The sequence below is a fragment of the Massilia sp. BGA-UO-ETr-WB1 genome (genome assembly GCF_059567845.1).
The window spans coordinates 798717-913317 of sequence record NZ_JCAQOT010000027.1 but is presented as its reverse complement, the minus strand read 5'-3'; the positions used below and the strand labels follow the sequence as shown (position 1 = coordinate 913317).

General features: G+C 63.7%; 95 protein-coding genes, 4 tRNA genes and 3 pseudogenes (2 of these 102 only partly in view). 54 read left to right on the top strand and 48 right to left on the bottom strand.

Annotated elements, in window-relative coordinates; translation table 11 throughout:
- Nucleotides 1-169, bottom strand: partial view of a hypothetical protein gene (locus AC56DV_RS30845; RefSeq protein WP_496318012.1) — the beginning only. It extends 311 nt beyond the left edge of the window; the window shows 169 of its 480 coding nt (coding positions 1-169); its start codon is at nucleotides 167-169; the stop codon falls past the left edge of the window.
- Between the two features lie 194 nt (nucleotides 170-363).
- Nucleotides 364-753, bottom strand: coding sequence for a hypothetical protein (locus AC56DV_RS30840; protein WP_496318011.1), 390 nt, complete (start codon nucleotides 751-753; stop codon nucleotides 364-366).
- A gap of 657 nt (nucleotides 754-1410) precedes the next feature.
- Here AC56DV_RS30840 and AC56DV_RS30835 point away from each other — a divergent pair.
- The 4 genes from AC56DV_RS30835 to AC56DV_RS30820 are packed head-to-tail and all read left to right on the top strand — an operon-like array spanning nucleotide 1411 to nucleotide 3964.
- The gene (locus tag AC56DV_RS30835) at nucleotides 1411-1647 is read left to right on the top strand and encodes a multiubiquitin domain-containing protein (protein WP_496318010.1); all 237 of its coding nucleotides are present in this window, start codon (nucleotides 1411-1413) and stop codon (nucleotides 1645-1647) included.
- The gene (locus AC56DV_RS30830) at nucleotides 1648-2064 is read left to right on the top strand and encodes an E2/UBC family protein (RefSeq protein ID WP_496318009.1); all 417 of its coding nucleotides are present in this window, start codon (nucleotides 1648-1650) and stop codon (nucleotides 2062-2064) included.
- On the top strand, nucleotides 2061-3515 hold the full coding sequence (locus AC56DV_RS30825) for a HesA/MoeB/ThiF family protein (RefSeq protein ID WP_496318008.1): 1455 nt from the start codon (nucleotides 2061-2063) through the stop codon (nucleotides 3513-3515). The genes AC56DV_RS30830 and AC56DV_RS30825 overlap by 4 nt, the downstream gene beginning before the upstream one ends.
- A complete protein-coding gene (locus tag AC56DV_RS30820) occupies nucleotides 3422-3964 on the top strand; it encodes a ubiquitination-like system serine protease family protein (RefSeq protein ID WP_496318007.1) in 543 nt (180 codons plus the stop codon). The genes AC56DV_RS30825 and AC56DV_RS30820 overlap by 94 nt, the downstream gene beginning before the upstream one ends.
- A 114-nt stretch (nucleotides 3965-4078) precedes the next feature.
- Here the strand turns inward: AC56DV_RS30820 and AC56DV_RS30815 are convergent, their stop codons facing one another.
- Together AC56DV_RS30815 and AC56DV_RS30810 are read right to left on the bottom strand one after the other, a co-directional pair.
- Complete coding sequence (locus AC56DV_RS30815; protein ID WP_496318006.1) at nucleotides 4079-5029, bottom strand: site-specific integrase; 951 nt, start codon at nucleotides 5027-5029, stop codon at nucleotides 4079-4081.
- On the bottom strand, nucleotides 5029-5985 hold the full coding sequence (locus AC56DV_RS30810) for a DUF4238 domain-containing protein (RefSeq protein ID WP_496318005.1): 957 nt from the start codon (nucleotides 5983-5985) through the stop codon (nucleotides 5029-5031). The genes AC56DV_RS30815 and AC56DV_RS30810 overlap by 1 nt, the downstream gene beginning before the upstream one ends.
- Nucleotides 5986-6187: 202 nt before the next feature.
- On the opposite strand from AC56DV_RS30810, the gene AC56DV_RS30805 reads away from it, so the two are divergent.
- The 9 genes from AC56DV_RS30805 to AC56DV_RS30765 all read left to right on the top strand — a co-directional run bounded on the left by AC56DV_RS30805 (nucleotide 6188) and on the right by AC56DV_RS30765 (nucleotide 15273).
- Nucleotides 6188-7252, top strand: coding sequence for a DNA-binding protein (locus tag AC56DV_RS30805; RefSeq protein WP_496318004.1), 1065 nt, complete (start codon nucleotides 6188-6190; stop codon nucleotides 7250-7252).
- A gap of 312 nt (nucleotides 7253-7564) precedes the next feature.
- Nucleotides 7565-8038, top strand: coding sequence for a hypothetical protein (locus AC56DV_RS30800; RefSeq protein WP_496318003.1), 474 nt, complete (start codon nucleotides 7565-7567; stop codon nucleotides 8036-8038).
- Nucleotides 8035-8634, top strand: a complete 600-nt coding sequence (locus AC56DV_RS30795) for a Cap15 family cyclic dinucleotide receptor domain-containing protein (protein WP_496318002.1) — start codon at nucleotides 8035-8037, stop codon at nucleotides 8632-8634. Before AC56DV_RS30800 ends, AC56DV_RS30795 begins: the two co-directional genes overlap by 4 nt.
- Before the next feature lie 514 nt (nucleotides 8635-9148).
- On the top strand, nucleotides 9149-10387 hold the full coding sequence (locus AC56DV_RS30790) for a nucleotidyltransferase domain-containing protein (protein ID WP_496318001.1): 1239 nt from the start codon (nucleotides 9149-9151) through the stop codon (nucleotides 10385-10387).
- On the top strand, nucleotides 10388-10885 hold the full coding sequence (locus AC56DV_RS30785; RefSeq protein ID WP_496318000.1) for a type II CBASS E2 protein: 498 nt from the start codon (nucleotides 10388-10390) through the stop codon (nucleotides 10883-10885).
- Nucleotides 10886-10926: 41 nt separating this feature from the next.
- Nucleotides 10927-11922: a hypothetical protein gene (locus tag AC56DV_RS30780; protein WP_496317999.1), complete on the top strand. Its 996-nt coding sequence runs from the start codon at nucleotides 10927-10929 to the stop codon at nucleotides 11920-11922.
- 6 nt (nucleotides 11923-11928) lie between these two features.
- The gene (locus tag AC56DV_RS30775) at nucleotides 11929-12861 is read left to right on the top strand and encodes an S-4TM family putative pore-forming effector (protein WP_496317998.1); all 933 of its coding nucleotides are present in this window, start codon (nucleotides 11929-11931) and stop codon (nucleotides 12859-12861) included.
- 150 nt (nucleotides 12862-13011) lie between these two features.
- On the top strand, nucleotides 13012-13509 hold the full coding sequence (locus AC56DV_RS30770; protein WP_496317997.1) for a hypothetical protein: 498 nt from the start codon (nucleotides 13012-13014) through the stop codon (nucleotides 13507-13509).
- A 15-nt stretch (nucleotides 13510-13524) separates the two neighbouring features.
- Nucleotides 13525-15273 (top strand): hypothetical protein, encoded by a 1749-nt coding sequence (locus tag AC56DV_RS30765; protein WP_496317996.1) that lies wholly within the window; start codon nucleotides 13525-13527, stop codon nucleotides 15271-15273.
- Between the two features lie 247 nt (nucleotides 15274-15520).
- Here the strand turns inward: AC56DV_RS30765 and AC56DV_RS30760 are convergent, their stop codons facing one another.
- The gene (locus AC56DV_RS30760; protein ID WP_496317995.1) at nucleotides 15521-17725 is read right to left on the bottom strand and encodes an OsmC domain/YcaO domain-containing protein; all 2205 of its coding nucleotides are present in this window, start codon (nucleotides 17723-17725) and stop codon (nucleotides 15521-15523) included.
- Nucleotides 17726-17960: 235 nt separating this feature from the next.
- Between AC56DV_RS30760 and AC56DV_RS30755 the strand changes: the two genes are divergently transcribed.
- The gene (locus tag AC56DV_RS30755) at nucleotides 17961-18785 is read left to right on the top strand and encodes a PEP-CTERM sorting domain-containing protein (RefSeq protein WP_496317994.1); all 825 of its coding nucleotides are present in this window, start codon (nucleotides 17961-17963) and stop codon (nucleotides 18783-18785) included.
- Nucleotides 18786-18787: 2 nt separating this feature from the next.
- Here AC56DV_RS30755 and AC56DV_RS30750 read toward each other — a convergent pair whose 3' ends face one another.
- Nucleotides 18788-19939, bottom strand: a complete 1152-nt coding sequence (locus tag AC56DV_RS30750; protein WP_496317993.1) for a tyrosine-type recombinase/integrase — start codon at nucleotides 19937-19939, stop codon at nucleotides 18788-18790.
- 129 nt (nucleotides 19940-20068) lie between these two features.
- On the opposite strand from AC56DV_RS30750, the gene AC56DV_RS30745 reads away from it, so the two are divergent.
- The gene (locus AC56DV_RS30745) at nucleotides 20069-20578 is read left to right on the top strand and encodes a DUF7868 domain-containing protein (RefSeq protein ID WP_496317992.1); all 510 of its coding nucleotides are present in this window, start codon (nucleotides 20069-20071) and stop codon (nucleotides 20576-20578) included.
- Here AC56DV_RS30745 and AC56DV_RS30740 read toward each other — a convergent pair.
- The 12 genes from AC56DV_RS30740 to AC56DV_RS30685 all read right to left on the bottom strand — a co-directional run bounded on the left by AC56DV_RS30740 (nucleotide 20575) and on the right by AC56DV_RS30685 (nucleotide 35834).
- Nucleotides 20575-20991, bottom strand: coding sequence for an organic hydroperoxide resistance protein (locus AC56DV_RS30740; RefSeq protein WP_496317991.1), 417 nt, complete (start codon nucleotides 20989-20991; stop codon nucleotides 20575-20577). The two genes, AC56DV_RS30745 and AC56DV_RS30740, sit on opposite strands and share 4 nt — an antisense overlap.
- Nucleotides 20992-21051: 60 nt before the next feature.
- Nucleotides 21052-21468 carry a MarR family winged helix-turn-helix transcriptional regulator gene (locus AC56DV_RS30735; protein ID WP_496317990.1) on the bottom strand — a complete coding sequence of 139 codons (417 nt, stop codon included), beginning with the start codon at nucleotides 21466-21468 and terminating at the stop codon, nucleotides 21052-21054.
- A gap of 105 nt (nucleotides 21469-21573) precedes the next feature.
- Nucleotides 21574-22479: a LysR family transcriptional regulator gene (locus AC56DV_RS30730; protein ID WP_496317989.1), complete on the bottom strand. Its 906-nt coding sequence runs from the start codon at nucleotides 22477-22479 to the stop codon at nucleotides 21574-21576.
- Between the two features lies 1 nt (nucleotide 22480).
- A complete protein-coding gene (locus tag AC56DV_RS30725) occupies nucleotides 22481-23908 on the bottom strand; it encodes an FdhF/YdeP family oxidoreductase (RefSeq protein ID WP_496317988.1) in 1428 nt (475 codons plus the stop codon).
- Between the two features lie 84 nt (nucleotides 23909-23992).
- Complete coding sequence (locus AC56DV_RS30720) at nucleotides 23993-24061, bottom strand: hypothetical protein (RefSeq protein ID WP_496318508.1); 69 nt, start codon at nucleotides 24059-24061, stop codon at nucleotides 23993-23995.
- Nucleotides 24061-25095 (bottom strand): DUF3466 family protein, encoded by a 1035-nt coding sequence (locus AC56DV_RS30715; protein ID WP_496317987.1) that lies wholly within the window; start codon nucleotides 25093-25095, stop codon nucleotides 24061-24063. The genes AC56DV_RS30720 and AC56DV_RS30715 overlap by 1 nt, the downstream gene beginning before the upstream one ends.
- Before the next feature lie 174 nt (nucleotides 25096-25269).
- The gene (gene hmpA / locus AC56DV_RS30710; protein WP_496317986.1) at nucleotides 25270-26451 is read right to left on the bottom strand and encodes an NO-inducible flavohemoprotein; all 1182 of its coding nucleotides are present in this window, start codon (nucleotides 26449-26451) and stop codon (nucleotides 25270-25272) included.
- Between the two features lie 43 nt (nucleotides 26452-26494).
- The gene (locus tag AC56DV_RS30705) at nucleotides 26495-26926 is read right to left on the bottom strand and encodes a hemerythrin domain-containing protein (protein ID WP_496317985.1); all 432 of its coding nucleotides are present in this window, start codon (nucleotides 26924-26926) and stop codon (nucleotides 26495-26497) included.
- Nucleotides 26927-27061: 135 nt separating this feature from the next.
- On the bottom strand, nucleotides 27062-27742 hold the full coding sequence (locus AC56DV_RS30700) for an aquaporin (protein ID WP_496317984.1): 681 nt from the start codon (nucleotides 27740-27742) through the stop codon (nucleotides 27062-27064).
- Nucleotides 27743-27821: 79 nt separating this feature from the next.
- Nucleotides 27822-30128: a PAS domain S-box protein gene (locus tag AC56DV_RS30695; protein WP_496317983.1), complete on the bottom strand. Its 2307-nt coding sequence runs from the start codon at nucleotides 30126-30128 to the stop codon at nucleotides 27822-27824.
- 89 nt (nucleotides 30129-30217) lie between these two features.
- Complete coding sequence (locus AC56DV_RS30690) at nucleotides 30218-34066, bottom strand: NAD(P)-binding protein (RefSeq protein ID WP_496317982.1); 3849 nt, start codon at nucleotides 34064-34066, stop codon at nucleotides 30218-30220.
- A gap of 7 nt (nucleotides 34067-34073) precedes the next feature.
- Nucleotides 34074-35834, bottom strand: coding sequence for a glycoside hydrolase family 2 protein (locus tag AC56DV_RS30685; protein ID WP_496317981.1), 1761 nt, complete (start codon nucleotides 35832-35834; stop codon nucleotides 34074-34076).
- A 239-nt stretch (nucleotides 35835-36073) separates the two neighbouring features.
- Between AC56DV_RS30685 and AC56DV_RS30680 the strand changes: the two genes are divergently transcribed.
- The 7 genes from AC56DV_RS30680 (at nucleotide 36074) to AC56DV_RS30650 (ending at nucleotide 43262) form a co-directional block, all read left to right on the top strand.
- The gene (locus tag AC56DV_RS30680; RefSeq protein ID WP_496317980.1) at nucleotides 36074-36859 is read left to right on the top strand and encodes a YdcF family protein; all 786 of its coding nucleotides are present in this window, start codon (nucleotides 36074-36076) and stop codon (nucleotides 36857-36859) included.
- Between the two features lie 40 nt (nucleotides 36860-36899).
- Nucleotides 36900-38366: a right-handed parallel beta-helix repeat-containing protein gene (locus tag AC56DV_RS30675; protein ID WP_496317979.1), complete on the top strand. Its 1467-nt coding sequence runs from the start codon at nucleotides 36900-36902 to the stop codon at nucleotides 38364-38366.
- 113 nt (nucleotides 38367-38479) lie between these two features.
- Nucleotides 38480-39907, top strand: coding sequence for a circularly permuted type 2 ATP-grasp protein (locus AC56DV_RS30670; protein WP_496317978.1), 1428 nt, complete (start codon nucleotides 38480-38482; stop codon nucleotides 39905-39907).
- Nucleotides 39901-40833, top strand: coding sequence for an alpha-E domain-containing protein (locus AC56DV_RS30665; protein ID WP_496317977.1), 933 nt, complete (start codon nucleotides 39901-39903; stop codon nucleotides 40831-40833). Before AC56DV_RS30670 ends, AC56DV_RS30665 begins: the two co-directional genes overlap by 7 nt.
- 21 nt (nucleotides 40834-40854) lie before the next feature.
- Nucleotides 40855-41658 carry a transglutaminase family protein gene (locus AC56DV_RS30660; RefSeq protein ID WP_496317976.1) on the top strand — a complete coding sequence of 268 codons (804 nt, stop codon included), beginning with the start codon at nucleotides 40855-40857 and terminating at the stop codon, nucleotides 41656-41658.
- Nucleotides 41659-41738: 80 nt separating this feature from the next.
- Nucleotides 41739-42614, top strand: a complete 876-nt coding sequence (locus tag AC56DV_RS30655; RefSeq protein WP_496317975.1) for a proteasome-type protease — start codon at nucleotides 41739-41741, stop codon at nucleotides 42612-42614.
- Between the two features lie 90 nt (nucleotides 42615-42704).
- The gene (locus AC56DV_RS30650; protein ID WP_496317974.1) at nucleotides 42705-43262 is read left to right on the top strand and encodes a hypothetical protein; all 558 of its coding nucleotides are present in this window, start codon (nucleotides 42705-42707) and stop codon (nucleotides 43260-43262) included.
- Between the two features lie 21 nt (nucleotides 43263-43283).
- Here AC56DV_RS30650 and AC56DV_RS30645 read toward each other — a convergent pair whose 3' ends face one another.
- The 5 genes and pseudogenes from AC56DV_RS30645 to AC56DV_RS30625 form a co-directional block, all read right to left on the bottom strand.
- Nucleotides 43284-45587, bottom strand: coding sequence for a heavy metal translocating P-type ATPase (locus AC56DV_RS30645; protein ID WP_496317973.1), 2304 nt, complete (start codon nucleotides 45585-45587; stop codon nucleotides 43284-43286).
- Between the two features lie 74 nt (nucleotides 45588-45661).
- Nucleotides 45662-45838: a hypothetical protein gene (locus tag AC56DV_RS30640; protein ID WP_496317972.1), complete on the bottom strand. Its 177-nt coding sequence runs from the start codon at nucleotides 45836-45838 to the stop codon at nucleotides 45662-45664.
- Nucleotides 45835-46098 (bottom strand): annotated as a pseudogene (locus AC56DV_RS30635) (PepSY domain-containing protein); the annotation flags it as partial. The gene AC56DV_RS30640 and the pseudogene AC56DV_RS30635, both read right to left, overlap by 4 nt.
- Nucleotides 46099-46119: 21 nt before the next feature.
- Nucleotides 46120-48117: an ATP-binding protein gene (locus AC56DV_RS30630; RefSeq protein ID WP_496317971.1), complete on the bottom strand. Its 1998-nt coding sequence runs from the start codon at nucleotides 48115-48117 to the stop codon at nucleotides 46120-46122.
- The gene (locus tag AC56DV_RS30625) at nucleotides 48114-48677 is read right to left on the bottom strand and encodes a TOL_0243 family YfiR-like periplasmic protein (RefSeq protein ID WP_496317970.1); all 564 of its coding nucleotides are present in this window, start codon (nucleotides 48675-48677) and stop codon (nucleotides 48114-48116) included. Before AC56DV_RS30625 ends, AC56DV_RS30630 begins: the two co-directional genes overlap by 4 nt.
- 232 nt (nucleotides 48678-48909) lie before the next feature.
- On the opposite strand from AC56DV_RS30625, the gene AC56DV_RS30620 reads away from it, so the two are divergent.
- From AC56DV_RS30620 to AC56DV_RS30585, 8 genes are all read left to right on the top strand, one after another.
- On the top strand, nucleotides 48910-50997 hold the full coding sequence (locus tag AC56DV_RS30620) for a TonB-dependent receptor plug domain-containing protein (protein ID WP_496317969.1): 2088 nt from the start codon (nucleotides 48910-48912) through the stop codon (nucleotides 50995-50997).
- Nucleotides 50981-52267: an ABC transporter substrate-binding protein gene (locus AC56DV_RS30615; RefSeq protein WP_496317968.1), complete on the top strand. Its 1287-nt coding sequence runs from the start codon at nucleotides 50981-50983 to the stop codon at nucleotides 52265-52267. Before AC56DV_RS30620 ends, AC56DV_RS30615 begins: the two co-directional genes overlap by 17 nt.
- A gap of 350 nt (nucleotides 52268-52617) precedes the next feature.
- Entirely contained in the window at nucleotides 52618-53025 is a 408-nt protein-coding gene (locus AC56DV_RS30610; protein WP_496317967.1) for a hypothetical protein, read from the top strand.
- Between the two features lie 15 nt (nucleotides 53026-53040).
- The gene (locus AC56DV_RS30605) at nucleotides 53041-53958 is read left to right on the top strand and encodes a LysR family transcriptional regulator (RefSeq protein ID WP_496317966.1); all 918 of its coding nucleotides are present in this window, start codon (nucleotides 53041-53043) and stop codon (nucleotides 53956-53958) included.
- Nucleotides 53959-54028: 70 nt separating this feature from the next.
- Complete coding sequence (locus AC56DV_RS30600; RefSeq protein WP_496317965.1) at nucleotides 54029-54724, top strand: YoaK family protein; 696 nt, start codon at nucleotides 54029-54031, stop codon at nucleotides 54722-54724.
- A 135-nt stretch (nucleotides 54725-54859) separates the two neighbouring features.
- Nucleotides 54860-55537 (top strand): LuxR C-terminal-related transcriptional regulator, encoded by a 678-nt coding sequence (locus AC56DV_RS30595; RefSeq protein WP_496317964.1) that lies wholly within the window; start codon nucleotides 54860-54862, stop codon nucleotides 55535-55537.
- A gap of 9 nt (nucleotides 55538-55546) precedes the next feature.
- Nucleotides 55547-56989: a catalase gene (locus AC56DV_RS30590; RefSeq protein WP_496317963.1), complete on the top strand. Its 1443-nt coding sequence runs from the start codon at nucleotides 55547-55549 to the stop codon at nucleotides 56987-56989.
- A gap of 124 nt (nucleotides 56990-57113) precedes the next feature.
- Nucleotides 57114-57995 (top strand): hypothetical protein, encoded by an 882-nt coding sequence (locus AC56DV_RS30585; RefSeq protein ID WP_496317962.1) that lies wholly within the window; start codon nucleotides 57114-57116, stop codon nucleotides 57993-57995.
- Between the two features lie 23 nt (nucleotides 57996-58018).
- Here the strand turns inward: AC56DV_RS30585 and AC56DV_RS30580 are convergent.
- Nucleotides 58019-59197: pseudogene (locus AC56DV_RS30580) on the bottom strand (exopolysaccharide biosynthesis polyprenyl glycosylphosphotransferase); the annotation flags it as partial.
- 114 nt (nucleotides 59198-59311) lie between these two features.
- Between AC56DV_RS30580 and AC56DV_RS30575 the strand changes: the two are divergent.
- Complete coding sequence (locus AC56DV_RS30575) at nucleotides 59312-59479, top strand: hypothetical protein (protein WP_496317961.1); 168 nt, start codon at nucleotides 59312-59314, stop codon at nucleotides 59477-59479.
- Nucleotides 59476-61089 (top strand): L-aspartate oxidase, encoded by a 1614-nt coding sequence (gene nadB / locus AC56DV_RS30570; RefSeq protein WP_496317960.1) that lies wholly within the window; start codon nucleotides 59476-59478, stop codon nucleotides 61087-61089. The genes AC56DV_RS30575 and nadB overlap by 4 nt, the downstream gene beginning before the upstream one ends.
- A gap of 6 nt (nucleotides 61090-61095) precedes the next feature.
- Here nadB and AC56DV_RS30565 read toward each other — a convergent pair whose 3' ends face one another.
- Nucleotides 61096-61878 (bottom strand): substrate-binding periplasmic protein, encoded by a 783-nt coding sequence (locus tag AC56DV_RS30565; RefSeq protein WP_496317959.1) that lies wholly within the window; start codon nucleotides 61876-61878, stop codon nucleotides 61096-61098.
- Between the two features lie 70 nt (nucleotides 61879-61948).
- On the opposite strand from AC56DV_RS30565, the gene AC56DV_RS30560 reads away from it, so the two are divergent.
- Nucleotides 61949-62491 (top strand): GNAT family N-acetyltransferase, encoded by a 543-nt coding sequence (locus AC56DV_RS30560; protein ID WP_496317958.1) that lies wholly within the window; start codon nucleotides 61949-61951, stop codon nucleotides 62489-62491.
- Between the two features lie 8 nt (nucleotides 62492-62499).
- On the opposite strand, the gene AC56DV_RS30555 is transcribed toward AC56DV_RS30560, so the two are convergent.
- From AC56DV_RS30555 to AC56DV_RS30525, 7 genes are all read right to left on the bottom strand, one after another.
- The gene (locus tag AC56DV_RS30555) at nucleotides 62500-64587 is read right to left on the bottom strand and encodes a 3-hydroxyacyl-CoA dehydrogenase NAD-binding domain-containing protein (RefSeq protein WP_496317957.1); all 2088 of its coding nucleotides are present in this window, start codon (nucleotides 64585-64587) and stop codon (nucleotides 62500-62502) included.
- Between the two features lie 131 nt (nucleotides 64588-64718).
- Nucleotides 64719-65414 (bottom strand): ABC transporter ATP-binding protein, encoded by a 696-nt coding sequence (locus tag AC56DV_RS30550; RefSeq protein ID WP_496318507.1) that lies wholly within the window; start codon nucleotides 65412-65414, stop codon nucleotides 64719-64721.
- 11 nt (nucleotides 65415-65425) lie between these two features.
- On the bottom strand, nucleotides 65426-66181 hold the full coding sequence (locus AC56DV_RS30545) for an ABC transporter ATP-binding protein (RefSeq protein WP_496317956.1): 756 nt from the start codon (nucleotides 66179-66181) through the stop codon (nucleotides 65426-65428).
- Nucleotides 66178-67470 (bottom strand): branched-chain amino acid ABC transporter permease, encoded by a 1293-nt coding sequence (locus AC56DV_RS30540; protein WP_496317955.1) that lies wholly within the window; start codon nucleotides 67468-67470, stop codon nucleotides 66178-66180. Before AC56DV_RS30540 ends, AC56DV_RS30545 begins: the two co-directional genes overlap by 4 nt.
- Nucleotides 67467-68411 (bottom strand): branched-chain amino acid ABC transporter permease, encoded by a 945-nt coding sequence (locus tag AC56DV_RS30535; protein WP_496317954.1) that lies wholly within the window; start codon nucleotides 68409-68411, stop codon nucleotides 67467-67469. Before AC56DV_RS30535 ends, AC56DV_RS30540 begins: the two co-directional genes overlap by 4 nt.
- An 89-nt stretch (nucleotides 68412-68500) precedes the next feature.
- The gene (locus tag AC56DV_RS30530; RefSeq protein WP_496317953.1) at nucleotides 68501-69733 is read right to left on the bottom strand and encodes a branched-chain amino acid ABC transporter substrate-binding protein; all 1233 of its coding nucleotides are present in this window, start codon (nucleotides 69731-69733) and stop codon (nucleotides 68501-68503) included.
- A 55-nt stretch (nucleotides 69734-69788) separates the two neighbouring features.
- Nucleotides 69789-71438: a 3-(methylthio)propionyl-CoA ligase gene (locus AC56DV_RS30525; RefSeq protein ID WP_496317952.1), complete on the bottom strand. Its 1650-nt coding sequence runs from the start codon at nucleotides 71436-71438 to the stop codon at nucleotides 69789-69791.
- A gap of 213 nt (nucleotides 71439-71651) precedes the next feature.
- Between AC56DV_RS30525 and AC56DV_RS30520 the strand changes: the two genes are divergently transcribed.
- The 10 genes and pseudogenes from AC56DV_RS30520 (at nucleotide 71652) to AC56DV_RS30475 (ending at nucleotide 78857) form a co-directional block, all read left to right on the top strand.
- The gene (locus tag AC56DV_RS30520; RefSeq protein WP_496318506.1) at nucleotides 71652-73127 is read left to right on the top strand and encodes a protein adenylyltransferase SelO; all 1476 of its coding nucleotides are present in this window, start codon (nucleotides 71652-71654) and stop codon (nucleotides 73125-73127) included.
- Between the two features lie 14 nt (nucleotides 73128-73141).
- Nucleotides 73142-73540 carry a peptide-methionine (R)-S-oxide reductase MsrB gene (gene msrB / locus AC56DV_RS30515; RefSeq protein ID WP_496317951.1) on the top strand — a complete coding sequence of 133 codons (399 nt, stop codon included), beginning with the start codon at nucleotides 73142-73144 and terminating at the stop codon, nucleotides 73538-73540.
- A 60-nt stretch (nucleotides 73541-73600) separates the two neighbouring features.
- Nucleotides 73601-74233 carry a septation protein A gene (locus AC56DV_RS30510; RefSeq protein ID WP_496317950.1) on the top strand — a complete coding sequence of 211 codons (633 nt, stop codon included), beginning with the start codon at nucleotides 73601-73603 and terminating at the stop codon, nucleotides 74231-74233.
- Nucleotides 74230-74502 carry a BolA family protein gene (locus AC56DV_RS30505; protein WP_496317949.1) on the top strand — a complete coding sequence of 91 codons (273 nt, stop codon included), beginning with the start codon at nucleotides 74230-74232 and terminating at the stop codon, nucleotides 74500-74502. The genes AC56DV_RS30510 and AC56DV_RS30505 overlap by 4 nt, the downstream gene beginning before the upstream one ends.
- Nucleotides 74503-74596: 94 nt before the next feature.
- Complete coding sequence (locus AC56DV_RS30500) at nucleotides 74597-75376, top strand: peptidylprolyl isomerase (RefSeq protein WP_496317948.1); 780 nt, start codon at nucleotides 74597-74599, stop codon at nucleotides 75374-75376.
- 90 nt (nucleotides 75377-75466) lie between these two features.
- On the top strand, nucleotides 75467-76243 hold the full coding sequence (locus AC56DV_RS30495) for a foldase protein PrsA (protein ID WP_496317947.1): 777 nt from the start codon (nucleotides 75467-75469) through the stop codon (nucleotides 76241-76243).
- Between the two features lie 141 nt (nucleotides 76244-76384).
- A pseudogene (locus tag AC56DV_RS30490) lies at nucleotides 76385-77059 on the top strand (methyl-accepting chemotaxis protein); the annotation flags it as partial.
- A gap of 84 nt (nucleotides 77060-77143) precedes the next feature.
- Nucleotides 77144-77803, top strand: coding sequence for a DNA alkylation repair protein (locus AC56DV_RS30485; protein ID WP_496317946.1), 660 nt, complete (start codon nucleotides 77144-77146; stop codon nucleotides 77801-77803).
- 79 nt (nucleotides 77804-77882) lie between these two features.
- On the top strand, nucleotides 77883-78662 hold the full coding sequence (locus tag AC56DV_RS30480) for a class II aldolase/adducin family protein (protein ID WP_496317945.1): 780 nt from the start codon (nucleotides 77883-77885) through the stop codon (nucleotides 78660-78662).
- 9 nt (nucleotides 78663-78671) lie between these two features.
- A complete protein-coding gene (locus AC56DV_RS30475; RefSeq protein ID WP_496317944.1) occupies nucleotides 78672-78857 on the top strand; it encodes a 4-oxalocrotonate tautomerase in 186 nt (61 codons plus the stop codon).
- Between the two features lie 136 nt (nucleotides 78858-78993).
- On the opposite strand, the gene purL is transcribed toward AC56DV_RS30475, so the two are convergent.
- A complete protein-coding gene (gene purL, locus AC56DV_RS30470) occupies nucleotides 78994-83040 on the bottom strand; it encodes a phosphoribosylformylglycinamidine synthase (protein ID WP_496317943.1) in 4047 nt (1348 codons plus the stop codon).
- A 251-nt stretch (nucleotides 83041-83291) separates the two neighbouring features.
- Between purL and AC56DV_RS30465 the strand changes: the two genes are divergently transcribed.
- Together AC56DV_RS30465 and AC56DV_RS30460 are read left to right on the top strand one after the other, a co-directional pair.
- Entirely contained in the window at nucleotides 83292-85007 is a 1716-nt protein-coding gene (locus tag AC56DV_RS30465; protein ID WP_496317942.1) for a tetratricopeptide repeat protein, read from the top strand.
- A complete protein-coding gene (locus AC56DV_RS30460) occupies nucleotides 85007-86644 on the top strand; it encodes a tetratricopeptide repeat protein (RefSeq protein ID WP_496317941.1) in 1638 nt (545 codons plus the stop codon). The genes AC56DV_RS30465 and AC56DV_RS30460 overlap by 1 nt, the downstream gene beginning before the upstream one ends.
- Nucleotides 86645-86646: 2 nt before the next feature.
- Here AC56DV_RS30460 and AC56DV_RS30455 read toward each other — a convergent pair whose 3' ends face one another.
- Nucleotides 86647-90261, bottom strand: coding sequence for a hydantoinase B/oxoprolinase family protein (locus AC56DV_RS30455; RefSeq protein ID WP_496317940.1), 3615 nt, complete (start codon nucleotides 90259-90261; stop codon nucleotides 86647-86649).
- 143 nt (nucleotides 90262-90404) lie between these two features.
- Here AC56DV_RS30455 and AC56DV_RS30450 point away from each other — a divergent pair, with 143 nt between their 5' ends.
- A complete protein-coding gene (locus tag AC56DV_RS30450) occupies nucleotides 90405-91910 on the top strand; it encodes an NAD(P)H-hydrate dehydratase (protein ID WP_496317939.1) in 1506 nt (501 codons plus the stop codon).
- Between the two features lie 9 nt (nucleotides 91911-91919).
- Here AC56DV_RS30450 and AC56DV_RS30445 read toward each other — a convergent pair whose 3' ends face one another.
- Nucleotides 91920-92621: an ABC transporter ATP-binding protein gene (locus AC56DV_RS30445; RefSeq protein WP_496318505.1), complete on the bottom strand. Its 702-nt coding sequence runs from the start codon at nucleotides 92619-92621 to the stop codon at nucleotides 91920-91922.
- A 49-nt stretch (nucleotides 92622-92670) separates the two neighbouring features.
- On the opposite strand from AC56DV_RS30445, the gene AC56DV_RS30440 reads away from it, so the two are divergent.
- Nucleotides 92671-93315, top strand: coding sequence for an arylesterase (locus tag AC56DV_RS30440; protein ID WP_496317938.1), 645 nt, complete (start codon nucleotides 92671-92673; stop codon nucleotides 93313-93315).
- Nucleotides 93316-93322: 7 nt separating this feature from the next.
- Nucleotides 93323-94378, top strand: a complete 1056-nt coding sequence (gene mnmH / locus AC56DV_RS30435) for a tRNA 2-selenouridine(34) synthase MnmH (RefSeq protein ID WP_496317937.1) — start codon at nucleotides 93323-93325, stop codon at nucleotides 94376-94378.
- A gap of 160 nt (nucleotides 94379-94538) precedes the next feature.
- Here the strand turns inward: mnmH and AC56DV_RS30430 are convergent, their stop codons facing one another.
- From AC56DV_RS30430 to AC56DV_RS30375, 12 genes are all read right to left on the bottom strand, one after another.
- Nucleotides 94539-96458 carry a SurA N-terminal domain-containing protein gene (locus AC56DV_RS30430; RefSeq protein ID WP_496317936.1) on the bottom strand — a complete coding sequence of 640 codons (1920 nt, stop codon included), beginning with the start codon at nucleotides 96456-96458 and terminating at the stop codon, nucleotides 94539-94541.
- A 149-nt stretch (nucleotides 96459-96607) separates the two neighbouring features.
- Nucleotides 96608-96684 (bottom strand) — tRNA-Asp (locus AC56DV_RS30425).
- Nucleotides 96685-96709: 25 nt separating this feature from the next.
- A tRNA-Asp gene (locus AC56DV_RS30420) sits at nucleotides 96710-96786 on the bottom strand.
- Between the two features lie 43 nt (nucleotides 96787-96829).
- Nucleotides 96830-96905: transfer RNA gene (locus AC56DV_RS30415), tRNA-Val, on the bottom strand.
- 53 nt (nucleotides 96906-96958) lie between these two features.
- Complete coding sequence (locus AC56DV_RS30410; protein ID WP_307188286.1) at nucleotides 96959-97246, bottom strand: HU family DNA-binding protein; 288 nt, start codon at nucleotides 97244-97246, stop codon at nucleotides 96959-96961.
- Between the two features lie 177 nt (nucleotides 97247-97423).
- A complete protein-coding gene (gene lon / locus AC56DV_RS30405; protein ID WP_496317935.1) occupies nucleotides 97424-99835 on the bottom strand; it encodes an endopeptidase La in 2412 nt (803 codons plus the stop codon).
- Nucleotides 99836-100098: 263 nt separating this feature from the next.
- Complete coding sequence (gene clpX, locus AC56DV_RS30400; protein WP_496317934.1) at nucleotides 100099-101367, bottom strand: ATP-dependent Clp protease ATP-binding subunit ClpX; 1269 nt, start codon at nucleotides 101365-101367, stop codon at nucleotides 100099-100101.
- A 170-nt stretch (nucleotides 101368-101537) separates the two neighbouring features.
- Nucleotides 101538-102155, bottom strand: a complete 618-nt coding sequence (gene clpP, locus AC56DV_RS30395; protein ID WP_496318504.1) for an ATP-dependent Clp endopeptidase proteolytic subunit ClpP — start codon at nucleotides 102153-102155, stop codon at nucleotides 101538-101540.
- Nucleotides 102156-102195: 40 nt separating this feature from the next.
- On the bottom strand, nucleotides 102196-103536 hold the full coding sequence (tig, locus tag AC56DV_RS30390; protein ID WP_496317933.1) for a trigger factor: 1341 nt from the start codon (nucleotides 103534-103536) through the stop codon (nucleotides 102196-102198).
- A 33-nt stretch (nucleotides 103537-103569) separates the two neighbouring features.
- Nucleotides 103570-103656: transfer RNA gene (locus AC56DV_RS30385), tRNA-Leu, on the bottom strand.
- A gap of 203 nt (nucleotides 103657-103859) precedes the next feature.
- Nucleotides 103860-106946 (bottom strand): efflux RND transporter permease subunit, encoded by a 3087-nt coding sequence (locus AC56DV_RS30380; RefSeq protein WP_496317932.1) that lies wholly within the window; start codon nucleotides 106944-106946, stop codon nucleotides 103860-103862.
- Complete coding sequence (locus tag AC56DV_RS30375; protein WP_496317931.1) at nucleotides 106943-108115, bottom strand: efflux RND transporter periplasmic adaptor subunit; 1173 nt, start codon at nucleotides 108113-108115, stop codon at nucleotides 106943-106945. Before AC56DV_RS30375 ends, AC56DV_RS30380 begins: the two co-directional genes overlap by 4 nt.
- 163 nt (nucleotides 108116-108278) lie before the next feature.
- Between AC56DV_RS30375 and hpnC the strand changes: the two genes are divergently transcribed.
- The 6 genes from hpnC to AC56DV_RS30345 all read left to right on the top strand — a co-directional run bounded on the left by hpnC (nucleotide 108279) and on the right by AC56DV_RS30345 (nucleotide 113351).
- Nucleotides 108279-109154, top strand: a complete 876-nt coding sequence (hpnC, locus tag AC56DV_RS30370) for a squalene synthase HpnC (RefSeq protein WP_496317930.1) — start codon at nucleotides 108279-108281, stop codon at nucleotides 109152-109154.
- A gap of 34 nt (nucleotides 109155-109188) precedes the next feature.
- A complete protein-coding gene (hpnD, locus tag AC56DV_RS30365) occupies nucleotides 109189-110022 on the top strand; it encodes a presqualene diphosphate synthase HpnD (protein WP_496317929.1) in 834 nt (277 codons plus the stop codon).
- 6 nt (nucleotides 110023-110028) lie between these two features.
- Nucleotides 110029-111414, top strand: a complete 1386-nt coding sequence (gene hpnE / locus AC56DV_RS30360) for a hydroxysqualene dehydroxylase HpnE (protein ID WP_496317928.1) — start codon at nucleotides 110029-110031, stop codon at nucleotides 111412-111414.
- Between the two features lie 155 nt (nucleotides 111415-111569).
- Nucleotides 111570-111695, top strand: a complete 126-nt coding sequence (locus tag AC56DV_RS30355; protein ID WP_496317927.1) for a hypothetical protein — start codon at nucleotides 111570-111572, stop codon at nucleotides 111693-111695.
- 15 nt (nucleotides 111696-111710) lie between these two features.
- Entirely contained in the window at nucleotides 111711-112523 is an 813-nt protein-coding gene (locus tag AC56DV_RS30350) for a DUF1700 domain-containing protein (protein WP_496317926.1), read from the top strand.
- A gap of 18 nt (nucleotides 112524-112541) precedes the next feature.
- A complete protein-coding gene (locus AC56DV_RS30345; protein ID WP_496317925.1) occupies nucleotides 112542-113351 on the top strand; it encodes a head GIN domain-containing protein in 810 nt (269 codons plus the stop codon).
- On the opposite strand, the gene AC56DV_RS30340 is transcribed toward AC56DV_RS30345, so the two are convergent.
- Nucleotides 113345-114601 carry the 3' portion of a TIGR03862 family flavoprotein gene (locus tag AC56DV_RS30340; protein ID WP_496317924.1) on the bottom strand. The gene runs 3 nt beyond the window's last position, so only the last 1257 of its 1260 coding nucleotides appear in the window; its start codon lies beyond the right edge, outside the window — the gene reads right to left on this strand; it ends in the stop codon at nucleotides 113345-113347. The two genes, AC56DV_RS30345 and AC56DV_RS30340, sit on opposite strands and share 7 nt — an antisense overlap.

Genomic DNA, 114601 nt, shown 5'->3' with positions numbered 1-114601 from the left:
TGCCCAGTTGCGGCAACACAGCTGCATGGACGAACGAATTGCACCACTCTGAGCAGTAATCGGATCGCTCCTCGTACAACACGAACTGGTCATCCTCACTGACTATACCAATGGAGATCAGGTCACAGTTGAGAGCATCCGTGTATTCGGTGTCCAGAAATATCAGCATAAAATTCTCCGGTGTGCAGATGGGACTTTCCAAGGCGACTGAGTAGCTAAGCGTATGTAACGGCGTAACTGGCCATCCTTCACTTCCTCAGTCATACATTCCTTTATTATTCAGATCGCGGCTTCACCCAAGCAATTGGCACATTGCGTGTCCTTTGGCGCTTTGACCCCATACTACCTAGTCACTTCAGCCGCTCAGCCGCTCAGCCCGCAAGATCCGCCAATGAAAGAAACACGTTGGCTGTTTGGGAAGCGTGCAGAGAACGCGTCTTCGTCGTGTTCTACCCACGATACCCAGGCGCGGCCTTCTACCGCCTCCTCCGCAGTGGGGAAGCTATAAAAGCTGGTCCCAACCAACACCACGATTTCGCCCCCCGTCGCCTCACGTTGGATCAAACGATCCACCAAATTTCGGGCGTTGCGCCGCGCATCGCCGAGCACTGCAGCGCGCTTAACAGGCCGCCCGGCGACATCCATCGGGTTCTGGCCAGCAACGGAGTAAGACGCCCGCCATTTGTCGGAACCGACTTCCTCCAATTCGATGTGAATCCAGTGCCCGCGATATTCGAATTCCGTATCGTCCAAAACCAAACTCCGTTAACAAAATGCAAGCTTAGCACGTCGCTCACTGCTTGGCAGCTTGCAACTGCGAGATCCCCAGGCTGTGGTAGTTGACGGCATGCATCGTGCCCGATCCCTGAGGCAGTTATGATCTCAATGTGCTCTCCCGTGGATGACGGTCGGTCAACGATGTTGCCGCAGCGCGGCTCCGCAGCACCTCTCTTCAAACCGTCTCAACAGCTTACCCGATACACGTCCAGCTAAGACTTGGAAACACGACGCCGCTTTGGAATCTGACAGAGGCTTGCTACGACAGCTTCCTTGCTCAGTACGCGCCCCGCAGGGAGGCACGGGAACCATGGAAGCTGCTCGAAGACGTTGGTTCTTGGGGCCGAGTTTTGCGAAATGAGCCAACTTAAACCGGCCTGGCAGCCATCGCCCAAGCGCATCTTGATGTAGGTAGACAGCGAATTGCGTGGGCGGTGCCGTAAGAAGCACTGCGATGGTGCTTGGTGGCGCCGCGCTCATTGGTTCAAAAAAACCTTCACAAAATGTCTTTGGTTAAGCCTGCATGATTCTGATACACTAAACATGAACAATAGCATTGTTTCAATAGTTCAATGTCAAATGCTTGGTTGAATCGTTTCATGCGTTTCCAAAAAAATTTATGGAAGGTTTCCTATGAAAAAGTATCACTTCAAGATCGAGAACGACACATTTGAGTGGCCTAACCAGATCATAACCGGGGCCGAGGTCAGAGGCGTTGGGCCTGGCATACCTGACACCATGGATTTGTTTATCAAACATAAAGGCAAGCCAGGTGTGCTGGTTGCTAACGATGATAAGTTTGATTTAGACGAGCCCGGCATTGAGAAATTCTATGCCCAGGATGCTAGTTCTGAAGCGGGTGAGATTTAAATGCCGCTCCTCTTCGATGGCGATTACGCATACCTACAGGAAATCGGTCAAGCCCACGTCGAAGATGAAGCATCACGCTTCCTTATTTTTATGAATTTCCCTTTGCCCCAAGGGATCTATAAGTCTGGTGGCATGGAACTGAGCGCGGTGGATGTTCTTTATGTCATCCCGCCGAACTACAATACGGAAGGGGGCGATATGTTCTGGCTGAATTTAAAGTTGGAACGTATCGACGGCCACCCCATTCCCAATATCAGCGGCCCAAACGAAGACAGTCGAACCAGTAATGGAACGGAGTACCTTCGCTGGTCTAGGCATTGGAATAACAAGCCTTGGCGTCCCAAAGTCGACAATATCGAACAAATTATCGGCCGCCTGACCTGGGCGTTTGCCAACCCGGACGCAAAACGCTCATGAGTGCGCGCATCGTATTCACGACATCTCAAAATGCCGTCCTTAGCGCGTGGCTTGAGAGCCATCCTGAGAATCACGAACGTGCGGCAATCGCCCTTTTTCGAAAGTTAGACAGAAATGTAGCAGGTCTCGCTGCTTCGCCCCGGTTCGTGTGTGTCGACGTTATCGAACTTAAAGACGAATGGATTCTTGACAGTTCTCAAACCCATGTCCGTATCAATATGCGACTGCTCCCCGAGCTCTATTTGCGCTGCGAGCTGGAAGAATTGGAGCTTGGCTTTATCCACAGTCACCCGCCGGGAGCGCATGACTTTTCCGGTGTTGACGATAGGAACGAACAGAATATTTTGCGCGGGTATAGCGGGTGCAACGGAACAGATGTAACACTGGTTGCATTGATGCTCTGCGAAGGACGCTGGCATGCGCGCACGCGTTCAGGCGCAGCTCCCACGATCTCAACCGAATCACGGCATGTCGCGGTTCTGTCAGACGGCATTGAGCTTCATCTGCAGTCACGAAATGGTGATGAAACAGAGTTACTTGCCCGCCAGGAGTCTGCCTTCGGCAAACCGTTCAATCGCAAGTTGCAATCGCTCCGCGCTATTGTAATCGGGGCCGGCGGAACAGGATCGGCTCTGGCTACGATGCTAGTCCGCTGCGGCATAGGAGAGCTGATCATTGTCGATGGCGACGAACTGGAACTGAGCAATCTGAATCGTGTGCGGGGGTATCGCGCAGAGGAGGTCGGCCAGAACAAGGCTGAAACATTGGCACGGTATATCGATGGACTAGGTTTATCGTGCATCGTTACTCACATCCCGGAATTCGTCGACAAGTCGTCCGCTGCAGTCGACGCCATTGCTACAGCTGACGTCCTCTTCGGTTGTACTGATGACGTGAGCGGCCGTGATATTCTTACGCAGGCCATGTACTATTACTGCTTGCCGTATGTTGATGTTGGTCTGACTGGTCGGATAGATAATGACAAGGACGGTGAACCCTATTTGCGCGACCATCGCGGGCGAATTAGCGTGATTACTCCCGAAGTTGGGGCGTGCCTGCGCTGCCAGCGCGTTGTCACCGACGATAAACTAGCATATGAACGTGCCATAAGGGACCGACCTGACCTGAAAAAGCTCGACAAAGACACTCTGATGAAAGAGTATTACCTAAAAGGAGGAGGGGAGTCGGCGCCTGGGGTCGGTCCCTTTACAAGCATGGTTGCAGACTTTGCTGTTTCAACGCTGATGAATCTTGTCCGCAGTTACCGGAAACTATCAAGCGATTTTGTCTCCGATAATGTATGGATCGACTTTGTTCATCTTAGTTTCTCCAGCATCGATAATCCGCGTAAGCAAGGATGTTTTTGCTGTGGGAAATTTGGCTTGCTCAACGCTTCAGAAAACGGTTATCGCCTGGGTATGGCATCTCTTGGGAAGCTCATAAAATCATGAGTCTATTGTCAAGAATAGCAGCGTTGTTCAGGGGCAAAGAGTCGCCACAACCAGCGGCCGGCCGCCGCCCTTCTACTACGAGCAAGTCAAGCCGCAGCTTGCCGCCCGTTCACTTCCAAGCTATATCCCTAATCCCAAAAGTACTTCCTAGTGAAAACGTAGAGGCTAATCACTTATATGTTGTAGCCCACAACAGTGAGCTTTACTGGGCGCTTTTCCGATGCCCGGATGGCTGTGGTGAAGTTATATCCTTACCTCTTCGGGCGCCACACACGCCGCGCTGGTCCGTTCATTCCACTACTGCAGGGCGACCTACTCTTAAGCCATCGGTCTGGCGGAATCAAGGATGTAAGTCGCACTTCATTGTTGACGATGGTCGCGTCTTTTGGTGCAACGACACTGGCAAAGCGCCCTCGGTAGCGAAACCAGAGTTGTATCGGCGCAGGTAAGAGATTGCAAAGGCTGAGCTGGTTAGATCGGCCTAAAGTTTGCCCTCCTGCCCCAATGACTGGTGCCCGCTCCGCGTTGATTGGTTTGATACCTCCCCCCATTCAGTCATCACGTTAAGGACTATCGGAACCGTGGTCCTTTGTCCGCATCTTTGCAAATGGGTCTGTCGATTCGAGGTAGCGCATGGCGGACTGAACATCGCGCCACCCGACGTATTCCATCAATGTCTTCAAGTCCCAGCCATTGGACGTGGCCCAGTTGGCGAAGCCGCGCCGCAGCGAATGGCCGCTGTACTCCTCCGCGAACGGGACACCAGCGGAATCGAACAAGGAGCGCAACAGCGGCACCAGGCTGTTGATATGCAGTCCAGCCTCGCCGATGTGCCCCCAGCGGTCGATGCCTCGGAAAACAGGACCGTCCGACAGTCGAGCTAGCCCGATCCAGGCCAAGTACGCATCCACCGGGCACAAGCTGGCAAGCGCCGGCGCCCGGAAAGTGGCGCCTCTAGCTTGGCGATCGCCCTTCGTCAAGGGCAGAAAACAGCGCATACCCTCGCCGGCGATGGCGTCGATGTGTTCGACGCGCAGTTTAGTCAACTCGTCGCCACGGAAGCCCCGCCAGAAACCCAATAGCAGCAAGGCCTTGTTGCGCTGGTAGCGAAGTTGCCGGGCGAGGCCGGATACGGTAACGGCGTCCGCGATGGCAGTGTCCAGGCACGCGACAACCCGGCGGATCTGTTCCAGTTGAAGGGGGCGGGCTCGCTCTTCCTGTGCGGGATGCAGCGTCCGTATACCCTTGAACACCTTGCGAACGATCGGAGCCTTAGTTGGATCCGGGAACCCTTGATCGATGTGCCACTGCGCCAGTGCCGCGAGGCGCAGGCGCAAAGTGTTGATCGCCAAGGAGTCGGCATAATGAACCAGGTAGCGGGTCACGCCGTCGGGAGTCGCCGGCAGTAAGCCACCCCACTCGATCTCGAAATGCCGTAATGCACCCTGGTAGCTGCGCCGGGTGTTTTTACGGTCCGCTGCGTCAACGTAGCGCTCGAAATCATGGCTCGTCATCAGCGCTTTACCGGAAGGTGGCGCAGTAGATCGGCGCCACGTCTAATTTGGCCATCAGACGCCAAATAGACGAACTTGTCGTCGCGGGAATATATCTGCCTGTCGCTATGAGCCACGACAATGCCATTGACGAGCGCGACCTGATCTTTAGTGATGTCTCGCACTCCCGCCGGGCCTTCGAAGGTGCCGACGATCGCCAAATCATGCGAGACGGTAAACACGACTTCGGTGCCTTTCATGCCAAAGCCGGGTGAATTGAAGAAGCCGCGGTCGCGCTGCTCGCTCCAGATCAGCGAGACTGGATGGTCAGACGTGACGAACCCACCGCTATCAGGGCCAGCGCGCATCATGAACCATTCGCGACCGCCAAGGAGTGGCAGGATGGTATCGAGCAGTGCGAGCTCATTTTCCACATGGCCCGTGGTCGACATCTGGATGGAATATTTTTCGCCGTCTATAAGGTCCTTCATGCCAAAGTAATCGACGTGCGTCTCGGGCGCAACATCGCAGCCATTCTCCGTGCGGCCGAAGCTGGCCTCGTAACGTTCCGGAGTCGCGACGGTGAGGTGCATCATTTGTTTAATGACCCGCTCATGGAAGTCGCGCACGTTTTCTCGCATCCGCGGGTGGCGAGCGGACAGCAGGGCCACCAGGTTCAGGACGAGGTTCAGGTCCGCAGCATCGCTCCACTGGCGCTGTTCCCACATCCGCTGGAGCGCGCGCGCCACTTTCCCTTCGAATTCAGCGTAACGTTCCTCGATGTAGTTAGGGGAGACGCCGTCGGCCGAGATGCGGTTGAAATCGCGCGCCGATGCGACGTTACGTGGATTGGCGACGAACGATTGGCGCGAGTGCTTATCGACAACGTGCAACTGGGCCTTCTTGCTGGGGCTCCGGGCAAAACCCTTCAAGTAACACTGTGGCACCCAATGGTGATTACGTGCTTCTCCGGTCATGGCATTTTCAGAAAAAATAGTTCGTTGGACAAAAACCGCCGAACGTAGCGGTCAGCGGCCATTTTACCGTCGTTTCCGATGTCACACGGGATAACCTCACATTATCACGCCTTATAAATGAGCTAGAATTTCATGCGAATGAGAGTCAAAGTGTTATGTAATTACGTATTACATGCTCATTATGAAATTTCGTGGAGGTTTTATGGCCAGAACTGGACTTTACAAATCGGACGTAAGGAAGGCCCGCGACAGCCTGCTGGTCCAATCCATCTACCCGTCCGTGGACGCCGTGCGTGTCGCACTGGGCAACACCGGGTCGAAGACCACCATTCACAAGTACCTCAAAGAGCTGGATGAGGAGGAGGGGAGCGTGGCACGCAAAAGCTCGGTCAGCGACGCGGTGCTGGATCTGGCCGAGCGTCTGGCGGCCCGTCTGCAGGATGAGGCCGACGCCCGGGTGGAGAGCATCGTCGCGGACTATGCCGACAAGGAAAACGGTCGAGTGTCTGTTGAGAACCAACTGAAGCAAGAGCTGGCTGATGCGAAGGCCCGGACAAAGCAGTTAGAGACGGAGATCCATGCGGAGATTGAGGCTCATGCTGTAACTCGCCAAGCCCAGCAAGCTGAAGCGATCACGCGCCATACAGCTGAACAGCAGATTTCGGGCTTGAAAGAACGCCTTGCGGAAAACGAGGCCCACCGGGCGTCCCTGGAAGATAAGCACAACCACGCCCGACAGGCGCTGGAGCACTACCGCCAGGCGGCGAAGGAACAACGGGAGCAGGAGCAACGCCGGCATGAACACCAGGTCCAGCAGTTACAAGCCGAACTCCGACAGGCGCAGCAGACGGCCGCCGTTAAGCAGGAGGAAGTGACCAAGTTGAACCAGGAAGGCGGCAAACTGGTCGCGGATCTTTCGCATGCCAGGTTGGCCGTTTACGAGGCTCAACGACTGGCACGCGATCAGGAGGCGAAGCTGGAGCAAATTCCGACCCTAGAGCGGAAGCTGCACGGCGCCCAGGAGAAGTCCGCCGACAAGGATGGCCGAATCGAGCAGTTGAACCATCAACTGCAGGCGGCCAACGCAAACGGCGAACAATTGGCAGCCAAAGTGCACGAGCTTGAAATCGCATTGGCCGGCGCACGTGCTACGGCCGATGGACAACTGGGACTGGCGGCGGAGCTGCGACGGTTGCTGGACAGTCACGGCCAAGGCGATCAAGTGAAGAAGCGGCGCGACGGAACTGCTTCGGACAACAAAGCCTGACTGCGTCTAGAATGACAAAGGGCCATTGCAGGATGGTTCGCTATGTCAGGGAGCAGGAGATTGGCAGATTTACTTCACAACCTTCGGACATTGTCACTTTTACTTCAGCTAATCGGGTACTTTTACTCCACCGGACGTGCAGGTGCAGGTGCAAATCGGTGAGTAGTTGCGCGCGTAATTCAATAAGATTGCGGCCGCCACTCCCTACCCGAGGTAGGGTAATGGTTTTTCGGAATTCGCCGCCAAAAACGCACGTGTTAAAATAGTTGAATGCATCTTTAATTAAGTCATATACGATTAGGAGAGTCCGAAATGAGTAGGCCATACACTGAAGGGAAGGCCCCTTCAACAGTGATTAATCAGTTGAAAACCCTGCTTCAAGCAATCCAGAATCGCGCCAGGAGTGATTTTTCAGGCGTTGGAATTATCGTGTGCGACAACCCATCCACTCTGCCAGTGATACCGATTCGCTTAAATCGCGCATTGCCAAGTGGCGACTCTGCAATTGAACAATTGATCGAAATTTCGTCTTTTGAAAGTGAGTTTCACGATGGCTTTCACGTCATCTCATCCGATTTCAGATTAAAGCTCGTGGCTCAGTACTTTTCACCTCCCATTTTAAATAACTTATCGATCGACAGAAGCAGGAGATTCGGAGGCCGCTACCTAGCCGCCTTATTCGGATCGGCAATTCCTGGGGTTCAAGCAACTGGAATTGCAAGCAAGGGCTTTGGCATCGCCGCTTTCCACAATGGTATTGAAGTTTTTTTTAAATCTGCCACATGATAACTTTGCTTCCTTTGAGCCGCGTGATTGCCTTGGTGGCGATCCTTTACGCGGCATTGATTTCAATAATATTGACTGCGATCGCTCAGCAATCTATCCCTAATGATATATTAGGTAGCATTAGAATCGCACTTGCAGGTTCGACAGTTCTGAGTTTGCTTTTACTGTTTGTCTTTCATGTGGGTTGGAAGTGGCTCTGGAAGAGAGTTCCATTACTTAATAAGGTTGTCTTTCCTAACTTGGAAGGCAAGTGGAAAATGACGATTCACTATGTGGCGGGAGAAAAAAGTGATTCGGTCGTTGCGACCGCGACTATCAAGCAGGATTTCGTAAAGCTCAGCATGGAAGTCGATTCGCCGGGCTCAGAGTCCAAGACACTAATTGCCCAACCAAAGAAGCACGCAGAGTCCGGTACGCCGTTGCTATACTATGTATATCAGGTCGATCCAAAACACTTAGGTCCCGTACCAAATCAATCCTACAACGGCTCAGCAATCTTACGCTATTCAAGTGAAGGAACGGAAAAGTTAGAAGGCAACTATTTTACTAGCAGGAATACATTCGGACGCTTTACGCTAACGCGACTTCATGAGTAAAACCTCTGCAACAAGTTCCGTCCCTGGTCTATTCGGAGAGCCAGCGTAGAAGAGGCAGCTTATTCTTGATGAGGTCCATTTGCTATCCTGGCCCGTTATCGCCTCTTCGGCGATATTCCAGCATTGCTAGGGCCCCAAGACGGCCTCGGTGCGTGTGCACGTCTTTCACGAGGATGCGCTCATTAGGTCAAGGATGGTCAGGCCGATTCGGCAAGGTAGTGCTGCACAGGCAGATCAGCCCGCATGGCACGTCCCAGGATACTCGACACGTGCTTGTCAAAGTTTCACTTGACGAATGTAAATTACTAGCTATAGTACTTCATGGGGGCTGTGACACTACTTCTAGTGGTCGCTCTGACTTTTTCGCCCTCTTGGAAGCCATGTTCTGTGCGTGAGGGAATTTTTGATGTAGAAATTTTGCAGACGGACTATTGAAAAGAGGATAATGGCACTTAGTTGTAAGCAAGTCTCATGGCGCGTCCAGTGCGCCTTAAATTTCTTGAAAGAACGCTGAATGAGCGCTGTTCCGAGCCACTTTCGCCAGCCATATACGGTTCGCGCACAATCCTCCTTTCTTCGTTTGGTCGAAGACATTGGGCGCGCGCTAGAGCCCACCGTTACGCAGCTTGCCACGCTCGAACGCTCATACAACAGCACTGGCGAGTTTCTCACCAACTGCGATGAATTCAAAGGACACCTTGAACAAATTGTACCCCATGGTTCGCGCGCAATTGGGACAATGACCCGCCCGCTGAGGGGAGGCGAAGGCTTCGATATCGATCTGATGGCACGGTTAAACCGATCTGCTTGGACGGTGTATTCCGGTGACAATGGGGCCACATTGTTGTTGAATCGGCTGCAGACAGCCGTAGGCCGATACGCTTCGCAGCACGGTCTAAAACTAGTTAAGTGGGAGCGCTGCGTCACTTTGGAATACGCCGATGGCATGTGCGCTGATATTGCCCCCGTCATCGACATGCCGCGTTCAACAGCTTTGTATGGTGATTCGCATGGTTGGATTCCTGATCGCCAGCTCCGCGAATTCCAGCCGACGAATCCATTGGGTTTAACGCGGCAGTTCAATACTATCGCTGCCATCAAGCCTGTTTTCCTGGCGACCGAAGCCTTGGACTCTGTGGAAGCCATGCGAAAGGCCGAGCTCGTGCCGTTGCCAGATGTAGATGTATTCGGAAGGCTGATTTGTCGACTTATCCAAATGGTGAAGCTACACCGAAACATTGCATTTAGCCAAAATGGTATGAGTGAACTCTCGCCGAGCTCTCTTTTTATCACGTCACTGATTGCTGGTGCGTACGAGAAAAAAGCACTTGTCCCGCACCGCGACCAGCTTGAACTTTTCCTTGATGTGATTCGTACTATGCCCACTCTGATCACGGTTAGGGACCTGGATTACGGAAGGCGTGAATGGGAACTTATGAACCCGACGGCACCCGGCGAAAACTTGGCTGGTTCGATGAACAAGCAAGGGAAGCAGGAGGCATTTACGCAATGGCATACAAGGCTTGTTCAGGATGTTGAAACGCTCTTGCGAACGATCGAATCCCGCCCAGGATTAGACCAGGTTACGAACTTGGTGTCGTCGACATTTGGGGAGAAAGCATCGACCGCAGTCCGCGACAGCGAAAGGGCACGACAATCACTGATGAGGCAAGCCGGCAGAGCAGCCAGTGTGACCTCCGCTGGATTGATCATCCCGATGACCGCGCGCAGCCACACATTCTTTGGTGAATAGATGAGCTTGAAAGAAAAGGGGCCACCGAACTTGGCCGAGCGCCTATTGGACCTAAAGACACTTGGCCTTCCGAACACGTCTCACGAATTTGACCGAGGCAAAGAGCTAATATTTCGCGTTGAACTTTCGCCTTCGGATGTGTCTCGTGTGTATTCATGCGAGCTTCATGTGCCATCTGGCAAAGAACGTCCGTCCATGATCGTTGTGGCACCTGACCTGCGGCCCCTGGCGGAGGGGAAAATAATTCCACATACCTATCCCTACAATGGAAACGGCGTACACCTGTGTCTTTGGACCCCAAAGTTGAAGGAATGGGATTGGCACATGAAGCTGTCTGAAACGTATATTCCTTGGACGCTTCGCTGGCTGTGGTATTTCGAAGATTGGCTTCACAGCGATGACTGGGCCGGCGGTGGAACACATCCTGAATCCAGTCGACGGCGTTTTGGGAGAGGAACACGCACACGTTCCGCACGGCAGTACGAGCTTACCAGCTAAGTTCGTCAATTCGATCTGCGGCTAACAGGAAAATTTAGAGCATGGCATTGACCGTAAACGATGCATTCACCGAGTTCCTGACGAATATTGTCAATCTGGACCCTGCAGAATCCGATTTGGCTAAGATCAGCCGAACTTGGCTTATAAATAGGGTTAGTGAATTCCCAGGCAAGGATGCACAGTTTCCACGACTGTACACCGAACAGAACATTCATTTTGGCTCTTTCGAACGGAAGACCAAGAAACGGCCCTTAGATGATATCGACATCATGATCTGCATTGCCGCCGAAGGCGCCGAGTGGAACGATGTGAACGGTACCATCTACATGGAGACGATCAACGCCGGATCGCCTTTGTACGCATTGCGCCATGCCGGCAGTAATTATATCAACTCACGCCGAGTTATCAATAAGTTCGTTGATGCCCTGGCGGTTATTCCCCAATACAGGAAAGCTGAACTAGGTCGTCGCGGTGAGGCCGCGATCCTCGCCTTGAACTCCTACGATTGGACGTTCGATATCGTACCTTGCTTCTTTACTGCTCCAGATTATTTAGGGCGTCAATTCTACATCATTCCCGACGGAAATGGAAACTGGAAAAGAACCGATCCCCGCGTTGATCGATTGAGAGTCCAAGAAATAGCTGTGAGAAGAGGGGGGGCAATATTAGATATTATTCGCCTCGTGAAGTACTGGAACCATCGGCCAACAATGCCCTCCGCAGGCTCATACCTTCTAGAAAACCTGGTTCTGTCTTTTTACGACGGTCGAAACTGCACGGTTTGGCCAGATCTGAACTTTACGTATGCAATCGATCACTTGCGGAATCGAATTTTTGGCTCTGTGGAAGACCCCAAGGGAATGCAAGGCGACCTAAACGAACTAGGAATTTTTGACCGCATAGCAATCTCCAATCGTTGTGATAGTGATTTAAAAAAATGCGTTGAGGCAAGGGAGTATGAAAATTTAGGGCAGATGAAGTCCGCAATCAATAAATGGGCCGAGGTCTTCGGTCCACAGTTTCCAATCTATGGATAAGCGGTAATGAATCAGATATCAGCAAAACAAAACGAGGAATTAGCTCTAAAGCGCTTGGCTGCGCAAAATGCCTTGTATGCTCGTGCTAAAACTTTGTTCTCAATTCAACTTATCTTGAACGTCCCTTTGGTTATATCGCTTGCGGTCGTTGCACTGGCTTTGGATAAGGAGTGGTGGGGGCTTCCAAAAATGGACATCGCTTGGATTATTGGCGCCGCAGGCGTTCTCTTCCTGTTACTCGATGCCTTGGTCTGGAATATTTTAATTAATGGTTATCGGGAGCAAGCCGCGAAGATTCAGCAAGCGTTTGATACCGATGTGCTGGAGTTGCCCCCCGACGAGATCACATATGGCAAGGCGCCGGATAAAGAGGCCGTGGAAGAGTGGTCCGCTTTGTTGTCAGCTGCAAATCTGCGTGAGTTGGAAAACTGGTATAGACCAGAAGTGGCAGTACTGCCAGTTGATGCGGCACGACTAATCTGCCAGCGTGCCAATTGTTGGTGGGATATGGACCTAAGACGCCGATATAACTGGTACGTCGGTGTTTCTGTGGCGCTGTTCATGCTTGCGATGGTTGGAATTTCAGTTGGCCTCGATTGCTCGATAAAGACCGTGTTTGGACTTATTGTTGCGCCGATCCTTCCATTCCTTACCATGGCAATTAAGTTAATTCAAGACAACAACGACGCTATTATGCGCCTCCAGACGATGAAGGATGCGATTGAATCAATGTGGGATCGCGTTATCGCTAAGACTATTAGCGACCCAGAACTGAGACACTTTTCTTGGCGTGTTCAGGCCGGTATCTTTATGAATCGAAAGAGCAATCCACTCATTTTCGATTGGGTTCATGGGCGTCTTCGATCAAAGCACGAGATCACAACGAGGCGGACTACCACTGAATATGTCGCTGATTACGTTGCATCTAGGCAGCCATAGGCATGCGTTTCTGGACGGGCTGTCACAAGCGGGTAACCTACTAGGGTGAACTACGGATGTAGGTTTTTGGCAAGCAACAAAGACCACTGATCACTACAGGCCCAAGCTATCATAATTTATTCCGAAGCACCAAACACTAAGGAGAGAGAAGTGAAGTTGGACCGATCTTTGCAACGAGAAGTACTGGAATTTTTATCTGATCATTACGCCGGAATTCCACAGGATGTATATCCGCAGCATGAAATGACGGATGAGGAAGACGACAAATACACAGCTAATTTGCTCTACCTCGATGCCCATGGGTTGATTGAATCAGGTTTGCAGCAAGGGCTAGACGGCCATTGGAGTAGCAGCGGGTCAAGAATAACGGCGAAAGGCTTGGACTTTCTGGCCGACGATGGCGGGCTTACCGCTATCTTGGGAACTGTCACAGTCAAACTCCATGACGAAACAATTCGCGATCTCATAGCTGCGCGAATCAGTGAGTCTGGGCTTCCAGATGCCGAAAAGGCAGGCTTGCTTCAGCGACTGAAAGAGCTACGGGGCGAATCGATCAAGCATCTCACCATGAAGCTCTTAGACGCCGGACTAGACAATGCCCCGAAAGCCTTGCCGCTAATTCAAAAGTTTCTTGAAGGACTACAGTAACACTTCGTCACGCTCATGCTGATTTTAATTGACCCCGAGTTTATCGACACCACCGGGCATGCTCGCCTTTTGAGCTTTCTCCGTCATCCTTACACAGAAGAAAGTTGCAATCTGGTAGATTGCGAAATTCCGGAGATATCAGATGCCTATAGGGCAATGGTGTGTTCAAAGGATGCTTGGCCTCTGGCTGTCGATCCCCTGCTTAAAGAGCAAGCCACATCAATTTTCAAACCAGTGGCAGCCGTCGACGGCCGTTTATTGCCGCTCATGCCACCGCAGCTCTCCGAGACTCAGGTGGTACTGCTGCAAGAGGATTTGCGCGATTTAATCGAGAGCGCGGCGCAGAGCATTCCTGCTGCACAAGGTCGCCGAGCCGATCGCAACGCCGCGTTTCTCGCTTTGCGTGGCGCGGCTCTACACGAGGCAGCATTCCTTGTGCTGGCAGGTCTATTCGAAGTTCGGACGACAAAGCAGTTGCTTGAATTTCAGCTCACTGAGATGGGCAAATCATGCATGCACAGTCGAGCGATGGGGTTCACACTTGAAGCCCAGTCTAACTTGGCCCTTCGTTGGTCTCTATTAACGCTAATCGAATCGTTAAGGTCCAAGCTATCAGTTGGAGGAGGGCGTGTATCGAGCCTAGTAGAATCCCCCATGCTCGATCTACTCGTCGCACGGTTACTTGATTCGCAGTTTTCAATCAGCACTCTGATGCAAGGTGACCACGAGGTCGCGGCCCTGAGTCGAGATGCTAATGGGTTATGCCGTTGGTTTGCAATGCTTGAAATAGTGCGATTGGCGGACGAGGGTGCTTATTACCCGACCATTGACGAAGCCCAACGTCTTGGTCTTGACATATCATTGTTAAGACGCATTTTGACTAGCCAGAGGACCGCGCTAGAGTCCGACCGAGGAATTCACCAGATTGCCGACGGTGGCCTAACGCTAGGAGATTCTTCGCTCGAACATGCAATAACATGCTGTAAGCACGTAGTCCTCAATGATATCGCGTGCCGTGAGCTCGGCCCGAAGTTTGAGGAATTCGTTCGCCGCTATATTTGTGAAAATGCCTCATCGGACTATTTAGTCCGTAAGGGGATCTCCTTAAGCGGCAAGGACAAAGGCATCAAGTATGAGTGCGACTTGATCTTGTATGAGCCGAAACGTAGGAAAGTGTTTTTCTTGCAAGTCAAATGGAAGCGTGATGCGCGAACAGCCAATTTGGAGGCAGAGCTTCGAAATTGGCGAAACAAGAACTGGCCGATGACTAAGGGAGTATCTCAACTTGTCGCCATACGAACTAGGTTGAGTGAGCCGCGAATCCTTGACCAGATACGAACGTCGCTAGGTGACATCCGACTATCCGACCAGGATATACTTGACAACTCGCATTTTATTGTGGTTCACACCCTCCCGTTCTTTAGTGGCTATGTTCGCGACGGCGTCGCGATTTATGAGTGGAATCTTTTCCGAAATGTACTCCGCCGAGGCGCTACGTTTCAGCAGACCATGCCAGCTGGAAATGTGCTTGAGCTATCCGAACCAGCCGAGGTGACCAAAGACGCGATTCTACCGATAGAGAATCCTTATGCGGTACTGGCCTCATATGGGACTACACTTGGAATAGGCCAGGAGCAGTACGACGCAGCAGTCAAAGCCCGGCAGGCAGGCCGTTACGGTTTCGATGTCGCACTGAGAACGGCACCGCTGTGGCGGCGCATTTTTGGACGCGGACACCGACGAATTGTACGGCCATATATCTAGTATGCTGTTTCCGATTGATGGGTCCAGGCATGAACTACAATTTCGCTTAGAAGCTGGTTACACCTTTAGTTAAACCGACGCTTTAGGCGCTGTATTGCCCGCGATAGGGTCTTCCTACGGAATTGCATTTTACATAATATAGATTATGCGAAGTTGAGCACGCGGGACCGGGTAAAGATGCCACGGCCCCGGAACTGCATTTTTGCCGGGGCCGGGCCACAGTTCCCATCCAACCCCGCGCCTGCTGTTACCTGGACTTGGCCGCGACCTTAGCCCGCGCCGCGTGCAGTTTCTTGTAGCTGTCGATCAGCCGCTCGTGCCTGTCCAGGCCTTCCAGCTTCATGCTCGTTGGCGTCAAGCCGTAGAAACGCACGCTGCCGTCCACCGATCCGATCACCGCGTCCATCCGCTCATTGCCAAACATGCGGCGGAAATTGACGACGTATTCGTCCAGCTCCATGTCGTCGTCCAGCTCCACCTCCAGCACGGCGTTCAACGCCTGATAGAACAATCCGCGCTCGAGCGTGTTGTCGTTGTACTGCAGGAAGGCTTCGACCAGTTCCTTCGCTTCCTCAAACTGTTTCAATGCGAGCTGGATCAGCAGCCTCAACTCCAGCGTGGTCAGCTGGCCCCAGGGCGTGTTTTCGTCGAACTCGATGCCGATCAAGGTGGCGATGTCGCCGTAATCGTCCAGCTCGCTGTTCTCCAGGCGGTCCAGCAGCGCCTCCAGGCTGGCGTCGTCCAGGCGGTGCAGATTCAGAATGTCCGAGCGGAACGAAAGCGCCTTGTTGGTGTTGTCCCAGATCAGGTCTTCCACCGGATAGATCTCCGAATAACCCGGCACCAGTATCCGGCAGGCTGCCGCGCCCAGGTTGTCATACGCCGCAATGTAGACCTCTTTGCCCATGCCTTCGAGTATGCCGAGCAAGGTCGCGGCCTCGTCGGCGTTCGAGTTTTCGCCCTGGCCGGAGAAGTCCCATTCAACGAAATCGTAGTCCGCTTTGGCGCTGAAAAAGCGCCACGATACGATGCCGCTGGAATCGATGAAGTGTTCGACGAAGTTATACGGCTCGGTGACGGCATTGCTTGCAAAAGTCGGCCGAGGCAGATCGTTCAGGCCTTCAAAACTGCGCCCCTGCAGCAATTCCGTCAGGCTGCGTTCCAGTGCCACTTCCAGGCTTGGGTGTGCGCCGAACGACGCAAACACGCCGCCGGTGCGCGGGTTCATCAAGGTGACGCACATTACCGGGTACATGCCGCCCAGCGACGCGTCCTTCACCAGCACGGGGAAGCCCTGCTCCTCCAAACCGTTGATGCCGGCAAGGATGCCGGGATACTTGGCCAGCACTTCCTGCGGCACGTCCGGCAAGGCGATTTCGCCTTCCAGGATCTCGCGTTTTACAGCCCGTTCGAAAATTTCCGAAAGACATTGCACTTGCGCTTCGGCCAGCGTGTTGCCGGCGCTCATGCCATTGCTGACAAACAGGTTTTCGACCAGGTTGGACGGGAAATACACCGTTTCGCCGTCCGACTGGCGAACAAACGGCAGCGAACAGATGCCGCGTTCCACGTTGCCGGAGTTGGTGTCGTACAGGTGCGAGCCACGCAATTCGCGGTCCGGGTTGTAGATTTCCAGGCAATACTCATCCAGGATTTCTTCCGGCAGCGCGTCTTTGCGGCCGGGCTTGAACCAGCGTTCGTCGGGGACATGGACGAACGGGGCGTTGGCAATGTCTTCGCCCCAATACGTCCCGGCGTAGAAATGGTTGAAATTCAGCCGTTCGATGAACTCGCCCAGCGCCGAGGCCAGCGCGCTTTCCTTGGTCGCGCCCTTGCCATTGGTAAAGCACATCGGCGAATGCGCATCGCGGATATGCAGCGACCAGACGTTGGGCACGATATTGCGCCACGAAGCGATTTCAATCTTCATGCCCAGGCCGGCCAACACGCCGGACATATTGGCGATGGTTTGCTCCAGCGGCAGGTCCTTGCCCAGGATGAAGGTGCTGGTTTCAGTATCCGGCTTCAGCGTCAGCAAGGCCTGGGCGTCGGCATCAAGATTCTCTACTTCCTCGATCACAAACTCGGGACCGGCTTGCACCACTTTTTTCACCGTGCAGCGGTCAATGGAGCGCAGGATGCCCTGGCGGTCTTTGGCGGAGATATCCGCCGGCAGTTCCACCTGGATCTTGAAAATCTGCTGGTAGCGGTTTTCGGGATCAACAATATTGTTTTGCGACAGGCGGATATTTTCGGTTGGAATATTGCGGGTATTGCAATACAACTTCACAAAATAGGCTGCGCACAGGGCCGACGAGGCCAGGAAGTAGTCGAACGGACCAGGCGCAGAGCCGTCGCCCTTGTAGCGGATGGGCTGGTCGGCGATTACCGTGAAGTCATCGAACTTGGCTTCAAGACGAAGCTTATCGAGAAAGTTAACCTTAATTTCCATGAGGAATTCCAAAAATAGCACTCAAATTGATCTGGCCGCCATTATCCGTTGTTTCGGTCTAACGGCAAAGGATACGTCCTGCCGAATATTGACAATGTGAAATTTAATGTGTCGGAAATCTTTACAGCAAAACAACGCCATCATGCCGCAGTTGTTTAAAAACAAAGACTTATAAAAATGGCATGATCTTTGCTGGAAGGGTTGCACCCTCAACTTTTCAGAATGAACCTACCGAATGAAGATTCTTCCTAAACTGATCGCCAGCGTCGTCCTCGCTGCCACCAGCCTGGCTGCCAACGCCGCCGTCACCACCGTTTCGCAGAACGCCCTGAAAGCTTCGGCCGGCTACTACACCGACGTGATCGGCGGCGGCATCGGCGACATCGTCGTCACCACCGGCGGCGGCAATGCCAACAACGCAGGCCAGGCCGACGGCCGCAATGACGACGGCTATGCCGGCGCCATCAACCTGGGCTTCAACATCAACCTGTTCGGCAATTCCTACAGCTCGCTGTACATCAACAATAACGGCAACGTTACGTTCGGCGGCGGCCTGTCGGCCTACAACCCTATGGGCCCGACGGAAACCAGTCTCCCCATCATTGCGCCGTTCTTCGGCGACGTGGACACGCGCCACGTGGACAGCGGCGTGGTGCACGTGCGCACCGACCTGGCCAACCAGATCATCATCACTTGGGACAACGTCGGCTACTTCCAGGAACACGGCGACTTGCTCAACAGCTTCCAGCTGATCCTGCGCGGCACGGACTACCTGGTGCCGGTGGGCGAAGGTTCGATCGGTTTCTACTATGGCCGCATGGGCTGGGAAATCGCGGATACGCATAACAACCAGGCGGTGGTAGGCTTTGGCGACGGCCAGAGCAACGGCGTGATCCTGGAAGGTTCGGGCGCGGCCGGCATCGCCGGCGCGCTGTCGAACCGCCACGTGTGGTTCAACGAGCGCCTGGAGCCAACCACTGTTCCGGAGCCGGGCTCGATCGCCTTGATGGCCCTGGGCCTGGGCGCGCTGGTCTTCGCGCGCCGCCGCAGCTTCAAGTAATCCTAAGCATTCCCTTGGCCGTTCACCGACGCCATGATTTCGTCATGGCGCTGGTTGTCGGTCTTGTGCAGATAGGCGGCCGTGGTGGCGATGCTGGCATGGCCCGCCGTATCCTGCAGCGTTTTCAACTGCACGCCGTTGTTGGCGTGGTTGGTCAGCATGCTGTGGCGCAGCCAATGCGCGGACGCCTGGCGCAGCGTGGCCGCCATGTCGGCGTCGCCCTGGGCCGCCGCCTCGCCGGCAGCCGCTGCGAACACGGCTTTCAGCGCGTTCGATGCCGCTTCGTCCGTCAAGCGCGCCGGCTCCCGGCTGCGGCTGGACAGCACCAGTGGCGTCCTGTCGGCGCGGCCCGTTTGCGGCAGCAGGCCGTACGCTTGCCGGTAGGCGCGGTAAGCCTCCAGCAGTTCCGGCGGCACCGGCACGCGGCGCGGCTTGTTGCCTTTTCCTAGCAGATCCAGCCACCAGCGGCCGCCGCCTTCGGTGTACACGTCGCCCATGCTGGCGCTGACGATTTCGTTCAGGCGCGCGCCGGTGTGCGCATAGGCCAGCAGCAGGAACAGGTCGCGCGCGCGGCGCCGCAATTCGGCTGGCAGATCGGCGGCACGGCCGGCCACAGCGGCCAGGGCCAGGTTGATGGCGTCCTGGTTCAGGTAGCGCGTAATGCGGCTGGCGCCACGGGTTTTCACGTGCTTGACCAGGGCGCCAGGATCGCGCCGCAGGTAGCCTGTTTGTTCGGCAAATGCCATCAGCCCCTTGACGGCGATCATGGCCTGGCGCCGGCTCGGGTCCGACAACGGACCAGTGAATGGCCTGTAGCGCGGGTCCGTGCGCGGCCACTTGGTGGTCGATACCCAGTCCGGCGGTGGTTCGCGCAGAAATTCCTTGTAGGCGTTCAAGTCGGCCACTTGCAGCTGGCGCAGCGACTTGCCGGCTTCCTCGCGGCACCAGGTGAGGAAACGGAACAGTTCCTTTTGCGTGTTGGCGCGCGATTTGGCGCTCAGTTCGCCATGGCCGATGAATTCGCGCGCGATTTCGCTGTCTGTGCGGGCATCAGTCAGCGCGTCTTCAGGCATTTCCCGGTAGGGATTCAAATCCGTCCGGCGGGCCTGCCCGGTCAGTGGTTCCAGGTCGATCAAAGTAAATTTACTGGTCATAAACACAGTATAACATACAGTGGTTTATACAGTATTGGTACTCGACAATATAAACAGTAATCTCGAGTTGAGTGTTGGCTGCAATTTTGTGTCTATACTGAATCGATAGCGACCTTACCGGAGACTTCGATGAATCCAGCCGCTGCGCCCCGCCTGTTCGCCGCCACCTCCGAGCCGCAAGTGCTGGGTTCCGCAGCGCATCTGATCACCTTGCGCTTCCTGCCCTCCGCGCACCACCCTGCGCCCAGCCGTTTGCCTGCGCTGCGCCTGGTGGGGGCCTCCCCCGCCGACGGTGCCTACCATACGGTGTTCCTCAATTTCGAGGACATGGTGGACCAGGGCTTGCCGCCGGTGTTCGAGGTCTACCTGGGTGTGCCTCCCTGCACTGCGCCATCCGACGACAGTTATGCCGGCGCCCTGCCTTACTCCACCTTGCACGCGGCGCTGGACATCACCGACGTCTTCACCCGCCTGCGCAGCAAGCCGGAATGGGACCAGAAGCATTTGCAGATCCTGCTCAAGCCGCGCAATGCCATGCGCGCCAGTGCCGCCCTGTCGATCGGCAGGGTCAGCCTGTACACGGAACACGGCCCGGAGCATAGCCGCCAGGCGCCTGCCTCCAGTCCCCTGCCCGCTTAAGCCAGGGTGGTGGTCACGCCGATGCTGGCGCCCAGCGCTTTCGAGTATGGGCAGGTGGCGTGGGCGCGATCGACAATGCGCTGCGCCGTTTCCTGCTCCACTCCCGGCATGCTGACGTGCATGCGGGCTTGCAGATGGAAGCCGTCCTCGCCTTTGCCCAGGTCCACCTCGGTGTCGACCGCCAAGTCCGCAGGCAAGGCGACCTTGAACTCGGCTGCGGCTTTGCCGATGGCGCCCAGATAGCAGGCCGACCAGCCGGCCGCCAGCAGTTGCTCGGGGTTGGTGCCCTCGCCCTTGGACCAGGGGGCGCTCAGCTTCACGTCCAGTTTGCCGTCGGAACTGCGCGAGGCGCCGTCGCGGCCGCCGGTGGTGTGGGTCTTGCCGGTGTACAGAACTTCCTGGATCTTACTCATGCTAACAACTCCTTGGTTTAATGGTGTAGATACACCATTTGTTGTAAAAAAAACGAAAACCTATTCGGGCGGTAAGCTGGCTGCCAGGCCGACCAGGGCTGCAACGCCCTCCTCGCCCAGCATCCGCGCGGTCTTGGCCTGCGCCTCGCGCCACGCCGGTCCCGCCGCGTTCAACAGCGCGCGCCCGGCCGCAGAAATCATGATGGGACGGCTGCGGCCCTTGTCCGGCATCACTTCCTCGGCCCAGCCTTCGTTCAGCACCACCTGCAAATTGCGGGTGGACGTGGAACGCTCCTGATGGCTGGCCCGCGCCAGCGCCGCCCGGCTCGCGCCTTTCATGCGCACGATGCGCACCAGCAGCGAGAACTGCGACGAAGTCAGGCCGTGGGGACGCAACGCATTGTCGTAAATGCTGGTGATCACGCGCGAAATGGTGCGCGTGCGCGTCAGCAGGCAGTGCTCCGCCACGTCATCCATCAGGCTGGGCTCTGCTTCTGCGGCAGCGGCACAATGAACGGTTTTCTTCATGATGAGCGGAGTATGGTGCATATGCACCATGATGTCAACTGCCTTTGGCCACGCCTAGTTTGGCGAGGCATCTTCCATCAGCTCGCCGATCCAGTCGATGAAGGCGCGCACCGTGGGCGACAAGTGCCGGTTCTGCGGATACATCACGGAGACCGGCACGCGCGGCGATTTGTACTCCGCCAGCAGCTGCACCAGCGCGCCGGACTGCACATGCGGCCGCACCAGGTAGGCTGCGGTGCAGATCAGGCCCAGCCCCTGCAAGCCCGCCTGCACATAAGTGCTGGTGTCGTTCGACGACAGCCGGCTCTTCATCGGCACGCTGACGGTGGTATTGCCGTCGTTGAAAATCCAGTCCATCGCCCTGCCCGTGCGGCCCAGCAGATAGCCCACCGACACGTGGTGCTGCAAATCCTCCAGCGTTTGCGGCGCGCCGTACTGCTCGATGTAGGAAGGCGCAGCAGCCACCATCCAGCCGAAACTCGCGATCTGGCGCGCCACCAGCGACGTGGAGTCCTCCGGCTGGCCGGCCCGGATCACGCAGTCTATGCCCTCCTGCACCAGGTCCACCGGGCGGTCGCTTACCGTTACGGCCATCTGCACGTCCGGATAGCGGTCCAGGAACTGGCGCACCGAGGGGATAACGAAATTGCGCGCGAAGGACGGCGTCATGTCCACCCGCAGCTTGCCGCGCGGCTGGCCGGAGTTGCCGGGGAAGCTGGCCTCCACTTCATCCAGCTCGTCCAGCAGGCGGCGGCAATGGCCGTAGTAGATGGTGCCGTCCGGCGTGAGGCTCAGGCGGCGCGTGGTCCGCTGCAGCAGGCGCACGCCGATGTGCGCCTCCAGTTCCTTCACCGCGCGCGTGACGGTGGAAGGCGGCAGCGACATGCCCTCGGCCGCCTTGTTGAAGCTGTTCACCTCCACTACGCGCACAAACATCCGCATGGCGTCGAGGCGGTCCATATCAGGCTTTCTCGATCAGGATGGGCACTTCCTTGAACGCCGGCGTGTTCGATCCGCGCGCCGTCAGGTCCGGCGAGGACAGCGGCGTCAGTTCGGGGAAATAGCCGAACACGTCGTCGCCCAGGATGGGGTATTCCACCAGGCGGTAGCCTTCCAGCACGCGCTCGATGCCGTCCAGCGACGCGGCGCGCAGGTTGGCGGTGTCGCCGTCCTTGAAGCCGAGCCGCGCCAGCGTGGCCGGGCCCACGAACAGCACCTTGCGCGTGTGGTGCACGCCGCGGTAGCGGTCCACTTCGCCTTTCGGGTCGAAGTAGACGGTGGTGTTGTACTGGCGGTGCGCGCGCACCGTGGCCAGGCACACCACGCGCTCGCCGTGCACGGCGCGGGCGCGTTTCATGATCGTGTCCTGCGGCAGCGCGTGCGGTGCGAAGTTGGCCTTGCCGCTATCGGTTTTCCACACGCGCAGCGCGGCCGTATTCGGCAGGTGGAAGCCGCGCTTGCGGCGGATGTTGGCGTTGTAGCGCTCAAAGCCGGCCACCGCGCCCTGCGCCACGCGTTCGATCAGGTCGCGCGTGGCGTCGTAGTCGCGGCCCATGACGGTCCAGTCAATGTTGGAATCCGGCAGCGCGTGGCGCGCCAGTTCCGTCACGATGAACGGCTCCGAGCGCAGCTTGTCGCTGGCGGGCCGGTTGCGGCCGGTGGACGCGTGCACCATGCTGGCGGTGTCCTCCACGCTGACGAACTGCTGGCCGCCTGCCTGCTGGTCATGCTCGGTGCGGCCCAGGCACGGCAGCAGCAAGCCTGTTTCGCCGGGATACAAATGCGTGCGATTGAGCTTGGTGGCGATGTGCACGGTGAGCTTGCAGCGCGACAGCGCGTCCAGCACGCGCGGGCTGTCCGGGCCGGCCACGGCGAAATTGCCGCCCAGGCCGGTGAAGGCATGCACCGAGCCGTCCAGCAGGCCGTTGATGGTGGCCACCGCGTCCAGCCCCGGTTCGGATGGCGGCGCAAAGCCGAACACGCGCTCCAGGCCTTGCAGCCATTCGGCCCTGGGACGGTTGGTGATGCCCACCGTGCGGTCGCCCTGCACGTTGGAGTGGCCGCGCACCGGCTCCAGTTGCCACTCCTCGCTGCGGCGCAATTCCGTGACGGTGTGCTTGGCGAAATGCTCCGGCGTGGCGCGCTTGGGCGTGGCTTCGTGCGAAATCGCCCAGGCGCCCTGCTCGCAGAAATCCACCGCCTTGTCGGTGGGCGAATCCGGGTAGGCGCAGCCGGGGCAGTCGATGCCCTGCGGCTGGTTCACGCGCGGCAGCGTTTGCAGCGCGGGAAAGGCTCCATTGCCGCTCAGCGCGCTGGCCGTGCCGCGCAGCGAACCGAAACCGCCCGCAGGCTTGTCATAGGCTTGAATAGGAATGAATTTGTCGGACAAAACAGAAAACTCCAGTGACACAGCAAGCCGCGCACTTTACCACAGGGCCGTGCATGCACAAATGCTATCACGGCCCGTTCCGAGTTACTCCGCCCTGCCCCTGTTGTTACGGCGGCGCGCCGCGTAGCCCACCAGGCCCAGGCCGGCCAGCATCATGCCGTAGGTTTCCGGTCGGGCACGGGCGTGAGCAGCACGCCGCTGCATTCGCCGAACGAGTCGCAGGCCGAACCGACGATCTGGCCATGGTCATTGATGTCCCTGACGTCTTGAATCGTCAAGCCGGAGGCCGGGTCGATCAGCGTGTTCAGGTTGTGCATCGCACCGCCGCTGTACAGCCAGCCGCCGCCGCCCGATTGCCCCACCACCGCTTGTCCGTGCTCGTTGACGGCGCGCGCGTAGCTGCGCGAGCCCAGCCAGCCCAGGTCGGTCATGACGCCGTTTTGGTAGAGGAACGCGTTCTGCCGGCCTTCCGCATTCACCGAACTGCCGACGATCTGGCCCGCATTGTTGATGGCATAGGCGGCGCTGTAGCCGCCGCCCAGCGTGCCCAGGTCTGTCATCTGGCCGTTCACATAGATGAACGCGTGCTCGCTCCCGTCGGCGGTCCCGCTCTTGCCGACGATGGCGCCGGCGTCGTTCACCGATTCCGCAATGCTGTCTCTGCCGCCCAGCGTCCCCAGGTCGGTGAGGATGCCGTCCTTGTAATGGGTGGCGTGGCGCGGCGCATCGGTGTCCCAGGTATCGGCTTCCAGGCCGGAGTCGCCCACGATGGCGCCATTGTTGTTCAGGCCGCGCGCGCGCGTGGTCGCGTGCGGCTTCAGGCTGCCCAGCCAGGTCATCTCGCCGTTCTGGTAGCGGTAGGCGTGGCCCCAGGTGTGATCGAGTCCGCCGCGCGCCATGGTCGCAGTGCCGTGCTGGTTGATTGCGGTGAAGTACTCGCCTTGCACCCCGGTCGCCGGCAGCAGGGTGAAATTGCCGTTGGACCAAAGGAAGGCGCGCGAGCCCATGTCCGCGTAGGAGAAGTAGCCGCCTGCGATGGTGCCGGAATTGTTAATTGAGATGGCCGTGCCGCCGTCTCCCGGCAGTGCCAGGCGGGTAACGGAGTACTGGATGTCGGCTTGGGCCAGTGCCGGGAAGGCTGCGGCCAATGCGAGAAGAAGTGGTTGTATCTTCTTGATTATTTGCATTTTATTGTCCTTGAACGTCGTTGATTGGATGCGCGCGCGAGCGCAATCCTACCGGTACGCATGGCGCACACAATTGACGTTGGGACTATATTTTTATTTTGTCATGATTGTGACATTGTGTGAGCCGCGCGCCAGCAGGCCCAGCTATACTGGTGGCGCGGCTCCTTGCGGGAGTTAATGCAGCGCTTCGGCCGGACCGAAGAACTCGTAGTAGGTTTGCGCTTCCGGCACGCCCAGCTCGCGCAGGTGCTTCTTCATCGCCTTCATGAACGGCGTCGGGCCGAGGAAGTAGGCTTCCACGTCGCGCGTTGCGGGCAGCCACTCGGCCAGGTGGCCCTTGCCGATGTAGCCGGTGGCGTCCGCCTTGGCGCCGTCGCCGTGGTCCTGCTCATACACGTAGTAGCGCGTGAGTTGCGGGTGCTGCTCGGCCAACTGGTCGATATGGCCGCGGAAGGCGTGCACGCCGGCGTGGCGCGCGGCGTGGATGAAGTGCACCGGACGGCGCGTGCGCAGCGCAGCGCCCAGCATGGCCAGCGTCGGGGTGATGCCCACGCCGCCGCTGATCAGCACCAGCGGCTTGTCGCTCTCGGCCAGGGTGAACGCGCCGGCCGGCGGGAACAGAGTGATGCTGTCGCCCACATTCAGATTGTCGTGCAGGTGGTTCGACACTTTGCCTGCCGGCTCGCGCTTGACGCTGATGCGATAAGTGGCGCCGTTGCTCTCGGCCGACAGCGAGTACTGGCGGCGCATTTCCTGGCCGTCCACGGTCACCAGCACGGTGATGTACTGGCCCGGCAGGAATGCCACCACTTTGCCCTCGTCCGCAGGAGCGAACACGAAGGACGTGATCTCGTCGCTTTCCACACTCTTCGAGGCCACCTTGAAGGTGCGCGCGCCGCGCCAGCCGCCGTCGGCCTGCTCGTTGGCCTGGTAGATCTGCTCTTCCGCGCCGGCCAGGATGTCGGCCAGTTGGCCATAGGCCGAGGCCCAGGCTTCGATCACCGCGTCCGTCGCCACCTCGGCGCCCAGCACATCGCGGATCGCGCCCAGCAGCGCGGCGCCCACTTTCGGATAGTGCTCCGGCAGGATCTGCAGCGCGGCGTGCTTGTTGATGATGGTTTTTACCAGCGGGCCCAGTTCCTCCAGGCGCTCGATGTTCGAGGCGTACATCAGGATGGAATTGGCCAGGGCGCGCTGCTGTGTGCCGCCGTGCTGGTGGGCCTGGTTAAAGAAGGGCTTCACTTCCGGGAAATCGTTGAACAGCTTCAGGTAAAAATGGCGCGTCAGGGTTTCGCCGCCCTCTTTCAGGATAGGCACGGTGGCGGTGATGATGGCGCGGTGTTCCGGGGTCAGCATGATTGTTCAGCCTTTGCTAGTAGTGGATCGGGTGTTTGGGTAATCAGGCGGCCAGGCGTTCGGCTTCGAGCGCTTCCACGGCCGGGTAGAATTCGTGGTCTTCCTTCTTCATGCGCTCGTACACCTTGCGCAGCACGGTGTTGGCATCGGCGCGGAACTTCTCCGGCGCGGCCAGCAGGTGGGCGGCGGAGTTCCAGGTGGTGGCGAAAGCCAGGTAAGCAGCCACGATGCCGTTCATTTCAAGCTGGTACAGATTGCTCATGCGCGCCAGGGCGGCGTCGCCGCTGCCGCGCAGCGTGGGGTACAGCACTTTGTCTTCCACCGCCAGGTGCAGCTTGATGTTGCCGCTCATGGCGATGATGCGCGCGGCGATGCGCTCCGCATTGGCTTCGATACCGCTGTGCACCAGCTGGCGCAGTGCGGCGATGTCGGCCAGGATGTCTTCGTGCTGATGCTTGAATTTGTCGATGTTCATGGCTTCCACTCCCTCTCTACAATCAGTTTCGCTATCAATGTGGCTCAACTATAGCGGCTTTTTCTTAAACATGCAAATACTATGCATGTTTAAATTTGTGGAGGGGCCTGGCGTGGACCCGGCTTGGGCCTGATACTAGGCGGTCTTGCTGGAGGCTGCGCCGTGCAGCCGGATGAACAAGGCGGTGGCCGCAGCGGCGCCGGCCAGCTGGACCAGGATGTAGGCAGGCGCGTCGGCCAGGCGGATGCCGCCGCTGCCGAACACGCGCGCCAGCGTCATGGCGGGATTCATGAAAGCGGCCGAGGGGCTGAACCAGCAGGCCGCCATCACGTAGGCGGCCACCGTGCACGGCGCCAGCAAAGGCGGCAAGGCCGGGCGGCTGCGGGCGCAGCCGAGGAACACGGCCAGCAGGCCGAAGGTGGATACGAATTCGCCCAGCCACTGCACTGCGCCGCCGCGCGCCTGCGTTGCCGGCACCAGCCAGGACATGTCGAACATGGCGTGCGCGCAGGCGGCGCCAAGGAAGGCGCCGGCGATCTGGGCGGCGATGTAGGGCAGCGCTTCCTCCCGTGCCAGGCTGCCGCGCCAGGCCTGGGACAAGGTCAGCACCGGGTTGAACAGGCCGCCCGAGACCGGGCCGAACACCAGTATCAGCGCCGCCAGGCCGACGCTGGAAGCGGCGGACGCGAGCATCTGCGCCAAGGCCGCGTCCCCGCCCGCCAGGCGCCCCGCCGCAAAGCCGGCTCCGCACGAAACAGCCAGCAGCAAAGCCGTCCCCACACACTCCGCCGCCAGGCGCTTCCCGATATCCTTCACCGCACTTCCCCATCAAGCCGAACGACCCTCCACTCTAGGGAGCGCCGCCGGCGCGGGGATCAGCGCAGGGTTATACCAGTTATACCGCCTGCGCCTTGCCGTTGGTGCGGACCACGGCCAAGGCGGCGTCGAGGGCATCGTGCAGGGCTGCGACGTCGATCGGTTTGGTGAGGTAGCGGAAGAAGCCGGCGTCGAGCGCGGCGTCGATGTCGTTGCGCATGGCGTTGGCGGAGATGGCCAGCACGGGAATGGCCGCAGTTGCCGGATCTTCCCGCAACCGGCGCTGGATTTCGCGGCCGCTCAGGCCGGGCAGGTTCATGTCCAGCAGTACGATGTCCGGCCGGTGTTTGCGCGCCAGTGCCAGCCCTTCCAGGCCGTCTATGGCCGTCATCAGCTCAACGTCGGTGCGGAAGCCCAGCACTTCCTGCACCAGCCGCAGATTGGTCGGGTTGTCTTCGACGTACAGCAGCAGCGGCTGGCTGCTGCGCGCGGCGGCGGGCGCGTCTTCCGGAATCGCCGCTGCGGCGGCGATGGCGGCGCGCGCGCTCTCCGGGGCGGCGGTCAGCGGCAGCTCTATCCAGAACACGCTGCCGGTGCCCGGCGTGCTGGACGCGCCGATGGCGCCGCCCATCAGTTCCACCAGCCGCTTGGTCACCACCAAGCCGATGCCGCTGCCCTCTTCGCTGCCGCCTTCCTGGCCCAGCCGGTTGAAGGGTTGGAACAGCGCGTCGACCTGGTCCGGCTTGAGCCCCGGGCCGGTGTCCTGCACCGATACCCGCACCTTGTCCGCGCCGACGGCGGCGCAATCGACCACCACCGCGCCCATTTCGCGGTTGTACTTGATGGCGTTGGACAGCAGGTTGAGCACGATCTGCTTGAAGCGCGTGCGGTCGGCCTGCACGTGCAGACCGGCCACCGGCGGCATGATGATGCGGATGCCGCGCTTGTTGGCCTCCACTTCCACCATGCGGCAGGCTTCGTGCAGCAGCTCGGACAGGCCCACCGGTTCCATCGAGAAGGTAACCGTCCCCGATTCGATCTTGGCCAGGTCGAGGATCTCGTTGATCAGCGTGAGCAGGTGCTCGCCGGCCTTCAAAATGTGCCCCATGAAGGTTTTGCGCTGCTGTACGGTGATGGGCAGGGAGTCGTTATTGAGCAGCTGGGTGAAGCCGAGGATGGCGTTGAGCGGCGTGCGCAGCTCGTGCGACATGCTGGCCAGGAACAGGTCCTTGGCCTTGCCGGCCCGCTCCAGCTCCAGCTTCTGCTCGTGCAGCGTGCGTTCGATGCGCTTGCGCTCGCTGATGTCGCGGATCGCGCTCGACACCAGCACCTCGCCTTCCGTCTCCAGCGGACTCAGGCTGATTTCGACCGGGAATTCGGTGCCGTCGCGCCGCAGGCCGTACAGTTCCAGCCCGGCGCCCATCGAGCGCGGACGGGGCGAGTCGAAAAAGCTGGTGCGCAGGTGCGGGTGGCCGTTGGCGAAGCGCTGCGGTATCAGCACTTCCATGCGCTTGCCCAGCAGCTCGCGCCGGTCGTAGCCGAACAGTTGCTCGGTTTGCGAGTTGACCAGCACGATGTCGCCCTGCCGGTTGACAATGACGATGGCGTCCGGCGCCGATTCGAGCAGCCCGCGGAACTTCTGCTCCGCCTTGCGCCGTTCGCTGATGTCGCGGATCGCGCTCATCACCAGCGTGCCCTCCTCGGTGCTGATGGGGCTCAGGCTGATCTCGACCGGGAATTCCACCTGGTCCTTGCGCAGGCCGTACAGCTCCAGCCCGGCGCCCATGGTGCGCGGGCGCGGCTGGAAAAAGTAGTTCGAGCGGTGCGCCACGTGGCCGCCCCGGTAGCGCGCGGGCAGCAGCACTTCCACCGGCAGGCCGCGCAGCTCGCCGGGCTGGTAGCCGAACAGGCGCTCGGCCTGGCTATTGGCCAGCACGATCAGGCCGGTGGAATTGGCCATGATGATGCCGTCCGGCGTGGACTCCAGCACGTCGCGGAACTTCGCCTCCACGTGCTTGGCGTCGCGCAGCGCCTTCTGGCGCGTGATGTCCTTCTTGGTGCACAGGATGTATTCGACGCGATCGACGTCGTCGAAGATGATCTTGCTGGCCACGTCCACGAACAGCGGCGAGCCGTCCTTGCGGCGGCGCAGGCACTCGTAGTCGTACACGCCGCCGCTGCGGCCCAGCTCCTGCAGCAGGCTCTCCCAGTCCTGGCCAGGCAGGCCGATCAGCTCGTGCAGATGGCGGCCCACCGCTTCCTGCGCCGGATAGCCGAACAGCTGTTCGGCGCCCGGCGTCCAATGGACCACCTGGCCCTTGCGGTTGGCCACCACCACGCCGCCTGGCGCCTGTTCCAATACTAGCCGGTCGAAATCCGTCGTCATCCCGTCGCCTCGCGCAGCACCCGATGTGTTGTGCGAGTATAGAACCGGTCAGGGCCGGATACAAGCATGAAGCGGCGCCGCCCCGGCGCTCAGCCCTCGCCGCCGAGGCTACCCGCTTGCAAGCCGCTGCCCGATGCCTGCAGGTCCCCAGCCGCCTGCCCGGCGGCGCGCTTGCCTGCCATGAAGGCGTGGTCCGAGTTGTAGTATTCCCACTCGCTGTAGCGCCCGGCCAGCAGGATGCCCTGCCCCTCCAGCCAGCTGCGCACGGTGGCCACGTTGGCCGCGCGGGCGTGGTCGTACACCACGTAGGCGTAGGGCATGTCCACCAGGCTGGCGGCCAGCACCTGGTCGTCCGGGCGCATGAAGCCAACCTTCACGCAGTCCGCGATGCAGCGCGCCACCAGCGCGTCGCCGTCCACCGGCAGCGGCTTGGTGGGCGAATATGTGATTTCGCAGGTGAAGCCGAAGCCGCCCGGCGCGTTGCATTCCGGGCTGGCGTTGCCCTGCACGAAAATGCGGTGGAAGATGGTGTCCTCCGGGTAGTAGATCCAGTGCTTGTCGGTGACGCCGGTACGCGCAATGCCCAGGTTCACGCAGCGCACCGACACGTGGCGCAGCCCGCGCGCCGCGGCCCGCACCGCCTCCGGCGCTTCCGGGCCGATCAGCCGGATCAGCTCCGGCAGCGGCATGGTGCTGATCAGGCGCCGGTACTGGAAGCGGCGGCCATCGGCCAGCGCCACGGTGCGTTCGCCGGGCAGCAGCTGCACCACGTCCGCGTTCAGCTCCAGTTTGCCCCGGATATGCGGCAGGAAGCCGTCCATCAGCGCCTGGAAGCCGCCCCGGCGCGGATAGCCGAAGCGCGCGTTCGGCCCCATGGGCCGCGCCACCGGCTTCAGGGCGCCGTCGATGATCTCGCCCAGGTCCGGCAGCGGCACCCGCCCGCCCAGCCAGGAGGTTTCCATCTCGCTCAGCGGCACGGTCCACAGCTTGCGGTTGTACGGGATGGCGAAGTGGCGCGCAATGCCGGCGCCCCACACCTGGAGGATGAAGTCCTCGAAGCTGCGGGTGGGCTGCGGGCGCGCCGGGCCGTCCGGCTGGTTGCCGTTGAGGGCGTCCGCGGTGCCGTCGGCGCAGCAGTCCTCCACCTTGGCGGCCTGGCAGGCCGGAGCCCGCGCATCGGCAGCGGCGCCGGCGGCCTCGTTGGCGGCCTGGCCGTAGCGCGCCTCGATGGCGCCGACGATGCACTCCTTGATCACGTCCGGCGGCAGGCCGTGCAGCGCGCCCTGGAAAGGATAGCGCGTGTACACCTGCTTGCTGTAGATCCAGGCCTCGCGCATCTGCCAGTGCTGGTTGTCGCCCAGCAGCGTGTCGTACAGCTTGAGCACGTAGGGGTCGTTGGAGAACATGATGTGGCCGGCGTGGTCGAAGGTGAAGCCGTTTTGCCGGATCGAGCGGCACCAGCCGCCCACCGTGGCGTTGCGCTCCAGCAGCAAGGCGTCCGCATCCAGGTGGTAGGCGGCCGACAGCCCGGTGGGGCCGGCGCCGACGATGACGGTGCCGAAACGCTGCGCCGGCTTTTGCGTCCGCAGCGGATTGACCTTGGCCGGCTCGCCCTGGCCGCTCGCGGCCGCCGGCGCCGCCGTGCCCGGCGCCCCGGCGCGCCCGCCCTGGCCGTCCGGCGGCGCCGCACCGATCAGCGCGCGCATGGCGTCGGCGGTGGCGTCCCACGAGGTGCTTGCGACGATGGCACGCATGCCGGCGGCCATGGCGGCGCGCTGCTGCGGCGTCTGCGCCAGCGCCGCTTCGCAATGGGCGATGAACCCGGCGTGGCTGCGGCCGATGGCCACCGTGCCGCCGTAGGGCTGCGCCACGTCGGCGATGGCGGTGCTGACGATGGGCAGCTCGGCCGCCATGTATTCCAGCACCTTGGTCGGGCTGATGTAGCGCGTGGCCTCGTTCAGCGCGAACGGCAGCAGGCACACGTCCCATCCGGCCAGGAAGTGCGGCAGCGCCTCGTAGGGCTGCTGCCCCAGGTAGTGCACGTTCTGGCGCTGCGGCAGCGTTTCCGGCGCGATCTTGACGATGGGGCCCACCAGCACGATCTGCCATTCGGGATGGACGTCGGCCAGCGCGGCGATCAGGTCCGGGTCCAGCCGCTCGTCGAGCACGCCGTAGAAGCCGAGCCGGGGCCGCCCGATGTCCTGGTGCAGCGGGTGGCCGTTGCTGCGGTCCAGCGCCTGCTCGAAATGCACCACGTCCACGCTGCTGGGGAAGCAGTGCACGCGCGGATGGCGGCTGCGCTTGGCTTCGTACAGGCTGGGGCCGCCGGTAAACACCACGTCGGCCAGGTTCAGCAGCGCCGTTTCGCGCTGCAGCAGCTGGCGCGGCGGGTTCCTGAACGCCGACAGTTCGTCCATGCAGTCGTACACCACGCGCGAAGGACCCAGCTTGGCCAGCAGCGGCAGCGCCATCGGCGTGTAGAACCACACGATGGGCTGCTCGCCGTCCGGCGCCAGTTTCTCCAGCAGCGGCTGCAGCAGCGGGATCTGGTCGTCGTGGAAGCCGGCCGCCTGCGACGGCGTGCGCGGCTGGCACACGGTGACGTTGGGCGCGGGCCGGTAAGTCGTCAGCCTGGCGGGACCGTCATCGTGCAGCGGCTCCTCGACGAACAGCACCTTGTAGTACTGCGCGAGCCGCGTCAGCAATTGCTGGGGCCGTTGGTAGACGAAGTCCCAGCGCAAGTGACTAAAGACGATGATGGTTTCCATGCTGTTCTCCTTGGTTGGTGTTGTACAGAGTGTGCCGGTCAGGCGCATGGCCTGCCGCAGCGCAGCCGCGTAGCCGGGCACCAGCACACGCGCCAGCGGGTCGGCGCCGTCCCGGTCCAGGTCCCACAGTCCGCTGTGGTGCCAGTGCGCCGCGTCTTCCCAGTCCGGCCGGTCGATGGCCGGATACAGGCAGATGCCGTGGAAGTCCACGCCATGCTGCACCGCCAGCGCCGCCTCGCTGGCCATCTCGCGCACCCAGGCGCCGCGCCCGCTGCCCACATGGCTGGTTTCGGCCAGCAGCAAGGGGCAGCCGTAGCGCTGCTGGTATTCCATCAGGATGCGGTGCAGCGGCAGGCGGCGCGGCTCGCCCAGGTGCCACCACAGGCGCAGGTTGGTGCCGCTTTCCCACTGGTTGCTGTGGTAGTAGTTGCCGCCGATGATGTCCACGTAGCGCGGCGCCCCGCCCAGTTCCGGCTGCGCGCGGCCGCACAGCATGTCCAGCGCCTCGAACTGCGAAGCGCGCCAGCCGGCCGCCTGCACGGCCCAGTCGGGCCGGTTGGCGGGGGCGATCACGTGGATCATCGGGTCGCACTGCAGGATGCGGGCGCCGGGCGTGACGCCGCGGATGGCATCGCAGCCGGCAATGCTGGCGCGCACCAGCTGGCGCTTGCCCTCGCCGCCCGGGTCCGGGTGGTGCATGTTCTTGATGCGGAACATGTGGATCGACAGGCCCCAGCTGGTGAACGAGATTTCGTTAATCGGCGAATACACCGGCTGCGGCCCGCAGTACGGCGCCAGGAATTCGGCGGCGGCGCGGCAAAAGCTGGCGAAGCGCGGCACGAAATCCGGCCCGAACAGGTCCAGGCCGTCCGGGATGCCATAGTGGCAGATGGTCCAGCTCACCTGCAGGCCCAGTTCCTGCGCGGCGCGGCAGCGGCTCTCCAGGGACGAAAAGTCGTAGCGCCCGTCGCGCTCGCACAGCCGCCAGCCGACGGATTCGCGCACCGTGCGGAAGCCCAGCTGCAAGGCTTGCTCGTAATCGCTGCGGGCCCGCGCCAGGTGGCCGGTGACGGCGTTCATGTCCAGCGCATGGCCGGCGTGGTTGATGTGGTCGGCTCCTTCGTAGCCGGCTTGCCAGAAACTGGCGAACGGAGCGCCGTTGATCGTCATTGCCGCCTCAGTGCTGGACGTTGCGCGTGGCCGCATCGATCTGTTCGATGGGAATCTTGGGGCTGCGGTCCGCGTTCAGCAGGCCGTTGGCTTCCTGGAAGGTGTCGGCGAACTGGGTGTAGCAAAAGCCGCTGAACATGGGCAGCTCGCTGACCACCGTCAGCAGCGCGCGGTAGGCCTGCACGAACGCCTCGGCGGTGTTGGCGCGCGAATAGCCCCAGGTGTGGTGCCCCGGCGCGGCGGGGTCGAAGGCGATGCCGCCGAACTCGGTGAGGATGATGGGCTGGCCACGGTGCGGAAAGCCGTCCAGCGTGAGGATGCGCCCGCCGGGGCGGCGCCGGTCGAACAGGGTGGTCACCGGGTCGGTCAGCTCGTAGCGCGCGGCGATGCGCTGCGGGTCGGCGTCGTAGTCGTGGATGCCGAGCAGGTCGGTGGCCGAGGCTTCCCAGCCGTCGTTGCCGATCACCGGGCGGGTGGCGTCCAGCACCCGCGTCATGTGGTACAGCGCCTCGACCGCGTTGCGGTGCGCCTGCATCGCCGTCAGGTTGGGCACGCCCCACGATTCGTTGAAGGCCACCCACACGATGATGCAGGGATGGCTGTAGTCGCGCTCGATGGCCTCGGTCCATTCGCGCACCATGCGCGTCACGGCCAGCGGGCTGAAGGCGTAGCAGGACGGCATCTCCTCCCACACCAGCAGGCCCAGCTTGTCGGCCCAGTACAGGTAGCGCGGGTCCTCGATCTTCTGGTGCTTGCGCACGCCGTTGAAGCCCATGGCCTTGGCCAGCTCCACGTCGCGCCGCAGCGCATCGTCGTTGGGCGCGGTCATGATGGTGTCCGGCCAGTAGCCCTGGTCCAGCACCAGCCGCAAATGATAAGGGCGGCCGTTCAGCATGAAGCGGTCGCGGTTCACGGACACCGAGCGCAGCGCCGTGTAGGAGCGCACCCGGTCCAGCTCCTCGTCGCCGCAGCGCAGGGTCAGCTCGGCGTCCAGCAGGATGGGCCGTTCGGGGCTCCACAGCAGCTCGTTGCGCGAGTCGTCGATGCCGGGGTCGGACAGCGCGATCTTGCGGTTGGCCTCCTGGCCCACCAGCATGTACACGTCGTCGGCCAGCAGCTTGCCGCCGTGCGACAGCCTCACTTCCACCGTCAGGCCGGAGGTGATGTCGCCGGCCGCCAGGATCTCGCAGCCGATCTCGAAGCCTTCGAAGATCGGCGTCCAGCGCAGCGACTTGATGTAAGTGGCGCCCACCGGCTCGAGCCACACCGTCTGCCAGATGCCGGTGGTGCGCGGATACCAGATCGAGTGCGGGTCCAGCTGCCAGTCCTGCTTGCCGCGCGGCTTGGCCAGGTCGGCCGGGTCGTCCTCGGCGCGCAGCACGATCACCTGCTCCTCGCCGGCCAGCAGCGCGGCGCCGATGTCGGCATAGAAAGGCGTGTGCCCGCCCTCGTGCTGGGCCACCAGTTCGCCGTTCACCCACACCTTGGCCGCATAGTCCACGGCGCCGAAGTGCAGCAGCGTGCGCGGTCCGCGCGCGGCCAGGTTGACCTTGCGGCGGTACCAGCACACGCTGTGGAAGCCGGTGTCGCCGATGCCGCTGGCGCCCGATTCCGGCGGAAACGGCACGTTGATGCCGCGCTCCCACGCGATCTCGTCCTGCGGACTGCGGTAACGGCGCTGATCGTCGTAGGTGAAATCCCAGCGGCCGTTCAGACAAGTCCAGTCCGCCCGCACCAGTTGCGGTCTTGGGTAACAAAAGTCTTCCATGTGGTCTCCACCGGGTAGGTTCAATCCGGTGAAAATCTTAACAACCTTCGCCACCCGGCGCTGCCCCAATTCCGCTCCGAAATCTTGCAGCGAAATCCCATAGCGCCTTTAGGTAAGCGCTCTCTTCAATGCCGCCGCGCGCGGGCGGGGCCGGATCAGGCGCCGCGAATCGGGGGCCGCCATCCGGGGAGCCGGCGGCAAGCCTTGACATTCGGCGGCGCAATTGCTCCAATGCCAGGATGCCCGCCTCCTTCACCATCACCCAACTGGCCCACGTAGTCCTCTTGCCGCCGATGTGCCTGTTCCTGGCGATGCTGGCAGGCTGGCTGCTGCGGCGCCGCTGGCCGCGCTTCGGCAACGCGCTGGCGGGCGGCGGCCTGGCCGCGCTGGTCGTCCTGAGCACCGACGCCGGCGCGCGCCTGCTGGTGCGCCCGCTGGAGAATATGACAGCGCCGCTGGCCTCCGCAGGCCAGGCAGTGCCGGCGTCAGCGCCGGCATCGGCGCAAGCCATCGTCGTGCTGGCCGCCGGGAATAGCGAACACGCGCCGGAATACGGCGGCAACAGCCCGGACAGTATCGCGCTGGCGCGCCTGCGCTACGGCGCCCGCCTGCAGCACCGCACCTCCCTGCCCCTGCTGGTCAGCGGCGGCAATGCCAACCCGGCGCGCAAGATTCCGGCCAAGGCCGTGGCCATGGCGCAGGCGCTGCGCGACGACTTCCGAACCGAGGTGCGCTGGGTGGAGGCCGAGTCCGCCACCACGGCCGAGAACGCCGCGTTCTCGGCCCGCCTCCTCAAGCCTGCCGGCGTGCAAACCGTGCTGCTGGTTACCGACGCCATGCACATGCCGCGCGCCCGGCGCGCGTTCGAGCGGGCCGGCCTGCAGGTGGTGGCCGCGCCCACCGTGTTCCGCGCCTGGGGGCCGCTGTCGGCGTCGTCCTTCCTGCCCAGCGCGGACGCGCTGGCGTCGTCCTACTACGCTGCCTATGAATGGATAGGCCTGGCCTGGTACCGCCTCAAAGAATAAGTTCAGAACAAGCTGCACCTCAACCTCGCAACGGAAACCCATGTCCCGCACCAAGACCAAACCGCCCCGCAAGTCCTCCGGCAAGCTGCTGCCGCTCGCCATCATCGCCCTGCTGGGCCTGGCAGGCGGAGCAGCCGCAGCGTTCTACGCCGTCAACCAGGTCGGCATGGCGCCGCGCCAGGTTGGCCCCTATGTGGAACGGCGCGCCGAAGGCCACAACCAGATGGTCGAAGGCGTGGGCCGCAAGCTGGCCGCCACGCTGGCAGCGCTGGACGGCGGCGGCGCCAGCGCACCGGCCCTGCCCGCCTGGAACGCCGGCGCGCAGCCCAACGGCCGGCCGGCCGCCGCAGGCAACCCGGTGTCGGTGTCCACCCCGGGCGCGCTGGTGCAGGCGATGGCCAGCGCGCGCGCCGGCGACGTGATTACGCTGCAGCCCGGCACCTACAGCTTCAGCGGCGTGCCCTTTATCGCAGCTGGCGCGGCGGGCAGCAAGGAGCGTCCCATCACCGTGCGCGCCGAGCGGCCCGGCACGGTGACCATCGAATCCAGGCTGAGCGAAGGCTTCCTGGTCAGCGGCCCGTACTGGACCTTCGAGAACCTGGCCATCCGCGGCGCCTGCACCGACCCCGCCGCCTGCGAGCACGCCTTCCACGTTGCCGGCCGCGCCAGCGGCTTTGTGGCGCGCAACAACACCATCAGCGATTTTAACGCCCACTTCAAGATCAACGCCCAGGGCGGCAGCGCGCCGGACCACGGCCTGATCGAAGGCAATACGCTGACCAACAGCACGGTGCGCCAGACCGGCCAGCCCGTCACGCCGATCGACCTGGTGGCGGGCAGCAACTGGACCATACGCGGCAACCTGATCTCCGACTTCATCAAGATGGGCGGCGACGGCGTCAGCTACGGCGCCTACGCCAAGGGCGCGGGCTCGGCCAACCTGTTCGAGCGCAACGTGGTGCTGTGCGAGCACAAGCTGCGCGGCTACGGCGGCCAGCGCGTCGGCCTGTCGCTGGGCGGCGGCGGCACGGCCGTGCCCTATTGCCGCGACCAGCGCTGCATCACCGAGCAGGACGGCGGCACCATCCAGTCCAACCTGATCGCGTCGTGCTCGGATGAAGGCATCTACCTGAACCGCGCCGCCACCAGCAAGGTGCTGCACAATACGCTGATCGATACGGCCGGGATCGTGGTGCGCTACCCGGAAAGCAGCGCGCTGGTGGACGGCAATATCGTCGACGGCCGCCTGCGGGCCGACCGTGGCGGCATCCTGCACGCGGGCGACAACCTGGACACCAGCCTGAACCGGCTGTACCTGGGTTCGCACCCGCAGCGCGCCCTGTTCCGCGACGCGCTGGGACTGGACCTGGCATGGGCCGGCGCCGCCCCGCGCCGCAGCGGCCCGTCCTCCGCCCCGCCGCCGGGCGCCGACCTGTGCGGCGCGCCCCGCCCTGCACAGCCCGCCTACGGCGCCGTGGAAGACTTCGCCGCCTGCTTGAAACGCTAGGCGCCGGGCGCGCCGGCGGTCCGGGCCGCCTGCACCAACCCGGTGCATCCGCTCCTTGCAAAGCTGGCATGCTTCTTGATACAGCATGAGTATCGCAGCCACGGAACGAGCAGATGCCTACCTTCTTCAACGAAATGCATGCAGACGGCGGATCGGAAGTGCGGGAACACTACCGCGAATTCTGCCGCTGGCTGGCCCAGCAGCCGCCGGAAACCATCGAACGCAAGCGCGCCGAAGCGGACTTGATGTTCCGCCGCGTCGGCATCACCTTCGCCGTCTACGGCGACGATGCCGGCACCGAACGGCTGATCCCGTTCGACATCGTGCCTCGCATTATCCCGGCCGGCGAATGGCGCCAGCTGCAAACCGGACTGGTGCAGCGCGTGAAAGCGCTGAACATGTTCATCCACGACATTTACCACAACCAGAACATCATCAAGGCCGGCATCATCCCCGCCGAGCAGATCTACCGCAACGCCCAGTACCGGCCGGAGATGCAGGGCATCGCGGTGGCGTCCGACATCTACGCCCACATCGCCGGGGTGGACATCGTGCGCGCCGGCCAGGGCGAGTTCTACGTGCTGGAGGATAACCTGCGGGTGCCGTCCGGCGTCTCCTACATGCTGGAAGACCGCAAGATGATGATGCGGCTATTCCCCGAACTGTTCGCCCGCAACAAGATCGCGCCGGTGGACCACTACCCCGACCTGCTGCTGGACAACCTGCGCTCGGTGGCGCCGATGGGCGTGGACGACCCCACCATCGTCGTGATGACGCCCGGCATGTACAACTCGGCCTACTTCGAGCACGCCTTCCTGGCGCAGCAGATGGGCGTGGAGCTGGTGGAGGGCAAGGACCTGTTCGTGGCCGACAATTCCGTCTACATGCGCACCACGCACGGCCCCAGGCGGGTGGACGTGATCTACCGCCGCCTGGACGACGATTTCCTCGACCCGCTGGCCTTCCGGCCCGATTCCTCGCTGGGCGTGCCCGGCCTGCTGTCGGTGTACCGCGCCGGGCGCGTCACGCTGGCCAACGCCATCGGCACCGGCGTGGCGGACGACAAGTCGATCTACCCCTACGTGCCGGACATGATCCGCTTCTACCTGTCCGAAGAGCCGGTGCTGAACAACGTGCCCACCTACCAGTGCCGGAAAAAGGAGGACCTGCAGTACACGCTGGCCCACCTGTCCGACCTGGTGGTGAAGGAAGTGCACGGCGCGGGCGGCTACGGCATGCTGGTCGGCCCGGCCTCCACCCGCGAGCAGATCGAGGACTTCCGGCGCCGCCTGATCGCCAAGCCGGACGGCTACATCGCCCAGCCCACGCTGGCCCTGTCCAACTGCCCCACTTTCGTGGAAAGCGGCGTGGCGCCGCGCCATATCGACTTGCGGCCGTTCGTGCTGTCCGGGAAAACCATCTCCATGGTGCCCGGCGGCCTGACCCGCGTGGCCCTGCAGGAAGGTTCGCTGGTGGTGAACTCCTCGCAGGGCGGCGGCACCAAAGACACCTGGATACTGGAAAAGGACCTCCCATGCTGAGCCGCACCGCCGACCACCTGTTCTGGATGGCGCGCTACACCGAGCGCGCCGAGAACACCGCCCGCATGCTGGACGTGAACGTGCAGACCTCCATGCTGCCGCAGTCCGAGCAGGACGCCGCCCGGGGCTGGAGCGCCATGCTCGGCATTTCCGAGCTGCAGCAGGCCTACGACCGCAAGTACAGCACGGTGGACGGCCGCTCCGTGATCGACTTCATGGTGCGCGACCCGTCCAACCCCTCGTCGATCGCAGCCTGCCTGAAGGAAGCGCGCGAGAACGCCCGCGCCGTGCGCGGCACGCTCACCACCGAAGTGTGGGAGATCCAGAACCAGACCTGGCTGGACTTGCAGAAGCGCCTGAACAGCGGCGTGCTGGAGCACGATCCCAGCCAGTTCTTCGAGTGGGTGAAATACCGTTCCCACCTGTCGCGCGGGGTCACGCTGGGCACCATGCTGCGCGACGACGCGGTGCACTTCATCCGCCTCGGCACCTTCCTGGAACGGGCCGACAACACGGCGCGCATCCTGGACGTGAAATTCCACGGCGCGCGCGACGCGGAGGACGGCGACTTCTACTACTGGGCCGCGCTGCTGCGCTCCGTGTCCGGCTTCGAGATCTACCGCAAGGTCTACCGCGACATCATCACCCCGGCCCGCGTGGCGGAGCTGCTGATGCTGCGCGCCGACATGCCGCGCTCGCTGCTGGCCTGCATGGACGAAGTGGTGCAGAACCTGCACCAGGTGCACAACGACCTGTCCAGGGACACCGAACGGCTGGCCGGCAAGCTGCATGCCGAACTGCAGTTCGGCCGCATCGACGACATCCTGCAAGCCGGGCTGCACGACACGCTGACCGAATTCCTTCAGCGCATTTACGAACTGGGCAATCGCATCAGCCGCGATTTCCTGGTGCCGCTGGCGGCCTAGAAAGGCACTGAGGAAATCGACATGCAACTATCCATTCGCCATGAAACCAGTTACAGCTACACCGCGCCGCAGGCCTACTCGATCCAGCAGCTGCACCTGACGCCGCGCGCCGAAGCACACCAGCACGTGCTGAACTGGCATTTGAACACGGTGGGCCAGATCCACGGCTACACGGACGCCTACGGCAACCTGTCGCACATGCTGACGATCAATTCGCCGCACACGGGGCTGGCCATCGTCGCCCACGGGCTGGTGGAGACCACCACGCCGGACCAGGGCCGCATCGCCAACGGCGACACGCTGTCGCCGCTGATCTACACGGTGCCGACCCGGCTCACGCAGGCCACGCCCGGCATCCTGGAGCTGGGCGCCGCCTGCCTGCCGGACCGCACCGCGCAGACCCGGCACCTGATGCGGCTGGCGGAGCACATCTTTGGTGCGGTGAAGTATCAAAGCGGTGCGACCGAAGTGACCACCACCGCCAGCGCGGCGCTGCAGCTGGGCATCGGCGTGTGCCAGGACCACGCCCACATCTTCCTGGCCTGCTGCCATGCGCAGGGCATTCCGGCGCGCTACGTGTCCGGCTATATCGACCCGGGCGGCACCAGCCACGCCGCCAGCCACGCCTGGGTGGACGCCTGGGTCGAGGACCGCGGCTACAGCGGCTGGGTCAGCATCGACGTGACCCACGCGCGGCTGATGACGGACGCCTACTGCCGCCTGGCCATCGGCCGCGACTATGACGCCGCCGCCCCGGTGCGCGGCGTGCGGCGCGGCGGCGGCGACGAAGCCATGGCGGTGGACGTGCGTATTGTGCCGCAGTAATGAGCGGCAGGAATGTGCGGCAGTAGCGCCGGCCCGGCCGGTGATAGAATTGATTCCTTGAACCAATAAACTGTTATCAAATGACTTATTGTGTAGGGATGCGGCTGGATGCGGGCCTGGTTTTCTTGGCGGATTCGCGCACCAATGCCGGCGTGGACCAGGTCAGCACGGCGCGCAAGCTGAACGTATTCGAAAACCCCGGCGAGCGCATGATGGTGCTGATGACGGCCGGGAACCTGTCGATTTCGCAGTCGGTGCGGCAGTTGCTGTCCGAGCATGTCGGCGCGGCCGGCTACAGCATCTGGACCGCGCCCAACATGCACGAGGCGGCGCGGCTGGTGGGCGAAGTGGTGCGCAAGGTGCACGAGCGCGACGCCAAGGCGCTGGCCGAGTTCGGCATTGATTTCAACGTCAGCCTGATTTTCGGCGGCCAGATCAAGGGCGAGCGCTGCCGCCTGTTCCAGGTATATTCGGCCGGCAATTTCATCGAGTCGCACAACGAGAACACTTACTTCCAGATCGGCGAGGCCAAGTACGGCAAGCCGATTATCGACCGCGTGGTGACGCCCGCCACTTCGCTGGACGAGGCCGCCAAATGCGCGCTGATTTCCATGGATTCGACGCTGCGCTCGAATGTGTCGGTCGGCCTGCCGCTGGACTTGCTGGTCTACGAGAACAATTCGCTGGCGGTGACGCGCTTCGTCACCATCGACGAGAAGAACCAGTATTTCCAGATGATACGCACCACCTGGGGGCAGCAGCTGAAGACTATCTTCGAAGGCATCGAGGCGCCGGTGTGGAACGCAGCGCCGGAAGCGCCGGGCAACGCGCTGTCGACTGCCAACATGGCCAGCAAGCCGGTGCGCGTGCCGCTGCCGGACGGCATCGCCCCGGCCGGGCCGGGTCCATCGGCACTGCAGTCCGTGGCCCAGCAATTTCATAACAAGCAACAGTAGCGCACAGTTTTTTTCTTCTTGACCTCAGCCTTGGCGTTAACAATACTGGCGGCAGATTTCGTTGTCAATTGACTATCAAGGAGATATGCAATGCTACTGAAAACCTATAAGTTCGAGGATGTGGAAGCCGCCTTCGCCCGCAGCAATGCGGTCGCCCTGCCGAATCTGAAGGCGGGCGGCGGCGGCGCGCGCGACTACCGCGCGCAGGGCGCCAGTCCATACCGCGCCGGCACCGGCCACGCATACGCGCACGTGGCCACCTATACCGAACGGCTGCCCGAGAATGATGCGGGCATGACCGCGATCCGCAACGGCCAAGCCGGCAAGTCGCTGTGGCAGGACCGCCGCACCGCGATCTACGCCTGCATGGAACTGCTGAACCACGACACCAAGGTTCGTGCATGGCTCGCCAAATTCGACGCCGGGCAGCGCACCGACCCTATCGATGTCACGAAGCGTCCCCTGGCGGGGGACTTTTACGGCTACTCGGCCGGCGACAGTAGCAAGCTGAAGAAGGCCACCACGGCTGCCATCAATATCGTTGCGGTCGGCACCGAGCTGGGCATTTACAGCGCCTACCCTTGCGACCTGGCCGGCTTTGTCGAGCCGGCCCTGGACCTGGACTGGTTGTTCGCGCCGGCCACCTGAGCTGGCGAACTGCCCGGCGCCTCAGTGCGCCGGTCCGCCGCGCCCGCCGGCCGGACGCCAGCGTTTCAGCAGCAGCGCGTTGCTGATGACGCTGACCGAACTGAACGCCATGGCGGCGCCCGCCACCACCGGACTCAGCAAGCCGGCGGCCGCCAGCGGTATCCCCACCAGGTTGTAGATGAAGGCCCAGAACAGGTTCTGGCGGATCTTGTTGTAGGTGCGGCGCGAGATATCGATGGCGTCCGCCACCAGCGCGGGGTCGCCGCGCATCAGCGTGATGCCGGCCGCGTGCATGGCGACGTCGGTGCCGGTGGACATGGCGATGCCGACGTCGGCCGCAGTCAGCGCCGGCGCATCGTTGATGCCGTCGCCGACCATGGCGACGCTTTCGCCCGCCGTCCTCAGGCGCGCCACCTCGTCCGCCTTGGCTTCCGGCAGCACTTCCGCGATGACACGGCCGATGCCGAGCGCCACCGCCACCGCCTGCGCGCTGCCCTTGTTGTCGCCGGTGAGCAGCACGGTCTTGATGCCGAGCGCGTGCAGCTTGTCCACCGCCGCGCGGGCGCCCGGCTTGACCTGGTCGCCGAAAGCGATCAGCCCGAGCAGGCGCGGCGCGGCGCCGGCGGACGCGATCCACGAGACGGTGTTGCCGGCGCCTTCCAGCGCCGCCGCGTGCGCCTGCAGCGGCGCCAGGTCGACGCCGGATTCCCGCATCAGGCGCGTGCTGCCCAGCAGCAGGGGCTGGCCATCGACCGTGCCTGCCAGTCCACGGCCCGGCAGCGCCGTCAGGCCCGCCACCGGCGGCGCCGCCACGCCGCGCGCCTTGGCCATGGCCGTGACCGCCGCCGCCAGCGGATGCTCGCTGCCCTGCTGCAGCGATGCCGCCAGCCGCAGCAGCTCTGCCTGCCCGGCGGCGCCGGCCGCCATCAGTTCCGTCACCACCGGCTCGCCCACCGTCAGCGTGCCGGTCTTGTCGAACACCACCGTGCTGACGCGGTGCGCAATCTCGAGCGCTTCCGCATCCTTGATCAGTATGCCGTGCCGCGCGCCGACGCCCGTTCCGGCCATGATGGCGGCGGGTGTCGCCAGTCCCAGCGCGCAAGGGCAAGCGATCACCAGCACCGCCACAGCGTTGATGATGGCGGTTTCGGCTTCCGCGCCCGCCAGCCACCAGCCGACGAACGTCAGCAGCGCGATCACCAGCACCACCGGCACGAAGACCGAACTCACCTGGTCCACCAGCCGCTGCACCGGCGCCTTCTCGGCCTGCGCGCTCTCCACCATCCGGATAATGCGCGACAGCGTGGTCTCCGCGCCCACCGCGTCGGTCCGCACCAGCAGCAGGCCCTCGGCGTTGATGGCGCCGCCGGTCACCCTGGCGCCCGCGTGCTTGGCGACCGGCATGCTCTCGCCGGTCAGCATCGATTCGTTCACATGGCTGGCGCCTTCGGTGACCGTGCCGTCCACGGGGATCCGCTCGCCGGGCCGCACCACCACCATGTCGCCCACGCGCACCGCACCCAGGCGCACGTCCATGTCCGCGCCATTGCGCCGCACGCGCGCCACGTCCGGGCGCAAGGCTTGCAGCGCGCGGATGGCGTCCGCCGTCTGGCGCTTGGCGCGCGCCTCCAGCCATTTGCCGAGCAATACCAGGGTGATGACGACCGATGCGGCCTCGAAGTACAGGTGCGGCATGCCGCCTTGCGCCGCCAGCAGCTGGTAGACGCTCAGGCCGAAGGCGGCGCTGGTGCCGATGGCCACCAGCAGGTCCATATTGCCGGCGCCCGCACGCGCCGCCTTCCAGCCTGCGGCATAGAAGCGCGCGCCCAGCCAGAACTGCACCGGCGCCGCAAGCGCAAGCTGCAGCCAGCCCGGCAGCATCCAATGCAAGCCGGCCAGCTCGGCCGCCATCGGCGCGGCCAGCGGCAGCGACAGCAGCGCCGCGATGCCGACGCGGATACCCTGCCGGTCAAGCTTGGCCGCCGCCGCGTCATGCGCCGGCGCGCCGCCCGCCGCAGCATCGGCGCCTGGGACCGCATGGCCGTCGCGGGCCTCGTCGTCGGCGGCGGGAGCCCCCTCCTCCTCGGGCGTGGCCTGGTAGCCGGCCGCCTCGATGGCGTCGACCAGCTGCTGCACGTCCACGCCGCCGCCCGCCACCACGCGCGCGCGTTCGGTGGCGAGGTTGACGCTGACGCTGTCCACGCCCGCCACTTTCTTGATTGCTTTTTCCACGCGCCCCACGCACGAAGCGCAGCTCATGCCCTCGATGCCGAGGGAGAGTTCGCGCTGCGCGGGACCGTTCGCCACTACCGCTGGATTTGCCATGATGCAGTCCTTATTGCTGATCTGGCCTCCAGTGTATGCCTTCCCATGATGGGAAGGTCAAGCGCTCGTGTTTGCTATTCCGGCTTGCGGCGCAAACCGTACCAGGCGCAGGCCACCACCGGCAAGCCCAGGGCCACGGCGGACACGACGTCCCACGCGCCATCGCCCAGCAAGGCCGAGATCAACCCTATCGTAGTGAGGATGCCAAACAGGATGGGCGCGCCCCACAGGCGCATGAACGGGCCGCTCATTTGGACGCTCCGCTGCCGGCCAGCGCCAGTTCCTCGCCCTGCTCGACGCTCACCGCTTCAGCTGCGGCCAGCGCGCCCGACTTCACCGTATTGCCGCGCTTCAGCCACAGGTACAAGCCGCTGCCCGGCACGATGATGGTCGCGATTTCCAGCATGGCCCACAGGAATTGCATCCAGCCGCCGCCGTAGTCGCCGAAATGCAGCGGCTGCGAGATCAGCAGCGCCGTCAGATACCACGGCAGCGCGCCGCGCACGGTGACGGTGTCGGCCACGGTGGACTTCTAAACCGAGGCGCCCGGCAAGGTCATGGTGAATCGGGTGCCTTTGCCGAGCTCGCTCTTGACGTCGATTTTGCCATCGAGCACGCCATACACGATGTTGTAGACGATGTTGAGGCCGAGCCCGGAGCCGCCCCGGCCCAGCTTGGTGGTGAAGAAGGGGTCGTAGATGCGGCTCATGTTTTCCGGCGCGATGCCGCCGCCGTTGTCGGACACGCACACTTCCACCTTGCCGCCCTCCACGCTGCGCGCCGTCACCACCACCTCGCCCTCGCTGCGCCCTTCGAAGCCGTGACTGAGGGCGTTGGTGATGAGGTTGATCAGCACCTGGCCGAACGGGCCCGGGTAGCTGTTCATTTCTATCCTTTCCTGCACCTCCTGGCGCACCCGGATGCCGGACTTCTTAAACGTGGGCATCAGCACCAGCAGGATCTCGTCCACCAGCTCGGCCAGCATGAACATCCGGCGCTGCGAGGTGGTGCGGTCCACCGCAACCTGCTTGAAGCTGGCCACCAGGTCCACCGCGCGGTGCAGATTGCGCAGCACGATCTCGCCGCCGCCGTTGATGTCGGCCACAAAGCTCTGCAAGGTGGAGCGCTTCAGGCCTTCCGCCGCCAGCTTCTGGAATTCGCGGGTCTGGTCCATCAGCGTGCTGACGGCCAGCAGGCTGTTGCCGATCGGCGTGTTCAGCTCGTGCGCCACGCCCGCCACCAGCGCGCCCAGCGCGGCCAGCTTCTCGTTGCGCACCAGCTCGTCCTGCGCGCGCTGCAGCGTTTCCAGCGAGGCGGCCAGGCCGCGGTTGGCTTCCACCATCTGCCCGGTGCGCTCGGCCACTTCCAGCTCCAGCCGGTCGCGGTACTGCAGCAGTTCCCGTTCGCCGCGCTTGCGCTCGGTAATGTCGGTGGACACGCCGCCCAGCGCCCAGGTGTGGCCATGCTCGTCGAGCAGCGGGAATTTCTCGGACAAATACGTGCGCTCCTGGCCGGTATGGTCGGGGACCGTTTCTTCGTAGGCCTTGGCGTGGCCGGACTCGAGCACTTCGCGGTCGTTGGCTTGCAACTGGCCGGCTGCGCTGGCGGGGTACAGCTGCGCGTCGTCCTGGCCGATCGGTTCGGGCGCGCCGGCCGGCAAGGTGAGGCGGAAGCGCTCGTTGACCAGCATGTAGCGCCCTTGCAAGTCCTTGATATAGATGATGGCCGAGGATTTCTCGACGATGTTTTCCAGCAGCGACTGGCTGCGGCGCAGCGCGGTGTCGCGCGCGGCAATGGTGCCCAGCATGGTGTTGATGGCCTCGGCCAGCCGGCCCACTTCGTCGCGCCCGTCCACCGGCGCGCGCAGGTCGTAGCGCTGCTCCTGCGTGACGCGGTGCGCCACCGAGGACAGCGCCAGCAGCGGCCGCGTGACCAGGCGCCGCACGATAACCGCGTGCAGCAGGCCGCCCACTGCCAGCGTCAGCAGCACCACGGCCAGCACCAGGCCGTAGTGGCGCAGGCGCTCGGGCAGCGGCGGCAGCGCGTACTCCACTTGCAGGTAGCCCACCGTCTCGTGCTCGAAACGCACCGGCACCAGCATGGCCAGGTAGGGGCCGACAAAGTGGTAGCCGGGCGCGGCGATGTTGCGCGGCCAGGCGCAGCCGCCCTCGCCGCTGCGCAGGTAGCGCGCGAACAGCTGGCGCTGGGCGTCGAACAGGCAGGCGCTGTGGATGTCCGGCGTGCCGCGCAGCGCGGACAGGGTGCGGGTGGCAGAGGCGCGGTCGCCGAAGTTCAGGTCCACGTCCAGGTTGAGCGACACCAGCTCGATGCGGCTGGCCAGGTCGGACACCAGCCTGGGGCGGGCCACGGCCACGTCGTACGAGGCCAGGGCCAGCAGGGCCGCCAGCAGCGACACGCCGGCCGTCACCACGGACACGAACAGCAGCTTGCGCTGCAGCCCCGTATCCCGCAGCGATATGCGGCGGGACACCCGGCGGGATACGCGCGGCGGCTGGTCCGGCGCCTTCATTTGGCCGCCCCGCCGACCACGCGCTCGGCCAGCGCGAGCACGCGCGGGTTCAGCGCCATGCCGGACTGCTTGGCGGCGGCCAGGTTGACCTCGAAACGGATGCTGCCGTCGACCAGCATCATATTGATCATGCCGCCGTCGGCCAGGAAGGTCGATGAATCGCCGATGGTGAGCACGGCCTGGTCGCGCAGGCGCGCCAGCAGCGCGGCCTGGCGGCCGCGTTCGGATGGGCCGATGTACAGCGCGTGGCAGGGGGCGATTTCGTCGGGGCGGCTGATGGTGCGCAGGTCCAGCGGGTGGCTGCCGGCGGCGCGGCTTTGCAGCTGGCGCACGATGTCGCCGCCGCCCTGCCCCAGCATGCACACCACCAGCGGCGCGCGCGCGTCGGTCAGCACGCTGGGCGGCCAGCTGGCGTAGCGGGCAAAATTGAGGATGTAGGCGGCCTTGATCTGCTGTTCGGGCAAGGCGGCTTCAGGCGTTTGCCCCGGCGCCTGCGCCTGCACGGCGGCGGCCAGCAAGAGCAGCAGCCGGACTGCGCGAGACGCGGCTAAGCGGGGCATTTTCCTCATGCCCGGCTGATTCCGGCTTGCTGTGGACTGCCATCCATCCCGCGCTCCCGTTTCGCTAGGAAACATCATTGATTCTAGCGTAATCAATCCAGCCGGAGCCAGCATTTTGGCGTGACGAAAACAACACGGTGTTCTTGTGATCATGCTGGAGTTCGGGAATACTGGCTGGCACCGGCGCAATTCCAGAGAATTCCACATTCAAATCGGAACAAGGAGACCACGGGTGACAGCAGCTTCGGCAGGTTCCCCTTCCCGGCGTCCTGCACGGCTTCCCTTTTGGCTTGCAGCCTGCTATCTGTGGCTGGCCAGCCCGGCCTGGGCCCGCGCGCAGGGCGGCGACGCGGCCTTCGACCTGAGCCTGGAGCAGTTACGCAACGTTAAGGTCCTGACCGCCACCAAGACCGCCATCCCCTACTATGACGCGCCGGCCATCGTCACCCTGGTGACGGCGGACGACATCGCCCGTTACGGCTACCTGACCGTGGCCGACGCGCTGTCGCACAAGGCCGGCTTCATCGAAAGCGACGACAGGCTGAACCACAGTTTCGGCGTGCGCGGCATCAGCGCGGGCGCCACGGCGGCCAGCCGGGGCATCAAGATCATGCTGGACGGCCAGCCCATCGCCTTCCGCAGCACCCAGCAGCAGCTGACCGGCTACGAATTCATCCCCATGAGCATGATCGAGCGCATCGAGATCGTGCGCGGGCCGGTGTCGGTGCTGTACGGCGCGGACGCGCTGCTGGGCGCGGTCAACGTCATTACCCGGCGCGGCGACGAGCAGCGCCTGGGCGCCGGGTACGAACGGGGCGCCGCCGGGCGCGACGGCGCCGTGCTGTCGGGCAGCGGCGGCGCGCAGCTGGCGCAAGGCTGGCTGGCGTGGGGTTTGCAGGCCGGCCGCGAGGACCGCAGCGGCCTGCAACTGCCGCGCATCTCGCCCGACTACCGGCGCTACGCCGCCGCGCCTTCCGCGGCGGCCGACGACTCCGAACCGCTCAGCCTGTACCTGCGCGGCGGCTGGCAAACCGGCGCGGACGAACTGACGGGCAGCCTGTTCTGGCAGCGCCAGGACAGCGACAATGTGTTCGCCGCCTTGAACCCGCTGCTGCGCACGCCCAGCCGCGTGGCGCTGAGCCAGGGTTTTGCGCGCGTGAACCTGTCGCGCAAGTTAAACGAGCGCCATACCCTGCGCGCCAGCCTCAGCTACAGCGAAGGCCGGCCCGCAGGCGGCGACCGGCTGCAGACCGGCGCCGCCGACTATTACCTGCTGCGCGATTTCGGCTACCGCGCGGCCGAAGGCAACGCCGAGTGGCTGTGGCAGCAAGGCCAGCGCGCCAGCCTGCTGGTGGGGCTGGACATGCTGCGCGACCGCACCGCGCTGGAATCAGTCCGCCGCCACAACGTAGCGGACGGCTATGAGTTCCAGCTCAGCCAGCCCGGCCGGCGCAGCTTGCGCAACCACGCCTTTTACGTGCAATGGCAGGCGCCGCTGACCGCGTCCTGGTCGGCCATCGCGGGCGGGCGGCGCGACCACCATTCGGTGTACGGCAACCAGCCCTCCTACCGCGCCGGGCTGGTGGGCATGCTGGCGGGCGACTGGCGCGTGAAGCTGCTGGCCGGCGCCGCTTTCGAGGCGCCCTCGGCCGAGCTGCTGTACCGCGGCGCCGTGCAGCCGGGCGATGTGCGCGGCAACCCGGACCTGGCGCCGCAGAAGTCGCGCACGGCCGAGGTGCAGTTGCTGATGCCGCCCGTTTCCAACCTGAACGCCGCATTCACGCTGTACCACACCCAGGTGCGCGGGCTGGTGACGCTCGAGCAGGCCTTCTTCAACCTGGTGGCGCGCAACAGCAGCGACGCCACCGTCAAGGGCGCCGAGATCGAGGTGCGCTACCAGCAGGACTGGCTGACCGTGAACGCCAACTACAGCCACGCGCGCACCGGGCGCAGCGTGAACCGCTACACGCTGGCGCCGCTGGCGCAGCGGCCGCGGGGCGAACTGTTCCCTCGCAACAGCGCCAACCTGGGCGCCAGCGCGAACCTGCCGGGACAGAAGCTGGTGCTGTCGCTGCAGGTGCGCCTGGTCGGCAAACGCCCCGCCGCCACCTCCAATGTTCTGCTGGCCAACCAGGAATACACGCTGGACGGCTACGCGGACACCACGCTGTCCGCGCGCTGGAACATCGACCCCCGCTCCTTCGTGCGGCTGCAGGTGCGGGACCTGGGCAACAGCCGCTACGTCGATCCCGGCGTGGGCGGCATCGACTATCCTTCGCCGGGGCGGCGCTACGGAGTGCAATATGAATATCGCTTTTAAGGCGGCGCTGCTGGCCTGCGGCGCGGCGGCGCTCGGCTCCTGCGGCGGGGGCGGCGGCGATGCAGCCACGCCGCTGCCGGCCAACCCGATCCGCGCCATGCTCGATCCCGGCGCGATCAACATCGGCTCCGTCGGCTGGCGCAGTTCCACGCGCGACGCCTTCCTGCTGGCGGCCAGGCAGATCAACGAGGCCGGCGGCGTGCTAGGCAAGCGCGTGAACGCCATCGCGCTGGTGGCGCGCGACAACGCCGAAGCGCAGGACATGGGCCAGCAGCTGCTGGACGGCGGGGTCTCGGTGCTGATGGTGTCGACCTCCACGCGGGTGCTGAACCTGCTGCCGCAGGCGCTGGCCAAGGGCGTGCCCATCCTGACCGAGTCCAGCTCCTCGCCGGCGCTGACCAGCATCGCCGATGGCGACCTGATCTTCCGCATCGGCGTGTCCGACGTGGACGCCACGCCGGTGCTGGCCAAGGTGGCGTTCGACGCGGGCAAGCGCCGTGCCGTGGTGCTGGTGAACGAGGGCGACGCTTTCGGGGCCGGCCTGAGCAGCCTGTTCTCGCCCGCCTTCCAGGCCCAGGGCGGCCAGGTGGTGCGCACCGTGACGGTCCCGTTCGGCCTGAAAAGCGGTTTCGCCCCCTATTTGAAACAGGTGATGGACGCGCAGCCGGACGTGATCCTGAACGGCATACTGGCGGCCGACATCGCCGCCAACGTGCTGAACGAATCGCTGACCAGCGGCTACGCCGGCCTGTGGCTGCTGCCCGGCACGGCGGCAGGCAACCAGACCTTTGTCGACAACCTGGCCGATCCGGCCCAGTTCAAGGGCGGCGCCAGCGGCGCGGCGGCCAGTTTCGGCGCCTATGGCAGCAAGTCCTACCAGTATTTCCGCAGCAGCTACATGGCGCAGTACGCGTCCGAACCGCAGGATTTCACGGCGCCGACTTACGATATCGCCATGGCGATGGCGTTGGCCATCGAACGCGCCGGCCGGGTCAACAATACCAGCAGCCCGACGCCGGCCATGATACGGGACAGCCTGCGCCCGGTCATGAACGCGCCCGGCGCCGCCGTGGCGCCGGACAATATCGGCGCCGCGCTGGGCCTGGTGCGCCAGGGGATGGAAGTGGACTACAGCGGCGCCTACGCCGCCGTCGACTGGGACGCGCGCGGCGATATCGTCGGGCAGATACCGTTTACGCTGTTCCGGCTCGATCCGCAGGCGCGCCGATGGGACGGCACCCAGCAAATTACCATCGCCATTCCCCGCTAGCGATATCATGCACCGCATTTATTGAATGCCAAACCCATCATGCAGCGCATGCATGATTCATTCATAATTCGCTAACGATGTAGGCCTATTCCTACCGCGCGTTGAGGAATCTCACAAGTAGTTACAATTGTTACCCTGCCTGGTGGGAATGTGTGCTTTTTACACAAAATGTGCATGCTATTATCCCCATCGCCTTGCAAGCGGCGTGCAAACGGCCTGCAAAGCGAGCATCATGTAATGCGCTGCACCAAATAGCAAAAGCATAAAACATTTGTTGTCTTTCGGAAATAAGTGGTATCATCCGCATCCACGCCGTCTGAAATGCGGCATGCAAAGGGGCAAACTCAAAGATGGAATTATTCAACAAATCCGGCGTTTTGGTAGCAACGGTGCTGGTTGCCGTTGGCGTACTGATCGGCGTGCAAGCGAAGGACGATATGGTCCCGCCCGCACCGGTCATCGAAGCGACGGCCTTGCAAATGAATAAAGGCGGCAATTTTGCTGCAGAGCGGCGATTGCGCGAATGGGCCGAACAGGGCTCGGCCGTGGCCCGCCGCGAACTGGCCCGCCAGTACCAGGCCGACAGCAACCGCCGCGACGAAGCCATCAAGCTGTTTGAAGACGCGGCCCGCGCCGGCGACACCCAGGCCGCCACCCAGTTGTCCGAAATGCAGCGCGAGGCGCGCGACGCCGAGCTGAGCAACATCAAGGAGGCGGCCGCCACCCGCACCGCAGCCAATACCTGGAACCGCTACTAAGCGCTACCACGGCCGATGGATAGACTGCGCGCACTGGAAGTGTTCGTCGAAGTCGTCCGCAAGGAAGGCTTCGCGCGCGCCGCCGAAGCCCTCGACACCTCCCCCGCCAACGTCACCCGCTACATCAGCGACCTGGAAGCGCACCTGCACACGCGCCTGCTGAACCGCAGCTCGCGCCGCATGTCGCTCACCTCCAGCGGCGAAGCGCTGTTCGAGCGCGCCAAGTCCATCCTCGATGAAATGGCCGAGGCCGAAGCCATCGTGTCCTCCGCCACCATGCAGCCGCGCGGCTTGCTGCGCATTAACGCGCCGCTCAGTTTCGGCGTGCAGCATCTGGCGCCGCTGTGGCCGCGCTTCATGGAGCGGTACCCGGACGTGCAGCTGGAAGTGGCGCTGATCGACCGCGTGGTCGACATCGTCGAGGAAGGCTACGACATGGCGATCCGCATTTCGCGCTCCGGCTCCGCCTCGCACGTGGCGCGCAAGCTGGCCAGTTCGGTCAACGTGCTGTGCGCGGCGCCCTCTTACCTGGCCAGACACGGCGCGCCCGCCACGCCGGCCGATTTGCTGAAGCACCGCTGCATCGGCTACAGCTACGCCGCCAGCGACGAGTGGCAGCTGCTGGACGCCGGCGGGAAGCTGCACACTGTCAAGATTCCCTTCATTATGCGCAGCAATAACGGCGACACCGCGCGCGCCGTGGCGCTGGGCGGCCAGGGCATCATCTGGCAACCCACCTTCCTGATCGGCGCCGACCTGCGCGCCGGCCGCCTGGTGCAGGTGCTGCCGGACTTCCGCATGCCCGATATCGACATCCAGGCGGTCTACCCGAGCCGGCGCCACCTGAGCGCCAAGGTGCGGGTGATGATCGATTTCCTGGTGGAGCAGTTCAAGGACACCCCGCCCTGGGACCGCCCGGGTACCGCCGCATAGGGCATAAGGGAGAGCGCGTTCTTGCGCGCCCTGCGTTAAAGTGCCTCCATTTACTAATGGAGCACCTTTCATGGCGGACAGCAAGAACGAAGTACAAGCATCCCGGCAAGCGGTAGCGCTGGGCCTCCTCGCAGGTTATGTGGACACGCTGGGCTTTGTGGCCCTGTTCGGCCTGTTCACGGCCCACGTGACCGGCAACTTCGTGCTGATCGGCAGCGAACTGGCGCGGCCCAGCGGCAACAGCGTACTGATCAAATTCCTGGCCTTCGGCACCTTCGTGGCGGGCGTCGCCTTCACCCGGCTGTACATCCTGTGGCTGGAGCGGCGCGGCATGGCGCCGCTGCGCTCCGTGTTCGGGCTGCAACTGGTATTGCTTATCGGCTTTATGCTGGCCGGCCTGGCCGCTGCCCCGCTCACCGTTTCCGACGCCCCGCTGGCCCTGCTGGCGGGCGCCATCGGCGCTGCCGCCATGGGCGTGCAAAACGCCGCCGCCAAGCTGCTGCTGTCCAGCCTGACGCCCACCACGGTCATGACCGGCAACGTCACCCAGCTGGTGATCGACCTGGTGGACGTGGCGCGCGGCGGGGCCGACCAGGCCATCCACCGCCGCTGCGCCAAATTCCTGTGGCCGATACTGGCTTTCGGCGCCGGCTGCATCGGCGGCGCTTTTGCATACGTTTACGCCGGCTTCTACGGCTTGCTGCCGGCTATCGCGCTGCTGGCCTGGCTTACCTGGGGCGCCAAGCCGCAGCCGGCCGCGGCGTAGGGCGGCTTGCAACCATCTGCAAAATCCGCGTTAACCCCGATTAACATCTCTTAACTTGATCTGCTTACCTTGCCCGTCCATCATAAATGCATGAGAAGCAACAGCGTTCGCTGCTGCAGTACGTAGGAGATCACCATGCGGATCAACACCGTCAACATCCACATCATGCATGAAGACCCCGTCATGACGGCGGGGCTGCGCGCCATCCTGGGCGAACATGCCGACTTCACCGTTTCCACCCACGCCGTGTGCCCGCACGCGCTGAGCATGGCGCATGTGATCGTGGCCGACTACCAGAGCGGCATCGCGGCTGCGCGCCAGATGCCGCAGGACCGCTACAGCCCGGCGCCGCGCGTGCTGATCGTGACCCAGTTCGACAAGGAATGGGAAGTGCGCATGGCCATGGACAGCGGCGTGCACGGCTACCTGCTGCAAGGCTGCAGCGCCGAGGAGCTGGCCAAGGCCGCGCGCCTGCTGAGCCAGGGGCTGCGCTACCTGAGCGAGTCGGTGACGCGCTGCGTGGCCGACAGCCTGAGCCGCGAATCGCTGACCGGCCGCGAAACGGACGTGCTGCGCCTGCTGGCCCAGGGCTGCTGCAACAAATCCATCGCGCGCGAGCTGGGCATCGGCGTGGGCACCGTCAAGACCCACGTCAAGGGCCTGATGAGCAAGCTGGACGCCACCGCCCGCACCCACGCGGTGGTGGTGGCCACGCAGCGCGGCCTGATCGGCCCCAGCCAGCGCGCCACCGCCCCCAAGACCCTCATGCCCCGCGCGCAGGCCAACGGTTTTCACAACGCAGCACTACAGTAAGGACATCCTATGAACAAGCTGACCACAGCTTTTGGCGCGCCAGTTCCCGACAACCAGAACATCCAGACCGCCGGCCCGCGCGGCCCCGCCCTGCTGCAGGACGTGTGGTTCCTTGAAAAGCTGGCCCACTTCGACCGCGAAGTGATCCCCGAGCGCCGCATGCACGCCAAGGGCGCCGGCGCCTACGGCACGTTCACGGTGACGCACGACATCACCAAGTACACCAAGGCATCGCTGTTCTCGCAGATCGGCAAACAGACCGAGCTGTTCGTGCGCTTTTCCACCGTGGCCGGCGAGCGCGGCGCGGCCGACGCCGAGCGCGACATCCGCGGCTTCGCCATCAAGTTCTACACCGAACAGGGCAACTGGGACCTGGTGGGCAACAACACGCCGGTGTTCTTCCTGCGTGACCCGCTCAAGTTCCCGGACCTGAACCACGCCATCAAGCGCGACCCGCGCAGCGGCCTGCGCAGCGCCAACAGCAACTGGGACTTCTGGACCCTGCTGCCGGAAGCGCTGCACCAGGTGACGGTGGTGATGAGCGACCGCGGCATCCCGCGCAGCTACCGCCACATGCACGGCTTCGGCAGCCACACCTTCAGCTTCATCAACGCCAACAACGAACGTTTCTGGTGCAAATTCACGCTGAAGACGCAGCAGGGCATCGCCAACCTCAGCGACGAGGAAGCCACCGCCCGCATCGGCGCCGACCGCGAAACCCATCTGCGCGACCTGTACGACAGCATCGAAGGCAAGGACTTCCCGAAATGGACGCTGTTCATCCAGGTGATGCCGGAGAAGGAAGCGGCCACCTGCCCTTACAATCCGTTCGACCTGACCAAGGTCTGGCTGCACAAGGACTATCCGCTGATCGAAGTGGGCGTGCTGGAGCTGAACCGCAATCCCGAGAACCACTTCGCGGAAGTGGAGCAGGCCGCGTTCAATCCTGCCAACATCGTGCCCGGCATCAGCTTCTCGCCCGACAAGATGCTGCAAGGCCGTTTGTTCTCCTATGGCGACGCGCAGCGCTACCGCCTGGGCGTGAACCACGCGTCGATCCCGGTCAACGCGCCGAAGTGCCCGTTCCACAGCTACCACCGCGACGGCCAGATGCGGGTGGACGGCAACCAGGGCGGCGCCACGCCGTACGAGCCGAACAGCTACCAGGAATGGGTGGAGCAGCCCGACTTCCGCGAGCCGCCGCTGGCGCTCGAAGGCGCGGCCGACCACTGGAACCACCGCACCGACGATGACTATTACACCCAGCCGCGGCTGTTGTTCCAGCTGATGACGCCGGCCCAGCAGACGCTGCTGTTCGAGAACACGGCGCGCGCCATCCTGGGCGCATCGCAGCAGGTGATCGACCGCCACGTGGACAACTGCACCAAGTGCGATCCGGCCTACGGCGCCGGCGTGGCCGCCGCCATCGCGCGCATCCACAACGTCACGTAACGTGGGGTAAGCCGCCGCAGCCGCTGAACCCGGGGCTTCCAAAAAGTTCCCCTCCTCCGCTTGAGCTTCCTCAGTCCGCCCGGCGCCGCCAGGCGGATACTGGAGTCAACCGGAGGAGAGCGCCGTGGCCCACCATCAGCAATTCCTGGACAGCCTGCACGCCTACACGCAGCGGCACCGCGCCGAACCATGGCGCGGCAACTTCAGCCAGTTCATCGAACAGGTGCTGGCCGCCGCGCCCGGCGCACCCGCCCTGCTGGCGCGCAACTCGCACCAATACATCTGGGACATGCTGCGCTGGAGCGGCGCCGGCAATCAGCCGGGCAGTCAGCCTCGCGGCCAGCCTTGTGTCGAGCCCGGCAAGGACCTGTTTTCCAGCGAACTGTTCGGGCTGGACGGCGCGCTGGCCCGCGTGAGCGCCTATTTCCAGGCCGCTGCGGCCGGTTCGGAAGTGGGCCGCCGCCTGCTGCTGCTGCTCGGTCCGCCATCCGGCGGCAAATCCACCCTGGTGATCCTGCTCAAGCGCGGACTGGAGGAATACAGCCAGACCGACGACGGCGCGCTGTACGCCATCGCCGGCTGCCCGGTGCACGAATCGCCGCTGCACCTGCTGCCGCACAGCGTGCGCGCCGCCTTCCGCGACACATACGGCGCCGTGGCCGAAGGCGAACTGTGTCCGCATTGCCGCGCGCGCCTGGAACGCCAGCACGGCGGCGACTTCCTGCACATGCCGGTCGAGCGCCTGTTCCTGTCGGAAGCGGACCGCTGCGGCGTCGGCACCTATGCGCCGCACGACCCGGCCACCGCCGACATGGCGGACCTGGTGGGCTCGGTCGACCTGTCCAAGGTGGCCGAGGTGGGCGACGAGGGCGATCCGCGCGCCTGGTCCTGGTCCGGCGCCGTGTACGCGGCCAACCGCGGCGTGCTGGAGATGATAGAGATCCTGAAAGCCAAGCGCGAATTCCTGCAGCGCACCGCGTCGTCCACCGACGCGCCGTACTGGTAGCGCACCTGCGCCAGCCCGGTAATCCCCGGTTTGATGCTGTGCCGCACATTGTAGTAAGGCACCTCGTCGCCCAGCTGCGCGACGAAATAAGCCCGCTCCGGCCGCGGGCCGACAAAGCTCATCTCGCCGCGGAACACATTCAGCATCTGCGGCAGCTCGTCGATGCGCAGCTTGCGTATCCAGTGGCCAACCCGGGTCACGCGCGGATCGTCCTGCGCGGCCCAGCGCGGCCTGCCGTCGCCCTCGGCGTCGCTGCGCATGCTGCGGAACTTCAGCACCTTGAACAAGCGCCCGTCCTTGCCCACCCGCTCCTGCTGATAGAACACCGGCCCGCCGTCCTCGGCCACGATGCACAGCGCCGTCAGCAGCATCACCGGCATGGCCGCCAGGCAGATCGCCCCGCTGGCGGCCAGGTCGAAGGTGCGCTTCACGCTGGCGCGCAAGAAGCTCTGGTCGAAGCCGCCGCCGAAGATCAAATAGCTCGGCTGCAGCGTATCGATGCGGATCTGGCACGCCTCGCGCTCGAAGAAGGCCGCCGCGTCCACCACCCGCACCCCGCCCAGCACGCATTCCAGCAGCTGGCGCACCGGATAGGCGCCGCCGCGCCGGTCGCCCAGCGACACCACCACCTCGCCCGCGCCGTGCGCGCGCGCCAGCTCCAGCAGCGACGGCCCGGCCGGCAGCAGGCAGGACGCCGCCACCCGGCGCTCCTCGCCCGGCACCGACACGCAGCCCACCACGTGGAAGCGCTGAAAGCCGTGCTTGCTGACCGCCAGCTCCATGCATTCCTGCGCCAGCGCGCCGTCGCCCAGCAGGATCAGCCGGTCCGCCATGCGGTCGGTGCGCACCGTGGAGAACAGCAGCAACCGGGTCAGCAGCACCGCGCAGCCGCCCAGCAGGAAGGCGAACGAGCCCAGCCGCGCCGCGCGCAATGCCGGCAGCATGCTCGACAGCACGGTCAGCAGGCAAAACGCCAGCAGCAGCGCCGGCACGATGCGCAGCACCGTCTGGCGCAGCGCGTGGCCCGGGTGCAGGCGGAAGTCGGACTGGTACATGCCCAGCGTGCCCATGCTCAGCACGATCAGCAGCGCGAACAGCACGGCGCTCCAGTACACGCTGCCGGGCCGCGACGCGCGCTGCGTCTCGGCCAGCCAGGCCAGCGAAGCCAGCCCGGCGGCGCCCAACAGCAGCGTCACCTCCATCAGCAGCAGGATAAAGGCCATGCGCGGCACATAATGGTTAAAAATTCGGATCACGGCTCGCTCCCGCGCCCGTCGGATGGGCGCCCGCGCCACCGCGCCTGCAGTGGTTCAGCCATGATGCCGCGCACATTCGGCAAGCGCCTTGAGCCGCAACAAGCCCGGCGCACCGCAAACCCGCGCCAGATCAACATCGTGCGCGAAAATGACCGCCGCATGACAGGCTGGCGGCAAATGGTCTATAGTCTTGCTTCCCTACTCAGCAATGTGAACCGTGAACCATGAAATTTGATGTTGCGATTGTCGGCAGCGGCCTGGCCGGCCTGTCGGTGGCGTTGCACCTGGCCGAAACGCGCAAGGTGGCGATTATTTCGAAACGCGAGCTGCTGGACGGCGCCAGCAACTGGGCCCAGGGCGGCATTGCCGCCGTGCTGGACTCGGGCGACAGCCACGACCAGCACATCGCCGACACCCTGGTGGCCGGCGGCGGCCTGTGCGACACCGACGCCACCCGCTTCATCGTGGAAAACGGCCGCGCCGCCATCGAGTGGCTGATCGAACAGGGCGTGCCCTTCACGCGCGACGACAGCGCCGAGCTGGGCTTCCACCTGACCCGGGAAGGCGGCCACAGCCAGCGCCGCATCATCCATGCGGCCGACGCCACCGGCCACGCGGTGCAGGTCACGCTGGAGCAGAAAGTGCGCGCGCACCCGAACATCAGCCTGTTCGAGCACCATTGCGCGATCGACCTGATCACCTCCGACAAGCTGGACGCCAAAGCCCAGCACCGCAACCTGCAGCCCAAGTGCCACGGCCTGTACGTGCAGGACGTGCGCAGCGGCGAAGTGCACACGGTTGCCGCCGAGCACACCGTGATGGCCACCGGCGGCGCCGGCAAGGTCTATTTATATACCACCAACCCGGACACGGCCAGCGGCGACGGCATCGCCATGGCCTGGCGCGCGGGCTGCCGCGTGTCCAACATGGAATTCATCCAGTTCCACCCGACCTGCTTGTACCACCCCTACGCCAAGTCCTTCCTGATCACCGAAGCGATCCGCGGCGAAGGCGGCCTGCTGAAGCTGCCGCCCGAAGCGGGCCCTGCGGCCGGCATGCGCTTCATGCTGGCGCACGACGAGCGCGCCGAACTGGCCCCGCGCGACGTGGTGGCGCGCGCCATCGACTTTGAAATCAAGAAACGCGGCCTGGACTATGTGCACCTGGACATCAGCCACAAGCCGGCAGCCTGGCTGATCGAGCATTTCCCCACCATCCACGCGCGCTGCCTGGAGCTGGGCATCGACATCACCAAGGAGCCGATCCCCATCGTGCCGGCCGCGCACTACACCTGCGGCGGCGTGGTGACCGACCTGCAGGGCCGCACCGACCTGCCGGGCCTGTACGCGGTGGGCGAAACCGCCTGCACCGGCCTGCACGGCGCCAACCGCCTGGCCTCGAACTCGCTGCTCGAATGTGTGGTGATCGGCCGCGCCTGCGCGCAAGACATCGAAAGCAAGGAACGCCTGGGCACGCCCTACCTGCCGGACTGGGACGAAAGCCGGGTGACCGACGCCGACGAGGAAGTGGTGATCTCCCACAACTGGGACGAGCTGCGCCGCTTCATGTGGAACTATGTCGGCATCGTGCGCACCACCAAGCGCCTGGAACGGGCGCAGCACCGCATCGCCCTGCTGAAGGAAGAAATCGACGAGTACTACCAGAACTTCCGCATCACCAGCGACCTGCTGGAGCTGCGCAACCTGGTGGACGTGGCCGGCCTGATCGTCAACAGCGCGCTGCAGCGCCGCGAAAGCCGCGGCCTGCACTTCAGCCGCGACTACCCGGAAACGCTGCCGAAAGCGCTGCCCAGCATCTTGACGCCGACACGCCGCTAAGCGCCGCTAGGGAATGTCCACGTCGTAGCGCATGCAGAGGCGCTTCAGTTCGCCGCTTTCGATCAGCGCATCGAAGGCGGCGTCAAAGGCGGTGCGGATCGGGTCGTGGCTGGCGCGCTTGGGGAAGGCGAAATAACCGTCCTGCACCTGGATCACCTGGGGCAGCGCCAGCACCAGCCCGTTCAGCTTCAGTGCGGCCAGCACCGGCTCGGTGTTGCGCCGGTTGCTGGCGAACAAGGCCACGTGCTTGTAGGTCAGCATCAGCAGCCCGTTCTCCACATTGTTGGCCACGCTGATGCGCAGGCGCGGCCGCGCCGCGTCGAAGCCGGCGCCGTAAGCCCAGCCGTTCATCACCACGATGGGCTTGCCCTCCAGCGCCGCGTAATCGCCCTGCCAGCCGTGGCTGGCCCCGGCCAGCGCGTAGAACACCATGTCGTCGCGGTAGAAGGCCGAGTGCGAAAAAGCCATGCGTTCCAGCCGCTCGGCCGACTTGTAGGGGCCGACCAGGATGTCGGCCATGCCTTGCGCCACCATCGCTTGCGCGCGCGCCCAGGGATAGATCTCGAAACGCACCGTGTCCTTGTTGCGGCGCGCCACCATGCGCACGATGTCCGGCCCCATGCCGATGAACTCGCCATCCGCGCGGCGTTCGAACACGCGCTCGAAATGGGCGCCCACCACCAGCAGTTCGCGCGCGCCGGCGCTTGCCGAAGTCAGCCCCAAGATAATCCCAATAGTCAGCGCGGCCAGCATGCTGACGCCTGCGGCAACTTTCGGTAGTCTATGCATTCATTCTCCTGATGCACTCATCATACCCAAGAGCATGGACTAGTCAAAAGAATTGCATTAACGTATGGTCATGACAACGCAAAACCAGCTCCGCGCCGCCCGCCTGGACGACGTCCCCCGCATGGAAGCGCTGATCGCCCAATCCGGCATCGCGCTGAGCGTGGGCTTCTATACCCCGGAGCAGGCGCAGGCGGTCACCCGCCACGTGTTCGGGGTCGACACCCAGCTGATCGAGGACGGAACGTATTTTATTATCGAGCGCGACGGCGAGGCGGTGGCCTGCGGCGGCTGGAGCAAGCGCGCCACACTATTCGGCGCGGACCGCACGAAGACCGGCCCGGACCGCCTGCTGGACCCGGCGCGGGAGCCTGGCCGCATCCGCGCCTTCTTCGTGGCCCCGTCCGCCGCCCGCCAGGGCTTGGGAAACATGCTGATGGAGCACTGCCAGCGCGAAGCGGCTGCGCAGGGCTATTTGACCCTGGAGCTGGCGGCCACCATGCCCGGCGTGCCGCTCTACCTGGCCAGCGGATTCGACGTGGTCGAACCGTTTGAAATCACGCTTCCGGGCAACATCAGCGTACCGCTGGCCCGGATGCGCAAGCGGATTGGCTAAGCTTCCGCTCAGCCGTTGAAGCCCTTGCCCTCGGCGGCCAGCTTCACCAGCAGCGGCGCCGGCTTCCACGCTTCGCCGTGGCGGCCGCGCGACAGGCGCTCGATGGTGCCCAGCACGTTCGGCAGGCCCACCGTGTCGGCGTAGAACATCGGGCCGCCGCGGTGCAGCGGGAAGCCGTAGCCGGTCAGGTAGACCATGTCGATGTCCGACGCGCGCAGCGCGATGCCTTCTTCCAGGATCTGCGCGCCCTCGTTCACCAGCGCGTACACCAGGCGCTCGACGATTTCCTGGTCGCTGATCTTGCGGCGCACCACGCCGATGTCTTCCGAATGCTTGACGATCATGGCGTTGACTTCCTGGTTCGGGTAAGCCTTGCGGTCGCCGGCCTTGTAGTCATACCAGCCGCCGCCGGTCTTCTGGCCGTAGCGGCCCATTTCGCACAGCAGGTCGGCGGTCTTCGAATAGGTGATTTCCGGCGATTCCACGTAGCGGCGCTTGCGGATGTACCAGCCGATGTCGTTGCCGGCCAGGTCGCCCATGCGGAACGGGCCCATGGCGAAGCCGAACTTCTCCACCGCCTTGTCCACCTGCTCCGGCAGGCAGCCCTCTTCCAGCAGGAAACCGGCCTGGCGGCTGTACTGCTCGATCATGCGGTTGCCGATAAAGCCGTCGCACACGCCCGACACCACGCCGGTTTTCTTCAGCTTTTTCGACAGCGCCAAGGTGGTGGCCAGCACGTCCTTGCCGGTTTCCTTGCCGCGCACGATTTCCAGCAGCTTCATCACGTTGGCCGGGCTGAAGAAGTGGGTGCCGATCACGTCCTGCGGACGCTTGGTGAAGGCAGCGATCTTGTCCACGTCCAGGGTCGACGTGTTCGAGGCCAGGATGGCGCCCTGCTTCATCACCTCGTCCAGCTTGCGGAACACGGTTTCCTTCACGCCCATGTCCTCGAACACGGCTTCCACCACGATGTCGGCGTCGCCGATTTCCTCGTAGTTCATGGTGCCGGTGATCAGGGCAACGCGCTGGTCGAACTTCTCCTGCGTCAACTTGCCCTTTTTCAGGGTGTTTTCATAGTTCTTGCGGATGGTGGCCAGGCCTTTTTCCAGCGCCTCGGCCTTCATTTCCAGGATGGTGACGGGGATGCCGGCGTTGGCGAAGTTCATGGCAATGCCGCCGCCCATGGTGCCGGCGCCGATCACGGCCGCCTTCTTGATGGCGCGGGTCGGCGTGTCGGACGGCACGTCCGGCACCTTGCTGGCCTGGCGCTCGCTGAAGAAGGCGTGGCGCAGCGATTTCGATTCGGTGGTCTGGATCAGCGACAGGAAGCGCTCGCGCTCGAACTTCAGGCCGTCCTCGAACTTCATGGTCACCGAAGCGGCCACGCATTCCACGCATTCCAGCGGCGCCGGGAACGGGCCGGACATGGCTTTCACGGTATTGCGGGAGAATTGCAGGAAGGCTTCATGGTTCGGGTAGTCCACCTTGCGCTCGCGCACTTTCGGCAGCGGACGCGCGTCGGCCACTTTACCGGCGAAGGCAATGGCCGATTCCAGCAGGTTGGCGTCGGCCGCGAACACTTCGTCGAAGATGGCCGTTTTGGCCAGCTTTTCGGACGCCACCGGGGTGCCGGACACGATCATGTTCAGTGCCATTTCCAGCCCCAGCACGCGCGGTAGGCGCTGCGTGCCGCCGGCGCCGGGCAGCAGGCCCAGTTTCACTTCCGGCAAGGCGATCTGCGCGCCCGGCATGGCCACGCGGTAGTTGCAGCCCAGCGCCAGTTCCAGGCCGCCGCCCATGCACACGGTATGGATCGCCGCCACCACCGGCTTGGTCGATTCCTCCACGGTGCGGATCAGCGAGTGCAGGCTGGGTTCGGCCAGCGCCTTCGGCGAATTGAATTCCTTGATGTCGGCGCCGCCGGAGAAGGCCTTGCCCGCGCCGGTGATGACGATGGCTTTCACCGCGTCGTCCGCCAGCGCCTGTTGCATGCCCTGCACCGCAGCGCTGCGGGTGGCGTGGCCCAGGCCGTTGACCGGCGGGTTGTTCAGCGTGATGACGGCTACGGAACCGTGAACTTGGTATTCGGCACTCATGTCTCTTCCTTCTTGTAAGTGTAAATGTCAGTAATGTCAGTCAGGAGCAGGCTGCAAAACTTAACTATACCGCAAAAACGAACGACCGTATTATTTTTTAATTCGTACGGCGTAAAGGGTTGGCGGCCATGTTACACCTCCAGCCACTCCTTGCGCACGGCGGCGTCCGCGCGCAGGGCGGCCGGCGTGCCCTCGAACACGATGGCGCCGTGGCCCATGACGTAGACGCGCTGCGAAATCTCCATGGCGATGGCCAGCTTCTGCTCCACCAGCAGCACCGAGATGCCGCGCTCCTTCAGCGCCAGCAGGTACTCGGCCACCAGCGCCACGATCTTCGGCGCCAGCCCCTCGGTCGGCTCGTCGATCATGATCAGGTCCGGGTCGCCCATCAGCGTGCGGCACAGGGTCAGCATCTGCTGCTCGCCGCCGGACAGCACGCCGGCCGCCACCGCGCGCCGCTCCTGCAGGCGCGGGAACATGCGGTACATATCATCCAGGCTCCAGCGCCCAGCGGTGCCGCTCTTTTTCTGCCCCAGCACCAGATTCTGCTCCACCGTCAGCGTGGGAAACACGTCGCGGTTCTCCGGCACATAGCCCAGGCCCTTGTGCGCGATCTGGTAAGCCTTCAGGCCCAGGATCTCCTGCCCCTTCAGCTTGACCGCGCCGGTGGCGCTGACCTGGCCCATGGCCGCCTTCACCAGGGTGGAACGGCCGGCGCCGTTGCGGCCCAGCAGGCTCACGATCTCGCCCGGCTTCACGTGCAGGTCCACGCCGTGCAGCACGTGGCTCTTGCCGTAAAAGGCATGCAGGTTGCGGATGTCGAGCATATGTTCTGCGCTCATGCAGCCTCCTCTTCGTGGCCGCCCAGGTAGGCGGCCTGCACGGCGGCGTTGCCGCGTATCCGCTCCGGCGTGTCGCAGGCGATCACCTCGCCGTACACCAGCACGGCGATCTTGTCGGCCAGGCCGAACACCACGCTCATGTCGTGCTCCACCATCAGCAGCGTCTTGCCGACGGTGACCTTGCGGATCAGCTCCACCGCCGCGTCCGACTCGGAACGGCTCATGCCGGCGGTCGGCTCGTCCAGCAGGATCACGTCCGCGCCGCCGGCGATGGTGATGCCGATCTCCAGCGCGCGCTGCTCGGCGTAGGTGAGCACCCCGGCCAGCACATGGCGCTGGCGCTGCAGGCCGATTTCCTCCAGCACCTGCTCGGCCCGCTCATGCGCGTCGCGCAGCTTGCCCAGGCGGTGCCAGAACGAGTACTTGTAGCCCAGCGACCAGAGCACCGCGCAGCGCAGGTTTTCGTACACCGACAGGTTGACGAACAGATTGCTGATCTGGAAGCTGCGCGACAAGCCCAGCCGGTTGATCTGGTAGGGCTTCAGGCCGCTGATGCGCTGCCCGTTCAGCCGGATCTCGCCGCTGCTCAAGGGGAAGCGGCCCGAAATCAGGTTGAACAGCGTGGACTTGCCCGCGCCGTTCGGCCCGATCACCGCGCAGCGTTCGCCCTGCTCTATGCTCAGCCTGGCGCCGCGGATGATCTCCGACTTGCCGAAGCTCTTGCGCACGTCCAGTAATTCCAATGCCTTCATCGCGCGCTCCTCGTCTGCAATGCAATCGCCGCGCAGGACTCGCCCCACGCTTCGGCGAACACCGGCTGCGCCTTGCGCCAGGCCAGGATGCTCGCCACCAGCAAGCCGCCCGCCACCGCCCAGGGCAGCACCGCCCGGGTGTCCACCGCCATGCCGAACAGCTGCTTCACGCTGCCGTTGGCCGCCTCCAGCGTCAGGTGGTACAGCATCTCCACGCCGGCCACAAAGCCGACCAGGCCCGGCAGCACCGCCAGGCAGACCCAGCCCAGCGGCCGGGCGATGCGGCCGAAATGGCCGAACTTGGCCGCCCGCAGCAGCAGCATGATCAGGCTGCCCAGTCCGCCCGGCGCGTAGCGCACCAGCAGCACGAAGAACAGGCCCAGGTACAGCTGCCAGGCCGGCGTGTAGTCCGACAGCAGCACCGAGAACAGGATGCCGACGATGGCCCCGAGCAGCGGCCCGAAGAAGAAGCCGATGCCGCCGATAAAGGTGAACAGCAGGATGCTGCCCGAGCGGATGGCACTGACGTTCTCCGCGCTGACGATCTCGAAGTTAATCGCCGACAGCCCGCCCGATACGCCGGCGAAGAAGGACGACAGGATCACCACCAGGTAGCGCACCCACTGCGTGTCGTAGCCGATGAACTCCACCCGCTCCGGGTTGTCGCGCACGGCGTTGATGATGCGGCCCAGCGGCGTGTGCGTGTAGGCGTACACGGCGGCGGTGCAGATGAACAGCCAGAACGCGATCAGGTAGTAGACCTGGATCTGCGGCCCGTAGGTGATGCCCAGCACGGCGCCGCCGATCACGCGGTTGGTGGTCACGCCGCCTTCGCCGCCGAAAAAGCCGGGGAACATCAGCGAGCTGGCGAACACCAGTTCCACCAGGCCCAGCGTGATCATGGCGAAGGTGGTGCCCGCCTTGCGCGTGGTGACGTAGCCGAACAGCACGCCGAAGCCCACGCCCGCCACCCCGCCCACCAGCGGGATCAGGCTGGTGGGGATCGGCAGTTGACCCGGCAGTTGGCCCGCGCCCGCCATGTTCATGGCGTGGATGGCGAAGAAGGCGCCCAGGCCGGAATAGACCGCGTGGCCGAAGGACAGCATGCCGCCCTGCCCCAGCAGCATGTTGTAGGACAGGCCGAAGATCATCACCGTGCCCATCTGCGACAGCAGGGTCAGGCCGCCGCCCTTGCTGAACACCAGCGGCGCGATCAGCAGGATGATGGCGTAGCTGGTCCACACCAGCCAGCGGCCCAGGTTGACCGGGGTATATCGTAGTTCTTTCATTCGCGCGTCCCCATCAAGCCTTTCGGGCGGAAGATCAAAATCAGCACCAGCAGCAGATACGGCAGGATGGCCGCGCTCTGCGCAATGGTGACTTTCAGCAGCGCGTACGCCGGCGTGGCGGGCGAGACGGCCATGCCCAGCTTGCCCAACAGGTGGGCCAGCGAATAGTCCAGCGCCACCGCCGTGGTCTGCATGATGCCGATCAGCAGCGAGGCCACGAAAGCGCCGGCCAGCGAGCCCATGCCGCCGACCACCACCACCACGAAGATGATGCTGCCCACCGTGGCCGCCATGGCCGGCTCGGTGACAAAGGCATTGCCGCCGATCACGCCGGCCAGCCCGGCCAGCGCGCTGCCGCCGCCGAACACCCACATAAAGATGCGCGGCACATTGTGGCCCAGCGCTTCGGCCGCTTCCGGGTGCGTCAGCGCGGCCTGGATCACCAGGCCGACCCGGGTGCGCGTGAGCACCAGCCAGATGCCGCCCAGCATGGCCAGCGCCACCACCATCATGAAGGCGCGGTAAGCCGGGAAGCTGGTGGAGAACAGCGTGAACAGCGGGCCGTCCAGCTCCTTCGGGATGGCGTACTGCACCGCCGCGCGGCCCCAGATCAGCTGCACCAGTTCCACGATCAGGAAGGACAGGCCGAAGGTGAACAGCAGCTCGGGGATGTGGCCGAACTTGTGCAGCGGCCGCAGGCCGTAGCGCTCGACCAGCGCGCCCAGCAGGCCGACGGCGACGGGCGCCAGCAGCAGCGCCGGCCAGAAGCCGACCACGCTGCTGATGGTGTAGGCGATATAGGCGCCCAGCATGTAAAAACTGGCATGGGCGAAGTTCAGCACGCCCATCATGCTGAAGATCAGCGTCAGTCCGGAGGACAGCATGAACAGCAGCAGTCCATAACTGATGCCGTTAAGCATAGTAAACAGGGTAAATTCCATGGGATTTCCGTGGTGATTCGTGACGGCTCGTAGGGCGGGTTAGCGGCTGGCCGCGTAACCCGCCAAGCGTTGCGGCGGTTCGCGGCGCCTTACGCGCCAGGCCGCTTCATCTGGCACGAGGTCGGCTGGCCGGCCACATAGGCGTCGATCTTCTTGTCCATCTTCCAGCCGTAGCCGGTGTTCTCCTGGTCGTACTTGACGTCCTTGCCGTTGACCTTGGTCCAGGTGCCGATGTACAGCGGCTGCTGCAGCTGATGGTCCTGCTTCTGCATCATCACGCCGCCGTTCAGCGACTGCGCCTTCATCCCTTCCAGCGCGAACGCCACCTTCACCGGATCGGCCGTCCTGGCCGCCTTGATGGCCTGCGACAGCATGGTGATGATGACGTGCGTCTGCGCGGCGTAGTAGTCGTCGTTGTACTTGGCCTTGAACGCTTCCACCACTTCCTTGCCGTTAAAGGTCTCGTTGTTGATCATCCAGTTGCCGATGATCTTGGTGCGCTCGGCGCCGGCCGCGCCCATCGCGGTCGGCACGCCGGTGGTGATGCCGTAGTAGGTGTAGAAGTTGGCCTTCAGGTCGGCGTCCTTGGCGGCGCGCACCAGCAGCGCCAGGTCGGCGCCCCAGTTGCCGGTGATGACGGAATCGGCGCCGGAAGCCTTGATCTTGGCGATGTAGGGCGAGAAGTCCTTCACCTGGCCGATCGGGTGCAAATCGTCGCCCGCGATCTTGATGTCGGGCCGTTTGCGCGCCAGGTATTCCTTGGCCGCGCGGCTGACCGCATGGCCGAAAGCGTAGTTCTGGCCGATGATGTAGACCGACTTGATATTCTTGTCCGGCGCCATGTAGCTGGTCAGCGCCTCCATCTTCATGTCGGAGTTGGCGTCGAAACGGAAATGCCAGAAGCTGCACTTGCTGTTGGTCATGTCCGGATCGATCGCCGCGTAATTCAGGTAGACGATTTCCTTGCCGGGATTGCGCTCGTTGTGCTTGTTCACCGCGTCCAGCAGCGCCAGGCCCACGCCGGAGCCGTTGCCCTGCGTGATGTAGCGGTAGCCCTGGTCGATCACGGCCTTGAGCTGGGTCAGCGATTCCTGCGGGCTGCCCTTGTTGTCGAAGCCGTTCACTTCGATCTTGTTGTCGCCCGCCCACTTGCCCTTGGTGGCCATGTCGGCGATCAGCTGGAAGCTTTTCAGTTGGTTCTGGCCGACCGGCGCAAACGGGCCGGACAGCGGGTCGATGAACGCGATTTTCACGGTCTCGGCCAGCGCGGCCGTGGACAACAGGGTAAGGCTGACAGCAACTGCGAGCTTGCGGTAGGTCATGGTCTCCATCCTTCTTTTTAGTTGTGATTGTCCATCTTACAACTTCGTTGCAACTCTATGCCGTAGGCAGTTTGTACTCCTTATATTGCTCACGCAACTTGTTTTTCTGGACTTTGCCGGTGCCGCCCAGCGGCAGCGCGTCGGCGAACACCACGTCGTCCGGCAGCCACCACTTGGCGATCTTGCCTTCGTAGAAGGCCAGCAGTTCCTCGCGGCTCACCTCCATGCCCGGCTTGCGCACGATCACCAGCAGCGGGCGCTCGTCCCATTTCGGGTGCGCCACGCCGATGCAGGCCGCCTGCATCACGGCCGGATGCGACACGGCGATGTTTTCCAGGTCGATGGTGCCGATCCACTCGCCGCCGGACTTGATCACGTCCTTGCTGCGGTCGGTAATCTGCATATAGCCGTCTGGGTCGATGGTGGCCACGTCGCCGGTCGGGAACCAGCCGTCCCGCAGCGGGTCGCCGCCCTCGTCCTTGTAATAGGCGGCGATCACCCACGGGCCTTTCACCATCAGGTGGCCGTAGCTGCTGCCGTCCCACGGCAATTCCTTGCCGTCGTCGTCGACGATCTTCATGTCCACGCCGTACACCGCGTGGCCCTGCTTGAGCAGGATCTTGCGCTGCTCGTCCTGCGGCAGCTCGAGGTGCTTGCCGAGCAACACGCCGGCCGTGCCCAGCGGCGACATTTCCGTCATGCCCCAGGCATGGATCACTTCCACGTCCAGTTCGTCCATCAAGGTATTCATCATGGCCGGCGAGCAGGCCGAGCCGCCGATCACCGTGCGGCGGAAACTGCTGAATTTCAGCTTGTTTTGCAGCATGAAGTTGATCAGGCCCAGCCAGACGGTCGGCACGCCGGCCGAGAACGTTACTTGCTCGGCCTCGAACAGCTCGTACAGCGACTTGCCGTCCAGCGCCGCGCCGGGGAACACCATCTTGGCGCCGCTCAGCGGCACCGAGTACGGCAAGCCCCAGGCGTTCACGTGGAACATGGGCACCACGGGCAGCACCACGTCGCGCGAGGTCACGTTGAGCGCGTTCGGCAGCGCGGAACCGTAGGCGTGCAGCACGGTCGAGCGGTGCGAGTACAGCGCGCCCTTGGGGTTGCCGGTGGTGCCGGAGGTGTAGCACAGCGTGCAGGCCGAGTTCTCGTCGAACAGCGGCCAGGTGTAGTCGTCCGAATGGGTGTCGATCAGGTCTTCATAGCAGAGCAGGTTGGCGATCCTGGTTTCGGCTGGCATGCGGTCGCGGCCGCACATCAGCACGTAGGTCTTGATCTGCTTGCACTGCGCCGCCACCGCCTCCACCGCGGGCAGGAAGGTTAGGTCGAACATCAGCACCTGGTCTTCCGCGTGGTTGATGATGTAGGCGATCTGCTCCGGGTGCAGGCGCGGATTGATGGTGTGCAGCACGGCGCCGGAACCGGACACCGCATAGTAAGCCTCCAGGTGGCGGTAGCCGTTCCAGGCCAGGGTGGCGACGCGGTCGCCCAGCGCAATGCCCATGCCGTGCAGCGCGTTGGCCAGGCGGCGAGCGCGCTGGTGGCAGTCGCGGTAGGTGTAGCGGTGGATGTCGCCTTCGACGCGGCGCGACACGATCATGCTGTCGCCGAAATGGCGGGCTGCGAATTCAATGATGCCGGATACAAGCAGGGGCTGATTCATCATCTGCCCCATCAGCGGGCTCTGCGGAAGCGACATTCGATCTCCTAAGTAACTTTGTCTTTTAATTATTTCTAACCTCGAACCCATATTCGTACGTGCGTGCTATTTTCGTCAAACGGTTTCTATGCTGCGGTGCAGCAAACGCCACACCCCGGTGTGTCTGGTTGCGTTACCAAGTGTAACGGCGATGGCAAAGCCCATGCCACCGCCTAGAATCGGCTCTGTGCGTTAAAATTTGACCTTCACCCCATCGCCACTGGAACCGCCATCAATAAGCTGCCCCTGGACAACTCGTTCGCGAGTCTCCCGCCCTCCTTCTACACCCGCCTGATGCCGACCCCGCTGCCCGAACCGTATATGGTGGCGGTCAGCCCGCCGGCGGCGGCGCTGATCGGCCTGGACGCCGCCGCGCTGGCCGAACAGCAGGCCATCGACATCCTGGCCGGCAACGCCGTGCCTGAAAGCGCCCAGCCGCTGTCGGCCGTGTATTCCGGCCACCAGTTCGGCGTGTGGGCCGGCCAGCTGGGCGACGGCCGCGCCATCCTGCTGGGCGATGTCAACACCCCCGCCGGCCCCGTGGAATTACAATTGAAAGGCGCCGGCCTCACGCCCTACTCCCGCATGGGCGACGGCCGCGCCGTGCTGCGCTCCTCGATCCGCGAGTTCCTGTGCTCGGAAGCCATGGCCGCGCTCGGCATTCCCACCTCGCGCGCGCTGTCCGTCACCGGCTCGGACCAGGGCGTGATGCGCGAAACCGTGGAAACGTCGGCGGTCGTGCTGCGTATGGCGCCCACCTTCATCCGCTTCGGCTCCTTCGAGCACTGGTCCAGCCGCCAGCAGCCGGAACAGCTGAAAATCCTGGCCGACTACGTGATCGACCGTTTTTACCCGCAGTTGCGCGCCGAAGAGAACCCGTACGCGGCTTTTCTGGCCGAGGTGACGCGCCGCACGGCGGAGCTGATGGCCCAATGGCAGGCGGTGGGCTTCATGCACGGGGTCATGAACACCGACAATATGTCGATCCTGGGCGAGACCCTGGACTACGGGCCGTTCGGCTTCATGGAAGCCTTCGACAGCGGCCACATCTGCAACCACAGCGACCAGCAGGGCCGCTACGCCTACGGCATGCAGCCGCAGATCGGCCACTGGAACTGCTATGCGCTGGGCCAGGCGCTGCTGCCGCTGATCAACGAGATTCCCGCCGCCCAGGCCGCGCTGGACGTCTACCAGCCCGCTTTTGCCGCCAAAATGGACGCGCTGCTGCGCGCCAAGCTGGGCCTGGCGACCGCACAGGACGGCGACCGCGAGCTGATGGACGCCACGTTCGCGCTGCTGCAGGAGAATCACGCCGACTTCACGCAATTCTTCCGCACCTTGAGCAATCTCAAGACCGATACCGATGAGCAGGACCATGATCTTCGGGATGAGTTCATCAACCGCGAGGCCTTCGACGCCTGGGCGAACCGCTACCGGGCCCGCCTGCGCGCAGAGCACAGCGACGATGCGGCGCGCAAAGTTGCAATGGACGCGGTTAACCCCAAATACGTACTGCGCAATTACCTGGCGCAGATTGCAATTGAGAAAGCGCAAAATAAAGACTTTACGGAAGTCGAGCGTTTACTGTCAGTTTTGCTGCGCCCGTTCGACGAACAGCCGGAGAATGAAAGATACGCGGCCCTGCCTCCGGACTGGGCCAGTCATTTGGAAGTTAGCTGTTCTTCTTAAGAAAGCTTTAAATCATGAACGATAAAGTAGTCAAAACGGATGCCGAATGGCGCGCCCAGTTGGACCCGATGGAATACCAGGTAACGCGCCACGCGGCCACCGAGCGCGCCTTCACCGGCAAGTTCTGGGACCACCACGAGCACGGCATTTACACCTGCGTGTGCTGCAACACGCCGCTGTTCGCGTCCGACACCAAGTTCGATTCCGGCTGCGGCTGGCCGAGCTATTTCGAGGCGCTGAATCCGGCCAACGTGACCGAGGTGGTGGACCGCTCCCATGGTATGCTAAGGACAGAGATTATTTGTGCCGTCTGCGACGCCCACCTGGGCCACGTCTTCCCGGACGGCCCGCCACCTACCGGATTGCGCTACTGCATTAATTCCGCCTCGTTGCGCTTCGATCCCCAAGATTGATCACAAACGTACATAAAACGTACATAAGACGTAAATAACAACCATAACAACGGCCTCACCATGAAAATCCTGTTCGACTTCCTTCCGCTGCTGGTCTTCTTCGGCTGCTACAAACTGGGCGGCATGCATCCGGAAGCGGCGCAAGCCTTCGTCAACACCTACATGAGCAGCCTGCTGTACGACGGCACCGCCACGGCCGACCAGGCCCCCATGGTGATCGCCACCATGGCCGGCATCCTGGCCAACGCGGCGCAAATCGTCTACCTGAAGCTGCGCGGACGCAAGGTCGATTTCATGCTGTGGCTGTCGCTGTTCCTGTTCGTCGTGTTCGGCGGCCTGACCATCTACTTCCATGACGAGATCTTCATCAAGTGGAAGCCGACCATGATCTACTGGTGCTTCGCGGTGGGCTTGCTGGTGGCGCGCTACGCGTTCAAGAACAACCTGATTCGCAAAGCCATGGGCGCGCAGCTCACGCTGCCGGACGACGTCTGGGAAAAGCTCAACCTGTCGTGGACCCTGTTCTTCGCCGCGCTGGGCGCCATCAACCTGTTCGTCGCCTTCGTGCTGTTCAAGTCCGACTTCTCCTCCTGGGTCAGCTTCAAGGCATTCGGCACCACCGGTTTGACATTCGCCTTCATTATCGTCCAGACTATTTACCTCGCTAAATATATGAAGGACGAAGAAGCATGACCGATCCGCGCATCGCCAAGATTGAAGAACGCCTGCGCGCCGCCCTGCAGCCGGCCGAAATGGTGCTGGAAGACGAGTCCGCGCTGCATGCCGGCCATGCCGGAGCAGCCTCCGGCGGCGGCCATTACCAGCTGCGTATCGTTTCCGATAAATTCGAAGGTCTTAAACTCGTCACAAGACATCGACTCGTGTATGATTCCGTGCACGATATGATGCGTGGGGAGATACACGCATTGGCCATTACCGCACTGGCACCGTCTGAAGTATGATATGCGCGGAGATTTGGAAATAATGAGAGACAACGCGATCACACAAAATCCGGCTCTCCGCAATTAAGAACTTTACCCCTTAGGATTTGAAATAATGAATTTGAAGCCAGCCCGTCTGCTGATCGCACTTATCGCTGTTGTTGCGGCACCCGCTTTTGCCCAGAACCTGGCCGTCGTCAACGGCAAGGCTATCCCGTCGTCGCGCGTGGATGCGGTCGTCAAGCAAGTTGTTGCCCAAGGTCAGCAACCGGATTCCCCACAGCTGCGTGAAGCCATCAAGAAAGAAATGATCGGCCGCGAAGTGCTGATGCAGGAAGCGGAAAAGCAAGGTTACTCCAAGAACGCCGACGTCAAAGCGCAGCTGGAGAACGCGCGCCAGGCCATCTTCATCAACGCCCTGGTCGGCGAATACGTGAAGAAGAACCCGGTCAGCGACGCCGAGATCAAGGCTGAGTACGACAAATTCGTAGCGCAAACCGGCAACAAGGAATACCACGTGCGCCACATCCTGGTGGAAACCGAAGCCGAAGCCAACGCGGTCATCGCCAAGCTGAAGGGCGGCGCCAAGTTCGAAGAACTGGCCAAGACCTCGAAAGACACCGGCTCCGCAGCCAACGGCGGCGACCTGGACTGGGCAACCCCGTCGTCCTTCCCTAAAGTGTTCTCGGACGCCTTCGTGTCCCTGCAAAAAGGCCAGGTTACCGAGAAAGCCGTGCAGACCCCGAACGGCTTCCACGTGATCAAAGTGGACGACGTGCGCGAAGCCAAGCTGCCTACCCTGGACGAAGTGAAGCCGCAAATCTCGGACGCGCTGACCCAGAAGAAGCTGCAGGCTTACCAGGAAGAACTGGTTAAGAAAGCCAAAGTACAGTAATTAGTCAGCAGTAAGGAACGGCGCCCTTGTGGCGCCGCTATCATTTGGGCTACGCGCACTGCGCTCCCGTGTTTTTTATAGGATGTGATAATGATTTTGAAGCCAGCCCGCCTGTTGTTAGCCCTGATCGCTGTCGTTGCAGCTCCGGCATTCGCACAAAACGTTGCTACCGTTAATGGCAAGGCCATTCCGGCATCGAAAGTAGAAGCCATCGTCAAGCAAGTAGTCGCCCAAGGCAAACAAGCCGATTCGCCACAACTGCGCGACGCCATCAAAAAAGACCTGATCGGCCGCGAAGTGCTGATCCAGGAAGCCGACAAGCAAGGCGTGGGCACCCGCGCCGAAGTGAAAGCCGCCCTGGAAAACACCCGTCAAAGCATCATCATCAACGCCATGCTGGCGGACTACGTGAAGAAGAACCCGGTTTCCGACGCCGACATCAAAGCCGAGTACGACAAGTACAAAGCACAGGTGGGCGACAAGGAATACCACGCCCGCCACATCCTGGTGGAAACCGAGCAGCAAGCCAAGGACATCATCGCCAAGCTGAAAGCCGGAGGCAAGTTCGAAGAACTGGCCAAGCAGTCGAAAGACGGCTCCGCCAACAACGGCGGCGACCTGGACTGGGCAGCGGCAGGCTCCTACGTCAAGCCATTCTCCGACGCCATGGTGGCCCTGAAGGACGGCCAGATCACCGAAACCCCGGTGAAGACGCAGTTCGGCTACCACGTGATCAAGCTGGAAGGCTCGCGCGCCGCCAAGCTGCCGTCGCTGGACGAAGTCAAAGGCCAGGTTGCCGAGGCCCTGACCCAGAAGAAAGTTGCCGCTTACCGCGAAGAACTGGTGAAAAAAGCAAAGATCCAGTAATCTCCGCTTAAAGTTATACCTTTGTTGTACCTAAAATGGCACTTGCACCAAAGTGCCATTTTTTTTGTTTACGGAACAAGACCACGCCCTGCTGGTGACAGCCACCAATACCAGGACCACCTCGCCGCCATGGCGCAGTAAATCCGGGCCGGTACCGATACAATTGCCCTCGCCTCGCAGGAAATCGCCTCCGGCAAGCTGGATTTATCCAACCGCACTGAAGAACACGCCGGCTCGCTGGGCCGTACCGCTTCCTCGATAAATCAAATTACCGCAACCGTCAAACAAAATGCCGATAATGCCCGCCAGGCAAATGCACTGGCCGCATCCGCGTTCCAAGTGGCGTTAAAAGGTGGAGACATGATTGAAGAAGTCGTTAAAACCATGAGCTCGATTAACGATTCTTCCCGCAAGATTGTCGATATTATCTTTCGCCGTGGTTGCATCCGAAGTGCTGAATCTGGCGCAGCGCTCCGCCGCCGCAGCGCGGGAAATTAAAGGCCTGATCGACGATTCAACTCAAAAAGTGGATGCCGGCATCCGACTGGTGGACCAGGCAGGCACCACCATGCAGGAAATCGTCAATAGCGTAAAACGGGTAACCGATATCATGGCGAGATCAGCCACGCCAGCCAGGAACAAACGGCCGGCATCGAACAAGTTAATATCCCAATTAACCGGATGGACCAGGTCACCCAGCCAAATGCCGCGCTGGTGGAAGAAACCGCCGCAGCAGCGGCCTCCATGCAAGACAAATCATCCAATCTCGCGCAAGTGGTAAGCCGTCTTAAACTATCAGCCCTGGATACAGCATAGGCGCTCTGCGGAGCGCCTCTTTTTTTCGCCAGCAGGATACCAGATTCCGGCACGATCACGCCAGACTCTGGCATACTTTCACCTATGAACACTGAATTTCTGCAGCAAGTCCAGGCCACACTGCTTTCAATCGCCGATCCCGAGCGCGCAAAGGCAATGCGCGCCTATATGCGCGATCAATTCGACTATTTGGGCATCGCCACCCCGGCGCGGCGCGCCGCCTTAAAGCCCCAGCTGCGCCAGTTAAAAGGCAGCGGCCCCGCGCACCTGATTGCACTGGCAAATGAATTATGGGAACTGCCCGAGCGCGAATATCACTACGCCGCGCTGGACCTGCTGGACATGCACCGCAAAGAACTCGCAATCCAAGATATTCCCGCCCTGCTCGCCCTGGTCCAGCGCAAATCCTGGTGGGACACGGTAGACGCATTGGCGGGCATTATCGGCGAAGTATTACAGGGGCGGCACGATTATATGGACGATGCACTGGCCCACGAAAATTTCTGGATGCGCCGCATCGCCCTATTGCACCAATTAGGCTGGCGCGGCAATACCGATAGCGGCATGCTTTATTCCTATTGCCTGGCATTGGCACACGAAAAGGAATTCTTTATCCAGAAAGCGATCGGCTGGGCATTAAGAGATTATGCACACCACGCGCCGGAAGAGGTCAGGGCCTTCACGCAAAAGAATAAAGGCACGCTGGCAGCGCTCAGCTACCGCGAAGCCACCAAACATCTTTAACCGGCATATATGCCGCAGCGCATGACAGCCATTACCGCTGGCGGATTAACAGCGTCAAACGGCCTGCTAATCTGTCCCGATGGACAGACTCTCTACATCAGGCCAAGCCGCATTAACGCCGCCCGGCATCACCAGCCCCGCCGAATGGCAAACCCGGATTGATCTCGCAGCCTGCTACCAGCTGTGCGCCCAATTCGGATGGGACGACGGCATATATACCCACATATCTGCCGCCGTTCCCGGCGAACCGGGCCACTACTTAATCAACCCCTTCGGATTCCGATTCGACGAAATCCGTGCATCCAATCTCGTCAAGGTAGACCGCAGCGGCAACATCATCTGCCGCTCCCCGCATCCGGTCAACCGGGCCGGCTTTGCGCTGCACGGCGCCGTACACGCGGCCCGGCCGGACGCCGCCTGCGTCATGCACCTGCACAACCCCAGCGCCATCGCCGTCGGCATGCAAGGCCCAGGGCTGCAGCCGCTGTCGCCCTACGCCCTGCGCTTCTACGGCGAGCTGGCCTACCACGACTACGAAGGCCTGGACATGACGCCAGCCGAGCAGGCCCGGCTGACGGCAAGCCTGGCCCGGCACCCCGCCCTGCTGCTGCGCAACCACGGCAGCCTGACGGTCGGCCGCACCATCGCCGAAGCCTTCGTACTGATGCAAACGCTGGACCAGGCCTGCCGCCTGCAGCTGCTGGCCCAATCCGCCTGCATGCCCCTGCGCCAGCCCAGCGAAGCCGTCTGCCTGAAAGCGCACCGCGAGCTGCTTGGCGACGGCAGCCCCGAAGGCCGCCTCGAGTGGCCCGCCCTGCTGCGCCGGCTGGACGCCACCACCCCCACCTACCGCACCTGAGGAACCGCCATGCCCACCATCAACGTCCAACTCTTCGAAGGCCGCACGCCCGAGCAAAAGCGCGCCTTCGTCCAAGCCATCACCGAAGCCACCTGCGCCACGCTGGGCTCGACGCCCGACTCCGTGGACGTGCTGATCCACGAAGTCAAAAAAGAGCACTGGGCCACCGCCGGCCGCCTCTGGTCCGAAGAATAAACAATTCCGAAAAGACAAATGGGGTCAGGGTTAATTATTCGGGAAATATTTCCAAAATAATTAACCCTGACCCCATTTTGCAGTGAAGAATAAAAAAAGCCGGGCGGACCCGGCTTTTACGCATTGACCGGCAGATTTAGCCGATGAACTTGCGGGCGTTGCGGAACATGCGCATCCATGGGGAGTCTTCACCCCACGATTCAGGGTGCCAGGATTGCTGCACCGAACGGAATACGCGCTCGGCGTGCGGCATCATCACCGTGAAGCGGCCGTCGGCCGTGGTCACCGACGTCAAACCTTGCGGCGAGCCGTTCGGGTTGTATGGGTAGGCTTCGGTGGCGGCGCCCTTGTTGTCGATGAAACGCAGCGCGGCGATCGCTTCGCCGATGTTGCCGGTCTGCGAGAAGTCGGCGTAGCCTTCGCCGTGCGCGATGGCGATGGCGGTCTGGGTGCCGGCCATGCCCTGGAAGAAGATCGACGGCGAGTCCAGCACTTCCACCATCGAGAAGCGCGCTTCGAATTTCTCGGATTTGTTGGTGGTGAACTTCGGCCACGCATGCGCGCCCGGGATGATCGATTTCAGGTTGCTCATCATCTGGCAGCCGTTGCACACGCCCAGGCCGAAGGTGTCGCTGCGGCCGAAGAAGCGCGCGAACTGCTCTGCCATCGCCGGGTTGAACAGGATGGACTTGGCCCAGCCTTCGCCCGCGCCCAGCACGTCGCCGTACGAGAAGCCGCCCACGGCGATCACGCCCTGGAAGTCGTCCAGCTTGACGCGGCCGGCGATCAGGTCGCTCATGTGCACGTCCACCGCGGCAAAGCCGGCCTGGTGCATGACCCACGCGGTTTCGATGTGCGAATTGACGCCCTGCTCGCGCAGGATGGCAACGCGCGGACGCGCGCCGGTGGCCAGGAACGGCGCGGCCACGTTTTCCGACGGGTCGAACGTCAGTTTCGGCGAGATGCCCGGGTCGGCCAGGTCCAGCAGGCGGTCGTATTCGGCGTCCGCCGTGGCTGGATTTTCGCGCATGCGCGACACGCGCCAGCTGGTTTCGCTCCACAGGCGGTGCAGCTCGAAGCGCGGCTGGCTGTAGACCAGCTTGGCGTCACGGGTGAACTCGATCACGCCACGGTCGTTCGGCTTGCCGATGATGTGGCTGCAGGCGCCCAGGTTGAACGAGCGCAGCACGTCCATGACCAGCGATTTCTCGTCGGCGCGCACTTGCACCACGGCGCCCAGCTCCTCGTTGAACAGCGCTTTGAGCGTCTGCTCGTTGCGGCGTTCGCCGATCTGCGCGGCCCAGTTCTTGGCGTCGCCGTGGTCGGCGCCGTGGCCGGCGTCCAGGGTCAGGATATCGAGGTTGATCGACAGGCCGGCGCGGCCGGCAAAGGCCATCTCGGTCAGCGTGCCGTACAGGCCGCCGTCCGAACGGTCGTGGTAGGCCAGCAGCTTGCCGTCCCGGTTCAGTTGCTGGATGGCGGTGAAGAAGGCCTTCAGGTCTTCGGCGCTGTCGACGTCCGGCGCTTCGTTGCCCAGCTGGCCCATCACCTGCGCCAGCGCGGAGGCGCCCATGCGGTTTTTGCCGCGGCCCAGGTCGATCAGGATCATGACGGTGTCGCCCGCGTCCATGCGGATCTGCGGGGTCAGCGATTTGCGCACGTCGTACACCGGCGCGAAGCCGGACACGATCAGCGACACCGGCGACATCACGGCCTTGCTCTGGTCTTCGTCCTTCCAGGTGGTGCGCATGGACAGCGAGTCCTTGCCGACCGGGATGGAGATGCCCAGCGCCGGGCACAGTTCCATGCCCACCGCCTGCACGGTGTCGTACAGCGCGGCGTCCTGGCCCGGCTGGCCGCAGGCGGCCATCCAGTTGGCGGACAGCTTGATGTCCTCGATCGAGCGGATCGGCGCGGCGGCCAGGTTGGTCACCGTTTCGCCGACGGCCATGCGGCCCGAGGCCGGCGCGTCGATCACGGCCAGCGGGGTGCGCTCGCCCATCGCCATCGCTTCGCCCAGGTAGCCTTCGTAGCTCATGGCGGTCACGGCGCAGTCGGCCACCGGCACCTGCCACGGGCCCACCATCTGGTCGCGCACCGACATGCCGCCCACGGTGCGGTCGCCGATGGTGATCAGGAAGGATTTGTCGCCCACGGTCGGCAGCAGCAGCACGCGCTTGGCCGCTTCTTCCAGCGAGATGCCGGTCAGGTCGATGGCCGGGTAGTCGTTCTGCACATGGTGCACGTCGCGCTGCATTTTAGGCGGTTTGCCCAGCAGGACGTCCATCGGCATGTCGACCGGGCTGTTGCCCATTTCGTCGTCGATCAGCTTGAGCTGGCGCTCTTCGGTGGCGGTGCCCACCACGGCGAACGGGCAGCGCTCGCGGTCGCACATGGCTTTGAACGCTGGCAGGTCGTTCGGCGCGATGGCCAGCACGTAGCGTTCCTGCGATTCGTTGGACCAGATTTCCTTCGGCGCCATGCCGGATTCTTCCAGCGGGATCTTGCGCAGGTCAAACAGCGCGCCGCGCTTGGCGTCGTTGGTGATTTCCGGGAAGGCGTTCGACAAGCCGCCGGCGCCCACGTCGTGGATGGAGATGATGGGGTTGTTCGGACCGAGCTGCCAGCAGCCGTTGATCACTTCCTGGGCGCGGCGTTCCATTTCCGGGTTGCCGCGCTGGACCGAGTCGAAGTCCAGGTCGGCGGTGTTGGTGCCGGTGGCCATCGAGGAAGCGGCCGAGCCGCCCATGCCGATGCGCATGCCCGGACCGCCCAGCTGGATCAGCAGGCTGCCGACCGGGATGTCGTTCTTGTGCGTGTGCTGGCCGGAGATGTTGCCGATGCCGCCGGCAATCATGATGGGCTTGTGGTAGCCGTACACGGTGTCCGGCGTGCCGGCCGTCTGCGTGCCGACGTTCTGCTCGTAGGTGCGGAAGTAGCCGCCCAGCACCGGACGGCCGAATTCGTTGGAGAACGCGGCGCCGCCCAGCGGGCCGTCGATCATGATCTGCAGCGGCGAGGCGATGCGGTCCGGCTTGCCGTAGGCTTTCGACGTGTCGCGCTGGGCGTACGGCGCGGTCACCGAAGCGGCGTTTTCCCAGGCCTGCACGGCGCCCGGGATCATCAGGTTGGACACGGTGAAGCCGCACAGGCCGGCTTTCGGCTTGGCGCCACGGCCGGTCGCGCCCTCGTCGCGGATTTCGCCGCCGGCGCCGGTGGAGGCGCCGGGGAACGGGGAAATCGCGGTCGGGTGGTTGTGGGTCTCCACCTTCATCAGGGTGTGGGTGAGCTCGGTGGTGGCGGCGTATTCCTGGCCGGCGCCTTGCGGGAAGAAGCGCGAAACCACGGCGCCTTCCATGATGGACGAGTTGTCGCTGTAGGCCACGATGGTGCCCTTCGGCTGTTTCTCGTGGGTGTTCTTGATCATCTTGAACAGCGACTTGTCCTTCGCTTCGCCGTCGATGGTCCAGTCGGCGTTGAAGATCTTGTGGCGGCAGTGTTCGCTGTTGGCCTGCGCGAACATCATCAGTTCCACGTCGGTCGGATTGCGCTGGGCCTTGGTGAAGGCCTCGTGCAGGTAGTCCACCTCGTCTTCCGACATGGCCAGGCCGAGGTCGGTATTGGCTTTCTCCAGCGCCTGCTTGCCGGCGCCCAGCACGTCGATCGCTTCCAGCGGCTTGGCTTCCAGCGTGCGGAACAGGCCGGCGGCTTCGTCGGCGTGGCGCAGCACGGAATCGGTCATGCGGTCGTGCAGCAGCGCCGCTACGGCCTCGGCCTGCTCGGCCGACATCTTGCCGGCGCCGATGCTGCTGCCCAGGAAACCGGCTTTCAGATGGATGCGGTAGGCCACGCCGCGCTCGACGCGCTTGATGTGGGCCATGCCGCAGTTGTGCACGATGTCGGTGGCTTTGGATGCCCATGGCGAAATGGTGCCGAAACGCGGGATCACGACAAATTCTTCGACCGCGCCGCCGTCGGCCAGGTCGGCCTGGGCGGGCTCGCCGTAGGTCAGCAGCCCTTGCAGGCGGCTGGTGTCGTCGCTGGAAAGCGGCGCGGCGGCGTCGATGAAGTGCAGGTGGCGCGCTTGCACGGCCGTAATGGCGGGCAACACGGCTTGCAGTTGAGTGAGGAGGCGTTGGCTACGGAATGCAGACAGGGCGTTAGAACCCGGCAAAATCAACATGGTTGGGAGGTGGTTGAGCAGCGTGGCTGCGGATTAAAGAAGAAATCTGTGCGGCTAAAATCCTTTGCCCGGCATTATACCCTGTTAGCACCTCCCCGGGCAGGGTCCGCTATACAGCTTTGTCACGCGCAGACCTGGCCGCTCGTGCCCTTGAAGCAACATTTTTGCTGTATAAGTGCTGCAATGCACCCAAATGTGGCTATCCTTGGAGTATGCTGGAAAAAAAGTATGCCCGGCTTGAAAGAAAGAAGATGCCAGACTATAGCAACCTGTCGGTCCTGATCGTCGACCCCAACCAGGGTATGCGCGCCAGCGTCCACAATATGCTGACCCAGGTGAACATCACCAAGGTGGAGCACGCCGTCAGCGCCGGCACGGCCATCCGGGCGCTGAACAAGCGCGACTTCGACGTCATCCTGTGCGAATACGACCTGGGCAGCGCCGGCGGCAACGAGGTGGGCCAGGACGGCCAGCAGTTGCTGGAGGACTTGCGCCTGCACCGCCTTATCAGCCAGTGGGCCATCTTCATCATGCTCACCTCCGAGGGCGTATACAGCAAGGTGGTGAGCGCCGCCGAGCTGCTGCCCACCGATTACATCCTGAAACCGTTCACCGTGGACGTGCTGTCGCAGCGCATCGGCCGCGCGCTGGAGCGGCGCGCCACCTTCCTGCCGGTGTACCAGATGATAGGCCAGGGCAAGGCGCGCGAAGCGATTGCCGCCTGCCTGACCAATGAGACCGCGCAGCCGCGCTACGCCACCGACTACGCCCGCCTGCGCGCCGAGCTGCTGGTCAGCCTGGACCGCCTGCCCGAGGCGGAACAGGCCTACACCGCCATCGTCGCCAGCAAGCCGCTGGGCTGGGCGCAGCTGGGGCGGGCGCGCTGCGCTTTCGCCATGAAGCGCTATCCGGACGCACAGGCGCAGCTGGAGACGCTGGTGGCCGACAATCCCAAGCTGATGGCGGCCTACGACCTGCTGGCCCAGGCGCTGCGCGCCCAGCGCAAGGACCAGGAAGCGCAGAAGGTGCTGGAAGACGCCATCGCCATTTCGCCGCACATGGTGTCACGCCTGCGCAACCTGGGCGACGTGGCCTATGCCACCGGCGACATCGAGGCGGCCGAGAAGGCCTTCAAGCAGGTGGTGGCCAAGGCCAAGTACTCCGAGTTCCGCGACCCGGCCGACCATGTGAACCTGGTGCGCACGCTGGTCAGGAAAGGCGATGCGGGCGGCGCCTCCGCCGTGATCCGCGACATGGAGCGCTCGCTGCGCAGCGGCCCGGACGTGGAAGTGTGCCGCGCCTACTCGTCCTCCATGCTGCAGGAGCTGAACGGCAAGCCGGATGCGGCGGCGGCCGAACTGGCCAAGGCCATGGCGCTGCTGTCGGAAACCACCGGCATGTCCAGCAACATCAAGCTGGGGCTGGCGCACAGCTGCCTGGTGAACCGCATGGACGAACAGGCGGCGCGGCTGTTCGATGAATTGACCAAGGACCCGGACAGCGGCGTGAGCGCCGAAGACGTGGTGGGACTGTGCGCGCAAGCCGGGCGCGAGGACGTGGCGCGCAGCTACGACCAGCAGCTGGACCTGGAGGTGGACGCCATGGTGCGCCAGGCCGCCGAGAAAAGCCGCAACGCCGACCTGGCGGGGGCGGTCGAAGTGCTGCAGCAGGCCCTGCGCAAGCGCCCCGAGCACAAGGGCTTGTGGACCGTGGCCGCCACCGCCATGCTGCGCCAGATCATGGACCTGGGCTGGGACGCCACGCTGGCGGTGCAGTGCACCGGCCTGCTGCGCCGCATCCGCGACGACAATCCCGCCCATCCGCTACTGCCGGGCCTGATCGCCCAGTACGCCGCCATCCGCCAGAAATACGCGCCCGCCGTGGCGGCTTCCGCCGGTGCAGGCGCTGCCGCCGGTGCGCCGCCTGCCAACCCGGCCGCCGCGCCGGCCGCCGCGGAGTCCCGCTGATGCAAGACTACGCCGACCTCTCCGTCCTGCTGGTGGACCCGAATCCCGGCATGCGCGCCAGCCTGCGCAACATGCTGAACCAGTCCGGCATCGTGCGCATCGACGACGCGGTGAGCTCCGGCACGGCCATCCGCCAGCTGGGCAAGAAGAACTACGACCTGGTGCTGTGCGAGTACGACCTGGGCAGCGGCAGCGGCGACAACGGCCAGGACGGCCAGCAGCTGCTGGAAGACCTGCGGCACCACAAGCTGATCGGCCCCTGGACCATCTTCATCATGCTCACCTCGGAAGGCGTATACGGCAAGGTGGTCAGCGCCGCCGAACTGCTGCCGTCCGACTACATCCTGAAGCCGTTCACGGTGGAAGTGCTGCTGCAGCGCATTGCCAAGGCGGTGGGCCGGCGTACCGCCTTCCTGCCCATCTACGAGAAGATTACCCAGGGCGACGTGCGCGGCGCCATCGCCGCCTCCACGGCGGCCGAAGCGAACCATCCGCGCCACGCCACCGACTTCGCCCGCCTGCGCGCCGAGCTGTATTTCGGCGAGGGCCTGCTGGCCGAGGCCGAACTGGCCTACCACACCATCCTGGCCGGACGGCCGATAGGCTGGGCGCACCTGGGCCTGGCGCGCTGCCAGTTCGCCGCCCAGCGCTACGACGACGCCCTGCTCACGCTGGACAAGCTGCTGTCGCAGAACCCCAAATACATGGCCGCCTACGACCTGCTGGCGCGCACCCACGAGGCGCTGGGCCAGGCGGTGCAGGCCAAGAAGGTGCTGGAGGACGCGGTGGCGATCTCGCCGCACATGGTGAGCCGTTTGCGCCACCTGGGCACGGTGGCCTATGAAACCGGCGATATCGGCGTGGCCGAGAAAGCCTTCAAGCAGGTGGTGGCGAAAGCCAAGTACTCCGAGTTCCGCGACCCGGAAGACCATGTCAACCTGGTCAGGGCGCTGGTCAAGAAAGGCGACGCCAACCAGGCCAGCGGCGTGATCCGCGACCTCGAGCGCTCGCTGCGCGGCAACGCCAACACCGAAGTGTGCCGCGCCATCTCGGCCGCCCTGCTGCTGGACCTGACCGGCAACGACACCGCCGCCGCCGCCGAGCTGAGCAACGCCGTGGCCGCCGTGGCGCTGGCCAAGGGCTTGTCCAGTCCCCTGAAACTCAACCTGGTGCAAAGCTGCCTCAAGCACAAGCTAGACAAGGACGCGGCCGGCGTTGTCATCGACATGATGAACGACAGCGACAGCGGCTTGTCGATGGAACAGGCGGTGGGCGTGTTCGAGCAGGCCGGCCGGCACGACCTGGCGCGCGGCATCGGCGAGCAGATCACGCACCAGGTGGAGGAGCTGCTGGAAAGCGCCGCCGGCCATCTGGAACAAGGCGACCACCGCGCGGCGGTCAGTTCGCTCAATATGGCCTTGCGCAAGAGCCCGGGCAACCTGTCGGTGCTGTACGCCGCCGCCAGCGCCATGCTGCGCCAGCTCGACGAGCTGGGCTGGGAAGCGCCGCTGGGCGAGCAAGCCGGCCAGCTGCTGCAGCGCCTGGGCCGCATCGACAGCGGCAACCCCGACTACGACATCCTGCTGCAGCAATACAGCGCCACCCAGCGCAAGTACGGCATTTCCACCACGGCTTAGCCTTAAGTTTCGCCGTAACCGCCCCCGCCCGGCGTTTCGATAATGAACACGTCGCCCGGCGCCATGTCGGTCTTACCGATGTGCCCCAGCTGCTCGATGCTGCCGTCCGCGCGCTGCACCAGGTTGCGTCCCACCTGGCCCGGCTGCCCGCCGGCCATGCCGAACGGCGCATGCAGGCGGTTGTTGGACAGGATGGCCGCCGTCATCGCCTCCAGGAAGCGCACCTTGCGCACGCCGCCGTCGCCGCCATGCCAGCGCCCCGCCCCGCCGGAACCCTGCCGGATCTCGTAGCTCTCCAGCCGCACCGGGAAGCGGAATTCCAGGATCTCCGGGTCCGTCAGGCGCGAGTTGGTCATATTGGTCTGCACCACCGAGGTGCCGTCGAAGCCCTCGCCCGCGCCCGAACCGCCGCTGATGGTCTCGTAGTACTGGTAGCGCGCGTTCCCGAAGGTGAAGTTGTTCATGGTTCCCTGCGACGCGGCCAGCACGCCCAGCGCGCCGTACAGCGCGTTGGTGATGCAGGTGGACGTCTCCACGTTGCCCGACACGACAGACGCCGGATAGTGCGGATTGAGCATGGAGCCCGGCGGGATCAGCACCCGCAGCGGCTTGAGGCAGCCGGCGTTGAGCGGAATCTCGTCGTCCACCAGCGTGCGGAACACGTACAGCACAGCCGCCATGCACACGGCCGACGGCGCGTTGAAGTTGTTCTCCAGCTGGCCGGAGGTGCCGGTGAAGTCGATCTCGGCGCTGCGCCCGGCCCGGTCCACCCGCACCGCCACCTGGATCTGCGCGCCGTTGTCCAGCTTGAGCGTGTAGCTGCCGTCGTGCAGCGCGCCGATCACGCGGCGCACCGCCTCTTCGGCGTTGTCCTGCACATGGCCCATGTAGGCGCGCACCACGTCCAGCCCGAAGTGCGCCACCATCTTGCGCAGTTCGTCCACGCCTTTCTGGTTGGCGGCCACCTGGGCGCGCAGGTCGGCCATGTTCTGGTCCGGGTTGCGGGCCGGGTACTTTGCGCCGGCCAGCAGGGCGCGGGTTTCAGCGTCCCGCAGCTGGCCGCCCGCCGCGCCGTCCACCAGCTTGAAGTTGTTGATCAACACGCCCTCTTCCTCGATGCTGCGCGAGTCGGGCGGCATCGAGCCGGGCGTGGTGCCGCCGATGTCGGCGTGGTGGCCGCGCGAGCCCACGTAGAACAGGATCTCCCCGCCCGCCTCGTCGAACACCGGCGAGATCACCGTCACGTCCGGCAGGTGCGTGCCGCCGTTGTACGGGTCGTTCAGCATGTAGACATCGCCCGCGCGCATGCGGCCGGCGTTCTCGCGCATCACGGTCTTGATGCTTTCGCCCATGGAGCCCAGGTGCACCGGCATGTGCGGCGCGTTGGCGATCAGGTTGCCGTCGGCGTCGAAGATGGCGCAGCTGAAGTCCAGGCGCTCCTTGATGTTCACCGAGTAGGCCGTGTTCTGCAGCCGCAGGCCCATCTGCTCGGCGATCGACATGAAGAGGTTGTTGAAGATCTCCAGCATCACCGGGTCTGCCGTGGTGCCGATGGCGCGCCGTTCGGGCAGCGCTTCGACCCGCGTGAGCACCAGGTGGTCGTGGGGCGTGACCACGGCTTGCCAGCCCGGCTCCACCACCGTGGTGGCGTTGGCTTCGGCGATGATGGCCGGGCCGTTGATGATGTCGCCGATGCGCGTGTCCTCGCGCTGGTAGAGTGGCGTGTCGCGCCAGGCGCCGGCCGCGTACATCGGCACCACGGCCGACGCCTGCAGCCCGCCTGCGCGCGGCGCCTGCCGCGGCACCGCCTCCGCCGGCGCATCCGACGCGCCGACCGCCTCCACCGACACCGCTTCCACGATCAGCGCCTTGTGCTGCATCAGGAAGGAGAAGCGCTTCTTGTAAGCCGCTTCGAACTGCGCCTTCATGCTGTCCATGCTGTCGAACAGCACGATCAGCGCGGAATCCGTGCCCTCGTAGCGCAGGTGCACGCGGCGTATCAGCGAAATCCGTTCCGCCGCCACGCCCTGCCGCAGCAGCCCGCCGCGCGCCTCTTCGCCCAATGCCGCCAGCCGCTGCGACAAGTCCTGCCCGCCGCCTTCGGCCAGCCGTGTCTCGACCGCAGCCTCGCGCATCGCGGTCTGGTCGGCCAGGCCCATGCCGTAGGCCGACAGCACGCCGGCCAGGGAATGGATGAACACCGTTTTCATGCCCAGCGCATCGGCCACCAGGCAGGCGTGCTGCCCGCCTGCGCCGCCGAAGCTGGTCAGCGTGTACTCGGTGACGTCATGCCCGCGCTGCACGGAAATCTGCTTGATCGCGTTGGCCATATTGCCGACCGCGATTTCGATGTAGCCGGCCGCCACCTGCTCAGGCGTGGCCGGGGCGCCCGAAGTGTCCGGCGCCGCGGCGTTGATTTCATCGGCCAGCGCGGCGAAGCGCTCGCGCACGGCAGCGGCGTCCAGCGGCTGCCTGCCGTCGGCGCCGAACAGTTTGGGGAAATGGCCGGGCTGTATCTTGCCCAGCATGACGTTGCAGTCCGTGACCGCCAGCGGCCCGCCGCGCCGGTAGCTGGCAGGCCCCGGATTGGCGCCCGCGCTGTCCGGCCCCACGCGGAAGCGGCTGCCGTCGAAATGCAGGACCGAGCCGCCGCCCGCCGCCACGGTGTGGATGCTCATCATCGGCGCGCGCATGCGCACGCCAGCCACCTGGGTCTCGAACACGCGCTCGAAGTCGCCCGAAAAGTGCGACACGTCGGTCGAGGTGCCGCCCATGTCGAAGCCGATGATGCGCTCGAAGCCCGCCAGCCGGCTGGCCCGCACCATGCCGACGATGCCGCCCGCCGGGCCGCTCAGGATGCTGTCCTTGCCCTGGAAGGCGCGCGCGTCGGTCAGGCCGCCGTTGGACTGCATGAACTGCAGGTTCACGCCCGGCAGCTCGCTTGCCACCTGGTCCACATAGCGCCGCAGGATGGGCGACAGGTAGGCGTCCACCACCGTGGTGTCGCCGCGTGCCACCAGCTTCATCATCGGACTCACCTGGTGCGACACCGACACTTGCGTGAAGCCGATTTCGCGCGCGATGGCCGCCACCGCCGCCTCGTGCGCGCTGTAGCGGTAGCCGTGCATGAAGACGATGGCCAGCGAGCGCAGGCCCGCGTCGAACGCCGCCTGCAGGCCGGCGCGCGCGCCTTCCGCGTCCAGCGCCCGCACCACCTCGCCGTGCGCGCCCATGCGCTCGTCCACTTCCACCACGTGGCTGTACAGCAGCTCGGGCAGCACGATATGGCGGTCGAACAGGCGTGGACGGTTCTGGTAAGCGATGCGCAGCGCATCGCGGAAGCCGCGCGTGATGGCCAGCGCGGTGCGCTCGCCCTTGCGTTCCAGCAGCGCGTTGGTGGCCACCGTGGTGCCCATCTTCACCGCCTCGATGCGCGCCGCCGGCACCGGATCGCCTGCGGCCACGCCCAGCAGGTGGCGAATGCCGGCAATCGCCGCGTCGCGGTACTGCTCGGGATTCTCGGACAGCAGCTTGTGCGTGCGCAGCCCGCCATCCGGCATGCGCGCCACGATGTCCGTAAACGTGCCGCCACGATCGATCCAGAACTGCCAGTCCATACGCTACCTCCAGCTATGCGAGAAGCGCTTATTGTAGTGCGCATGGCAATGTGCCGGTAGCACAATTCCTGTCCAATTTGTTGCCGATTCCGCAGCGCCGCTTCAATGCTAGAATGACATCATCCCCACTGCCACGGCCTGCCATGAATCCCCTCTACACTGTTGCCGAGATCCGCCTGATTGAGCACACCGCCGCTCAGCGCCTGCCGCCGGGCGCGCTGATGCAGCGTGCCGGCCAGGCCGGGGCCAATGCCGCGCTGGATCTGCTGCCTTTCTCTACGGGCCGCGCGCGCGTGCTGGTGCTGGCGGGGCCGGGCAACAACGGCGGCGACGCGCTGGAAACGGCGGCTCACCTGGCTTACGCCGGCGCCCAGGTCACCATTCTGCATCTCGACAGCGGCGCGGCGTCGTCGCAGGAGCGCGGGCACGCGCTGCAGCGGGCGCGCTCCAGCGCAGCCTTGTTCGAGGAACTGAGCCTGGAAGCCATCGCCACCGTCGAATGGAACCTGGTGGTCGACGGCCTGTTCGGCATCGGCCTGAAACGCCCGCTGGAAGGGCATTTGCGCGCGCTGGTGGCCACCGTGAACGGCCTGCCCTGCTCGCGCCTGGCGCTGGACGTGCCGAGCGGGCTGGATGCGGATACCGGCGCCATCGTCGGCCCGAACGGCATCGCCGTGCGCGCCACGCACACCGTCACCTTCATCGGCGACAAGCCCGGCCTGCACACCTGCGAAGGCCGCGACCATGCCGGCCTGGTGCAGGTTTCGCGGCTGGACCTGGACGCCACGCTGTTCCAGCCCTCGCGCCAGCACCTGAACGAGGTGAAGTTTTTCGTGCGCCACGTGCGCGCGCGGCGCCACAACACGCACAAGGGCAGCTACGGCAACGTGGCGGTGCTGGGCGGCGCGCACGGCATGGCGGGCGCGCCCATCCTGGCCGCGCGCGCCGCGCTGCTCACCGGCGCCGGCCGCGTCTACGCCTGCTTCGCCGACCACGCGCCGGCCTACGACAGCGCCTACCCAGAACTGATGTGCCGCCAGGCCGGCGATTTCGACTTCGATACCGCCGTGGTGGTGGCCGGCCCCGGCCTCGGCACGGCGCGCACCGCGCACGGCCTGCTGGCGCGCGCCATCGCCAGCGCCAGTCCCGCAGTGCTGGACGCGGACGCGCTCAACCTGCTGGCGGCCGATCCGGCCCTGCAAAACGCGCTGGCCGAGCGCGCGGGCGCCACCCTGCTCACGCCGCACCCGCTGGAAGCGGCGCGCCTGCTGGGCATTTCCGTGTCCGAAGTGCAAGCCGACCGTCCTTCCGCCGCGCGCCGGCTGGCCGCGCGCATGCAGGCGGTGGTGGTGCTGAAAGGATCGGGCACGGTGCTGGCCGAGCCGCAGGGCCAGGTGGTCATCAACACCACCGGCAACCCCGCGCTGGCCACGGCCGGCACCGGCGACGTGCTGGCGGGCCTGTGCGGCAGCCTGCTGGCGCAAGGCTGGCCGGTGTGGGAGGCCGCGCTGGCGGCGGTCTGGCTGCACGGCATGGCAGCGGACGTGATGGTCACCGAGGGCGCGGGACCGATCGGGCTGACCGCCGGCGAACTGATACCGGCCATCCGCACGGCGCTGAACCGCTTGGTCCAGCACCACGGCCGCTGATTTTGCCGGCTACACGATGCGCCCGGCGGCGATGGTGATGACGCGGCCGCAGCGCGCCGCGATGGACGGATCGTGCGTCACCAGCACCAGCGTGGAAGCGTGCTCGCGGTTCAGCTCAAACATCAGCTGGATCACCGCCTCGCCAGTGGCCGCGTCCAGCGAGCCGGTCGGCTCGTCGGCAAACAGCAGCGGCGGTTCGCCCACGAAAGCCCGCGCCAGCGCCACGCGCTGCTGCTCGCCGCCGGACAAATACTTGGGATAGTGCTTCAGGCGGCTCGACAGCCCCACCCGGCCCAGCATGGCCTCGGCCTTGGCGCGCGCATTGTCGTCGCCCGCCAGTTCCAGCGGCAGCATCACATTCTCCAGCGCCGTCAGGTGCGCCAGCAGCTGGAAGGACTGGAACACAAAGCCCAGTTTCGCCTTGCGCACGGCCGCGCGGCCGTCCTCGTCCAGCGCGTAGATATCGCTGCCGTCCAGGTGCACGCTGCCGGTGCTGGGCAAGTCCAGCCCGGCCAACAAGCCCAGCAGGGTCGACTTGCCCGAACCCGAGGCCCCAACGATGGCAAGCGTCTCCGCCTTTTGCACGGTAAAATCCACGCTGTGCAGGATGGTCAGCTCGCCGCTGGCGTCCGCCACGCGCTTGCTCAGGCCCGCCACCACGATGGCCGACTGGCCCGGCGCGCCGGCCCGCACAGTGCCGCTGTCCGCCATGGACGGCGAATCCGGAATGAAATTGCTGGACGCTTTAGGGAATTCAGGCATGGTCTTTTTGAAAAAGTTACATCAGGTTTTGTGGCTGCCGGTGGTGGCGCTGTTCTTGTTCAGCGCCGCCGCAAGCGCCTATTCTGCACCAAAAACCGTGCTGGTGCTGGGTGACAGCCTGTCAGCCGAGTACGGCCTGGCGCGCGGCGCCGGCTGGGTGGCGCTGCTGGAACGGAAGCTGCAGGCGCAGAAAATCGATGCGCGCATCGTCAACGCCAGCGTCAGCGGCGAAACCACCAGCGGCGGCCGCACCCGCCTGCCGGCCCTGCTGAGCAAGCACCAGCCGTCCATCGTGGTCATCGAACTGGGCGCCAACGACGGCCTGCGCGGCCTGCCGGTGGCCGCCGCCGAGGCCAATCTGCGCGCCATGATCAGCCAGGCGCGCGGCGCCGGCGCCCAGGTGCTGCTGGTGGGCATGCGCATGCCGCCCAACTACGGCCGCGACTACGCCGACAAATTCTTCGCCATGTTCGGCGCGCTCAGCAAGGACGTCAAAGCGCCGCTGGCGCCCTTCATGCTCGACGGCGTGGCCGACAAGAGCGAACTGTTCCAGCCCGACCGCCTGCACCCGCTGGCGGCCGCGCACCCCATTATCCTCGGCAACATCTGGCCCTACCTGCAGCCATTATTGAAGGCAAAATAAGAACACAATGAAATATCCCGAAATCCTGCGCTTCGCCGACATCGCCGGCCGCCTGGGCGAGTTCGACGCCATTATCGACGCGCGCAGCCCATCCGAATACGCGCTGGACCACCTGCCCAACGCCATCAACTGCCCGGTGCTGAACGACGAAGAACGCATCCAGGTCGGCACCACCTACAAGCAAGTGAACGCCTTCGAGGCGCGCAAAATGGGCGCCGCCATGGTGGCGCGCAACATCAGCGCCCACATCGACGCGCTCTGGCTGGACAAGCCGCGCGAATGGCGGCCGCTGGTCTACTGCTGGCGCGGCGGCAACCGCAGCGGCTCGCTGGCCCACATCATGGCCAAGATCGGCTGGCCGGTGGTGCAGCTGGAAGGCGGCTACAAGGATTTCCGCCAGTTCGTCAGCAGCGCGCTGGAGCACCCGCCGGCGCTCGACTTCCGCGTGGTGTGCGGCACCACCGGCAGCGGCAAGAGCCGGCTGCTGCAGACGCTGGATTCGATCGGCGCGCAGGTGCTGGACCTGGAACAGCTGGCGGCGCACCGCGGCTCCGTGCTGGGCGGCCTGCCCAGCCAGCCGCAGCCCACCCAGAAAGCCTTCGAGACGGCCATCTGGCAGCGCCTGCAAGGCTTCGACCCGGCGCTGCCGGTATTCGTCGAATCCGAGAGCAAGAAAGTCGGCGCGCTGCGCGTGCCCGGCGCGCTGATGGAACAGATCCGCGCCGCGCGCTGCATCGCGCTGCAACTGTCGCGCGCGCACCGGGTGCAGCTGCTGATGGAAGACTACGTCCACTACACGCAGGACGCCGGCCCGCTCAACGAGCAGCTCGGCTACCTGGCCTCCCTGCACGGCAACGACAAGATCCACAACTGGCAAAGCCTGGCCAGCGAAGGCCGCATGGCCGAGCTGGTGGACGCGCTGCTGGCCGAGCACTACGACCCCGCCTACACGCGCTCCATCGACCGCAACTTCCCCCGCATCGCCGACGCCCAGGTCCTCGAACTGCCCGGCATCGCCCCCGCCGACCTCCTCGCCGCCGCCCGCCAGCTCCACCCCGCTTAAGCCGGCACTCTACCGATTGCCGTAAACCAAAATGGGGTCAGGGTTAATTATTTTTGCAATATTAACCCTGACCCCATTTTGCTGCGGATCAATTCACGTCTTTGAATGAAAAATGCCGCCCGAGGGCGGCATTGATTTTGACTTTGTACCTGGCTTGGTTTTACTTGGCTTCGTCGGTCTTGGCCGGTTCTGCCGAGGCCAGGATCTTGACCTTGGATTTCTGCTTGAGCGCTTCGACGTAGGCGGCCATCTCCTGCTCGGCGACGATGCTGGTGATCTGCTCTTCCTCGGCTTTGCGGCGGGCGGCGTCCTGCGTGGCCGGCTGCTGCACTTTGCCGATGCGGTACACGCCGTAGCCTGCGCCCGGCACTTCCACGCCGACATAGGCCGGCAGCTTGCTGGCGTCGGCCTTCATGACTTCAGCCAGCACTTGCGGGCTCAGGCCCTTGCCTTCGCTGCGCGACACCAGCTGCGCCGGGCCGAAGCCGTCCGCGCTGCCGGCAGCCTTGGCGGCGGCCATCTTGGCTTCGCCTTCCTTGCGCGCCAGCTTCACGGCTTCTTCGGCCGTGACGCGCTGGCGGATGGCGGCGTCGACTTCGGCCAGCGGGCGCTTGGCCGCAGGCTTGAACTCGACGATGCGGCCTGCCACCAGCGTGCTCGGCGCCACTTCAACCGCTTCGGTGTTGCGCTTGTTTTTCAGCGACTCGGCCGAGAACAGCGCGGCCAGGAACTTGGCGTTGTTGAACGGCGCGGTGCCCAGCGCCGGCGACGGGTTGCGCGTGATGTTCTCGGCGCTTTCCACTTTCAGCTTGAGCTTGTCGGCCACCGGCTTCAGGCTATCGGACTGCTCGTACACGGTGTTGGTGAACGCTTCGGCCATTTCCGAGTACTGCTTGCCGGCCTTCTGCTTCTTCAGGTCGGCGGCGATGGTGTCCTTCACTTCGTCCAGCGGCTTGGTGGTGGACGGTTTCAGCGACGTGATGGTGACCACGTGGTAGCCGAACTCGGTCTCGATCGGACCGGCGATCTCGCCCTGCTTCATGCTGAAGGCCTTGTCTTCCAGCGCCTTCGGCAGCGAGCCTTTTTCCAGTTCGTTCAGGTCGCCGCCCTGCTCGGCCGACGATGGATCCTGCGACTTGGCCTTGGCGACCTTGGCGAAGTCGGCCGGGTTCTTCTGCACTTCGGCCAGGATGGCTTCGGCCTTGGCCTTGGCGGCTGCCTTGTCGGCGGCGCTGGCGTCCTTGCCCACGGTGACCAGGATGTGGCTGGCGCGGCGCGATTCAGGGCTGGCGAAGCGGGCCTTGTTGGCGTCGTAGTAGGCGGCGACTTCGGCGTCGGTCACGCTCACTTGCGATTCCACGGCGGCCGCGCTGAACACCACGTATTCGATCTTGGCCTGCTCAGGCACTTCGAACAACTTGCCGTTCTTGTCGTAGAAGGCTTTCACCATCTCGTCGGTGACTTTGACCTGGCCCAGGAATTGCGCGGCCGGGAACAGCTGTTCCTGCACTTCGCGCTCCTGCGCGCCGAAATCGGAGATCTGCTTGGCCACGGCGCGCGGCACGATGCCGGTGCCCTGCACGGCGCCGCCCAGCTGCTGCAGCGCCATCTCGCGGCGCAGCTGCGCCTCGTAGCCGGCCGGCGACAGGCCTTGCGCGCCCAGCAGCGCCTTGTAGCGCTCCATGTCGAAGCTGCCGTCGTCCTTGCGCAGGCCGGGGGTGTCCAGGATCTGCTTCTGCAGTACCGAGTCGGCCACGGTCAGGTGGCTGCGGACCATCTCGGCGGCGACCGCGCGGTCAGCCACCAGGCGCTCCAGCACGTTCTTCTTGAACTCTGGCGTGTCGAACAGTTTCTGGTCGAACTGCGCGCCCATACGCTGGCGGAAGCTGTCGAGCTGGTTGCGCTGCGCGGCTTCCCATTCCTGCCGGGTGATGGACTGGTCGCCGACCTTGGCCACGATGTTGGCCTCGTCGCCGGTGTTGTTGTAGCCGGCCACGCCGACGAACACAAACGACGGCACGATCAGGATCGCCAGTAAAATCTGCATCAGCTTTTGATGCGTGCGTATAAATTCAAACATGGTCCGCCATTCTTAGGAGAGGAAATATTCCGTCGCGATTTTACAGCGCCGCGCCGCTCTATAGCAAGGCGCAGTTTTGAGAAAACGGCAAGCATGCCAAAAATGAAAAAACCCCTGCAACTTCGCAGCTGCAGGGGCTTCCATATTCTTGGCGGAGCGGACGGGACTCGAACCCGCGACCCCCGGCGTGACAGGCCGGTATTCTAACCAACTGAACTACCGCTCCTGGTCAGATGTTTGTTTGTATTTGTTGGCGGAGCGGACGGGACTCGAACCCGCGACCCCCGGCGTGACAGGCCGGTATTCTAACCAACTGAACTACCGCTCCAGCAAATACAGGTACAGCATCACTGTTACTGCGCCGGCTTGACTGGTGGGCGCTGAGAGGCTCGAACTCCCGACCTAAGCCTTGTAAGGGCTCCGCTCTACCAACTGAGCTAAGCGCCCAATCAAACCGCCTCGGTGAGTTTCAAGCTGGCTTGGCAACTCACCGAAGTCCGTTAGTTTACAGCATCCTTCAAAGCTTTGCCAGCTTTAAATTTAGGAACTTTGGCTGCGTCGATCACGATTTCTTCTTTCGTGCGCGGATTGCGGCCGGTGCGGGCAGCGCGTTCGCTCACGGAGAAAGTGCCGAAGCCGACCAGGGTGACGCTGTCGTTTTTGGCCAGAGTGGTAGTTACGCCATCGATCACCGCATCCAGTGCGCGCGCAGCAGCCGCTTTCGAGATGTCAGCGGAAGTGGCAATATGGTCGATCAATTCAGTCTTGTTCACAAGCTTCCCCGTCACAAAGGTTTATATCGTTTATACCGTTTTTATACGGCAGAGAAAATCTCAGGCCGTATTAAACAAGCCGTTGCAACCTTGTGTCAAGGGAAACACAGTACAAAACACCAGTAAAAATTGAAACAGGCGCCATTTCGGCGCCTGTTTATGGTCAAACGGACAAGTTATGCCAGCCGGGACTTAGTGCTTGACCACTTCGCCCTGGCCGTCAACCTTGGCCGCCGCGGCGGCCACCGCCTCTACCGGAGGGGTTTCCACGATGGCTTCCGGCTGGCGCTCGAGTGCGATTTCCAGCACTTTGTCGATCCAGCGCACCGGCACGATTTCCAGCTTGTTCTTCACATTGTCCGGAATTTCGGCCAGGTCCTTGACGTTCTGCTCCGGGATCAGCACCGTCTTGATGCCGCCGCGATGCGCCGCCAGCAGCTTCTCTTTCAGGCCGCCGATCGGCAGCACTTCGCCGCGCAGCGTGATCTCGCCCGTCATCGCCACGTCGGCACGCACCGGGATGCCCGTGAAGATGGACACCAGCGCGGTCGTCATCGCGATGCCGGCCGACGGACCGTCCTTCGGCGTGGCGCCTTCCGGCACGTGGATGTGGATGTCGCTCTTCTCGAACACTTCGGGCTTGATGCCCAGCCGCGCCGAACGGCTGCGCACCACGGTGCGGGCCGCCTCGATCGATTCCTTCATCACGTCGCCCAGCGTGCCGGTGCGGATCACGTTGCCCTTGCCCGGCATGGTCACGGCTTCGATGGTCAGCAGATCGCCGCCCACTTCGGTCCATGCCAGACCGACCACCTGGCCAACCTGGTTCTCTTTCTCGGCCACGCCGAAGTCGTAGCGGCGCACGCCCAGGAACTTGTCCAGGTTTTTCGGCGTGACGGCAACCTTCCTGTCCGACTTCTTCAGCAGCAGCATCTTGACCACCTTGCGGCAGATCTTCGACACTTCGCGTTCCAGCGAACGCACGCCGGCTTCGCGGGTGTAGTAGCGGATGATGTCGCGCAGCGCGGCTTCGGACACCGAGATCTCTTCTTCCTTCAGACCGTTGTTCTTGATCTGCTTCGGCAGCAGGTAGCGCTGCGAGATGTTGGTCTTCTCGTCTTCCGTGTAACCCGACAGGCGGATCACTTCCATGCGGTCCAGCAGGGCCGGCGGAATGTTGTACGAGTTCGAGGTCGCCACGAACATCACGTCGGAGAGGTCGAAGTCCACTTCGATGTAGTGGTCCGAGAACGTGTGGTTCTGTTCAGGGTCCAGCACCTCCAGCAGGGCCGACGACGGATCGCCGCGGAAGTCCGCGCCCATCTTGTCGATCTCGTCCAGCAGGAACAGCGGGTTGCGCACGCCGACCTTGGCCAGCGACTGCAGCACCTTGCCAGGCATGGAGCCGATGTAGGTACGGCGGTGGCCGCGGATCTCGGCCTCGTCGCGCACGCCGCCCAGCGCCATGCGCACGAACTTGCGGTTGGTGGCGCGGGCGATGGACTGGCCCAGCGAGGTTTTACCCACACCAGGAGGACCGACGAAGCACAGGATCGGCGCTTTCAGCTTGTCGACGCGCTGCTGCACCGCGAGGTATTCCAGGATGCGTTCCTTGACCTTGTCCAGGCCATAGTGGTCGCCCTCGAGCACTTTCTCGGCGTTCGCCAGGTCGTTGTTGACCTTGGACTTCTTCTTCCATGGCAGGCCGACCAGGGTGTCGATGTAGTTGCGCACCACGGTGGCTTCGGCCGACATCGGCGACATCAGCTTGAGCTTTTTCAGCTCGGCGTTGGCCTTGTCCAGCGCCTCTTTCGGCATCTTGGCGGCCGCCACTTTCTTTTCCAGCTCGTCCAGGTCGGCGCCGTCCTCGCCCTCGCCCAGTTCCTTCTGGATGGCCTTGACTTGCTCGTTCAGGTAGTACTCGCGCTGCGACTTCTCCATCTGGCGCTTGACGCGGCCACGGATGCGCTTTTCCACCTGCAGGATGTCGAGTTCGCCTTCCAGCTGGCCGAGCAGGTGCTCCAGGCGCTTGGCGACGTTGAAGATCTCCAGGATGACCTGCTTCTGCTCGAGTTTGAGGGGCAGGTGCGCGGCCACGGTGTCGGCCAGGCGGCCGGCGTCGTCGATGCCGGACAGCGAAGCGAGGATCTCCGGCGGGATTTTCTTGTTCAGTTTGACGTACTGGTCGAACTGCTGGACGATGGCGCGGCGCATCGCTTCGATTTCCGAATCATCGCCGATCTCGGAATCGAGCGGGGTCAGGTCGGCCACGAAGTGCGTCGGCGCGTCGGTGATTTTGCGGATGCGGGCGCGCTGGGCACCCTCGACCAGCACCTTGACGGTGCCGTCCGGCAGTTTCAGCATCTGCAGGATGTTAGCCACGCAACCGATTTCATAGATGTCGGAGGCGGAAGGTTCGTCTTTGGCGGCAGCTTTCTGGGCGGCGAGCATGATGCTCTTGCCCTGCTCCATCGCGGCTTCCAGCGCTTTGATCGACTTGGGGCGACCTACAAACAGCGGTATCACCATATGCGGGAAAACTACAACGTCCCGCAGCGGCAATAACGGCAGTTGAGTTTGCTCAGTTAATTTGGAAGTTGTCATGGCGTACCTTATGTGAAAGCGTGTTGCAGATATTGGCGCAAAGATGCCAAATCACAAGACCCGGCAGATAATATTTCTTTGGGATACTGTTCAGAAATACTGCCGTGCTATAAAAATATGCAGAAATCAAATAAAAAAGCCACGCGCGACGCAGGCATCGCGTGTGGCTTTCCGAATGAAGCCTGCATTCTTTTATTGATTTAAATTGTACCGCCTTGCCCCATGGATGCAAAACGAATTTTGCGCATGTGTGCAGTCGTTATTTAATTTTCACCAGAGGCTTTAGGCGTTTCCTGATAAATCAACAAAGGCTTGGCGCCGCTGGTGATGGTGTTTTCATCGATCACCACTTTGCTGACATTCTGCTCGTTCGGCAGCTCGTACATCACGTCCAGCAGCGCGTGCTCCAGGATCGAGCGCAGGCCGCGCGCGCCGGTCTTGCGGGCCAGCGCCTTCTTGGCGATGGCGTGCAGTGCGGCGGGACGGATTTCCAGTTCCGAGCCTTCCATGTCCAGCAGCTTGGAGTACTGCTTGACCAGCGCGTTCTTCGGCTCCACCAGGATCTGGATCAGCGCCTCTTCGGTCAGTTCGGCCAGCGTGGCCACCACCGGCAGGCGGCCCACCAGTTCGGGGATCAGGCCGAACTTGATCAGGTCTTCCGGCTCCGCTTCCATCAGGATCTCGGAGGCGGCGCGCTGCTCCTTGCTCTTGACGGTGGCCGAGAAGCCGATGCCGCTCTTCTCCGAACGGTTGGAGATGATCTTGGCCAGGCCGTCGAAGGCGCCGCCGCAGATGAACATGATGTTGGTGGTGTCGATCTGCACGAAGTCCTGGTTCGGGTGCTTGCGGCCGCCCTGCGGCGGCACCGAGGCCATGGTGCCCTCGATCAGCTTCAGCAGCGCCTGCTGCACGCCCTCGCCCGACACGTCGCGCGTGATGGACGGGTTGTCGGACTTGCGCGAAATCTTGTCGATCTCGTCGATGTAGACGATGCCGCGCTGGGCTTTTTCCACATCGTAGTTGCAGCTTTGCAGCAGCTTCTGGATGATGTTCTCGACGTCTTCACCCACGTAGCCGGCTTCGGTCAGCGTGGTGGCGTCGGCGATCACGAACGGCACGTTCAGCATGCGGGCCAGGGTCTGGGCCAGCAGCGTCTTGCCGGAGCCGGTAGGGCCGACCAGCAGGATGTTGCTCTTGGCCAGCTCGATGTCGTCCTTCTTGCCCAGGTGCTTCAGACGCTTGTAGTGGTTGTACACGGCCACCGACAGGATGCGCTTGGCGGTCTGCTGGCCGATGACGTACTGGTCCAGCAGTTCCTTGATTTCGTGCGGGGTCGGCAGGTCCGACTTGGCGCCGGTGACCGACTCGATGCTCGACGTCTCGTCACGGATGATGTCGTTGCACAAGTCGATGCACTCGTCGCAGATGAAGACGGACGGACCGGCGATCAGCTTCTTGACCTCGTGCTGGCTCTTGCCGCAGAACGAGCAGTAGAGGAGTTTTTCGCCGCTGGAGGATTTTTTCTCGGACATGGGACTTGTTTAAGTAGTTGCAAGATTGGTGCTGCGTACACGTTGCAGGTCTTGCCCTGGGCAAAACGTGCGTAAGCGCACATAACACATGCTACCTGAAATAAAAAAGAAACGCCCGGAACGTTGTAGCGTCCGGGCGTCTTTTTTCAGTTCTCAGCGCTGAGGACGCATTAGCCGCGGCTGGTCAACACTTTGTCGATCAGGCCGTATTCGGTGGCCTCTTCGGCGGACAGGAAACGGTCGCGGTCGGTGTCCTTGGCGATCTGTTCCACCGTCTGGCCGGTGCGTTCGGCCATGATCGTGTTCAGTCGATGGCGCAGGTACAGGATTTCCTTGGCCTGGATTTCGATGTCCGAAGCCATGCCCTGCGAGCCGCCCGACGGCTGGTGGATCATGATGCGCGAGTTAGGCAGCGAGAAACGCTTGCCCTTCGCGCCCGCCGCCAGCAGGAAGGCGCCCATCGACGCCGCCATGCCGGTGCACAGGGTGGAGACGTCCGGCTTGATAAACTGCATCGTGTCGAAGATCGCCAGGCCGGCCGAAACCGAACCACCAGGAGAGTTGATGTAGAGCGAGATATCCTTGTCCGGATTTTCGCTCTCCAGGAACAGCAGCTGGGCCACGATCAGATTGGCCATCTGGTCGTTGACGGGACCCACCATGAAGATCACGCGCTCCTTCAACAGGCGCGAATAGATGTCATAGGAGCGCTCGCCACGGCCGCTTTGTTCAATCACCATCGGCACCAGGCCGAGCATTTCAGTGTCGAGTGCCGGATTACGGTTCATCATGCATTGTTCCTTGTGATGCAGCTTCTCTGAAGCTGGATTACGCTTGCGCGTTGCTTCCCATCAGCTCGTCGAAGGCAACAGCTTTCGACGTGGTTTTCGACAGGCCCAGAACGAAGTTAACGACGTTTTCTTCCAATACAAGGGCTTCGACTTCAGCCAGGCGGCGGCGGTCGCTGTAGTAGTACTTCAGCACTTCGCGCGGGTCTTCGTAGCTTTGTGCGAAGTCTTCCACTTGCGCCTTGACCTGCTCAGGCAGCGCTTGCAGCTTGTTTTCGTTGACCAGTTGCGACAGGATCAGGCCCAGGCGCACGCGGCGCTCGGCCTTTTCGGCGAACAGTTCCGGTGGGAATGGTACATCCTTCACGTTCATGCCGCGTTGCGCCATGTCTTGACGGGTCATTTCAGCCAGGCGCTCGGTGTCCTGGGCGATCAGGGCTTGCGGCACGTCCAGGGTGGCGGTCTTGACCAGCGCATCCATCACGGCTTCCTTGTTGCGTGCTTTCACGCGGCCGGTCACTTCGCGTTCCAGGTTGACCTTGATGTCTTCGCGCATTTTGGCCAGGTCGCCGTCGGCTACGCCCAGCGATTTGGCGAATTCAGCGTCGACTTCCGGCAGGTGCGCCCATTCCAGCTTTTTCAGCGTGATGGTGAACTGGGCGGTCTTGCCGGCCACGTCCTTGCCATGGTAGTCCTCTGGGAAAGCCAGGTCGAAGGTCTTGGCTTCGCCCACTTTCAGGCCCACGGTGGCAGCTTCGAATTCCGGCAGCATGCGGCCTTCGCCCAGTACGAAGGCGTAGTCTTCAGCTTTGCCGCCCGGGAATTCAACGCCGTCGATCGAGCCGACGAAGTCCACCGTCACTTTGTCGCCATTGGCGGCGATCGGCGCACCGCCGTCGCCGTGTTCGCCGGCTTCGCCCTTGGTGTGGAAGTGCACGCGCTGCTTGCGCAGGATCTCGATGGTCTTGTCGATTTCCGCGTCCGACACTTCGGCTTTCACGGTTTCGATTTCAACGGCGGACAGGTCGCCGATGACGACTTCCGGATACACTTCGAACGTTGCGTCGAAAGTCAGCTGGCCTTCCGGCGCGTCGTTCTTTGGTTCGATGCGCGGGTAGCCTGCTACGCGCAGTTCGGCGGCGTTGGCGGCGTCGTTGAAGGCGCGGCCGACTTTATCGTTCAGCACTTCGGTCTCGATCTGATAACCGTATTGTGCGGCGACCATTTTCATGGGCACTTTGCCAGGACGGAAGCCTGGTGCCTTAGCCGATTTGGCTTGCACTTTCAGGCGCTTCTCAACTTCCGAGCGGACTTCGCTGAGGGGGAAGGAGATCGTGATACGACGTTCGAGTTTGCCCAGGGTTTCGACTGCAGTTGCCATGTAAAAATCGTCCAAAAAATATAAAGAATACTGTGGTGCGAGGAGGGGGACTCGAACCCCCACACCATTGCTGGCGTCAGGACCTAAACCTGGTGCGTCTACCAATTTCGCCATCCTCGCGGCGTATTTGTACAAAAGCAAAGGGCGGGCCGTTTTCAATAAGGTCCATTGAAAACGGGGGCCGCCCCACCCCGCCGCAGCAGGGGCTTTCAACTTCAACGCGGTATTTTACTGTTTTTTTCAGAGTACGGAAGGGTTTTTTAACCTAAACACAACATTAAAAATGTAATGCCTTGATTCCTCTGGAAAATCAGCCTTAGCGCTCACGTTCGCACCGGCTTTTTGACCCTGAACCAGGCCGCGTACAGCGCCGGCAGGAACAGCAAAGTGAGTGCCGTGGCCAGTATCAGCCCGCCCATGATGGCCACCGCCATCGGCCCCCAGAACACGGAGCGCGACAACGGTATCATCGCCAGCGCGGCGGCGGCCGCCGTCAGGATGATGGGGCGGCAGCGCCGCACCGCCGATTCCACGATGGCGTCCCACGGCTCGGCCCCGCCCTTGATGTCCTGCTCGATCTGGTCCACCAGGATCACCGAATTGCGGATGATCATGCCGAACAGCGCGATGATGCCCAGGTTGGCCACAAAGCCCAGCGGACGGCCCAGCAGCAGCAAGGCGGCGGCCGCGCCGGCCACGCCCAGCGGCCCGGTGAGGAACACCAGCAGCGAGCGCGAGAAGCTGTGCAGCTGCAGCATCAGCAAGGTGAAGATGATGAAGATCGCCAGCGGCAGGTTGGCCGAGATCGACGCTTCCGCCTCGCTGCTGTCGGACGCCGCACCCTTGACGTCGATGCGGTAGCCGGCCGGCAGGTTCTTGCGCAGCTCGTCCAGCTTGGGATCGATCTGGCCGGTGACGGTCGGGCCTTGAATGCCTTCGCTCACGTCGGACTGCACCGTGATGGCCCACTCGCGCCCTTCGCGCCACACCACGCCCGGCTCCCACACGAAATGCACGCGCGCCAGCTGGCCGATGGTGACCGAGCGGCCGTTGGCGGTCGGGATGTTGGTGTCGTTCAGCCGGGAGATGGTGCTGCGCTCCTCCAGCGGCTGGCGCACCTGGATGTCGATCAGCTTGATGCCGTCCCTGAACTGGCCCACCGTGGTGCCGGACAGGATGGTGTTCGCGGCGCGCATCACCGTTTGCGAGGTGACGCCCAGCGCGCGCATCTTGTCCTGGTCCAGGTCCATGCGCAGCACCTTCACGGACTCGTTCCAGTTGTCGTTCACGCCCAGCGTGTTCGGGTTGGCGCGCATGATGTCCTTCACCTGGTCGGCGATGACGCGCACTTTCTCCACTTCGCCGCCGATCACGCGGAACTGCACCGGGTACGGCACCGGCGGGCCGTTCGGCAGCAGCTTCACGCGGCCGCGCACTTCGGGGAAGTCTTCCTTGAACACCTTGGTGATCTTCTGGCGCAGCTCTTCGCGCGCTTTCAGGTCTTTCGGCAGCACCACGAACTGCGACACGTTCGTCTGCGGGAAGATCTGGTCCAGCGGCAGGTAGAAGCGCGGACTGCCGGTGCCGACGTAGCTGGTGACGCTGACCACGCCCTCCTGCTTCTGGATGAAGGCTTCGAACTTCTTGACCTGCTTCTCGTTGGCGGCGAACGAGGTCCCTTCCGGCATCCAGATTTCCACCATCAGTTCGGGGCGGCTGGAATCCGGGAAGAACTGCTTCTCGATAAAGCCGAAGCCGTACACGCCGAGGAAGAAGATGGCCAGCGTGGCGCCGATGGTGGTCTTGCGCCACTCCACGCACCAGTCCACCACCGAGCGGAACTTGCGGTAGCCGGGCGTGTCGAACAGCTCATGGTGGCCATCGCCGTGGGGCTGCACTCTCAGCAGCAGGTAGCCGATATAGGGCGTGAAGATCACCGCCACGAACCACGAGATGATCAGCGCCAGCGCGTTCACCGAGAACAGCGTGAAGGTGTATTCGCCGGCGGCCGACTTGGCCAGGCCGATCGGCAGGAAGCCGGCCACCGTGATCAAGGTGCCGGTCAGCATCGGCAGCGCGGTGGAGGTGTAGGCGAAGGTGGCGGCGTCGAAGCGCGAGAAGCCCTCCTCCATTTTGCGCACCATCATTTCCACCGCGATGATGGCATCATCCACCAGCAGGCCGAGGGCGATGATCAGCGCGCCCAGCGAGATCTTATGCAGGTCGATCGACAGCATGCGCATGAACAGGAAGGTCACGGCCAGCACCAGCGGGATGGTCAGCGCCACCACCAGGCCGGGACGCGCGTCCAGGCGGAACTTGGGCTTGGTGTGCATGCCCAGCGCAACGAAGCTCACCGCCAGCACGATCAGCACCGCTTCGATCAGCGTGTTGACGAACTCGCCCACCGAGGCCTTGACGGCGCTCGGCTGGTTGGACACGCGCTGCAGCTCGATACCGACCGGCAGCTTGGCCTTCATCTCGGCCACGGTCTTCTCCATGCTCTCGCCCATCTTGATGATGTTGCCGCCCTTCTCCATCGACACGCCCAGGCCGATCACTTCCTTGCCGTTGAAGCGCATCTTCTCCAGCGGCGGGTCTTCGTACTGGCGCTTGATGGTGGCGAAGTCGCCCAGGCGGAAGGTGGTGCCGTTGGCGCGCAGTTCCAGTTCCTCCAGGTCCTTGACGGTCTTCAGGGCGCCGGTGACGCGCACCTGCAGGTTGTCGGTCGGCGTCACCAGCACGCCGGTCGATTCCACATTGTTCTGGGTGGCGATCTGGTTGACGATGGCCTCGAACGGGATGCCCAGCTGGGCGAACTTCTTGTGCGAGAACTCGATGTTGATCTTTTCTTCCTGCACGCCGAACAGTTCGACCTTGGACACCTGCGACACGCCCAGCAGCTGCTGGCGCGCGAAGTCCGCGTAGTCCTTCATTTCGGCGTAGGTGAAGCCGTCGCCCGAGAGCGCGAAGATGGAACCGTAGGTGTCGCCGAACTCGTCGTTGAAGAACGGGCCCTGCACGCCTTGCGGCAAGGTGCCCTTGATGTCGCCTATCTTCTTGCGCACCTGGTACCAGGCCTCGGCCGTCTCGCCTGGCGGCGCCGATTCGCGCAGTTCCACCAGGATCAGCGTTTCACCCGGCTTGGAGTAGCTGCTGATCTCGTTGACGTGCGGCGTCTCCTGCAGCTTCTTTTCCAGCTTGTCGGTGATCTGCTCGGCCATCTGCAGCGCGGTGGCGCCCGGCCAGAAGGCGCGCACCACCATCACGCGGAAGGTGAAGGGCGGATCCTCGTCCTGGCCCAGGTTGGCGTAGGCCAGCATGCCGCCCAGCAGCAGCACCGCCATCAGGTAGCGGGTCAGCGGAATGTGTTCGAGCGCCCAGCGTGAGAGATTGAAGCCGTCCTTCATTTGGCGGCTCCGGCAGGGGCTTGGGCTGCCGCCGGAGCAGCTGGGGCTACTGGACCAGCCGGCTTACCCAGTTCCTCACCGAGGATCTTGACCTTCTGGCCCGGCTTGAGCACGTTTACGCCCGCCGTGACGATGGTCTGGCCGGGCTTGACGCCTGAGCCCAGCACGACGTCGTTGCCCGCCACGCCGGCCGGCGTGACCGGCACCAGCTTGACCGCGCCGTTTTCCACCACCCACACCGAGGTGGTGGCCTTCTCGTAATGCAGCGCCGTCAGCGGCACCTTGATCTGCGGCTGCGCCGTCTTGGATGCGAACTCCACCACCGCCGTCATGCCCAGCTTCGCTTCGGCCAGGCTTTCCGGTATCGTCACCTTGACGGTATAGGTGCGGGTGGCCGGATCGGCCGCCGGCGAAACCTCGCGGATCTTGCCCGGCACCGCATGCTGCGGATTGGCCCACAGGCGCACGCGCACGTCCGAGATGGATTTCAGCGCATCGACCTTGTCTTCCGGGATGCCGATGACAATTTCCTTGTCCCCCGCCTTGGCCACGCGCACCACCGGCGTGCCGGCCGCCACCACCTGGCCCACTTCGGCGTCCACCGCCGTCACCACGCCGTCGATATCGGCCACCAGCGCCGAATAGCCGGCCTGGTTGGACTGCGCGCGGTACGCCGCCTGCGCCGCGTCCACATTGGCCTGGGCAGCCTTGTAGGCCGAGTCCTTGCTGTCCAGGATGGTCTGGGCGACGAAATTCTGCGCCTTCAGGTCCTGGTAGCGCTTCAGTTCAGCCTTGGCGAAGTCGCGCGAGGTTTCCGCCGCACGCAGCGAGGCCAGCGCCTGCGCCTGCGACAGCTTCAGGTCCTGCGGGTCCAGCTGCATCAGCTGCTGGCCCTTCTTGACCACCGTGCCCACGTCCACGCTGCGCTTGACGATCTTGCCCGGCACGCGGAAGCCCAGGCGCGACTCGACGCGCGCGCGCACCTCGCCGGAGAACTCGGCATCCACGTCGATGTCGCTGCTTTGCAGCACGATCGCGCGCACCGGACGGATATCTTCGGTCTTCTCGGCTTTCTTGCCACAGCCGCCCAACAGCGCAGCGGTGACGGCGGCGGCGCAGAGTGTCAAGGCGGAGGTGGAGGAAGGACGCAGTTTTTTCAGGGAGTACACATTAATTCCTTTACTATGCGGTCTGCTTTGGATTGCGGCGATAGCACTTTGCCACTATGATGGTTCCGGCCAGAAAGTAAATGACTTTCCGTTAATTAAAAATTATAAGCCGTGACACACTCTTTGCAAATGACTTTTGCGTCATTTACTTGAATACCCCTATATGTCTGTAGACCATTACGAGAATTTCCCTGTCGCTTCCATCCTGCTGCCGCGCCGCCTGGTGCCTGCCGTGGAAGCCATCTACGCCTTCGCCCGCAGCGCCGACGACCTGGCCGACGAAGGCGACGCCACGCCCGAGCAGCGCCTGGCCGCCCTCGCCGCCTATGAAGAGGCGCTGGACGGCATCGCCGCCGGCGGGCAGGCGCAGGCCGGACTGGACCCGATGTTCCTGCGCCTGGCCGGCGTGATCGCGCAGTACGAGCTGCCGCTGCAGCCTTTCCGCGACCTGCTGTCCGCCTTCAAGCAGGACGTGACGGTGACGCGCTACGCCACCTACGATGCGCTGCTGGACTACTGCGCCCGCTCGGCCAATCCGGTCGGGCTGCTGATGCTGTCGCTGTACGGCCAGGCCGACGCGCAGAACGTGCGCGATTCCGACGCCATCTGTTCAGCATTACAGATTATCAATTTTTTACAAGACGTGGCGATCGATCTGCAGAAGGAGCGCATCTATCTGCCGATGGAAGACCTGGCGCGCTTTGCCGTATCGCCGGCGGCGCTGGACCATCCCGGCGGCACGGCCAAGTGGCGCAGCCTGATGAAGTTCGAAGTGGCCCGCGCACGCGCCTTGATGCTGAGCGGCGCGCCGCTGGCCGTGCGCCTGCGCGGGCGCATCGGCCTGGAGCTGCGCATGGTGGTGCAAGGCGGCTTGCGCATCCTGGAATCGATCGAGGAAGTGGAGTACGACGTGTTCCGGCGCCGCCCGAAACTGACCCGCAAGGACTGGATGAAGGTGATCTGGCGCGGCTTGAGGATGAAGGCGCGGATGAAACGCGCCATGAAAAGCCCCTCCGGCGCGGCGCTTCCCTTAGAATAGCGGCTTCGATCGCCTCACCCTTGCTTTTTTCACCATGTCCCCAGACGAATACTGCCAGCAAAAAGCCGCCGCCAGCGGGTCCAGTTTCTACTACAGCTTCCTGTTCCTGCCGCAGGAACGGCGCCGCGCCATCATGGCGCTGTACGCCTTCTGCCGCGAAGTGGACGACACGGTGGATGAATGCACCGACGAATCGGTGGCGCGCGTGAAGCTGGCGTGGTGGCGCAAGGAGATCTCCGGCATGTACGAGGGCAAGCAGACGCACCCCGTGACGCAGGCCTTGCAGCCGCACCTGGCGGCCTACAATCTGAAGCAGGAGCACATGCAGGCCGTCATCGACGGCATGGAAATGGACCTGAACCAGACCCGCTACCTGGACTACGTGGGCATGTCCAAATACTGCTGGCATGTGGCCAGCGTGGTGGGCATCCTGTCGGCCAGCATTTTCGGCGTGACCAATCCGCAGACCCTGCAGTTCGCCGAGAAGCTGGGGCACGCCTTCCAGCTGACCAACATCATCCGCGACGTGGGCGAGGACGCGCGCAAGGGCCGCATCTACCTGCCGGTCAATGAGCTGCAGCAGTTCAATGTCACCGCCGCCGACCTGCTGAATGCGCGCCACAGCGAGAACTTCGAGAACCTGATGAAGTTCCAGATCGCCCGCGCGCACAAGGCTTACGACGAGGCATTCGCGCTGCTGCCGAAGGAAGACCGCCGCGCGCAGCGCCCCGGCCTGATGATGGCGGCCATCTACCGCACCCTGCTCACCGAGATCGAGGACGACGGCTACCACGTGCTGACCCAACGCATCTCGCTGACGCCGATCCGCAAGCTGTGGCTTGCGTGGAAAACCTACGTCCGTGGCTGATACAAAATGACGCTCAGCACTGCGCGCAGCGTTGCCGTGGTCGGCGCCGGCTGGGCCGGCTGCGCGGCGGCGGTGGAACTGGCGCGCGCCGGCTGCGCGGTGACGCTGTTCGAATCGGCCCGCACGCTGGGCGGACGCGCGCGGCGCGTGGAGATGGACGGGCGCCGGGTCGACAACGGCCAGCACATCATGCTGGGCGCCTACGCCGAAACGCTGCGGGTGATGAAACTGGCCGGCGTGGACATCAAGGCGGCGATGCTGTCGATGCCGCTGCAGATGCGCTATCCGCCCGGCGCCGTCGGCATGGACTTCCTGGCGCCGCGCCTGCCGGCGCCCTTGCACCTGCTCGGCGCGCTGCTGCGCGCGCAAGGCCTGGGGCGCGAAGACAAGCTGTCGCTGGCGCGCTTCTCCACCACGGCGCGCTGGATGGACTGGCGGCTCAATACCGATTGCAGCGTCGATGAACTGCTGCAGCGCTTCGACCAGACCCCGCGCCTGGTCCAGCTGATGTGGCGCCCGCTGTGCCTGGCCGCGCTGAACACGCCGCCGGAACGCGCCTCGGCGCAGGTGTTCCTGAACGTGCTGCGCGACAGCCTGGGCGCGCGCCGCCAGGCGTCCGACATGCTGATCCCGCGCGCCGACCTGAGCGCCCTGTTCCCGGACGCCGCAGCCGCCTACGTCGCGCGCCACGGCGGCACGGTGTACGCCGGCGCCAAAGCGACCGCCCTGGCGCCCCTGCCCGGCGGCCGCTGGCAGCTCGCCGCCACCGGCAGCGCGCTTGCCGCCCCGTGGACCGCCGACTTCGATGCCGTCATCCTGGCCCAGGGCACTCCCGCCACCGCCGCCCTGCTGCGCACGCTGTCCGCCTCCGGCGCCACCGTTGAAGCCCTGGCGGCGCAACTGGAAGCGTTCACGCCGGAAGCCATCACCAGCTGCTACCTGCAGTACGGCCCCGGCGTCAAGCTCGACATCCCCTTCTACGCCCTGCTGGACGACCCGGCCGCCGGCCACTGGGGCCAGTTCGTTTTCGACCGCGGCCAGCTCGACCCCGCGCAGGCAGGCATGCTGGCGGTCGTGATCAGCGCCTCCGGCGCGGCGGCGGAACTCGCGCAGCCTGCGCTGAGCGCCGCCATCGCCGCCCAGCTGGCCGCCGTGCTGCGCCGCCCCGAACTGGCGCAGCCGTCCTGGAGCCGCGTCGTCACCGAAAAGCGCGCCACCTACGCCTGCAGTCCCGCCCTGGCGCGCCCGGCCAACGCCACCGGCCTGCCCGGCCTGCTGCTGGCCGGCGACTACACCGCCGGCGATGACACAACCGGCGACTACCCCGCCACTCTGGAAAGCGCCGTGCGCAGCGGTGTGGCCGCAGTCAAAACATTTCTTAACAGCAAATAGCCGGCCCGGTATGGCTCAGCTTCAAACCACCCCCGGCTATCCCCGTCATACGTCGTCTGCCCCGTCATTTATGCATCCTGTCGCACACCAGTGGTCTGTACAAGTTCGTTTGCGTACAGTCGCATCATCGGTAGTGAATCAATATGGAGCAGAGCATGACCCTCGGACTGACTTTGAAAACCCTGGCAGTACTGGCCATCGTGGCCGCCAGCACGGTTGCCATCGTGCTGAGCGAACATGTCGGCGCGGCAGTTTCCCTGTCGCAACACGCACCGTTTTAACCGCAGGAGTTTCGGATGGATAAGCAGGCTTACCTGGACGCGCTGCAAAAAGCCCTGGCGGGACTGCCGCCGGAAACGGTCGCCAAGACCCTGGCCTACTACGAGCAGCGTTTCGTCGACGGCGTGATGGCCGGGCGCACCGAGCAAGAGATCGCCGCCGACCTGGGCGAACCGCGCAAGATCGCCATGACGCTGCGCGCCAACGTCCACATGTCGGCCTTCGAGCAAAAGAAGACCCCGGTCAACGCGGCCCGCATGGCCGTGTCGCTGGTGGGCCTGGCCATCTTCAACCTGTTCATGGTGGTGCCGGCCATGGTGTACGCCGCGCTGCTGGCCACCGTCTACGTGTGCGCCTTCACTTTCTACCTGAGCGGCATCGTCATCACCGCCAGCGGCCTGTCGGGCACCAATGAGCTGGTGCTGGACGGCCCGCTGCGCGAATTCATCCACTTCGACGACCGCGACGGCGAAGGCCGCCGCACCCAGACCAAGATCGCCATCGACCACGAAGGCATCCAGGTCTACCAGGAACCGCTGGACGGCTATGACGCCGCGCCAGCCGACGAAGCCGACAGCGAAGACGGCAGCGAAGGCGACAGCAGCCGCTCCGGCAAGATCATCGAAAAGGCCGAGCGCATGGCCAGCAGCGCGGTCCACATCTCCACCGACCTGGACGGCGAATCGCGCACCACGCAATCGGTGCTGGGCATGACGCTGGTGATCGTCGGCATCCTGCTCAGTTTGCTCAGCCTGGTGGTGACCAAGTACACCATCGTCGGCATCAAGCGCTACATCCAGATGAACTCCTCGCTGCTGCGGGGCCGCTAAGGCGGACGGGAGCAAACCATGAAAGCTTTACTCAAAGTCGGAATCAGCATGCTGCTGCTGGCGTTCGCGCTGATCGCCGTTTCCTACAGCATGCTGCGGGCGCATGGCGCCACCAACCCATCCAGCGCGCAAGGCCGCGCCCCGGCCAGCGAAACGCGCGACATCGGCCACGGCATCACGTCGGTGGAGCTGAGCGGCCCGATCGACCTGACCCTGCGCCAGGGCGACAAGCCGTCGCTCAAGGTGCGCGGCGAGCAGCGCCTGCTGGGCAATGTGGAGACCGAACAGGAAGGCAACACGCTGCACATCGGCACCAAGGGCATGCTGTTCCACCACCGCCGGCCACTGCAAGTGGAGCTGGTGCTGCCGTCGCTGTCCGAGATCGAGATTCACGGCAGCGGCGACAGCACCGTCAACGGCTTCAGCGGCGAGAAGCTGTCGGTGCAGGTGCACGGACCGGGCAACCTGAACTTCAACGGCCGCTTCAAGAAGGTTGATGCCGGCCTGCACGGCAGCGGCGACCTGACGCTCAATACCGGCGCCAGCGACGTGGTGTCGCTGGAGATGGTCGGCTCCGGCCAGATCAAGAGCAGCGGCAGCTGCAAGAGCCTGAACGCCGAGCTGACCGGCTCCGGCGACCTGGACGCGCAGCACCTGGCGTCGGACCAGGTGGTGGTGACGCTGAAGGGTTCAGGCACCACCAATGTGTTTGCGCGCAAGTCGGCCGAGCTGACCTTGAACGGCAGCGGCGACATCCGCGTGTTCGGCAACCCGGACAACCGCAACGTGAGCCGCACCGGTTCCGGCGAAGTCAGCTGGGATCATTGAGCGCGGCGCAGCCAGCCCAGCACATCCCCACCCGCCGCCTGGCCGCTGGCCAGGCAGGCCGTGAGCAGGTAGCCCCCGGTGGGCGCTTCCCAGTCCACCATCTCGCCGGCCACGAAGACGCCCGGCTTCGCCTTCAGCATCGCCCCCTCCATCGCTTCAAAGCGCACCCCGCCGGCGGTGCTGATCGCCTCGTCGATGGGGCGCGGCGCGCGCAGGCGCACCGGCAACATCTTCAAGGCCTGCGCCAGGCGCGCCGGGTCCGCGTACTCCTCGGCGCTGGCGCACTCGCGCAGCAGGCCCGCCTTCACGTCCTTGATGCCCAAACGGCTCTGCAGATGGCTGGCCATCGAGCGCGAGCCGCGCGGACGGCTGATCTCATCCAGCACCCGTTCGGCGCTGAGGTCCGGCAGCAGATCCAGGTGCATCAGCGCGCTGCCGCCGGCCGCAATCTGGTCGCGCAGCGCGGCCGACAGCGCGTAGATCAAGCTGCCCTCGACGCCGGTGGCGGTCACCACGAACTGGCCCTGCTTGCGGAACGGCAGCCCGTCCGCGCCGGTGGACGCGATGGCCACCGTGGTCAGCGGCTCGCCCGCATGCTTGGCGCTGAAATGCGCGCTCCAGTGCACGTCGAAACCGCAGTTTGCGGGGGCCAGCGGCGCCACCTCCACGCCCTGCCGCTCCAGCACCGGCACCCAGGCGCCGTCCGAACCCAGCCGCGCCCAGCTGGCGCCGCCCAGCGCCAGGACGGTGGCATCCGCCTGCACCGAAAGTTCGCCGTCCGGCGTGGCGAACAGCAGCGCGCCTTGCGCGTCCCAGCCGGTCCAGCGGTGGCGCTGGTGGAAATGCACGCCCAGCTCGCGCAGGCGGTGCAGCCAGGCGCGCAGCAGCGGCGCGGCCTTCATCTCGGTGGGAAACACCCGGCCGGACGTGCCGACGAAGGTGTCGATGCCCAGGCCATGCACCCAGTCGCGCACCTGCTGCGGCCCGAAGGCGTCCAGCATCGGCTGCAGGACGGCGGCGCGCTTGCCGTAGCGGGTGACGAACGTCCCGTAGGGTTCGGCGTGGGTGATGTTCATGCCGCCGCGCCCGGCCAGCAGGAACTTGCGGCCCACCGAGGGCATGGCGTCGTAGACGTCGATCCGCAGCGGGCGCGCGGGATCGGCGCCCTGCGCCAGCGCCTGCGCCGCCATCAGGCCGGCGGGCCCGCCACCGATGATGGCGACGCGGGAAGTATTATTGTTCTGAGACTG

Excerpts from the sequence above, each read along its gene's own strand:
- AC56DV_RS30830 (WP_496318009.1), top strand. The coding sequence starts at position 1,648 with ATGCCGCTCCTCTTCGATGGCGATTACGCATACCTACAGGAAATCGGT.
- AC56DV_RS30790 (WP_496318001.1), top strand. The coding sequence starts at position 9,149 with ATGAGCGCTGTTCCGAGCCACTTTCGCCAGCCATATACGGTTCGCGCA.
- AC56DV_RS30545 (WP_496317956.1), bottom strand. The coding sequence starts at position 66,181 with ATGAAGGCATTGGAATTACTGGACGTGCGCAAGAGCTTCGGCAAGTCG.
- AC56DV_RS30760 (WP_496317995.1), bottom strand. The coding sequence starts at position 17,725 with ATGGAAATTAAGGTTAACTTTCTCGATAAGCTTCGTCTTGAAGCCAAG.
- hmpA (WP_496317986.1), bottom strand. The coding sequence starts at position 26,451 with ATGCTGACCCCGGAACACCGCGCCATCATCACCGCCACCGTGCCTATC.
- AC56DV_RS30815 (WP_496318006.1), bottom strand. The coding sequence starts at position 5,029 with ATGACGAGCCATGATTTCGAGCGCTACGTTGACGCAGCGGACCGTAAA.
- AC56DV_RS30610 (WP_496317967.1), top strand. The coding sequence starts at position 52,618 with ATGGAATTATTCAACAAATCCGGCGTTTTGGTAGCAACGGTGCTGGTT.
- AC56DV_RS30675 (WP_496317979.1), top strand. The coding sequence starts at position 36,900 with ATGTCCCGCACCAAGACCAAACCGCCCCGCAAGTCCTCCGGCAAGCTG.
- AC56DV_RS30795 (WP_496318002.1), top strand. The coding sequence starts at position 8,035 with ATGATAACTTTGCTTCCTTTGAGCCGCGTGATTGCCTTGGTGGCGATC.
- AC56DV_RS30655 (WP_496317975.1), top strand. The coding sequence starts at position 41,739 with ATGACTTATTGTGTAGGGATGCGGCTGGATGCGGGCCTGGTTTTCTTG.
- hpnE (WP_496317928.1), top strand. The coding sequence starts at position 110,029 with ATGACGCTCAGCACTGCGCGCAGCGTTGCCGTGGTCGGCGCCGGCTGG.
- AC56DV_RS30595 (WP_496317964.1), top strand. The coding sequence starts at position 54,860 with ATGCGGATCAACACCGTCAACATCCACATCATGCATGAAGACCCCGTC.
- AC56DV_RS30525 (WP_496317952.1), bottom strand. The coding sequence starts at position 71,438 with ATGTCGCTTCCGCAGAGCCCGCTGATGGGGCAGATGATGAATCAGCCC.
- AC56DV_RS30380 (WP_496317932.1), bottom strand. The coding sequence starts at position 106,946 with ATGAAGGACGGCTTCAATCTCTCACGCTGGGCGCTCGAACACATTCCG.
- AC56DV_RS30575 (WP_496317961.1), top strand. The coding sequence starts at position 59,312 with ATGATGCCGCGCACATTCGGCAAGCGCCTTGAGCCGCAACAAGCCCGG.
- AC56DV_RS30680 (WP_496317980.1), top strand. The coding sequence starts at position 36,074 with ATGCCCGCCTCCTTCACCATCACCCAACTGGCCCACGTAGTCCTCTTG.
- AC56DV_RS30765 (WP_496317996.1), top strand. The coding sequence starts at position 13,525 with ATGCTGATTTTAATTGACCCCGAGTTTATCGACACCACCGGGCATGCT.
- AC56DV_RS30835 (WP_496318010.1), top strand. The coding sequence starts at position 1,411 with ATGAAAAAGTATCACTTCAAGATCGAGAACGACACATTTGAGTGGCCT.
- AC56DV_RS30555 (WP_496317957.1), bottom strand. The coding sequence starts at position 64,587 with ATGAGTGCCGAATACCAAGTTCACGGTTCCGTAGCCGTCATCACGCTG.
- AC56DV_RS30495 (WP_496317947.1), top strand. The coding sequence starts at position 75,467 with ATGATTTTGAAGCCAGCCCGCCTGTTGTTAGCCCTGATCGCTGTCGTT.
- AC56DV_RS30455 (WP_496317940.1), bottom strand. The coding sequence starts at position 90,261 with ATGGACTGGCAGTTCTGGATCGATCGTGGCGGCACGTTTACGGACATC.
- AC56DV_RS30670 (WP_496317978.1), top strand. The coding sequence starts at position 38,480 with ATGCCTACCTTCTTCAACGAAATGCATGCAGACGGCGGATCGGAAGTG.
- tig (WP_496317933.1), bottom strand. The coding sequence starts at position 103,536 with ATGGCAACTGCAGTCGAAACCCTGGGCAAACTCGAACGTCGTATCACG.
- AC56DV_RS30465 (WP_496317942.1), top strand. The coding sequence starts at position 83,292 with ATGCCAGACTATAGCAACCTGTCGGTCCTGATCGTCGACCCCAACCAG.
- clpX (WP_496317934.1), bottom strand. The coding sequence starts at position 101,367 with ATGTCCGAGAAAAAATCCTCCAGCGGCGAAAAACTCCTCTACTGCTCG.
- AC56DV_RS30730 (WP_496317989.1), bottom strand. The coding sequence starts at position 22,479 with ATGGACCGCCTCGACGCCATGCGGATGTTTGTGCGCGTAGTGGAGGTG.
- AC56DV_RS30475 (WP_496317944.1), top strand. The coding sequence starts at position 78,672 with ATGCCCACCATCAACGTCCAACTCTTCGAAGGCCGCACGCCCGAGCAA.
- nadB (WP_496317960.1), top strand. The coding sequence starts at position 59,476 with ATGAAATTTGATGTTGCGATTGTCGGCAGCGGCCTGGCCGGCCTGTCG.
- msrB (WP_496317951.1), top strand. The coding sequence starts at position 73,142 with ATGAACGATAAAGTAGTCAAAACGGATGCCGAATGGCGCGCCCAGTTG.
- AC56DV_RS30800 (WP_496318003.1), top strand. The coding sequence starts at position 7,565 with ATGAGTAGGCCATACACTGAAGGGAAGGCCCCTTCAACAGTGATTAAT.
- purL (WP_496317943.1), bottom strand. The coding sequence starts at position 83,040 with ATGTTGATTTTGCCGGGTTCTAACGCCCTGTCTGCATTCCGTAGCCAA.
- AC56DV_RS30560 (WP_496317958.1), top strand. The coding sequence starts at position 61,949 with ATGACAACGCAAAACCAGCTCCGCGCCGCCCGCCTGGACGACGTCCCC.
- AC56DV_RS30460 (WP_496317941.1), top strand. The coding sequence starts at position 85,007 with ATGCAAGACTACGCCGACCTCTCCGTCCTGCTGGTGGACCCGAATCCC.
- AC56DV_RS30650 (WP_496317974.1), top strand. The coding sequence starts at position 42,705 with ATGCTACTGAAAACCTATAAGTTCGAGGATGTGGAAGCCGCCTTCGCC.
- clpP (WP_496318504.1), bottom strand. The coding sequence starts at position 102,155 with ATGAACCGTAATCCGGCACTCGACACTGAAATGCTCGGCCTGGTGCCG.
- mnmH (WP_496317937.1), top strand. The coding sequence starts at position 93,323 with ATGAAATATCCCGAAATCCTGCGCTTCGCCGACATCGCCGGCCGCCTG.
- hpnD (WP_496317929.1), top strand. The coding sequence starts at position 109,189 with ATGTCCCCAGACGAATACTGCCAGCAAAAAGCCGCCGCCAGCGGGTCC.
- AC56DV_RS30775 (WP_496317998.1), top strand. The coding sequence starts at position 11,929 with ATGAATCAGATATCAGCAAAACAAAACGAGGAATTAGCTCTAAAGCGC.
- AC56DV_RS30630 (WP_496317971.1), bottom strand. The coding sequence starts at position 48,117 with ATGAAGGCGCCGGACCAGCCGCCGCGCGTATCCCGCCGGGTGTCCCGC.
- AC56DV_RS30485 (WP_496317946.1), top strand. The coding sequence starts at position 77,144 with ATGAACACTGAATTTCTGCAGCAAGTCCAGGCCACACTGCTTTCAATC.
- AC56DV_RS30605 (WP_496317966.1), top strand. The coding sequence starts at position 53,041 with ATGGATAGACTGCGCGCACTGGAAGTGTTCGTCGAAGTCGTCCGCAAG.
- AC56DV_RS30745 (WP_496317992.1), top strand. The coding sequence starts at position 20,069 with ATGAATCCAGCCGCTGCGCCCCGCCTGTTCGCCGCCACCTCCGAGCCG.
- AC56DV_RS30350 (WP_496317926.1), top strand. The coding sequence starts at position 111,711 with ATGGATAAGCAGGCTTACCTGGACGCGCTGCAAAAAGCCCTGGCGGGA.
- AC56DV_RS30805 (WP_496318004.1), top strand. The coding sequence starts at position 6,188 with ATGGCCAGAACTGGACTTTACAAATCGGACGTAAGGAAGGCCCGCGAC.
- AC56DV_RS30615 (WP_496317968.1), top strand. The coding sequence starts at position 50,981 with ATGAATATCGCTTTTAAGGCGGCGCTGCTGGCCTGCGGCGCGGCGGCG.
- AC56DV_RS30785 (WP_496318000.1), top strand. The coding sequence starts at position 10,388 with ATGAGCTTGAAAGAAAAGGGGCCACCGAACTTGGCCGAGCGCCTATTG.
- AC56DV_RS30600 (WP_496317965.1), top strand. The coding sequence starts at position 54,029 with ATGGCGGACAGCAAGAACGAAGTACAAGCATCCCGGCAAGCGGTAGCG.
- hpnC (WP_496317930.1), top strand. The coding sequence starts at position 108,279 with ATGTCTGTAGACCATTACGAGAATTTCCCTGTCGCTTCCATCCTGCTG.
- AC56DV_RS30640 (WP_496317972.1), bottom strand. The coding sequence starts at position 45,838 with ATGAGCGGCCCGTTCATGCGCCTGTGGGGCGCGCCCATCCTGTTTGGC.
- AC56DV_RS30665 (WP_496317977.1), top strand. The coding sequence starts at position 39,901 with ATGCTGAGCCGCACCGCCGACCACCTGTTCTGGATGGCGCGCTACACC.
- AC56DV_RS30715 (WP_496317987.1), bottom strand. The coding sequence starts at position 25,095 with ATGCAAATAATCAAGAAGATACAACCACTTCTTCTCGCATTGGCCGCA.
- AC56DV_RS30820 (WP_496318007.1), top strand. The coding sequence starts at position 3,422 with ATGTTTTTGCTGTGGGAAATTTGGCTTGCTCAACGCTTCAGAAAACGG.
- AC56DV_RS30685 (WP_496317981.1), bottom strand. The coding sequence starts at position 35,834 with ATGGAAGACTTTTGTTACCCAAGACCGCAACTGGTGCGGGCGGACTGG.
- AC56DV_RS30625 (WP_496317970.1), bottom strand. The coding sequence starts at position 48,677 with ATGCCCCGCTTAGCCGCGTCTCGCGCAGTCCGGCTGCTGCTCTTGCTG.
- AC56DV_RS30810 (WP_496318005.1), bottom strand. The coding sequence starts at position 5,985 with ATGACCGGAGAAGCACGTAATCACCATTGGGTGCCACAGTGTTACTTG.
- AC56DV_RS30645 (WP_496317973.1), bottom strand. The coding sequence starts at position 45,587 with ATGGCAAATCCAGCGGTAGTGGCGAACGGTCCCGCGCAGCGCGAACTC.
- AC56DV_RS30355 (WP_496317927.1), top strand. The coding sequence starts at position 111,570 with ATGACCCTCGGACTGACTTTGAAAACCCTGGCAGTACTGGCCATCGTG.
- AC56DV_RS30445 (WP_496318505.1), bottom strand. The coding sequence starts at position 92,621 with ATGGCGGACAGCGGCACTGTGCGGGCCGGCGCGCCGGGCCAGTCGGCC.
- AC56DV_RS30755 (WP_496317994.1), top strand. The coding sequence starts at position 17,961 with ATGAAGATTCTTCCTAAACTGATCGCCAGCGTCGTCCTCGCTGCCACC.
- AC56DV_RS30500 (WP_496317948.1), top strand. The coding sequence starts at position 74,597 with ATGAATTTGAAGCCAGCCCGTCTGCTGATCGCACTTATCGCTGTTGTT.
- AC56DV_RS30440 (WP_496317938.1), top strand. The coding sequence starts at position 92,671 with ATGGTCTTTTTGAAAAAGTTACATCAGGTTTTGTGGCTGCCGGTGGTG.
- AC56DV_RS30695 (WP_496317983.1), bottom strand. The coding sequence starts at position 30,128 with ATGACGACGGATTTCGACCGGCTAGTATTGGAACAGGCGCCAGGCGGC.
- AC56DV_RS30480 (WP_496317945.1), top strand. The coding sequence starts at position 77,883 with ATGGACAGACTCTCTACATCAGGCCAAGCCGCATTAACGCCGCCCGGC.
- AC56DV_RS30510 (WP_496317950.1), top strand. The coding sequence starts at position 73,601 with ATGAAAATCCTGTTCGACTTCCTTCCGCTGCTGGTCTTCTTCGGCTGC.
- AC56DV_RS30690 (WP_496317982.1), bottom strand. The coding sequence starts at position 34,066 with ATGACGATCAACGGCGCTCCGTTCGCCAGTTTCTGGCAAGCCGGCTAC.
- AC56DV_RS30505 (WP_496317949.1), top strand. The coding sequence starts at position 74,230 with ATGACCGATCCGCGCATCGCCAAGATTGAAGAACGCCTGCGCGCCGCC.
- AC56DV_RS30825 (WP_496318008.1), top strand. The coding sequence starts at position 2,061 with ATGAGTGCGCGCATCGTATTCACGACATCTCAAAATGCCGTCCTTAGC.
- AC56DV_RS30590 (WP_496317963.1), top strand. The coding sequence starts at position 55,547 with ATGAACAAGCTGACCACAGCTTTTGGCGCGCCAGTTCCCGACAACCAG.
- AC56DV_RS30735 (WP_496317990.1), bottom strand. The coding sequence starts at position 21,468 with ATGGATGACGTGGCGGAGCACTGCCTGCTGACGCGCACGCGCACCATT.
- AC56DV_RS30660 (WP_496317976.1), top strand. The coding sequence starts at position 40,855 with ATGCAACTATCCATTCGCCATGAAACCAGTTACAGCTACACCGCGCCG.
- AC56DV_RS30550 (WP_496318507.1), bottom strand. The coding sequence starts at position 65,414 with ATGCTCGACATCCGCAACCTGCATGCCTTTTACGGCAAGAGCCACGTG.
- AC56DV_RS30705 (WP_496317985.1), bottom strand. The coding sequence starts at position 26,926 with ATGAACATCGACAAATTCAAGCATCAGCACGAAGACATCCTGGCCGAC.
- AC56DV_RS30565 (WP_496317959.1), bottom strand. The coding sequence starts at position 61,878 with ATGCATAGACTACCGAAAGTTGCCGCAGGCGTCAGCATGCTGGCCGCG.
- AC56DV_RS30430 (WP_496317936.1), bottom strand. The coding sequence starts at position 96,458 with ATGTTTGAATTTATACGCACGCATCAAAAGCTGATGCAGATTTTACTG.
- AC56DV_RS30530 (WP_496317953.1), bottom strand. The coding sequence starts at position 69,733 with ATGACCTACCGCAAGCTCGCAGTTGCTGTCAGCCTTACCCTGTTGTCC.
- AC56DV_RS30535 (WP_496317954.1), bottom strand. The coding sequence starts at position 68,411 with ATGGAATTTACCCTGTTTACTATGCTTAACGGCATCAGTTATGGACTG.
- AC56DV_RS30740 (WP_496317991.1), bottom strand. The coding sequence starts at position 20,991 with ATGAGTAAGATCCAGGAAGTTCTGTACACCGGCAAGACCCACACCACC.
- AC56DV_RS30540 (WP_496317955.1), bottom strand. The coding sequence starts at position 67,470 with ATGAAAGAACTACGATATACCCCGGTCAACCTGGGCCGCTGGCTGGTG.
- AC56DV_RS30780 (WP_496317999.1), top strand. The coding sequence starts at position 10,927 with ATGGCATTGACCGTAAACGATGCATTCACCGAGTTCCTGACGAATATT.
- lon (WP_496317935.1), bottom strand. The coding sequence starts at position 99,835 with ATGACAACTTCCAAATTAACTGAGCAAACTCAACTGCCGTTATTGCCG.
- AC56DV_RS30450 (WP_496317939.1), top strand. The coding sequence starts at position 90,405 with ATGAATCCCCTCTACACTGTTGCCGAGATCCGCCTGATTGAGCACACC.
- AC56DV_RS30750 (WP_496317993.1), bottom strand. The coding sequence starts at position 19,939 with ATGACCAGTAAATTTACTTTGATCGACCTGGAACCACTGACCGGGCAG.
- AC56DV_RS30345 (WP_496317925.1), top strand. The coding sequence starts at position 112,542 with ATGAAAGCTTTACTCAAAGTCGGAATCAGCATGCTGCTGCTGGCGTTC.